General features: G+C 61.5%; 107 protein-coding genes, 1 tRNA gene, 5 pseudogenes and 2 riboswitches (2 of these 115 cut by a window edge). Of the genes and pseudogenes, 52 read left to right on the top strand and 61 right to left on the bottom strand.

What is annotated here, in order from left to right; genetic code table 11:
* Together RHEC894_RS13430 and blh are read right to left on the bottom strand one after the other, a co-directional pair.
* Positions 1-324: the beginning of an ABC transporter substrate-binding protein gene (locus RHEC894_RS13430; RefSeq protein ID WP_085737632.1), read on the bottom strand. It extends 693 nt beyond the left edge of the window; only the first 324 of its 1,017 coding nucleotides appear in the window; it begins with the start codon at positions 322-324; its stop codon lies off the left edge, out of view.
* Positions 325-497: 173 nt separating this feature from the next.
* A riboswitch (cobalamin riboswitch) is annotated at positions 498-754 on the bottom strand.
* A gap of 261 nt (positions 755-1,015) precedes the next feature.
* Positions 1,016-2,296, bottom strand: coding sequence for a bifunctional sulfur transferase/dioxygenase Blh (gene blh / locus RHEC894_RS13435; protein WP_085738973.1), 1,281 nt, complete (start codon positions 2,294-2,296; stop codon positions 1,016-1,018).
* A 418-nt stretch (positions 2,297-2,714) separates the two neighbouring features.
* Between blh and RHEC894_RS13440 the strand changes: the two genes are divergently transcribed.
* Positions 2,715-3,128, top strand: a complete 414-nt coding sequence (locus RHEC894_RS13440) for a hypothetical protein (RefSeq protein ID WP_085737633.1) — start codon at positions 2,715-2,717, stop codon at positions 3,126-3,128.
* A 108-nt stretch (positions 3,129-3,236) separates the two neighbouring features.
* Here the strand turns inward: RHEC894_RS13440 and ilvB are convergent.
* Positions 3,237-4,947 (bottom strand): annotated as a pseudogene (ilvB, locus tag RHEC894_RS13445) (biosynthetic-type acetolactate synthase large subunit).
* A gap of 370 nt (positions 4,948-5,317) precedes the next feature.
* Positions 5,318-5,734 (bottom strand): hypothetical protein, encoded by a 417-nt coding sequence (locus RHEC894_RS13455; RefSeq protein ID WP_085737634.1) that lies wholly within the window; start codon positions 5,732-5,734, stop codon positions 5,318-5,320.
* Between the two features lie 232 nt (positions 5,735-5,966).
* Between RHEC894_RS13455 and ftsZ the strand changes: the two genes are divergently transcribed.
* A complete protein-coding gene (gene ftsZ, locus RHEC894_RS13460) occupies positions 5,967-6,989 on the top strand; it encodes a cell division protein FtsZ (RefSeq protein ID WP_085737635.1) in 1,023 nt (340 codons plus the stop codon).
* A 174-nt stretch (positions 6,990-7,163) separates the two neighbouring features.
* Here ftsZ and RHEC894_RS33385 read toward each other — a convergent pair.
* A pseudogene (locus RHEC894_RS33385) lies at positions 7,164-7,358 on the bottom strand (hypothetical protein); the annotation flags it as partial.
* A gap of 26 nt (positions 7,359-7,384) precedes the next feature.
* Between RHEC894_RS33385 and RHEC894_RS33000 the strand changes: the two are divergent.
* A complete protein-coding gene (locus RHEC894_RS33000) occupies positions 7,385-7,537 on the top strand; it encodes a hypothetical protein (protein ID WP_164517688.1) in 153 nt (50 codons plus the stop codon).
* Positions 7,538-7,585: 48 nt separating this feature from the next.
* Here RHEC894_RS33000 and RHEC894_RS13470 read toward each other — a convergent pair whose 3' ends face one another.
* Complete coding sequence (locus RHEC894_RS13470) at positions 7,586-7,903, bottom strand: hypothetical protein (RefSeq protein ID WP_010065491.1); 318 nt, start codon at positions 7,901-7,903, stop codon at positions 7,586-7,588.
* On the opposite strand from RHEC894_RS13470, the gene RHEC894_RS33390 reads away from it, so the two are divergent.
* On the top strand, positions 7,902-8,153 hold the full coding sequence (locus RHEC894_RS33390) for a hypothetical protein (RefSeq protein WP_010065490.1): 252 nt from the start codon (positions 7,902-7,904) through the stop codon (positions 8,151-8,153). The two genes, RHEC894_RS13470 and RHEC894_RS33390, sit on opposite strands and share 2 nt — an antisense overlap.
* 64 nt (positions 8,154-8,217) lie before the next feature.
* Here the strand turns inward: RHEC894_RS33390 and RHEC894_RS13475 are convergent, their stop codons facing one another.
* Positions 8,218-9,042, bottom strand: a complete 825-nt coding sequence (locus RHEC894_RS13475) for a helix-turn-helix transcriptional regulator (protein WP_085737636.1) — start codon at positions 9,040-9,042, stop codon at positions 8,218-8,220.
* Positions 9,043-9,133: 91 nt separating this feature from the next.
* Between RHEC894_RS13475 and RHEC894_RS13480 the strand changes: the two genes are divergently transcribed.
* Positions 9,134-10,024: an SDR family oxidoreductase gene (locus RHEC894_RS13480; RefSeq protein ID WP_085737637.1), complete on the top strand. Its 891-nt coding sequence runs from the start codon at positions 9,134-9,136 to the stop codon at positions 10,022-10,024.
* A 72-nt stretch (positions 10,025-10,096) separates the two neighbouring features.
* Here RHEC894_RS13480 and RHEC894_RS13485 read toward each other — a convergent pair whose 3' ends face one another.
* Both RHEC894_RS13485 and RHEC894_RS13490 read right to left on the bottom strand, forming a co-directional pair.
* The gene (locus RHEC894_RS13485; RefSeq protein ID WP_085737638.1) at positions 10,097-10,306 is read right to left on the bottom strand and encodes a hypothetical protein; all 210 of its coding nucleotides are present in this window, start codon (positions 10,304-10,306) and stop codon (positions 10,097-10,099) included.
* 1 nt (position 10,307) lies between these two features.
* Positions 10,308-10,508 carry a hypothetical protein gene (locus RHEC894_RS13490; RefSeq protein WP_085737639.1) on the bottom strand — a complete coding sequence of 67 codons (201 nt, stop codon included), beginning with the start codon at positions 10,506-10,508 and terminating at the stop codon, positions 10,308-10,310.
* A gap of 123 nt (positions 10,509-10,631) precedes the next feature.
* On the opposite strand from RHEC894_RS13490, the gene RHEC894_RS33010 reads away from it, so the two are divergent.
* Positions 10,632-10,805: a hypothetical protein gene (locus tag RHEC894_RS33010; protein ID WP_089152713.1), complete on the top strand. Its 174-nt coding sequence runs from the start codon at positions 10,632-10,634 to the stop codon at positions 10,803-10,805.
* Between the two features lie 150 nt (positions 10,806-10,955).
* Here the strand turns inward: RHEC894_RS33010 and RHEC894_RS13495 are convergent, their stop codons facing one another.
* Positions 10,956-11,399, bottom strand: a complete 444-nt coding sequence (locus RHEC894_RS13495; protein ID WP_010065326.1) for an SRPBCC family protein — start codon at positions 11,397-11,399, stop codon at positions 10,956-10,958.
* A gap of 230 nt (positions 11,400-11,629) precedes the next feature.
* Between RHEC894_RS13495 and RHEC894_RS13500 the strand changes: the two genes are divergently transcribed.
* The 9 genes from RHEC894_RS13500 to RHEC894_RS13545 all read left to right on the top strand — a co-directional run bounded on the left by RHEC894_RS13500 (position 11,630) and on the right by RHEC894_RS13545 (position 21,779).
* A complete protein-coding gene (locus tag RHEC894_RS13500; protein ID WP_085737640.1) occupies positions 11,630-12,631 on the top strand; it encodes a LacI family DNA-binding transcriptional regulator in 1,002 nt (333 codons plus the stop codon).
* 213 nt (positions 12,632-12,844) lie between these two features.
* Complete coding sequence (locus RHEC894_RS13505) at positions 12,845-14,497, top strand: EAL domain-containing protein (RefSeq protein ID WP_085737641.1); 1,653 nt, start codon at positions 12,845-12,847, stop codon at positions 14,495-14,497.
* Between the two features lie 79 nt (positions 14,498-14,576).
* Complete coding sequence (locus RHEC894_RS13510) at positions 14,577-15,056, top strand: hypothetical protein (RefSeq protein WP_085737642.1); 480 nt, start codon at positions 14,577-14,579, stop codon at positions 15,054-15,056.
* Positions 15,053-16,225, top strand: coding sequence for a class I SAM-dependent methyltransferase (locus RHEC894_RS13515; protein ID WP_085737643.1), 1,173 nt, complete (start codon positions 15,053-15,055; stop codon positions 16,223-16,225). Before RHEC894_RS13510 ends, RHEC894_RS13515 begins: the two co-directional genes overlap by 4 nt.
* Entirely contained in the window at positions 16,225-18,582 is a 2,358-nt protein-coding gene (locus RHEC894_RS13520; RefSeq protein ID WP_085737644.1) for a SpoIIE family protein phosphatase, read from the top strand. The genes RHEC894_RS13515 and RHEC894_RS13520 overlap by 1 nt, the downstream gene beginning before the upstream one ends.
* Before the next feature lie 3 nt (positions 18,583-18,585).
* Complete coding sequence (locus tag RHEC894_RS13525) at positions 18,586-19,146, top strand: hypothetical protein (RefSeq protein WP_010067744.1); 561 nt, start codon at positions 18,586-18,588, stop codon at positions 19,144-19,146.
* 7 nt (positions 19,147-19,153) lie between these two features.
* Positions 19,154-19,492, top strand: a complete 339-nt coding sequence (locus RHEC894_RS13530) for a hypothetical protein (RefSeq protein WP_010067743.1) — start codon at positions 19,154-19,156, stop codon at positions 19,490-19,492.
* 522 nt (positions 19,493-20,014) lie between these two features.
* Positions 20,015-20,656, top strand: coding sequence for a hypothetical protein (locus tag RHEC894_RS13540; protein WP_085737645.1), 642 nt, complete (start codon positions 20,015-20,017; stop codon positions 20,654-20,656).
* Between the two features lie 478 nt (positions 20,657-21,134).
* A complete protein-coding gene (locus RHEC894_RS13545) occupies positions 21,135-21,779 on the top strand; it encodes a glutathione S-transferase family protein (RefSeq protein ID WP_245339469.1) in 645 nt (214 codons plus the stop codon).
* 111 nt (positions 21,780-21,890) lie between these two features.
* Here RHEC894_RS13545 and RHEC894_RS13550 read toward each other — a convergent pair whose 3' ends face one another.
* The 4 genes from RHEC894_RS13550 to RHEC894_RS13565 all read right to left on the bottom strand — a co-directional run bounded on the left by RHEC894_RS13550 (position 21,891) and on the right by RHEC894_RS13565 (position 29,068).
* The gene (locus RHEC894_RS13550; RefSeq protein ID WP_085737646.1) at positions 21,891-24,674 is read right to left on the bottom strand and encodes an EAL domain-containing protein; all 2,784 of its coding nucleotides are present in this window, start codon (positions 24,672-24,674) and stop codon (positions 21,891-21,893) included.
* A gap of 190 nt (positions 24,675-24,864) precedes the next feature.
* Positions 24,865-25,821 (bottom strand): hypothetical protein, encoded by a 957-nt coding sequence (locus RHEC894_RS13555; RefSeq protein WP_125460963.1) that lies wholly within the window; start codon positions 25,819-25,821, stop codon positions 24,865-24,867.
* A gap of 153 nt (positions 25,822-25,974) precedes the next feature.
* A complete protein-coding gene (locus tag RHEC894_RS13560; protein WP_085737648.1) occupies positions 25,975-27,450 on the bottom strand; it encodes a HEPN domain-containing protein in 1,476 nt (491 codons plus the stop codon).
* 124 nt (positions 27,451-27,574) lie between these two features.
* A complete protein-coding gene (locus RHEC894_RS13565) occupies positions 27,575-29,068 on the bottom strand; it encodes a gamma-glutamylcyclotransferase family protein (protein WP_085737649.1) in 1,494 nt (497 codons plus the stop codon).
* A gap of 374 nt (positions 29,069-29,442) precedes the next feature.
* Here RHEC894_RS13565 and RHEC894_RS13570 point away from each other — a divergent pair.
* Positions 29,443-30,194: pseudogene (locus tag RHEC894_RS13570) on the top strand (IS5 family transposase).
* A gap of 44 nt (positions 30,195-30,238) precedes the next feature.
* On the opposite strand, the pseudogene RHEC894_RS33395 reads toward RHEC894_RS13570, so the two are convergent.
* Positions 30,239-30,451: pseudogene (locus RHEC894_RS33395) on the bottom strand (beta-galactosidase); the annotation flags it as partial.
* A 99-nt stretch (positions 30,452-30,550) separates the two neighbouring features.
* On the opposite strand from RHEC894_RS33395, the gene RHEC894_RS13575 reads away from it, so the two are divergent.
* The 3 genes from RHEC894_RS13575 to RHEC894_RS13585 all read left to right on the top strand — a co-directional run bounded on the left by RHEC894_RS13575 (position 30,551) and on the right by RHEC894_RS13585 (position 33,366).
* Complete coding sequence (locus RHEC894_RS13575) at positions 30,551-31,153, top strand: hypothetical protein (protein ID WP_085737650.1); 603 nt, start codon at positions 30,551-30,553, stop codon at positions 31,151-31,153.
* Between the two features lie 222 nt (positions 31,154-31,375).
* Positions 31,376-32,083 (top strand): DUF938 domain-containing protein, encoded by a 708-nt coding sequence (locus RHEC894_RS13580; protein WP_085737651.1) that lies wholly within the window; start codon positions 31,376-31,378, stop codon positions 32,081-32,083.
* Between the two features lie 173 nt (positions 32,084-32,256).
* Complete coding sequence (locus RHEC894_RS13585; protein WP_089152731.1) at positions 32,257-33,366, top strand: sulfite oxidase; 1,110 nt, start codon at positions 32,257-32,259, stop codon at positions 33,364-33,366.
* A 149-nt stretch (positions 33,367-33,515) separates the two neighbouring features.
* On the opposite strand, the gene RHEC894_RS13590 is transcribed toward RHEC894_RS13585, so the two are convergent.
* Complete coding sequence (locus tag RHEC894_RS13590; protein ID WP_010068870.1) at positions 33,516-34,412, bottom strand: LysR family transcriptional regulator; 897 nt, start codon at positions 34,410-34,412, stop codon at positions 33,516-33,518.
* A gap of 150 nt (positions 34,413-34,562) precedes the next feature.
* Here RHEC894_RS13590 and RHEC894_RS13595 point away from each other — a divergent pair, with 150 nt between their 5' ends.
* Together RHEC894_RS13595 and RHEC894_RS13600 are read left to right on the top strand one after the other, a co-directional pair.
* Entirely contained in the window at positions 34,563-35,579 is a 1,017-nt protein-coding gene (locus RHEC894_RS13595) for a zinc-dependent alcohol dehydrogenase family protein (protein WP_085738974.1), read from the top strand.
* A 149-nt stretch (positions 35,580-35,728) separates the two neighbouring features.
* Positions 35,729-36,925, top strand: coding sequence for an MFS transporter (locus tag RHEC894_RS13600; RefSeq protein WP_085737653.1), 1,197 nt, complete (start codon positions 35,729-35,731; stop codon positions 36,923-36,925).
* Between the two features lie 243 nt (positions 36,926-37,168).
* On the opposite strand, the gene RHEC894_RS13605 is transcribed toward RHEC894_RS13600, so the two are convergent.
* The 6 genes from RHEC894_RS13605 to RHEC894_RS13630 form a co-directional block, all read right to left on the bottom strand.
* Positions 37,169-37,609: a hypothetical protein gene (locus RHEC894_RS13605; protein ID WP_010068799.1), complete on the bottom strand. Its 441-nt coding sequence runs from the start codon at positions 37,607-37,609 to the stop codon at positions 37,169-37,171.
* Positions 37,610-38,040: 431 nt separating this feature from the next.
* The gene (locus RHEC894_RS13610; RefSeq protein WP_085737654.1) at positions 38,041-40,173 is read right to left on the bottom strand and encodes a beta-galactosidase; all 2,133 of its coding nucleotides are present in this window, start codon (positions 40,171-40,173) and stop codon (positions 38,041-38,043) included.
* A 17-nt stretch (positions 40,174-40,190) separates the two neighbouring features.
* On the bottom strand, positions 40,191-41,336 hold the full coding sequence (gene ugpC / locus RHEC894_RS13615) for a sn-glycerol-3-phosphate ABC transporter ATP-binding protein UgpC (protein ID WP_085737655.1): 1,146 nt from the start codon (positions 41,334-41,336) through the stop codon (positions 40,191-40,193).
* Between the two features lie 40 nt (positions 41,337-41,376).
* Positions 41,377-42,228: a carbohydrate ABC transporter permease gene (locus RHEC894_RS13620; RefSeq protein WP_085737656.1), complete on the bottom strand. Its 852-nt coding sequence runs from the start codon at positions 42,226-42,228 to the stop codon at positions 41,377-41,379.
* Positions 42,228-43,112 carry a sugar ABC transporter permease gene (locus RHEC894_RS13625; protein WP_085737657.1) on the bottom strand — a complete coding sequence of 295 codons (885 nt, stop codon included), beginning with the start codon at positions 43,110-43,112 and terminating at the stop codon, positions 42,228-42,230. Before RHEC894_RS13625 ends, RHEC894_RS13620 begins: the two co-directional genes overlap by 1 nt.
* Before the next feature lie 353 nt (positions 43,113-43,465).
* Positions 43,466-44,740: an ABC transporter substrate-binding protein gene (locus RHEC894_RS13630; RefSeq protein WP_085737658.1), complete on the bottom strand. Its 1,275-nt coding sequence runs from the start codon at positions 44,738-44,740 to the stop codon at positions 43,466-43,468.
* Between the two features lie 194 nt (positions 44,741-44,934).
* On the opposite strand from RHEC894_RS13630, the gene RHEC894_RS13635 reads away from it, so the two are divergent.
* From RHEC894_RS13635 to RHEC894_RS13645, 3 genes are all read left to right on the top strand, one after another.
* Entirely contained in the window at positions 44,935-46,146 is a 1,212-nt protein-coding gene (locus RHEC894_RS13635; RefSeq protein WP_085737659.1) for an ROK family protein, read from the top strand.
* Positions 46,147-46,622: 476 nt separating this feature from the next.
* Complete coding sequence (locus tag RHEC894_RS13640; RefSeq protein WP_010068721.1) at positions 46,623-46,889, top strand: DUF2277 domain-containing protein; 267 nt, start codon at positions 46,623-46,625, stop codon at positions 46,887-46,889.
* Positions 46,890-47,041: 152 nt separating this feature from the next.
* Positions 47,042-47,428, top strand: a complete 387-nt coding sequence (locus RHEC894_RS13645; protein WP_085738975.1) for a cupin domain-containing protein — start codon at positions 47,042-47,044, stop codon at positions 47,426-47,428.
* Positions 47,429-47,500: 72 nt separating this feature from the next.
* On the opposite strand, the gene RHEC894_RS13650 is transcribed toward RHEC894_RS13645, so the two are convergent.
* Together RHEC894_RS13650 and RHEC894_RS13655 are read right to left on the bottom strand one after the other, a co-directional pair.
* Positions 47,501-47,950, bottom strand: coding sequence for a DUF4168 domain-containing protein (locus RHEC894_RS13650; RefSeq protein ID WP_010068719.1), 450 nt, complete (start codon positions 47,948-47,950; stop codon positions 47,501-47,503).
* A gap of 152 nt (positions 47,951-48,102) precedes the next feature.
* Complete coding sequence (locus RHEC894_RS13655; protein WP_085737660.1) at positions 48,103-48,966, bottom strand: DMT family transporter; 864 nt, start codon at positions 48,964-48,966, stop codon at positions 48,103-48,105.
* A gap of 90 nt (positions 48,967-49,056) precedes the next feature.
* Here RHEC894_RS13655 and RHEC894_RS13660 point away from each other — a divergent pair, with 90 nt between their 5' ends.
* Positions 49,057-50,478, top strand: coding sequence for a PLP-dependent aminotransferase family protein (locus RHEC894_RS13660; protein ID WP_085737661.1), 1,422 nt, complete (start codon positions 49,057-49,059; stop codon positions 50,476-50,478).
* A gap of 263 nt (positions 50,479-50,741) precedes the next feature.
* Here the strand turns inward: RHEC894_RS13660 and RHEC894_RS13665 are convergent, their stop codons facing one another.
* The 4 genes from RHEC894_RS13665 to RHEC894_RS13680 form a co-directional block, all read right to left on the bottom strand.
* Positions 50,742-51,143, bottom strand: coding sequence for a response regulator (locus tag RHEC894_RS13665; RefSeq protein ID WP_085738976.1), 402 nt, complete (start codon positions 51,141-51,143; stop codon positions 50,742-50,744).
* Between the two features lie 10 nt (positions 51,144-51,153).
* Positions 51,154-52,899 (bottom strand): ATP-binding protein, encoded by a 1,746-nt coding sequence (locus RHEC894_RS13670; protein WP_206427862.1) that lies wholly within the window; start codon positions 52,897-52,899, stop codon positions 51,154-51,156.
* Positions 52,900-53,076: 177 nt separating this feature from the next.
* Positions 53,077-53,709 carry a PQQ-binding-like beta-propeller repeat protein gene (locus tag RHEC894_RS13675; RefSeq protein WP_085738977.1) on the bottom strand — a complete coding sequence of 211 codons (633 nt, stop codon included), beginning with the start codon at positions 53,707-53,709 and terminating at the stop codon, positions 53,077-53,079.
* A gap of 29 nt (positions 53,710-53,738) precedes the next feature.
* Positions 53,739-54,959, bottom strand: coding sequence for a helix-turn-helix domain-containing protein (locus RHEC894_RS13680; RefSeq protein ID WP_085737663.1), 1,221 nt, complete (start codon positions 54,957-54,959; stop codon positions 53,739-53,741).
* Positions 54,960-55,073: 114 nt separating this feature from the next.
* Between RHEC894_RS13680 and RHEC894_RS13685 the strand changes: the two genes are divergently transcribed.
* Positions 55,074-55,880, top strand: coding sequence for a DUF899 family protein (locus tag RHEC894_RS13685; protein ID WP_010069555.1), 807 nt, complete (start codon positions 55,074-55,076; stop codon positions 55,878-55,880).
* Between the two features lie 5 nt (positions 55,881-55,885).
* Positions 55,886-56,224: a hypothetical protein gene (locus RHEC894_RS13690; RefSeq protein WP_085737664.1), complete on the top strand. Its 339-nt coding sequence runs from the start codon at positions 55,886-55,888 to the stop codon at positions 56,222-56,224.
* A gap of 154 nt (positions 56,225-56,378) precedes the next feature.
* Here the strand turns inward: RHEC894_RS13690 and RHEC894_RS13695 are convergent, their stop codons facing one another.
* Positions 56,379-57,020: a metallophosphoesterase family protein gene (locus tag RHEC894_RS13695; RefSeq protein ID WP_010069553.1), complete on the bottom strand. Its 642-nt coding sequence runs from the start codon at positions 57,018-57,020 to the stop codon at positions 56,379-56,381.
* Between the two features lie 245 nt (positions 57,021-57,265).
* Between RHEC894_RS13695 and RHEC894_RS13700 the strand changes: the two genes are divergently transcribed.
* Positions 57,266-58,288: an LLM class flavin-dependent oxidoreductase gene (locus tag RHEC894_RS13700; protein WP_085737665.1), complete on the top strand. Its 1,023-nt coding sequence runs from the start codon at positions 57,266-57,268 to the stop codon at positions 58,286-58,288.
* A 12-nt stretch (positions 58,289-58,300) separates the two neighbouring features.
* On the opposite strand, the gene RHEC894_RS13705 is transcribed toward RHEC894_RS13700, so the two are convergent.
* The gene (locus RHEC894_RS13705) at positions 58,301-59,125 is read right to left on the bottom strand and encodes an AraC family transcriptional regulator (protein WP_085737666.1); all 825 of its coding nucleotides are present in this window, start codon (positions 59,123-59,125) and stop codon (positions 58,301-58,303) included.
* A 97-nt stretch (positions 59,126-59,222) separates the two neighbouring features.
* On the opposite strand from RHEC894_RS13705, the gene RHEC894_RS13710 reads away from it, so the two are divergent.
* Together RHEC894_RS13710 and RHEC894_RS13715 are read left to right on the top strand one after the other, a co-directional pair.
* Entirely contained in the window at positions 59,223-60,146 is a 924-nt protein-coding gene (locus RHEC894_RS13710; RefSeq protein WP_085737667.1) for a phytanoyl-CoA dioxygenase family protein, read from the top strand.
* Between the two features lie 214 nt (positions 60,147-60,360).
* Entirely contained in the window at positions 60,361-61,290 is a 930-nt protein-coding gene (locus tag RHEC894_RS13715) for a LysR family transcriptional regulator (protein WP_085737668.1), read from the top strand.
* Here RHEC894_RS13715 and RHEC894_RS13720 read toward each other — a convergent pair.
* The 3 genes from RHEC894_RS13720 to RHEC894_RS13730 all read right to left on the bottom strand — a co-directional run bounded on the left by RHEC894_RS13720 (position 61,277) and on the right by RHEC894_RS13730 (position 64,317).
* Positions 61,277-62,512, bottom strand: coding sequence for an MFS transporter (locus tag RHEC894_RS13720; protein WP_085737669.1), 1,236 nt, complete (start codon positions 62,510-62,512; stop codon positions 61,277-61,279). The two genes, RHEC894_RS13715 and RHEC894_RS13720, sit on opposite strands and share 14 nt — an antisense overlap.
* Complete coding sequence (locus RHEC894_RS13725) at positions 62,509-63,150, bottom strand: helix-turn-helix domain-containing protein (protein WP_085737670.1); 642 nt, start codon at positions 63,148-63,150, stop codon at positions 62,509-62,511. Before RHEC894_RS13725 ends, RHEC894_RS13720 begins: the two co-directional genes overlap by 4 nt.
* Before the next feature lie 84 nt (positions 63,151-63,234).
* Complete coding sequence (locus tag RHEC894_RS13730) at positions 63,235-64,317, bottom strand: adenylate/guanylate cyclase domain-containing protein (protein ID WP_085737671.1); 1,083 nt, start codon at positions 64,315-64,317, stop codon at positions 63,235-63,237.
* A gap of 270 nt (positions 64,318-64,587) precedes the next feature.
* On the opposite strand from RHEC894_RS13730, the gene RHEC894_RS13735 reads away from it, so the two are divergent.
* Positions 64,588-64,812: a hypothetical protein gene (locus RHEC894_RS13735; RefSeq protein ID WP_085737672.1), complete on the top strand. Its 225-nt coding sequence runs from the start codon at positions 64,588-64,590 to the stop codon at positions 64,810-64,812.
* Between the two features lie 81 nt (positions 64,813-64,893).
* Here the strand turns inward: RHEC894_RS13735 and RHEC894_RS13740 are convergent, their stop codons facing one another.
* Together RHEC894_RS13740 and RHEC894_RS13745 are read right to left on the bottom strand one after the other, a co-directional pair.
* A complete protein-coding gene (locus tag RHEC894_RS13740) occupies positions 64,894-65,214 on the bottom strand; it encodes a hypothetical protein (protein ID WP_085737673.1) in 321 nt (106 codons plus the stop codon).
* 186 nt (positions 65,215-65,400) lie between these two features.
* Positions 65,401-65,847: an SRPBCC family protein gene (locus RHEC894_RS13745; protein ID WP_085737674.1), complete on the bottom strand. Its 447-nt coding sequence runs from the start codon at positions 65,845-65,847 to the stop codon at positions 65,401-65,403.
* 267 nt (positions 65,848-66,114) lie between these two features.
* Positions 66,115-66,257, top strand: a riboswitch (FMN riboswitch).
* Between the two features lie 80 nt (positions 66,258-66,337).
* Between RHEC894_RS13745 and RHEC894_RS13750 the strand changes: the two genes are divergently transcribed.
* Both RHEC894_RS13750 and RHEC894_RS13755 read left to right on the top strand, forming a co-directional pair.
* Positions 66,338-66,772: a 6,7-dimethyl-8-ribityllumazine synthase gene (locus RHEC894_RS13750; RefSeq protein WP_085737675.1), complete on the top strand. Its 435-nt coding sequence runs from the start codon at positions 66,338-66,340 to the stop codon at positions 66,770-66,772.
* A gap of 142 nt (positions 66,773-66,914) precedes the next feature.
* A complete protein-coding gene (locus tag RHEC894_RS13755) occupies positions 66,915-67,604 on the top strand; it encodes a VOC family protein (RefSeq protein ID WP_085737676.1) in 690 nt (229 codons plus the stop codon).
* 144 nt (positions 67,605-67,748) lie between these two features.
* On the opposite strand, the pseudogene RHEC894_RS13760 reads toward RHEC894_RS13755, so the two are convergent.
* Positions 67,749-68,524 (bottom strand): annotated as a pseudogene (locus RHEC894_RS13760) (DUF1194 domain-containing protein).
* Positions 68,525-68,691: 167 nt separating this feature from the next.
* Entirely contained in the window at positions 68,692-69,594 is a 903-nt protein-coding gene (locus tag RHEC894_RS13765; protein ID WP_085738978.1) for a LysR family transcriptional regulator, read from the bottom strand.
* A 194-nt stretch (positions 69,595-69,788) separates the two neighbouring features.
* Here RHEC894_RS13765 and RHEC894_RS13770 point away from each other — a divergent pair, with 194 nt between their 5' ends.
* Both RHEC894_RS13770 and RHEC894_RS13775 read left to right on the top strand, forming a co-directional pair.
* Positions 69,789-70,514: an SDR family oxidoreductase gene (locus tag RHEC894_RS13770; RefSeq protein WP_085738979.1), complete on the top strand. Its 726-nt coding sequence runs from the start codon at positions 69,789-69,791 to the stop codon at positions 70,512-70,514.
* Complete coding sequence (locus RHEC894_RS13775) at positions 70,508-70,996, top strand: RidA family protein (protein ID WP_085737677.1); 489 nt, start codon at positions 70,508-70,510, stop codon at positions 70,994-70,996. The genes RHEC894_RS13770 and RHEC894_RS13775 overlap by 7 nt, the downstream gene beginning before the upstream one ends.
* A gap of 201 nt (positions 70,997-71,197) precedes the next feature.
* On the opposite strand, the gene RHEC894_RS13780 is transcribed toward RHEC894_RS13775, so the two are convergent.
* Both RHEC894_RS13780 and RHEC894_RS13785 read right to left on the bottom strand, forming a co-directional pair.
* The gene (locus RHEC894_RS13780; RefSeq protein WP_164517689.1) at positions 71,198-72,619 is read right to left on the bottom strand and encodes a hypothetical protein; all 1,422 of its coding nucleotides are present in this window, start codon (positions 72,617-72,619) and stop codon (positions 71,198-71,200) included.
* Between the two features lie 296 nt (positions 72,620-72,915).
* Complete coding sequence (locus RHEC894_RS13785; RefSeq protein WP_085737679.1) at positions 72,916-73,455, bottom strand: Pycsar system effector family protein; 540 nt, start codon at positions 73,453-73,455, stop codon at positions 72,916-72,918.
* A gap of 130 nt (positions 73,456-73,585) precedes the next feature.
* Between RHEC894_RS13785 and RHEC894_RS13790 the strand changes: the two genes are divergently transcribed.
* The gene (locus RHEC894_RS13790) at positions 73,586-77,344 is read left to right on the top strand and encodes a FecR domain-containing protein (protein ID WP_085737680.1); all 3,759 of its coding nucleotides are present in this window, start codon (positions 73,586-73,588) and stop codon (positions 77,342-77,344) included.
* A complete protein-coding gene (locus tag RHEC894_RS13795) occupies positions 77,344-79,308 on the top strand; it encodes an adenylate/guanylate cyclase domain-containing protein (protein WP_010069663.1) in 1,965 nt (654 codons plus the stop codon). Before RHEC894_RS13790 ends, RHEC894_RS13795 begins: the two co-directional genes overlap by 1 nt.
* Before the next feature lie 72 nt (positions 79,309-79,380).
* Here RHEC894_RS13795 and RHEC894_RS13800 read toward each other — a convergent pair whose 3' ends face one another.
* The 3 genes from RHEC894_RS13800 to RHEC894_RS13810 all read right to left on the bottom strand — a co-directional run bounded on the left by RHEC894_RS13800 (position 79,381) and on the right by RHEC894_RS13810 (position 81,065).
* Positions 79,381-79,716: an antibiotic biosynthesis monooxygenase gene (locus RHEC894_RS13800; protein WP_085737681.1), complete on the bottom strand. Its 336-nt coding sequence runs from the start codon at positions 79,714-79,716 to the stop codon at positions 79,381-79,383.
* A 139-nt stretch (positions 79,717-79,855) separates the two neighbouring features.
* Complete coding sequence (locus RHEC894_RS13805) at positions 79,856-80,395, bottom strand: GNAT family N-acetyltransferase (RefSeq protein ID WP_010069661.1); 540 nt, start codon at positions 80,393-80,395, stop codon at positions 79,856-79,858.
* A gap of 82 nt (positions 80,396-80,477) precedes the next feature.
* Positions 80,478-81,065, bottom strand: a complete 588-nt coding sequence (locus tag RHEC894_RS13810) for a TetR/AcrR family transcriptional regulator (RefSeq protein ID WP_010069660.1) — start codon at positions 81,063-81,065, stop codon at positions 80,478-80,480.
* Positions 81,066-81,204: 139 nt separating this feature from the next.
* Here RHEC894_RS13810 and RHEC894_RS13815 point away from each other — a divergent pair, with 139 nt between their 5' ends.
* Positions 81,205-81,762: a DUF308 domain-containing protein gene (locus RHEC894_RS13815; RefSeq protein WP_085737682.1), complete on the top strand. Its 558-nt coding sequence runs from the start codon at positions 81,205-81,207 to the stop codon at positions 81,760-81,762.
* A gap of 149 nt (positions 81,763-81,911) precedes the next feature.
* Positions 81,912-82,892 (top strand): SDR family oxidoreductase, encoded by a 981-nt coding sequence (locus RHEC894_RS13820; protein WP_085737683.1) that lies wholly within the window; start codon positions 81,912-81,914, stop codon positions 82,890-82,892.
* A 104-nt stretch (positions 82,893-82,996) separates the two neighbouring features.
* Here the strand turns inward: RHEC894_RS13820 and RHEC894_RS13825 are convergent, their stop codons facing one another.
* The gene (locus tag RHEC894_RS13825) at positions 82,997-83,749 is read right to left on the bottom strand and encodes a nucleotidyltransferase domain-containing protein (protein WP_085737684.1); all 753 of its coding nucleotides are present in this window, start codon (positions 83,747-83,749) and stop codon (positions 82,997-82,999) included.
* 399 nt (positions 83,750-84,148) lie between these two features.
* Between RHEC894_RS13825 and RHEC894_RS13830 the strand changes: the two genes are divergently transcribed.
* Both RHEC894_RS13830 and RHEC894_RS13835 read left to right on the top strand, forming a co-directional pair.
* A complete protein-coding gene (locus RHEC894_RS13830) occupies positions 84,149-84,844 on the top strand; it encodes a fumarylacetoacetate hydrolase family protein (RefSeq protein WP_010069266.1) in 696 nt (231 codons plus the stop codon).
* A gap of 10 nt (positions 84,845-84,854) precedes the next feature.
* Positions 84,855-85,385 carry a gamma carbonic anhydrase family protein gene (locus RHEC894_RS13835; protein ID WP_085737685.1) on the top strand — a complete coding sequence of 177 codons (531 nt, stop codon included), beginning with the start codon at positions 84,855-84,857 and terminating at the stop codon, positions 85,383-85,385.
* Positions 85,386-85,478: 93 nt separating this feature from the next.
* Here the strand turns inward: RHEC894_RS13835 and RHEC894_RS13840 are convergent, their stop codons facing one another.
* Both RHEC894_RS13840 and RHEC894_RS13845 read right to left on the bottom strand, forming a co-directional pair.
* Complete coding sequence (locus tag RHEC894_RS13840; protein ID WP_010069264.1) at positions 85,479-85,880, bottom strand: hypothetical protein; 402 nt, start codon at positions 85,878-85,880, stop codon at positions 85,479-85,481.
* Between the two features lie 382 nt (positions 85,881-86,262).
* Complete coding sequence (locus RHEC894_RS13845) at positions 86,263-86,838, bottom strand: transglutaminase-like cysteine peptidase (RefSeq protein ID WP_085737686.1); 576 nt, start codon at positions 86,836-86,838, stop codon at positions 86,263-86,265.
* A 191-nt stretch (positions 86,839-87,029) separates the two neighbouring features.
* Here RHEC894_RS13845 and RHEC894_RS13850 point away from each other — a divergent pair, with 191 nt between their 5' ends.
* Positions 87,030-88,352, top strand: a complete 1,323-nt coding sequence (locus RHEC894_RS13850; RefSeq protein ID WP_085737687.1) for a hypothetical protein — start codon at positions 87,030-87,032, stop codon at positions 88,350-88,352.
* A 145-nt stretch (positions 88,353-88,497) separates the two neighbouring features.
* On the opposite strand, the gene RHEC894_RS13855 is transcribed toward RHEC894_RS13850, so the two are convergent.
* Genes RHEC894_RS13855 through RHEC894_RS13865 form a run of 3 tightly spaced genes read right to left on the bottom strand, consistent with a single transcriptional unit; the run spans position 88,498 to position 90,666 of the window.
* Positions 88,498-88,896, bottom strand: coding sequence for a Fur family transcriptional regulator (locus RHEC894_RS13855; protein ID WP_085737688.1), 399 nt, complete (start codon positions 88,894-88,896; stop codon positions 88,498-88,500).
* Positions 88,893-89,705 (bottom strand): iron chelate uptake ABC transporter family permease subunit, encoded by an 813-nt coding sequence (locus RHEC894_RS13860; protein WP_085737689.1) that lies wholly within the window; start codon positions 89,703-89,705, stop codon positions 88,893-88,895. Before RHEC894_RS13860 ends, RHEC894_RS13855 begins: the two co-directional genes overlap by 4 nt.
* Complete coding sequence (locus RHEC894_RS13865) at positions 89,698-90,666, bottom strand: metal ABC transporter ATP-binding protein (protein ID WP_085737690.1); 969 nt, start codon at positions 90,664-90,666, stop codon at positions 89,698-89,700. Before RHEC894_RS13865 ends, RHEC894_RS13860 begins: the two co-directional genes overlap by 8 nt.
* A gap of 206 nt (positions 90,667-90,872) precedes the next feature.
* Between RHEC894_RS13865 and RHEC894_RS13870 the strand changes: the two genes are divergently transcribed.
* The 3 genes from RHEC894_RS13870 (at position 90,873) to RHEC894_RS33015 (ending at position 93,243) form a co-directional block, all read left to right on the top strand.
* Positions 90,873-91,766, top strand: coding sequence for a zinc ABC transporter substrate-binding protein (locus tag RHEC894_RS13870; protein ID WP_245339523.1), 894 nt, complete (start codon positions 90,873-90,875; stop codon positions 91,764-91,766).
* Between the two features lie 98 nt (positions 91,767-91,864).
* Positions 91,865-93,070: a zinc metallochaperone GTPase ZigA gene (zigA, locus tag RHEC894_RS13875; protein ID WP_085737691.1), complete on the top strand. Its 1,206-nt coding sequence runs from the start codon at positions 91,865-91,867 to the stop codon at positions 93,068-93,070.
* Positions 93,067-93,243, top strand: coding sequence for a hypothetical protein (locus tag RHEC894_RS33015; protein ID WP_010069162.1), 177 nt, complete (start codon positions 93,067-93,069; stop codon positions 93,241-93,243). The genes zigA and RHEC894_RS33015 overlap by 4 nt, the downstream gene beginning before the upstream one ends.
* 169 nt (positions 93,244-93,412) lie before the next feature.
* On the opposite strand, the gene RHEC894_RS13880 is transcribed toward RHEC894_RS33015, so the two are convergent.
* Positions 93,413-93,736, bottom strand: a complete 324-nt coding sequence (locus tag RHEC894_RS13880; RefSeq protein ID WP_085737692.1) for an RcnB family protein — start codon at positions 93,734-93,736, stop codon at positions 93,413-93,415.
* A gap of 330 nt (positions 93,737-94,066) precedes the next feature.
* Between RHEC894_RS13880 and RHEC894_RS13885 the strand changes: the two genes are divergently transcribed.
* Together RHEC894_RS13885 and RHEC894_RS13890 are read left to right on the top strand one after the other, a co-directional pair.
* Entirely contained in the window at positions 94,067-94,450 is a 384-nt protein-coding gene (locus tag RHEC894_RS13885) for a VOC family protein (RefSeq protein ID WP_085738981.1), read from the top strand.
* A gap of 166 nt (positions 94,451-94,616) precedes the next feature.
* Complete coding sequence (locus RHEC894_RS13890; RefSeq protein WP_085737693.1) at positions 94,617-95,948, top strand: hemolysin family protein; 1,332 nt, start codon at positions 94,617-94,619, stop codon at positions 95,946-95,948.
* Positions 95,949-96,039: 91 nt separating this feature from the next.
* Here RHEC894_RS13890 and chrA read toward each other — a convergent pair whose 3' ends face one another.
* Positions 96,040-97,461, bottom strand: a complete 1,422-nt coding sequence (gene chrA, locus RHEC894_RS13895) for a chromate efflux transporter (protein ID WP_085737694.1) — start codon at positions 97,459-97,461, stop codon at positions 96,040-96,042.
* Between the two features lies 1 nt (position 97,462).
* Positions 97,463-98,284: a sulfurtransferase/chromate resistance protein gene (locus RHEC894_RS13900; protein ID WP_085737695.1), complete on the bottom strand. Its 822-nt coding sequence runs from the start codon at positions 98,282-98,284 to the stop codon at positions 97,463-97,465.
* A 334-nt stretch (positions 98,285-98,618) separates the two neighbouring features.
* On the opposite strand from RHEC894_RS13900, the gene RHEC894_RS13905 reads away from it, so the two are divergent.
* A complete protein-coding gene (locus RHEC894_RS13905) occupies positions 98,619-98,927 on the top strand; it encodes a hypothetical protein (protein ID WP_010066626.1) in 309 nt (102 codons plus the stop codon).
* Between the two features lie 316 nt (positions 98,928-99,243).
* On the opposite strand, the gene RHEC894_RS13910 is transcribed toward RHEC894_RS13905, so the two are convergent.
* The gene (locus RHEC894_RS13910) at positions 99,244-99,546 is read right to left on the bottom strand and encodes a hypothetical protein (protein ID WP_085737696.1); all 303 of its coding nucleotides are present in this window, start codon (positions 99,544-99,546) and stop codon (positions 99,244-99,246) included.
* A 266-nt stretch (positions 99,547-99,812) separates the two neighbouring features.
* On the opposite strand from RHEC894_RS13910, the gene RHEC894_RS13915 reads away from it, so the two are divergent.
* Positions 99,813-100,049: a hypothetical protein gene (locus tag RHEC894_RS13915; protein ID WP_245339470.1), complete on the top strand. Its 237-nt coding sequence runs from the start codon at positions 99,813-99,815 to the stop codon at positions 100,047-100,049.
* A gap of 28 nt (positions 100,050-100,077) precedes the next feature.
* Here RHEC894_RS13915 and RHEC894_RS13920 read toward each other — a convergent pair whose 3' ends face one another.
* The 9 genes from RHEC894_RS13920 to RHEC894_RS13955 form a co-directional block, all read right to left on the bottom strand.
* Positions 100,078-100,374 carry a hypothetical protein gene (locus tag RHEC894_RS13920; protein ID WP_010066326.1) on the bottom strand — a complete coding sequence of 99 codons (297 nt, stop codon included), beginning with the start codon at positions 100,372-100,374 and terminating at the stop codon, positions 100,078-100,080.
* A gap of 154 nt (positions 100,375-100,528) precedes the next feature.
* A tRNA-Lys gene (locus RHEC894_RS13925) sits at positions 100,529-100,604 on the bottom strand.
* A complete protein-coding gene (locus RHEC894_RS33020) occupies positions 100,599-100,919 on the bottom strand; it encodes a hypothetical protein (protein WP_164517690.1) in 321 nt (106 codons plus the stop codon). The genes RHEC894_RS13925 and RHEC894_RS33020 overlap by 6 nt, the downstream gene beginning before the upstream one ends.
* A 17-nt stretch (positions 100,920-100,936) precedes the next feature.
* The gene (locus RHEC894_RS13930) at positions 100,937-101,848 is read right to left on the bottom strand and encodes a PhzF family phenazine biosynthesis protein (protein ID WP_085737697.1); all 912 of its coding nucleotides are present in this window, start codon (positions 101,846-101,848) and stop codon (positions 100,937-100,939) included.
* Positions 101,849-102,314: 466 nt separating this feature from the next.
* Positions 102,315-103,085: a DNA mismatch repair protein MutT gene (locus tag RHEC894_RS13935; protein ID WP_085737698.1), complete on the bottom strand. Its 771-nt coding sequence runs from the start codon at positions 103,083-103,085 to the stop codon at positions 102,315-102,317.
* An 8-nt stretch (positions 103,086-103,093) separates the two neighbouring features.
* Positions 103,094-104,203: an endonuclease/exonuclease/phosphatase family protein gene (locus tag RHEC894_RS13940; protein ID WP_085737699.1), complete on the bottom strand. Its 1,110-nt coding sequence runs from the start codon at positions 104,201-104,203 to the stop codon at positions 103,094-103,096.
* A 119-nt stretch (positions 104,204-104,322) separates the two neighbouring features.
* Complete coding sequence (locus RHEC894_RS13945) at positions 104,323-105,342, bottom strand: ATP-binding cassette domain-containing protein (RefSeq protein WP_010067235.1); 1,020 nt, start codon at positions 105,340-105,342, stop codon at positions 104,323-104,325.
* Positions 105,330-107,024, bottom strand: a complete 1,695-nt coding sequence (locus RHEC894_RS13950; protein WP_085737700.1) for an iron ABC transporter permease — start codon at positions 107,022-107,024, stop codon at positions 105,330-105,332. Before RHEC894_RS13950 ends, RHEC894_RS13945 begins: the two co-directional genes overlap by 13 nt.
* Before the next feature lie 7 nt (positions 107,025-107,031).
* Positions 107,032-108,009, bottom strand: coding sequence for an ABC transporter substrate-binding protein (locus RHEC894_RS13955; protein WP_085737701.1), 978 nt, complete (start codon positions 108,007-108,009; stop codon positions 107,032-107,034).
* 195 nt (positions 108,010-108,204) lie between these two features.
* On the opposite strand from RHEC894_RS13955, the gene RHEC894_RS13965 reads away from it, so the two are divergent.
* The 3 genes from RHEC894_RS13965 to RHEC894_RS13975 all read left to right on the top strand — a co-directional run.
* Positions 108,205-110,103, top strand: coding sequence for a hypothetical protein (locus RHEC894_RS13965; protein WP_085737703.1), 1,899 nt, complete (start codon positions 108,205-108,207; stop codon positions 110,101-110,103).
* Positions 110,104-110,274: 171 nt separating this feature from the next.
* Complete coding sequence (locus tag RHEC894_RS13970; protein WP_085737704.1) at positions 110,275-111,333, top strand: aldo/keto reductase; 1,059 nt, start codon at positions 110,275-110,277, stop codon at positions 111,331-111,333.
* A 99-nt stretch (positions 111,334-111,432) separates the two neighbouring features.
* Positions 111,433-112,076, top strand: partial view of a DUF2278 family protein gene (locus RHEC894_RS13975; RefSeq protein WP_085737705.1) — the 5' portion only. It continues 400 nt past the right edge of the window; 644 of the gene's 1,044 nt are visible here — the first part of the coding sequence; the start codon lies at positions 111,433-111,435; its stop codon lies off the right edge, out of view.

Consider the following 112,076-nt stretch of genomic DNA (forward strand, 5'->3'; position numbering starts at 1 on the left):
CAGGTCGGGCTCTTGCCCGACGACGGATTCGAAGCTCGGATCATTGTCGGCAAGACGCTTTATCTTGCTGTTGGCGTCGGCATATTGCGGCAGCACCGGACCGACCCAGACGGCCGTGCCTGTGATTTTCTCGGCAAGGCCAAGCGAGAAGAGAATTTCGGTCATGCCCTGGCCGATCGAAACGATCTTCGACGGCGCCTTCTGGAACGTTACTTGTTGACCGCAATTGGTGATGGTCAAAGGATATTGGGTGGCGGCAAGGCTCGGTGCCGCAAGGCCGATCAGCCCGAAGGCAAATGTCATGGTGGCGAGAATCTGGCGCATGAAAAACCTCGATTGAAGGGAAAAAGTACGGTTATGCCGCACATGCGGCCGAAGGCACGCTGAGACGTGCGCTAACCGCAGGAGGCCCAATCGAGACGGATGCATGCCGGAATTCGGCGAAGGTTCAGAAGGTCAATCATGTCTGCTCCTTGTCCGGGCATCCCCGCCCGGTTGATTGGATCGTGATTGACGGCAGGTCTCCTGGCTTGCGGATATCCGTCGTTTCATCCGCCTTCCCGCGATATATCGCAGTGGCGGGGCTATCAGCCCTTCAGAGATGGCCGGTCGCTGGCCACAGCTGAGATGATCGACAATCCGCTTACAGTTGCGGGGGCAGCCACGGTCTCGGTCCCTACTGGGTCGTCCTCACCGTGTTCCCTATTAATCCCCTTGGAGTCATCTTCAGGGAACCGTCACACCCAGTTACGTCGCCGGCCTGGGCGACGTCAATGATTATTGCGGGGATAGGGTTGGGGTGGGTGAGAAATGGCGACGGAACGGGGAGCGCTGTTGGCCGGTGCAATGCCAGCATCCTCGCCTCCTCAGGATACGGCGTTCGTAAGCGTTAGCGCCGCCTTCTCAGTTCCAGCTATCGCGGGCGCGGCATCCGCCAACGCCCCTCATGCTGAGGTGCGCAGCCCGCAAGGGCGAAGCCTCGAAGCACGCGCCGCAGCGCTGCTCCCCCGCGTTCCTACAACGCATCCAGCGGGATCTTCAGATACCGCCGGCCGTTCTCCTCCGGCTCCGGCAATCTGCCTCCCCGAATATTCACCTGCAGCGCGTGCAGCATCAGCTTCGGTTTCGGCAGCGTACGGTCTCGCGCCTGGCGCAACGCCACGAAGCCGGCCTCGTCGATGCCTGATATATGCGGATTGGCGCGCTTCTGGGCGGCTATCGTGCTTTCCCAGCGCGGGTGGCGGCCGCCAGGCTGATAGTCGTGGCCGGAAAAGAGCCGGGTCTCCTCGGGCAGCGACAGGATGGCCTGGATCGAGCGCCAGAGGGCGCTGGCGCTGCCGCCGGGAAAATCGGTGCGCGCCGTGCCGGAATCCGGTGTGAATACAGTGTCGTGCACGAAGGCGGCGTCGCCGATGACATAGGTCACCGAGGCAAGCGTATGGCCGGGCGAGAACATCACGTGGGCTTTAAGCCCGCCGATCTCGAAAGTGTCGCCATCGGCAAACAGCCGGTCCCATTGCGAGCCGTCGGTTTCGAGTGCCGGCCAGTTGTAGATTTCCTTCCAGAGCACCTGGACGTCGGTGACATGGGCGCCGATCGCCGTCGGTGCGCCGGTCTTTCCTTTGAGGTAGTGCGCGGCGGAGAAATGATCGGCATGCGGATGCGTGTCGAGAATCCACTCGACCGCCAGTTCCTCGCTTTCGATATAAGCGAGGATGGCATCGGCGTTGGAAGTTCCCGTCGCCCCCGACATCTCGTCGAAATCGAGCACCGGGTCGATGATGGCGCAGCCTTTCGTCGCGGGATCGGAAACGACATATTGCACGCTGCATGTGTGAGGTTCGAAGAAGGCCTTCACCGCGGGCGCCTGCCCTGCCCGCTTCTCCAGCCAGCGGCGTGCGCCGGCAAGATCGAAGCCGAGGTTTTGACCGAAGGCTTGAACATCCCCGGCCTTCATGCGCCCATCCAGCACCTCGCCCAGCGCGTAGAGCGTCAGCGCCCGTGTGCCGCTCTTGCAATGGGCGACGACCGGTCCCTTCGCCTCGGCCATCGCCGCCTGGAAGGCGCGGATATCGGCCTCGGTGATTTCGGCCCCCTTCACCGGCACGAAGCTGTAGGCGAGCCCGGCGGCGGCGGCGGAAGCCTTCTCCGCGGCATTGCCGGGTTGCCCCGGCTCCTCGCCATCCGGCCGGTCATTGATGACGGCGGTAAAGCCGTCTGCTGCAAAAGCGGCAAAACCGGCGGCATCGGGCTGCCCCGCGACCGATATCAGCTCATTGACCCTCACGGATGTCATCGAAGCCCCCGCGCTGCCTTGGTCAGGCATTATCGCATGTATATCGTCACAATCTCACAAGTATATTGCCGAGCGCAAGAATAGAACGCTTGGCATGCCCGCGCTTACCGACCGCTGGGCAAGCCAGATCGTGCCGGCGAGAGACGCTTCCCAAACTCCCGCCCGGCCTGGCTCCCCGGTCAACACGACAGCGTCGCGGCACCCCTCCGTCCTTCGAAGCTTCGGCCTTTGAGTCGGGTCGTTGGCACACCGCAGAATCTGCCGGTGACACAAGCCGCGCCCTCTCCGCCCTCATCTTGAGGTGCCTCGGAGGGGCCTCGAAGAACGAGGGTGGCCCCGATTGAGGATTCGGTTTCGCACCCTGATTGACTCCTCAGAAAAATCCAATATTCATTCAAGCAAAAGTTGAGGATTTATAGTGAAAAGCATTTTTTCATACTTGCTATTGGCAACCGCAGCAATTTCTCTTTCGAACTGCACCACAACCTCCGACAGCTTCAGGCAAAAGTCCAAATCGATAACAGCGCTCAGTGGTGAAAAGACAAAAATAGGCCAGACCTGGCATATCAATGACGATTGCAGCCACGCCGATTATCCGGCGACGCATATCTTGGAACAGCCCAAGCATGGCCGTCTCCAGATTGTCCACGAACCGGTATTTCCCGGCGCAACCGGAAAGCTGGCGAAATGCCGGACGGTTAAGGTTGGAGGCGTGGTTGGATATTATACACCGGAGCCAGGCTACATCGGCAGTGACAGGTTCGTTCTGAGATCGCCCTACGGGTACGGGAAGATCCAGGAGACCGTGATGAACGTAAACGTCATCAAATAGCCGGACCGAGCGCTGAAAACCTCTCCCTAAAGCCGGAGGCCTGATGGCTCGATGTCAGTCGCAGAATCCACTACTGCGACTGACATTTCAAACCGTGCTCCAAAGTCGCTAGACGCGACTCTCTCCGCCAACATCGGCTGACGCGGCAACCAGCGCGTCGCCAACCTCGCCGGGCAGCAACATATTATGATACGCCCTGCCCGCCCCGATCGTCGGCAGGCGCGGCGAGTTCTGCGACGCGGCAGTCGAACAGAACAGGCAGATCCACCTCGATCATCTCCAGGATCGCATCGTCGAGTTCGGCGGGTTTCTCGCAGCGAATCCCGTGTCCGCCATAGGCTTCGGCAAGCTTCACGAAATCCGGGTTTCCATGCTGCCGCTGCCCCGCTCCCGGATAGCCGCTGTTGAGAATGAAGATCTTGATCGGCGCCTTGTGCTGCACGGCGGCCGACATTTCCTTCATCGTCGCCTGCACCGAGTCATCGCCCGCTATGTCGATGACGAGGCTGTCGGGATTGGCGATCTGCACGCCGAGAGCGGCGGGCAACCCGTATCCCATGGTCCCGAGGCCCCCCGATGTCATCCAGCGGTTCGGCTGCTCGAAGTCGTAATATTGCGCCGCCCAGCAATGCTGACCGACCTCGGTTGTGATGTAAGTATCCCGATCCTTGGTCAGTTCATAAAGCCGCTCGATGGCATATTGCGGCATGATGACGTCGTCACGCATCGCGTAGGTAAACGATCGCCGTGCCCGCCAGCCCGCAATCGTGTTCCGCCACTCGGTCAGTCTCGCCCGGTCCGGCGCCTGCGGCAGCCCCCGCCACAGACGAACGAGGTCGGCAAGCACATTGGCGGCGTCGCCCCGGATGGCGATATCGGCGCGCACGGTCTTGTTGAGCGAGGAAGCATCGATATCGATATGAATCCTCCGGGAATTCGGTGAGAAACCATCGACGCTGGAGGTGAGCCCGCCGTGGAAGCGCGCCCCGATGCAGAGCATGAGGTCGCAGTCGTGCATCGCCATATTCGCCTCATAGGAGCCGTGAAGCCCGGTCATCTTCAGCCAGTTCGGGCTGGAAGCCGGATAGGCGCCGAGCCCCATCAGCGTCGACGTGACGGGAAAGCCCGTGAGATCGACCAGCTCGCGCAGCAGCTTTACCGCTTCAGGGCCGGAATTGATGACGCCGCCGCCGACGCAAATGATCGGCCGGCGCGCTGTCGCCATCAGAGCGACGGCAGCCTCGATCTCCCCGATGCCGCCGCGACGGTCGGGCTGATCGCTCGTTCTCGAGGCGACGGCCTCCGGCGGCGTGTAGGTGCCGCTCGCAAACAGCACGTCCTTGGGCATGTCGACCAGAACGGGGCCGGGCCGCCCGGATCTGGCAATGCGAAAGGCCTCGTGGATGGTGGCTGCAAGGTCATTGACGTCGCCGACCAACCGATTGTGTTTCGTGCAGGCTCGGGTGATGCCGACGGTATCGCATTCCTGAAAAGCATCGGAGCCGATCAACGCCGTCGGCACCTGGCCGGACAGGCAGACCAGCGGGATGGAATCCATCAAGGCATCCTGAAGCGGCGTGATCGCGTTGGTGACGCCGGGACCCGAGGTGACCAGCATGACGCCGACCTTGCCCGTCGAGCGGGCATAACCCTCAGCGGCATGGCCGGCGCCCTGCTCGTGGCGAACCAGAATGTGCCTGATGGCTTCCTGCTGGAAAAGCTCGTCGTAAATCGGCAGAACGGCAGCGCCGGGATAGCCGAAAATATGCTGGACGCCGTTGTCTCTCAGCGCCTGAAGAACGATTTCCGCGCCGGTCATCTGCGCGCGCGGGGTGTCGATGGAATGACGGGATCTCATGGTTCCGTTCCTTGATCGGTGTGATGATGTGGGGAAAGTCCGACGAGGCGTCGCCCGGATGCAGGGCATAAAAAAAGGCCCCGTCGGGAGCCTGCTTACCGCGCATGGGTGCCTTCGCCGGATGGTTACACCACCCTGCCCATGCGCCCTATCACCACTGCCAGAACCATTGCGATTTTCATGGCAGCATAGCTAAATGCAAACAGGGCCGCCGTCAATACTCGCTAATAAATTGCATCAATTGAATATCACAAGCAAGTGCGAAGCCTGAACCCCGGGTCGCGGTGACTGCATCGTCGCCGGCACTCGCTTCACCCTGGCATAGGCAAGGTTAGTCCTGGCCCTGCAAGCGGTCCATCACCTGCAGCAGCAGATCGGCGCAGGCCTTCATCGGCTCGTCCTCGGCGCATTGCAGATCGATCCGGGTGTTGCCGTCCTCGATTCGGAAATGGGCTGCCTTGGATAGCGGCGGTGGCGGTCGGTGACCTCGGAAACCACGATAGCCCCTATCGTCACGGAAACCCATGTCGCCTCTCGATCCATGCCAGCGGTCATCGGGACGTTCTCTCGGCGGCGCGTCCTGCCCGCCCCGCATCGCCCCCTCATCGCTGGGTGCAGGCGGAGGTGGTGCACTTGGCTCCGCGGCTACGGGCGGTGTCCCGGCAGATGGCGGGGCCGGAGACTGCTGGGCGAAGGCGTTGCCGGCAAGCGCCGCAAGGGCAAGGCCCGATAGAAGAAGTTTTTGCATGGGAACCGTTCCTTTCGGAGAGATGTGGTATGTCTGTAAACACCGCGGCGCGGCTTTGGTTCACGCGCCGGAGGGGCTTTTGTCGAAATCCGCGATTTGGCTGGGCAGCAGGCCTTCGCCACGGCCGGGATTTCTTTCGCCTCGCCTCTGCCTTGTTGGGCGGCTATCCTAAGCGACGATTCGCTGGCCACGACGAGGGCGTGGCGTGAACGAAGCATCAAAGGAGAGCGCGATGACGGACGCCAAGAGCGGCATTTCGGGACTGCGGCCGCATATTACTGTGATCGGCGTCGGCGGTGGTGGTGGCAATGCGATCAACAATATGATCGCGGAAAAACTGGCAGGCGTTGAATTCATCGCCGCAAACACGGACGCCCAGGTTCTCGCCACATCAAAGGCGACCAGACGCATTCAACTTGGCGCGAATGTGACCGAGGGTCTCGGCGCCGGTTCGCTGCCTGAGATCGGCCATGCGGCTGCCGAGGAATCGATCGATGAGATCATGGATCACCTGGCAGGATCGCACATGTGCTTCGTCACCGCCGGCATGGGCGGCGGGACGGGCACGGGTGCTGCCCCTGTCATCGCGCGCGCCGCGCGTGCCGCCGGCATCCTGACGGTCGGCGTCGTCACCAAGCCGTTCACCTTCGAGGGCAATCGCCGCATGCGGACGGCGGAAGTCGGCATCGAGGCGCTTCGCCAGGCGGCCGATACCGTCATCGTCATTCCCAATCAGAACCTCTTCCGCATCGCCGATGCGAAAACGACTTTCGCCGATGCGTTCATGACGGCCGACCGTGTGCTCTATGCCGGCGTCGGCTGCATTACCGACCTCATCGTCAAGGAAGGCCTGATCAACCTCGATTTTGCCGACGTGAAGTCGGTGATGCAGGGCATGGGCCGGGCCATGATGGGGACTGGCGAAGCCTCCGGCGAGAGCCGCGCGATGAAGGCGGCGGAAGCGGCAATCGCCAACCCGCTTCTCGACGATATCTCGATGAGAGGCGCCAAAGGCGTGCTGATCTCGATCTCAGGCGGCTCGGATATGACGCTGTTCGAAGTGGACGAAGCGGCAAGCCGCATTCGCGACGAGGTGCAGGATGACGCCGATATCGTCGTCGGCGCCATCTTCGACCGCAGCCTCGACGGCAAGTTCCGCGTCTCCGTCGTGGCCACCGGCCTGGAAGGCAGCTCCCTGCCCGCATCCGCTTCACACGCCCCCGCCGAGCAGATCCAAACTCGTACGCTGCAGTAACGCCGCCGCTGATGACTAATGCATGTCGCCGGGAAGTGTGCAGCGGTTCCCGGATAACGACATGCATAAAAACAAAGAGCTGAAGCGCGTCGCATGAATCAAGTTACATGCGACGCGCTTTGGCCGTCGCCCGGTACTGCGACGCCCTGGGCGACGTCATGCGGTTAACGCCCGTCAGACGAACAATATGTCCGAGATGTTGTGCACCACGGAGGTTTCGTCGGTCTGAGAGTTGGTGATGTAGATCGAATCCGCCGCCGCGTCATAGGCCACGTTGGTGGTGGAATCGTCCCCCGATATGGCGATGTTGACATCGATTGCCGTCTTGACCCCGGTTTCGAAATTGAATGCCGTGCCGATATGCTCACTGCCGAAGGCCCAAGCTCGACCGAAAAGTGTCGAAATGCGAAACGCTCAAGGTCAACGGCGTCGTTGGCTACTACACATCCGATCCCGGCTACACCGGCACCGACCGGCTCGTCATCCGCTCGCCCTATGAAGAAGGAAAGACGGATGAAGGCGTGCTGAGCGTGAAGGTGCTGAGATAACTGCCGGTTACGGGTCTGCGTGGAGCACGGCAATTTCGGTCAGCGCGCCTACTCTTGGCCGTCCTTCGGACCCTTCGCGTATTCACAGATCGACGTAGAATAGAATGTCTGGCCGGCAAATTCGTGCTTTGACAAGCCGAATTCGAACACGCCGAATTTCTTGTCACGATAATAAAACGCTGACGTCAGGAATTCGCTCAACCGTCCGCAGTCCCCCATGCCGGCGCCGGTATAGACCGATAGAGTTTTGCCCTTGAAGGTCCCCTTCACCACCTTGTCGACCTCAAAGTCGCCGCGCGTCACCCGTAGCGGCTCGCGGTCGGATGGAGAATCCGGTAGCTCGACGCCAAAGGTCACGAGCTTCATGCGGCCTTTCACGATCAAATCCGCTTCCGCAAACTTCTCCTTCGCAGACGATCGTCCGCAACTGCAGGCAGATGCTGCCGAAGCCGACAACACCATGAAAACCGAAGCGGCGACCAAGGCCGCGGCACGATATGACCTCATTCAATCCCTCACCCGCGCGGCTCAAATCCTTGCGCGCGTCGATCCACAGCATGACGGCAGATTTGTCCGGATTGAGGCGATAGGATCGCTTGGTACAGCTAGTAGCTGAAAAATTCCCGGCCGCGATAGCCATGAACAGATTCAAGCAAGCAGACAAAGAACCGAATAGATTCTCACCCCAACACCCGCCTGATCTTCTCCGCATCCTCCGCCGTTGCCGGGTTATACACCACCATGCTGAGATCCGGCCGGCCATCCACCTGAAATGCCGAATATTCGAAGGAGAGCAGCCCGAGCACCGGGTGCCTGATGTGTTTGGCGCCCTCGCCGTGCGTGCGCACGTCGTTGTCGCGCCACATGGCCAGAAATTCGGGGCTTTTGCGGCAGAGTTCGTCGACCAGGGGCTCGACCTCGACGGCGGCACCCGCGCGAGCCGCATCCACCCGGAAGGCGGCGACAACGAAGCGGGCGACATTTTCCCAGTCATATTGGGCGGCGCGCACGCGCGGATCGAGGAAGATGAAGCGCAGCACGTTGCGCTCTTCCGGCGGCAGCGCGCTGTAATCGGTGAGCAGCACTGTCGCCGCCCGGTTCCAGGCGAGCACGTCCCAGATGGCGTTGCGGATCAGGGCCGGGCTCGGATCCAGCGCATCGAGCACGCCCTGCAGCCTGGGCGTCACCCCCTCTTGCCTGCGGTAGCGCACCTCGGGCGGCCGGCCGAGGCCGATCAGGAACAGATGCTCGCGCTCGACATCGGTCAGCATCAGCGCCCGCGCGATCCGGTCGAGCACATCTGATGACGGCGCCCCGCCGCGCCCCTGCTCCAGCCAGGTGTACCAGGTCGGGCTGATATTGGCGCGGCCCGCCACCTCCTCGCGGCGCAGCCCGGGGGTGCGGCGGCGTTCGCCGGCAAAGCCGAGGGCGGCCGGGTCGAGCTTGGCGCGGCGGCCCTTGAGATAGGCGCCCAGCCGGTTTTCGGAGGTGACGAATTCGCTCATCCTGTTAGCCATTATACCATGATAAGATCACTACTTTACCATGATAACGCCCTGCCCGATATCTGTCTCCAACTAAAACGGAGATATCGACATGCGCGTATTCGTCACCGGAGCCACCGGCTGGGTCGGCTCGGCCGTCGTCAACGAATTGATCGCCGCCGGCCATCAGGTGCTCGGCCTCACCCGCTCGGACAAGGGCGCTGAAGAGCTGACGGCCGCCGGCGCTGTCGTCCATCGCGGTTCGCTCGAGGATCTGGAAAGCTTGAAGCGCGGCGCGGCCGAGGCCGATGGCGTCATCCATACCGGCTTCAACCATGACTTCTCGAAATTCGTCAAGAACTGCGCCCTCGACCGGCGCGCCATCGAGGCGCTCGGCGAAGCCCTTCAGGGTTCCAGCCGTCCGCTGCTGGTCACGTCAGGCCTCGGCCATGCCCCGGGCCGCATCGGCACCGAGAAGGACCCGCCCATGCCGACCTCTGAGACCTATCCCCGCGCTTCCGAAATCACCGCGATATCGCTTGTCGCGCGAGACGTGGGCGCCTCCACCGTCCGGCTCCCGCCGTCGGTGCATGGCCATGGCGATCACGGCTTTGTGCCGATCCTGATCGATTTCGCCCGACGAACGGGTGTGTCGGCCTATATCGGCGAAGGGCAGAACCGCTGGCCGGCCGTACATCGGCTCGATGCTGCCCGCCTCTACCGCCTGGCGCTGGAACGCGGCGCCGTGGGCGGCCCTTTCCTGGCGGTCGCCGAAGAGGGCGTACCGTTCCGGGAGATCGCCGAGGTGATCGGGCGGCGGCTCGATGTTCCGGTGGTCTCGAAGTCGCGCGAAGAGGCGGCAGAGCATTTCGGCTGGTTCGCCATGTTCGCGAGCTTCGACGTGCCAACGTCAAGCGAGCGCACCCGCGCACTGCTCGGCTGGCAGCCAGTTCAGCCCGACCTCCTCGCCGATATCGACCATCCGGCCTATTTCGGCGGATAAGACTCCAAGGCCGGCGCCCGTGGTTGACTAATGCAAGGAGCAGGACTGGAGAACGCCTCTGGCGACTTCGATCTACCGCATTCGGCCTTCATTCATATCGGCGGGATCGTAGTTGACGTCCCAATCCTTCTCCAGCTTCTTCTTGCCGGGCAGGCCTTTGTTCACCGTTGTATCCTCCGAGCCGGTGATGACGGTCGGTTTTGCACTGGCAACGCCGGTACTTTTCCTGTCGGCCCGGGATTTGGCGAACTGGCCGGCGGCGTCTTTTTCCGGGTTGGCCATCTCATTCGCCCTTCTGCTTCATTGCGTCACTGATATTCTTCGTTTCGGGATTGCGGTTGTTTTCGCCGTGCGCGTCGCGGTTCTTGTCCGGATCGTCCTTGGCTTTCAGGTAACCGCGCGGTGTATTTCCTTTCGGCCCTTCCCAGCGGGGAGATTGGTCGGTGGTGCCGGGGGGGCCATCCTTGGGGGTCGTCATGCCCATCGTCGTTTCTCCTTGGTTGAGTTGGAAAAACCGGAAAAGGCAGCAAGTGTTCCCGCAAAAATATGGAACAGCATCGTCCCCCATCGGTTGTTCCGAGGCCCAACCTCAAACAGGGAGCCGAAAATGAGCAAGACCAACGTCCATGAAATTCAAAAACGCGCCGAACAGCAGGTCAGAAATACCAGCGCCGGCGGCCACCTCGGCGGCACCTATTTCGGTCAGCAGCCCGACGGCAAAACCGCATCGGACAGCAGCAACGACAGCGCCAAGGCCAGGCCCAACGACGGGAGCAATTAAGCGGCGTATTATCATGGTCGGGGCATCCCCATAGACCTGTTGGAGGCCCCACCTCCCTCCTTCATTGGATGGCCGCGCACCCGCCCCGCCCTTCGGGGCCCCTTTTGCGGGGGGCCTCGGGTGAGGCTCTGTTGGGTGGCGGCGCCAGCCCTATTCCCGGATATCTGGCTCAACCACCCTGGCGAGGTTTTTCAGCGATTCCTGCCAGCCGAGATAACAAGCCTCGGGCGGGATGACATCAGGCACGCCAGCCTGAGTGATATCCACCTCGGTGCCGACCGAAACCTTCTTCAGCGTCACGGTGACTTCCATTTCGCCCGGCAGGTTGGGGTCGTCGAACTTGTCGGTGTAGCGAACGCGTTCACCAGGGACGAGTTCGAGAAATTCGCCGCCGAAGGCATGGCTGTTGCCTGTCGTGAAGTTGCGGAACGACATTTTGAAGGTGCCGCCGACGGCCGGCTCCAGATGATGCACGGTGCAGAGGAAGCCGTTCGGCGGAAGCCATTTGGCAAGCGCATCGGCCTCGATGAATGCGCGATAGACCTTGTCGGGGCTGGTCGCGAAAACACGATGCAGGCGTATAGTGTTCGGCATGGTCGTAATCCCTTTGAATGGACGGAATGGACGAACCTAGGACGGGCGTGGTTTGACCGATCCGACACCGGATCGAACTTTTCTTCAAGAAAAATCGCTTGGGCTCACGGTCGCTGGACTGCGCAGCCTGACCAGGAACGGATGTCGGGCGCGCTTTAGCCTCTGTGAGATTTGACGCTAAGGTGTATGAAGAGACGACGTCGCGTAAGCCCATTCGAGGGACCTGGAAAGTGAGCAAACCGAATTACCGGGACATCGCCCGCCATGCCGGTGTGGGAACTGCGACGGTCGAACGGGTCTTGAACGGGCGTGGGGGTGTTCGCCCCGAACTGGTCGAGAAAGTCGTCTCCGCGGCACGTCGCCTGGATTACCCGCGCAAGCTTCCCGAGACCCATCGCGGCCTCCTCAGGATAGAAGTGCTGATGGTTCGTCCGGAAACGAGTTTCTACCGTCGCCTTTCGCATGCTTTCGAAAGAATTGCCGCCACCCTCGACCCTTTGGTCGTCGTGCACCGCAGCTTTACCGACGAACTGAATCCGGAGGCGATTGCGCGTCGCATCCTGTCGACCGATCTTTCACGGTCCGGCCTGATCCTTGCGGTGCCGAGCAGCCCGGTGATCAGCGCCGCGGTGGAAAAGGTAAATGCGCAAGGTCTGCCGGTCGTGCACGTCGTGACCCGCGCCTCCGAGCGCGTCGGCGAATTTATCGGCATCGACAACAATGCCGCCGGCCGAACGGCCGCGCTCTACATCAGCCGAATGGCTGCGCGGACCGGGCCCGTCATTGCCATCTGCCACCCCATCTATCAGGTGCATCGCGATCGGATCCGCGGCTTCTCAGCCTATTTTCAAGACTATCCCGGCGCCTCCAGCTTCGAATGGCTGGGATTTGGCGGCGATGAGGAGCGCGCCAGCGCCGATCGCCTGTGGTCGGCGCTGGAGATGTATCCCGACCTTGCCGGTCTCTACAATGCCGGCGGCGCCAACTCCGCCCTGATCGAGGTGCTGCGCCGGCATCCGCGCGGCCGTGATGTCTTTTTCGTCGGGCACGAATTGACCGAATATACGCGCGCGGCTTTGCAGGACGGCATCATGGATGTGGTGCTGGACCAGGCGCCGGAGGCGCAGGCGCGCCGCGCGCTCGATCTCGTTCTGAACAGAATCGGCTTGACCGACATCAAACCGGACCAGGCACCGATCCGTTTCATTACCATCACCAAGGAAGGGCTTTGACCCGCCCCCTCGCCCCGAATTCCGGCAGTCGCTCCCGATGGCGGCAATCCACCTGTCGGATCGGTGCGGTGCGTCCGCAGGGCGTGAGCGCGTTCGGCAGAGGTTTGGGATTGTTAATCAGAAATGCCTAATGTAAATCTTGACGTGCACAAGTTGTGAGGCAGTTGATTTGCTACAATAACTGATTAGGATTCGACCAGGAGAGCTTCGGACATGCGGAAAATTCGTGCGGCCCGCTCGGCCCTCGGAAAAACGGAGGCAAAAGCTTTGAGCTCGATCGACCGGCTTTTGTTCTTCGACCGCGATTTCAATCCCGTCGAGAATTTGCTGGGCAATGAGCTGCCTGCATCCGTCAAACCAGCCGCGTCGTTTTGGGAGCATTTTGCAGGATTGGACAAATCGGCGCTGACGCTGGCTTTCTCTTCCATGGGCGAGAGTGCCCAGCCTTTGCGGATATTTGCCGATCCCGGCAGGCCCGGGTCGCGCGGACTGACGATTTATCGGATCGGAGATCTCTATGCGGTGGTTCGCTCCGAGGAACCCATCGACGATGAGCGGGCAACCCTTTTGCATCTCGCCACCCACGATCCGCTGACCGGACTGCCGAACCGACGCCAGTTCAGCGACGACCTCACCGACCTTTTGCGGGAGACCGCAGGCACCAACGAGACCCTGTCTCTGATGCAGCTCGATCTTGACGATTTCAAACCGGTGAACGACACGCTCGGGCATGCGGCTGGAGACAAGCTTCTTCAATTCGCGGCAAGGCGTATTCAGGGCTGCCTTGCCGCTGACGACAGAGCCTACCGACTGGCGGGTGATGAATTCACCGTCATTTCCATGGGTTCGGGGCATCCGGCCAAGGCCCACCGTTTGGCGGAAGCTTTGGTTGCCGCGTTCAAAAAGCCCTTCACGATCGATGGCATCACGGTCTTTGTCGGCACCAGCATTGGCATATCGACCGCTCCCCCGGACGGGACAAGCCCGGAGCAGCTCATGAAAGCCTCCGACCTCGCGCTCTACGCCGCGAAGAAAGAGGGGCGCGGCCGGGCAAGCGCGTTTGATGCCTCCATGCTTGAATTGCTGGAGCAGCGTGAACTGCTGCGCCGCAGCCTTCGCATGGCCCTGGTCCAGCAGGAATTCTTCGTCGAGTACCAGCCCATCGCCGAGGGCGGCTGCATCGTCGGCTTCGAGGCATTGCTGAGGTGGCACCACCCTCTGCTGGGAAATATCCCTCCCGTGACATTCATTCCGATGGCCGAGGCCGATGGAATGATGCCCGATATAGGTGCGTGGGTTCTGGAGCAGGCATGCCGCGAGGCAATGAAGTGGCCTGAGAATTACATCGTTGCGGTCAATGTGTCGGCGGCCGAATTCCTGACGAGCGGCCTCACGGATCGGATATCCCAGACCCTGGACCTGGTCGGCTTGCCGCCCGATCGTCTGGAACTGGAGATCACCGAAAGCGTGCTGCTGGAGCGGACCGTCAATAACATCGATACGCTGAATACGCTCAACGTGCTGGGGATACGCATCTCGCTCGATGATTTCGGGACCGAATATTCTTCCCTGAGCTATCTGAAGACATTCCCTTTCGACACGATCAAAATCGACAAATACTTCATCACCGATCTCGAAAGCGATCCGAAAAGTCAGACGATCGTCCGCTGCATCGTCAACCTCGCACATGGTCTCGACATGCAGGTGACGGCCGAAGGTGTTGAAACGCCGGCTCAAGCGGAATGGCTGCGCAATGTGGGCTGCGACAGGCTTCAAGGTTATCTGGTGAGCAGGCCGCTTCCGGTCGAGGCAATCGGCGAGTTCATCTCCCGGGCGGAAACATCTGTGCGGCACGCTCTGTCATAGCGAACAACCGATTTTTCGCCGTGCCTTTGGCTATCGCAAGCATCAGCCTGAGGCCCGGGGGCAACTGATGGAGGGTGGATTGGAAGAGAAGGCTTCTGGCTTCGACGACCATGCATTCGTGCCGATGGTCTCGCTCGAAATGAACCTTGCGATGTTCAAATCCCGGTGGCAGCTTTGCGACGGGATTACGGAATATCTCTCCGAAATCCTGGGCCAAAGCCACAGCGATCCCGCTCGATACACCAATTTTCTTTCCGTCGCGGCAAACGAGCTCGTCGAACTCGCATTCCGTTCGACCAGAGCGCCCGGAAGGATACATTTCGGCCTCTATCGGAGCGAAACAGTCAATCGGCTGAGAATTGCCTTCCCGTGCGAGGACACATTCGACCGCCGGCCGGTGGCCGTCGCCCGGTCTGGAGACCCGGTCATGAAGCCCGAAGAAACAGTCCTGCTCCGAGATTTGGCGACCATATTCCGCGCCGCGATCCGAATTGAAGAGGACGAGACGCACGGAATGCAAATCATCGCGGATTTCCCCGCCAGGGAGGATTTCCAATGAACATGCTTTCCCTGCCCTTTTCCGTGCATTTCGATCCGACCAATCAGGAACTCTTGCTATCGGGCAAGATGCGGCCCGAGAGCGCCGGCGAGATTGCCGATGTATTGAAGCTGGTGCGGCAAAGTTTGGAAAAATACAGCGGCGTCGTTTATCTCAATGTCAAACGCCTGACGCACATCAACATGACCGCCTTCGCCGCCTTGTCCGATGTCCTGGCGGCAAGCTGCCGGGCCAGGCCGGATCGCAGGATCGTCATCATCACCTCGAGCGTGGTGGCATGGTCGACCTCGCTGTTCGAGACCCTGGTCGCCGCACAGCCAAACCTGTCGGTCGAAGTCTACGATTCGGCATTTTATCCGGGCCAGAGCTTCGTCGAGGATGAGAGTTTCATTCCCATCCTGCGCACCCAGACGAAAATGACATGGCGGCACGAACGCGAACTGCTGCCTCTCCACGGCCTGCGCAACGGCCTTGCCATTGCCGACATCTGCTGCGGAATTGGCGACTTCGCCGCCCTCGTCCAGCGGGAATTCAAACCGTCGCGGCTTGTCGCGCTGGATCATTCCGTGCGCAGCCTCGACTATGCGCGCAAGGTCGCTGCCGATTTCGATCTGCAGGGGATCGAATACACCTATGGCGACGCCTCGCAAATGCTGCTTCGAGACAACCAGTTCGACTTTGTCACCTGCCGGCATTCGCTGCAGATTTTCGACCGTCCTGAGATGCTGCTCCGGGAGCTTTACCGCATCTGCAAACCAGGCGGCCGTGTCTACATCACCAACGAGAAAAATTCGCATTGCCTGGGCGAGCCGCACGCCGAAACGATAAAATGGACTTACGAGGAGGTCGCAAAACTGTTCAGCCACTTCCACATGGATGTCGAGATGGGGCCGAAAAGCCGGCATCTGCTCGCCGATGCCGGCTTCGACGCCATCAAGGTCGACTGCTTCATGGTGACCAACCTGGACGGGGATCCGCAGGACTTCGCAGACATCATCGAAGCCTGGGAAAATGTCTACGCCGGTGAGATGGCCGTCCGGCGGGGCGACTCCGTGGAATTCATTCGCAGGTTCCGGCAGGGCTTCAGGGATCACATCTTTGCCGCTCTTCACCCCAAGGGTTATGCGGGCTGGCCGATCTGGGCCGCGTCCGGACGAAAGCCGCTGTAATGGATGCACGATCATCGAAAAGACCAGCTAGACTGGGCTCGTTTCGGGCAAAGTTCATCCTGGTCGTCGGTGGGGCCGTCCTCTTCGACTTGCTGGTCAGCGGCGGACTGGCGCTTTGGAACGTTCAGAGGCTATCGCGCGACGCAACGCTCGAGGTCGGCCAGGGTCTTGAAGCGGCAAGCCAGGAATATATCCGCACCTATGCAGATTCGACCGCAGCTCAGGTGGGTTTGCTCCTGCGGCAGGTTCATAACGACGTCGACACGCTGGCCGGTGTGCTGCAGGCGCAGATCGACGATCCCGAACGCAACGCCGACGTCGGGGCCGCAATCGCCCGCACATCTCCCGGCAGCGTCAGCCTTTCCTACGATCAGAATGGGAGATGGGCTCAGAATGCTCAGGGCTCCGCCTCGGTCGTCAGCGTCTGGGGGTATCTGCTCGGACCGGACCACAAGCCGACAGCCGACGTCGAGAGCGATATCCGGACGAGCGCGGTTCTGGATCTCGTTGCGCCGAGCCTGATGCAGCACGGTGCTTCAAAGCTGCAGATGTATTATATCGGCTCGAAAGAACGACCGATCTTCAGGACAGCACCCTACACCGACCAGGCCCAGACCTTCGACCGGCTTTATCCCGGTCACAACGACGCCAATTTCTGGGACTTCTTCTTTCCCGGCCTTTATGAGTCCTGGCAGGGCTGGGCCAAAGACATGAAAACGCGACCGGTCGCCGACGATATCACCCAGACCGCTCCCTATACCGATGCCATTACCGGCAAGCTGATCGTCAGTTTCTTTCATCCATTGTGGACCGCCGACAGGAAGGATGTCGCCGGGACGGCCGGCGCCGACATTACGCTCGACCAGCTCGCGCAGACGGTTGAAAATGTCAAAGTGGCCCAGTCCGGTTTCGGATTTCTGGTGATGTCCGACGGCAACGTCGTCGCGATCAACAGCACGGGCGAAAAAACCCTCGGTCTGCGCTCTGCAAGCGATGCGAGCGGAACCGGAGTGACCGGCCTGGAGCGTTCCCTCAAGGGAAGCTCTCAGCCGGCGATCGCCAAGCTGGCCCTCGACCGCGAACAGGGTATTCAACATTTGCTGCTGCAGCAGGACGGCAGCGAGGTCCCCTATATCGCGATCGTGAAGAAACTGCCTGCGACCAATCTCTGGTCCAGCGGCCCGGTCCGCCAGGAAGCGATGTCGCTTGGCGTGGTCGTGCCTGAACGGGAGATCGAAGCCTCGCTCTATGCGGCCCAGGCCAAGATTTCCGAGGCGACGAACAGGATCGTGCTCTACCAGATTCTGGCGATCCTGATGTCATTGCTGATCGTAACAATCGCGGTATTTGCCGCCTCGAAACGAATAACCAGCGGAATCAGCGCATTGGCGGGTGCAGCCAAACGCATTCAGGCGAAGGATTATTCGGTCAGGGTGGCCATAACAAGCAAGGATGAGGTCGGCGAGGCTGGCGAAGCCTTCAACCGGATGGCCGAAGAGATCAGCTATCACACGGAAAATCTCGAGCAGCTCGTCGAGGAGCGAACCGCGCAAATCGAGGATGCCAAGGAAGAGATTTCGACGCTGAACGCCCAGCTCCAGCGGGAAAACCGGCGTCTTGGAACGGAGCTCGCCGTCGCCGAGAGAATCCAGCTGATGGTGCTGCCGCTGGATCAGGAGCTCGAGGCGTTCCAGGCACTCGAGATAGCCGCCTATATGAGACCCGCCGAAGAGGTCGGCGGCGATTATTACGACGTCTTGAAGAACGGTAGCCGGCTGAAGATCGGCATCGGCGACGTCACCGGGCACGGGCTCGAAAGCGGCGTGTTGATGTTGATGGTTCAGTCCGTCGCCCGCGCCCTGCAGGAAGCCGGAAATACCGATGCGGTGAAATTTCTCACAGATCTGAACAGCGCCCTGTTTAAAAATATCGTCAGGACGAAAATCGACAAACACCTCACTCTGGCATTTCTTGACTACGACGGAAAAGAGATGATCCTGTCGGGACAACACGAGGAAGTTGTCATCGTGCGGGCAAACGGCAAGGTCGAGCGCATCAACACCATGGATCTGGGCATTCCGATCGGGCTGGAAGCCGATATCTCAGCCTTCATCAAAACCCGCAAGATCGCATTCGAAAAAGGGGACCTCATACTTCTGCATACGGATGGCGTCACGGAAGCCGAAAACGACGCCGGAGAGCTGTTCGGCATGGAACGGCTGTGCCGTGAAGCCGTTCGCTTGAAGGATCTGAGCGCTGAGAAAGTCGTTTCCGAAATTGTCGCGACACTCATGCTCTTTATCGGATCGCAGAAAATCTACGACGACATTACGCTTCTGGCAGTACGGCATAGGTGAGACATGACCCCAACGGTCTACGGCATTGAATCTCTGACCGACATAAGCCTGGATTCCGGCACGCGCCTGACCTTGACGGACGGCCCGCTTCAACTGGGATGGAAGCACTCGGGAATGACGGCTGACTTTATAGCGCAGGTCATGGCGCTGCAGTATTCGCGTTCGAAGAAAGACTACGTGCAGGCGCATCATGACATCGGATACCTCAGCAACGAGCTGATCGAAAACGCCGTGAAGTTTCGACAGCCTGGCGAGATCCTCATTGAAGCCAGCATTTTCCAGGAAAGCTTTATGATTAGGGTGAAAAACACCATCGATGGCGTGACATCCTCTCGCTTTCAGCAATTGCTGCATCGCTTTCAATCGAGGGACCCCGGCGAACTTCTTCTTGAGCAAATCGAAACCAACGCGATATCGCCGGCAAGCGGTTCGGGCTTGGGATTGCTCACGCTTCTCAGCGACTACGACGCGAAAATGGCCTGGGCATTCGAAGGGAGTGATGACCAGCCTGTCATACTGACGACGACTGCAGCCGTGGCGATGCCGCCCTCCTCCAATCCGTGAGCGAAGAATGGAAATCAGCGACGAAAATTTCCGCGTATGGGCGGAACAAAACGAAGTGTATTTCGACGGCGTCTTCCGGCTGGCCGGACCGGACGCCTATGCACCCATTTATTCATTGATAACAGCCCTGCTTCATGAGGGGCACAAACAGGTGATATTCAATCTCACCGGCCTCGAGTTCCTCAATTCCTCGGGCATCAATCTGCTCGCCAAGTTGACGATCGAAGCCAGAAAGATGGGCGACCTTCTGCTTGTCGTCAAAGGCACCAATCAATATCCCTGGCAAGCCAAGTCGCTGCCGAACCTCAAGAAGCTGCACCCGCTTCTCGATTTGCGTTTGGCGTGAGTGGGAGCAAGGCAGGTGATGGGTTGGCCCCGCGACGCCGGTGGGCGCCGTGGGGATGCTCGGCTCAAGGCCATCGCTGTCCGGTTCGGACCGCCGTGTGGGGCACCCCCCTCTGCCCTGCCGGGCATCTCCCCCACAAGGAGGGAGATCGGCTGGGCGCGATGGCTTCCCCAAACAACCAAAAAAGTGATTGTCGATGTCGTCAGAGAGGGAGCGATGGTCCACCCCCCAGCCGATCTCCACCCTTGTGGGGGAGATGCCCGGCAGGGCAGAGGGGGGTGCCACACGGCACCTTCTCCACCCTCATTCCTATGCTCGTCATAAGGGAGACGTAAGCGATATCGCCTCGCCGCCGCCCGGATGGCATGTGGATTTGTTAAGTATTTCAAGTTGTTTAGGACCATAGTCCGACCGACATCGGACCTCGGGCCGATGTGGAAGACGCAAACAAGGTCTAACCTCCGACATCTCCACACGCGATGCACCCACATCGCGCTTGATGATCCGACCCGGAGGAAGATGATGCGAATAGTAACCTTGGCGTCCTTGGCCGCGCTGTCGCTGGCCCTTGCAGCAAGCCCGGCAACCATTGCAGGCTTCGACATGTCAGCACTGGCGAAGGACGGTGGTAACGGTGGTGGAAATGGCGGCGGCAACGGCGGCGGCAATGGAAACAGCGGTCACGACAGCGGTAACCACGGCAGCAGCAACCAGGGCAGCGGTTCAACCCACGGCAAATCCTCAGGCGTGAAAGGCAAATCCACCGAGGCAGGCGGCAAGTCCAAGTCTGCCAGGGATGACGGCACAAAAACCGCCACAAAAGAGAAGAACCTCTCGGCGCAGATGGCCGGCCTGAACTCTCTGAAGCGGAATTACAGGGCGTTGATGCATACGTCGGATCCACGCGTGACCGCCATCTCGGCCTATGCCATGGCCTATGCCCAGTACGAACTCGACAATGGAACCGAGCCTGCCGCCGATGATCCTCTGTTGGGGGACGCGGCACTGGAGGAGGCATTGGCTTCCGCAACGAAAACCGGTCAGGTCAGCCCGGCTGTTCTGGACGAAGCCAAGACCATCCTTGGAGTTGGCGACGCGAATGGAAAGATTGATCAAATCCGCACCTCGCTGGAAAACGTCCCCCGGCAAACGTCAGACGAATAGCCGCGAGTGAGGTGCAGGCGGTGCGAAGCGCCCAGTGGTATCCGCTCCGCACTAAATTAAGAGAGCATTTCCGTCTTTGTTAGAGTGGCGGAAGTGCTCTTTTTTTGCGTAATTTCGAGCACAAAGCTGCTGTCGGAGATCGATGAGGGCAGCCCCCCATGCGCCTGCCGGCACCTTTCCGCTTTGACGGGGAGAAGGGGATATACCGCAACCTCTCCGTTCCCTCGCAGGGTAAACCCCCTCGCCCCGTCTGCCGGGACAGCAGTATCCCGGCCACATCTTGACCAAGAAGCGTCGGGCGTTTCGAAGATGCCGTCATTGGCGGGACGGCTGCTTTGCGCCGGATGCGCCTATTGGCCGAGGAGACAATCGGCTCGGCAAACCGGTATAGTCGATCCCGGACCGACCCTGGATGGCCCTCACGGCACTCGGGAATCGCTCACCATTGGCAGACGTGCAGTCAACGACGGAGAGCCCGATGTACATTCTTTTTGGTGGTGACTTCACCCGTGCAACGCTCGTTCAATGGGTTCTCGAAGAAGGCAAGATCGAATACGAGCTTAGAAAAATCGACATTATCAATGGCGAGCACCGTTCCGCCGAATTCCTCGCCATAAACCCTGCCGGTTTGGTCCCGGTGCTGATTACCCCGGAAGGCGACGCACTCTATGAGGTCGCTGCACTGATGTTGTACCTGGCTGACCGGCACCAGCTCACGGAACTGGCTCCCACATCGACCGACCCGGACAGGGGGCATTTTCTCTCCGCGATATTCCATATCGCCGGAGACATACAATCCGAGATGAAGCGCTTCCATTTCCCGCACCGCTTTTCCCTGAGAAGCAAAGACAACGGCGGAATTCAGAATTTGGCAAAGTCGCTCGTCATGAGCCGATTGCGCGTGATGAACACCAGACTGGCGCAACGAGGTCCCTACGTACTGGGAACTCGATTTTCCCTTGCGGATTTCTATCTGTGTTTTGGGTCGCATACCTCGACCGCAAAGCCGTATGCACGCAGCTTCCGTCGATTGCCAGGCTTTACGATTTGGTTCGCGCTCGCCCGATCGCAATTCCGTATCTCGAAGAGACCGAGAGGATGGCAGACGCCTATGCGGAGATGATGAAACAGAATCCGAGCGGCGTCATTTCCTGACCGGATCCGGCGCTTTTGCCCTGCTGGAATCGCAAGCCGCGTTTGGGCTTCCCGTTCCCGGAGTTGGCCGACAGACGCCTCAAGCCGCCTTTTCAACCACCGGCTCGCGCATCGCCTGCGGCTTTCCGAGCAGATAACCTTGGGCCTCGTCGCACTGTTCTTCCAGAAGCGTGTCAAGTTGTGCCTGGGTTTCCACGCCTTCCGCCAGAACCGGCACCTCCAGGCTGCGGCCCAGCGCCAGGATGGCGCGGACGATCGCCTTGGATTGGGCATTGCTTTCGACCTCGGCCATGAAGCTTTTGTCGAGTTTGATCTTGTCGAAGGGGAAGGAGCGCAGCGTTTCCAGCGAGGAATAGCCGGTGCCGAAATCGTCGATGGCGATCGAGACGCCGAGCGCCTTCATCTCGCGCATGGTGCTGAGCGCCTTGTCCTTGTCGATGATGATGGAGCTTTCGGTGATCTCGATTTCGAGGCGGCGTGGGTCGAGGCCGGTTTCGGCAAGGATGCCAGCGATCACGGCCGCCATGTCGGCATGGCCGAGCTGGACGGGCGAGAGGTTGACGGCAATCTTGTGGCCGTTGCTCCAGCTCGCCGCCTCCCGGCAGGCTTCGCGCAGCACCCATTCGCCGATCGGCAGGATGGCGCCGCATTCCTCGGCAAGACCGATGAAATCCATCGGCGGGATATTGCCGCGCTCGTGATGGCGCCAGCGCAGCAGAACCTCGTAGCCGGTGATCTCTCCCGTCCGCACCGATTTCTGCACCTGATAATGCAGATGCAGTTCGTTGCGGTCGATGCAGGCCCAGAGATCGTTGGCGAGCGCGCGGCGGCGGCGCGCGGTCTCGTCCATGGCAGCCTCGTAGAAGCAGACCTTCTGCAGCAGGGATTGTTTGGCGCGGTACATCGCAAGGTCGGCATTGGCGAGAAGCCCGTCGACGCTCTCGGCATCGCTCGGATAGATCGCCACCCCAAGGCTGGCGCCGGTCTTGATCTCGAAGCCGTCGACGGAGATCATGCCGACCAGGGCGCCTTCCAGGCGCGCGATGAAATCATGCAACGCGCTCAAATCGTCGAAGCGCCTGGTCGCGGCGAACTCGTCTCCGCCGAAGCGGGCGATGAACTCGCCCTCCTGCAGCGCCTCGCCGAGACGGCGCGTCAGCTCGACCAGCACCATATCGCCGGTGCCGTGCCCGTGCTGGTCGTTGACTTCCTTGAACTTGTCGAGATCGATGCCGATCACCGCAACCTTGCCCCTCACCCGGTCGGCGACCATCATCTCCTCGGCGACGCGCTCGCCGAACTGCAGCCGGTTCGGCAGGCCCGTCAGCGCATCGTGCTTGGCGAGGAAAGCAACCTGCTCCTCGGATTTCACGCGATCGGAAATATCCTCGAAAGTGACGACCCAGCCGCCATTCGGCAGGATGTTGACATGCTGCTGGATGGAGATGCCGCTCGGATATTTGTGAACCGCGCTGCCGGCCTCGCCCCTGATCAGCGCCATGTTCCTGATATAATGGGCCTCGGCCCGGGCCGCCGCTTCCGCCGCGTCCTCAGTGTTGGCGGCATAGCCGATTTCGACAATCTGCCTGTAGTGCATGCCGGGACGCACCGATCCTTCGGGAAATTTGAAGATTTCGAGATAACGCTTGTTGCACAGCACCAGACGCTCGTCCCCATCGAACATGCAGATGCCCTGCCCCATGTTTTCGAGCGCGACATCGAGATTGCGGGTGACCTCCTCGATCCGGTCGGCATCCGCCTTCTGCTTGCTGTTATCCTTGGTAATCTTGGCATAGCCGATCAGCGCGCCGGTTTCGTCATAGATCGGGTCGATGACGACATAGGCCCAGAAGGAGGAGCCGTCCTTGCGGTAACGCCAGCCCTGGGCTTCGAACTTGCCCTCGGTGCGGGCCGTCTGAAGCGCCCGCTGCGGCAGGCCATTGCGGCGATCTTCCTCAGAATAGAACAGCGAGAAATCCTTGCCGACGATCTCATCGGCGCTATAACCCTTGGCGCGCTCGGCGCCGGCATTCCAGTTGCTGACCTTGCCATCCGGATCGAGCATGTAGATCGCGTAGTCGGTCACGCCTTGGACCAGGAGCTTGAAATTGCGCTCCGCCCCGGCGGTCTTGGCCTCCGAGCGCACGGCGAAGATGGCGGCGGCAAAACCGGCCGCCAGCAGCGAAAAGGTGACGGCGGCAATCGTCACCACCATGACACCAGGCGAAAGCAGCGTCGCGGGATCGAGCGATACCACGCCCGGCGTGACGGTAACGCCCGCCATCGCGGTGAAATGCAGTGCGACGACCCCTGATGTCAACAGAAGTGTGGGCGCAAGCCCGCGCAAGATCGGCCGCTCGCCCCTGCCCGCAAAGCGAAAGGCGGCGACCGAAAAGGCGATACCGAGAACGATCGACGCCGTCACGAACTGCGCGTCCCAGGAAATCTCTCCCGGGAATTCGATGGCCAGCATGCCGGTAAAATGCATCGACGCGATGCCGGCGCCGAAGAGCACGCCGGCCAGAATATTCGCCATCCACCTGTCATAGCCGATTTTCGCCGCAACCGCGCCCGTCGTCGCCACGATCGCTACCAGCAGCGAGACCAGCGTCAGCCCGGCATGATAGCCGACGACGACACCGGGATCATAAGCCAGCATGGCGACGAAATGCGTCGCCCAGATCCCGAATCCACCCGCCGCCCCCGCCGTCAGCAGCCATACCCACCGCGCAGCACCCGCGGACGACGTCGCCCGATCGAGCAGAACCATCGCGCAATGGCTGGCGAGAAAGCAGATCAAACCCGCAAGCCCGACCAGCGCGAGATCATGCTGCTCGGTGATGCATGTCAGAACGGTGAACATGGAACGAGACCCTCGATTTGCGGGTCACGCTATGGGGCGGGCGCTTAAGGAAGGTTGAAGTGGTTAGGGCGGCTGGTTGGGATATCGCGCCAAATTGGGCTGTTTTGGCGGGTTGTTTGGTGGGTTGTGGGATTAGGGTTTATGGTGGGTGTGTTGGTATGGTGAATGGATTTGTTTGGTAGGGACAAGCTCAGACAGCTTCTACGAACTCGCGCCCAGCATGTCTTTTTACCGCCATTTCATCATCGGTAAGCTCAAGCGTGAACTCTTCATGCGCTGGCAATAATCCAAAGGGTATCGAATTTCTTGCATGCGGATTGTGGACAACAGCCATCGGCTGCAGCGTGTGCAATGTTGAGCCGTAGCCGATATCAACTGCCCACACGGCGCTAATTGGCCCAAAGTTTGGATCGTGGAATGTGTCGGCCGGAACATCCGCCCCTTTTGGTCTCTTCAATCTTGGGCGATGAGAAAGCCCTGCCGAAACCTTCTCAAGCGTCTCTCTGTTAATCGTGATCGAATACGGCCCAACTGCATACGTCGCTTCGACCGCAAGGGGAAACTGTGATATTCCTTCCAATTGGGGGAATCCATCGCCTCTGCCGAAGCCGCCGCCGCGTAGTAGCAAGCCGTTCACGGCAATAACGTAGGCATCGTCTGCATGCACAATTCCAGAGCCTAGATAGCCTAGCTTTCCCAACGCCGAGTTTCCGCGAAGCTTCTCGGCCTTCTCCTTGATCGCCGCAGTCCAACGAAGAAGCATGGCCTCTCCCGGAAAATAGACAGCATTGCCCGGCTCGTGTTGTAGCCACTCGGCAGGAATACCCGTTGGCAGAGGCGTGACAACCTCAACCCATATAGTCTTACCGACGTGATCGAGGCGGAAGTCCGGTCCAGGTTCCTGGTGAGTTGGCTGCAACCCAGCATAAAGCAGCCTGTCAGCCAGAAGAATTTCCGACATAGCGCCCCAATAAAGCCCATCGTCCGTGCCGCAAAGACGGGATAAGGCGCCCTTATCCATCAGTCCCGCATCGAGAGCCTTTTCGCAAGCAGCGAGGACAGCAGACCGCCACTTTTCTGCGGTCGGATGTTTGCCGGGGATACGCCTGTCGATGGCATCTTTGAGGCTTGGGAGAAATGGCGCCAAAGCGGAAGTCCTTCGAAGTTGGAACAGCCATGTGGTTAGCGTGCGCCCATCAAGGAGCAAGCTACGATCGCCGCCGCTGCAGCACGGCACGCTGCCGCTGAGAAAACCGCGCGCATCGACAGGACGCAACGCCTCGAAAATATGATACCCAAATTATCCGGAAACCGATCCCGCGGCTTCGCCTCCAAGCAATAAGTCCTCGTCTATTTTTGATGGAGACTGGTATTCTGGATGCGTTAGAAGCGTATTAAGCACAAACCGCAGAAGTTCGGAGGCGACGAGGCGCTCGTTTTCATAACGCGTATCCGCCGGTTCCGATGCCTTCCGAGAGCCCTTTTTGCGCTTTCCGTGCACAATTGCAGACCGCCGATCGTAGACGTTCTTAACTAGGGCTGCTACGTCCCGAGCGGATCGCTCTTTCCCACCATAACGGGCAGCAAGCGCCCCCGCCCGCAGACGCAACTTATAAGAAAGCGACTGATTTTGGTCGTCACCTAGAAGAAGCTCAAGACCAATTGTCCCATCAAGGATAGCATCGGCAGGATCTGAACGAGTCAAGCAACCGTTCAAACGCTTCAGCGCGAGACGTACGGCCTCGCTATTGTTGTCTACTACGGCACGATAGATGCGCCGAACATCTTGGAGTGCGGACGTATTTACTCTAGCACCTTCGCGCACCCATCCGTAATCATCAAACTCATCCGGATATTGCCGAAGCGCTGTCCCGTACACCGGAGGTAGATCGCAAAAGTAAGTCAGCGCCCATTTTCGAGGAAGCCATACGATCTGCGAGTAGCCCGTCCGGACACCTGTTGCGATCCGCAGTGCTCCGAAAAAGCTGTCCGCCGCATCCCTGACACCCTCAGATGCGCTGCCCAAAGAGCGTTCGACGCCGCCAACGCTATCGACCCCTAATGCCCACCCGTTTTGCACAAATGCATGGGTGGCCGCTCCCATAACACTCGCCTCCGCACCTGACCCGATAGTGTTCATGCGAGCCCTTGCCAATTGAAGCCGCTTTGGTAACCGCATGATATAAGAAGTGGGTGTTAGGCGAAAATTTCGAACATTAAATTGCGTCATCGCAATCGGAACAATGAGCGTGAGGTCAAATGATCGGTTGATGGTGCCGCCTATCAAACCTGAGATAAGCAGATCTCTACGATTGGCGGATATTTCGGCATCTAAGCCATAGAGATGAAAGTAACGCTCTACTGCTTCTGCAACTAGACGTTCCGCCCGCCAAGTGATTAGGTCGTCCTCGGCGGTATAAGCCCCATGGCGCAAGCGATCGCCGATCGCATGTTTCTTGAGGAAATCCGCAAATTCTGATCCGTGTGTAAGACCTTCCTTCGGCCGCTTGGAGCCCATCAACGCTAAGGCAATAGTGTTGGGGAGCAAAGCACCGACATAATTACGCGGGCTTTTTTCATCGAAGCCTCCTGCCTCTCGAAACGATGGAAAGCCGCTTTGCAGTTGCGACATGACCGGATAGTCATAGTGCGGCGTCAAATAAGTATCCGGCTTGCGCACCCTTTCGATCACAGCGCGATGCAGTTCATCGAAGGCCGCCACAAAGAGCGCCTTATACCGCTGTATCTCCTCCAATCGAACTTCGGCATCGTTCATCGAATCAACGGCCTTATAAATTTTCGGCGAGCCAGCCCTAACACAACGCTCTTGACTTTGCCTAATGCCTATAGCGTAGGGCTGCGGATCTCAGGACAGAGCAAAATCGAACCGACACCGTAGTTTATTGCCCGAAATTTCCGAGCACGGCCCGCTGCTTTTTGTCCCGTATCTTATCGGGATCTTCAGTTGTCTCAACCGACAGGATATTTCTAGCGATATATTCCTCCGGCAAGCCGTGCTCCCTAGCACCTGCCGAGACAAAGTCTTTGTACCACCCATAGGGCTGGAGGCTATCGTCAATGTAGTCGGGGGTGGCGACGTAGGTAAGGACTTTTCGTCTACGGCCTTTGTCGTTGACAACCGTCACGATCTTATGTTCGTAACCGTTACCGACACCTTCGGCTTTGTACAATGCAGCGCGCTCGGTAGGATCGATACTGAATAGGACTCCGATTACGTTATCTTCGTCACCGCTGGCAAATGCGTTACACTTCCCGGATCCATCTACGCTGCGCTTATGGAAGCGAAGCGCAAAACCCGACAGGTTAGCGATGCCCAGCGGCTTGCAACTCGGCATGCGCTCGCGCAGCCGGACTGTTGACATGTTGGACCCGTAGGCAAAATAGACGTCAGGCTCTGGAGGCCCGATCTCAGTATCCTTCAACGGCTTGATCGGCGGATCACCCGGCTTGAGAATGCTGCGCAGCGGAACCGTCATGATGCTATGCTCGTCGGACTCTCCGCCTTCGCGAGTGATAATGGACTGCCCATCCTCCATGTCGATGATCGGAATCGCTCTCCCGGCCCATCCGCAGTCTGTGCAGTATGGCCTCTCCCAGAGTACGCCGTGTGCCGCGGTATTCTCGCCATGCTGGGGTTCGAGACGCGGGGAGCCACATTTCGGGCATTCCTCCGGGACACCTCTCAATTCGCGAACGATCAACGAGGTTGCCATGCCAATAGCATGCTGCATTAACGACGCTGCCATTTCAGCATCAAGCCAGGTCGCCGACTTGGAATGCGTCAGCCAGTTGGAAAACGTCCAAGCGGACTCAAGCGCCCCCTTAAGGGCTCCGCGACGCTCCTTGTTGGTGTCGCTTGGCAGGAGATCGTTGCAGATGATTTCTGTCCAAGCGCGGAAGTTGGCACGCTGCGGCGATGCGTCAGCCTTCCACACCGCCGCGTCCTGTGCAACGCTGATCAGTTCGAGCAGCGCCTCGCGGCAACGGACACCGACGGCTTGATAGTCCGAGAGTTTGTGGGCCTGTGTTACGGCGGTGCCGGCTTCTTCGATCTTCTCTAACACAGGACCGAACGGAAGGACGCGAATGTCGTTTTCCTGTTGTTCTACCGTGCGCGGGATGCGCAACATCAAACCGATATGGAAGGTCAGAGCAAGGTCCATATTTGGGAACTGCTCCTGAGAGTAGAGGTTTGTACCCCCCGTGATGACCCACCAGCGATCCTTGTTGGTATGTATGTCCCATACGTCGTGGCGCGTGTTGATGACCATCTCCGAGTAGACTTTCTGCATGAAAGTCACTTCGAGGTCCGGCGCCTGCCATTCAAAGTATTCACGGACACTCTCAATTTCATATTCAGTAGATTTCAACATGATATACTCCAAAAACGGCAGCGAATCCGGTCTGCAACAAATTTGTGAAGCCTCATCAATAGAACAACATCGCTTGAATTTCAAAATCCGACGCGGCACCATGGGATATCGGCTTAGCGCCGACAGCGGCCGTCGGCCGGGTCGACGACGTCCTCATCTCAAAAATGCTTATCTGTTCTTGGGATACTGTTTGGCGAGTGCAAGAAGCGACGTCGAGGCGCAGCCCCGTGGGCTGCGCAGCCGTAGGCCGCGGCTTGCTTATGTTTCTTTCTCGCGTGCCTTAGGGTGTGTCGTCAGTTCCCTGCCTTGCTGGGCAAGATTCCCAAATCGGATTTTATGTGATTCATAGCAGACCGGCCATTGGAGGGCTGGTTATGACACGTCGTTATGGATTGCGAGACGATCAATGGGATCGGATCAAGGACCTTCTGCCCGGGCGGGAAGGTCATGTTGGCGGCACGGCGGCCGATAATCGCCTGTTCGTGGAAGCTGTGCTTTACAGATACCGCGCCGGAATACCCTGGCGCGATCTTCCTGAGCGGTTCGGAGACTGGAAGATCGTCCACAAGCGGATGCGCCGATGGTGCGAAGGCGGCGTCTTCGAGCGTATATTCAAACACTTGGCCGCCGATCACGACAATGAATATATGATGCTGGATTCCACCGTCGTGCGCGCCCACCAGCATAGTGCTGGCGCGCAAAAAGGGGGGACCAGGCGATCGGCCGATCCCGTGGGGGGCTGACGACGAAGATCCATGTGATCGCCGATGCGCTCGGAAATCCGGTTGCGATCTCACTGACACCGGGCCAGGCATCGGATCTGGCGCAGGCCCAACCTCTTCTTGAGGAAGTTGATCCTCAGGCGTTCCTGGCTGACAAAGCTTATGATGCCGACGCGCTCATCGACCATCTCAAAGCACGTCACATTACTCCGGTGATTCCGCCAAAAGCCAATCGTACGACGCCCAGACCAACAGACTTCGCGCTTTATTGCGAGCGCAATCTCATCGAACGTTTCTTTAATAATCTCAAACAGTTCAGAGCTATAGCCACGCGATACGACAAGCTCGCCGCCACCTTTCTCGGAGCAGTTCAGCTCGTCGCCGCTTTCATTTCGCTCAACTGACGACAGGCCCTAGAATATCTGCGCGTTCTTTTCTTCACAGCAGATCCGCGGCCCGGCAGGAGCTGATCGATAGTCGCCATCGGCTGGCCTTCGGCGTAGCGGTTGGACCAACCGGGGGCGATGGTGAGGTTTCGTTGAAATGGTCGCGGCCATTTCGCGGTTGCCGATCTTGAAGCGGCGGACGCGGCGGTTGATTTCGGCCGGTTTGTTCGGAGGATGACCAAGCCGCCGGAGCGCTCCATCACGTCGATCAGGCCAAGTTCGATCAGGCTGTGGGCGAGTTCCGGGCCGGCGACTTCGATCTCCCCAATTTCACCCAAGGACGGTGGTAGCGGACTTGGATGAGGGAATCTGGGATGTCGATCTTGCTAAGAAATCTGTCGCTACTGGTTGGAATAACATTGGCGGTGCCGGCCTTCGGTAATTGCGTAACCGCCAATGAGACCAAACAGGGCGTGCTGCTGACCAGAGAAACGCCTTTCTATTCCGTATTCTACAAGCCCGACGGCCCGGGTCTCACCGAACAACGGCTGATGGAGCGCGACGGCTCACTGCAGCCGGTGTCGGCTGTCTATGTGCACCCCTTGCTCGTCGAAAAGAGAGTGAGTGCCAGCGGAACGCATGAGCTGAAATACGCGAATGCGATTGCGTTGGACGATCTACCACAGAAGAAGAACTGGAAATCAGACACCACGCTTTTCATCAATGGCAAAAAATCCGTTTCGGGCACGACTTTTATCAGGTTCGACGGCTTGGGAGAGGAAACGATTGCATCTTGTTCCTACAAAGTCTGGGCCATCAACAGCCGCCTGGAACTAACGGAATTGCCGCCGATCATTTTCGAACAATACTATTCCCCCGAGCTTCATCTCGTTCTTCGTTCGGTACGGCTGAGCACCGCCAACCGGCCGTTGAGCGAAATTCGATTTGATCGGTTCCAAATTGGCTGGGGCAACTGATTGATCAGGGCTGACACTCCTTTCGTCATGCTCGGGCTTGTGCCCCAAGCACCCCATGAAACCCAGCCTGGCGGGCGCGTGATCTGACGCGAAATAGACTTTCGGTCGCCCTCGGCCGAACGCAGGCGCCGACGCCCCCTTCGTAAGTCCGAAATCCTTGGTTTCAGTCCCATCATTTCAGCTATAAGGTGGGAGACATCGCCCAAAGGGGATTCAAGGCCGATGCCCCCAGAGAAGAAGGACCGTTCGCCTGTTGCGCTGGAACAGCGCGACATAAGCGGCGACCAGCGCATGTTCTCACCTTCCGCTGCGCGAAATTCGGCGGCTATCCTCGCGGTCCTAAAACGTGTCCTTCCAACACGTGGCGCCGTGCTGGAGATTGGATGCGGGACCGGCGAGCACGCCGTGTGTTTTGCGGGAGCAATGCCCAACCTCACCTGGCAGCCGAGCGATCCGGATGCCGACGCCCGCACCAGCACGTCTAGCTGGATCAAATTCGCAGGGCTGAAGAATGTGCTGCCACCGCGGGATATTGATGTGTGCTCAGGACAATGGGGCGTCGAACAAACCGGGCATTTTGACGCCATCGTGTCGATCAATATGATCCATATCGCGCCATGGGCGGCAAGCTTAGGATTGTTCGCAGGAGCTGGCCGTTTGCTTCACGCTGACGGGCTTCTTCTTCTCTACGGCCCATTCATGCGCGACGGGGCACACAACGCCCCCTCGAACGCTGCTTTCGACGCGGCTCTAAAGGAACGCAACCCATCCTGGGGTGTGCGTGATATCGCTGATCTTGAGCAAGCGGGCGAGGCCGCTGGACTTAATCTCCGCGAGACGATCGAGATGCCCACCAACAATATGTTGCTGGTCTTCTCCGGCAGTAGTGCCCGAACGACAAGCGCGCGCGAAAGAGACGTGGGCCTATAGCAGCATTCGGGCCCTTTGCCGCCGTTCGAGGTGGATCCGAGGAACGTGCGGCATGTGCTAGGATGGGGCCGAAGACGGAACGCGACAGACGCACTGCGAGGGGCGGTGTGATCGAACCGGAATTCGCGCGACCGAGTGCCAACATTGTGCTCTTGGAAGGGGAGACAAGGACGATGCCGACACCAGAGCAACCCAGTCTAATAGTTCGACAGAAATCCCCACCAAACATCGAGTTTCCGTTTGCGTCACTTTCCGACTGGCTGATCCCAACCGAGCTGTTCTTCGTGCGAAACCATTTCCCGTCGCCGAACCTCGATGCGCGAGACTGGAAATTGCGCGTTGGCGGGGCGGTGGAGCGGCCGATCGAACTTGACCTCGACAGCATCAAGGCGATGCGGAGCACGACTCTCACCGCCGTCGTCGAGTGCGCAGGCAACGGGCGCGTCTACTATGAGCCCCCGAGGGAGGGGTTGCAGTGGCAGAACGGAGCCGTCGGCAATGCCGCCTGGACAGGTGTTCTTCTGCGCGAGATTCTGGAGATGGCGGGCGTCAAGCAAACCGCATGTGAGGTTCTGCTCACAGGCGCCGACAGCGGCATCGTCGACGCGAACAAGAAAACGGCCTCCCCCGGCCCTATCGCGTTTGCACGCAGCTTGCCGCTTGAGAAGGCCATCGCCGACAGCACGATCCTTGCCTATTCGATGAACGAACATCCGCTGACGCGCGATCACGGCTATCCGCTGCGCGCGGTCGTGGGTGGCTGGTTCGGCATGGCTTGGGTCAAGTGGATCACTGATATCACGGTTGTGGAGCGACCGTTCCTTGGCTACTGGCAGGCGCGCGACTATTTCCGTTGGGAGCGCGGCCTCGGGGAACCCACGCTGGTCCCCCTTGCGCAGATGGAGGTCAAAGCGCAGATCGCGCGTCCCGTGCAGGGCGCGCGTCTCGTCGTCGGCCAACCGTACCGGATTTTCGGAGCCGCCTGGAGCGGAGAGGCTCCTATCCCGCAGGTGCAGGTCTGCACGGGAGATGGCAGGGGCTGGCGCGATGGAAGGCTCCTCGAAACAGAACGTCCCTTTGCATGGCGCTTGTGGGAGTACATCTGGACCCCTGAAGAAGTGGGCCGATATACACTGCGATGTCGCGCGATCGATGCGGCGGGGCGCGTGCAGCCCGACCTCCAGCGTTCCGACTGCGAGAGCTACGCGGCCAATTGGATCGTTCCGGTGGAGGTTACGGTCGTTCCCGAGCCACAGACATACGAGGAGGAATTCGTGATCTAATCACCCGTATGGGGCGGAATGGCGGCTTTTGGTGCAACTGCGAGCCGCGCTGTCACTGCGTCAGGTCCGGCTCCGCCCTTCGGGCTGCGCGCCTCAGCATGAGGGACCGTGGAGGATGCCGCGTCCAATAAGGCGGCGAGTGCTCGGCGTCAGAGGTTTCTCTCTCGGAGCGCTTCCATGATGACTGAGAAGGCCGGGAGGTTCTGGCGCCGGCTGGGGTAATAGAGGTAATAGCCGGCGAATTTGGGGGTCCAGTCTTCGAGGATCAGGGTGAGGCGCCGTTCGGCAAGATGCGTTGCGACGTAGCTTTCAGGGACGAAGGCGATGCCATAGCCTTGGAGGGCTGCGCCGACCATCTCGCGATCGGTGTTGAAGGTGAGCTGGCCTTCCACCCTCACCCTGACCTCCTCATCGTTCTTTTCGAATTCCCAGGCGTAGAGCCCGCCAATCCTGTCGAGACGCCTGTTGATGCAGTTGTGCTGCATCAGCTCTTGCGGCGTCGTCGGCACGGGTCTTGAGTTGAAATAATCGGGGGAAGCGACCACTACCAGCCGCCAGTCCGGCCCGATCCGCACCGCCACCATGTCCTTCTCCAGGCTCTCGCCGAGACGCACGCCGGCATCGAAGCCGTCTTCGACGATGTTGCGGAAACTGTTGTCGACGCTGAGTTCCAGCTTGATATCGGGGTATTCGCCGAGGATGGGGGCGAGCTTCGGCCACACCACGCTTTCCATCGCGTGGTTCGACAGGGTGATCCTGACGGTGCCGGCCGGTTTGTCGCGATAGGCCATCAACGCCTCGATATCGGCCTCGATTTCGGAAATGCGCGGCGCCAGCGATTGCCTGAGACGCTCGCCGGCCTCCGTGGTCGCCACGCTGCGTGTCGTGCGCGTAAGGAGCCGCAACCCCATGCGCGCTTCGAGCTCCTTGACGGCATAGCTCAGCGTCGATTGCGCGACGCCCAGTTTCGCGGCGGCTCTGGTGAAGCTGCGCTCCTCGGCGACCGCCAGGAAGAGAAGCAGTTCGTTGAAGTTTTCGCGCGCCATAGTGGATATCTCCAGCCATTCCGATCCAGCGCCATTAATAGCCGATTTCGATAAGTCCATGCAAATTGCGACGACTAATCCGGGCTATCGAAGGGTGCTATCTCTCTCCGGGAAAAAGAGACGGGCATTCCGCCCGGACAGGAGATGACCATGCTCGGCACCGTCCTTCGCGCCCCCGGCGATATCCGCTGCGAGGAAGTCGCGGAACCGAAGATCCAGAAACCCACCGACGCGATCATCAAGCTGTCGGCGTCCTGCGTCTGCGGCTCCGACCTCTGGCCCTACCGCGGCCTTCAACCGGTCAATGGCCCGCAGCACATGGGCCACGAATATTGCGGTGTCGTCGTCGAAGTCGGCAGCGAAGTGAAGAATATCAGGCCCGGCGAGTTCGTCGTCGGCTCGTTCTGCCTCTCCGACAACACCTGCCCGCATTGCCGCTACGGCTTCCAGTCCTCCTGCGAGCATCGCGAATTCATGTCGGGGGCGCAGGCGCCCTATGCCCGGATCGCCATGGCAGACGGCACGCTTGTGGCGACCGACACCATGCCATCAGACGACCTGATCCCGAGCCTGCTCGCGGCCTCGGATGTGCTCGGCACCGGCTGGTATGCGGCCGACGCCGCGCGGGTGACGCCGGGATGCACGGCTGTCGTCGTCGGCGACGGCGCGGTCGGCCTGATGGGCGTGCTCTCGGCCAAGCAGCTCGGCGCCGGCCGCATCATTGCCATGAGCCGCCACAAGCAGCGCCAGGACCTGGCACTCGAATATGGCGCGACCGATATCGTCACCGAGCGCGGCGACGAAGGTGTGGCGAGGATCAGGGAATTGACCGGTGGCGTCGGCGCGGACTCGGTGCTCGAATGCGTCGGCACCGAGCAATCGATGATGCAGGCGATCAATGCCTGTCGCCCCGGCGGCTCGATCGGCTATGTCGGCGTTCCCCATGGCGTCAGCCTCGACGGACAGATGCTGTTTTTCGCACAGAAGAACCTGCTGGGCGGCCCGGCTCCGGTGCGCCGCTTCCTGCCGCACCTGATCGACCTCATCCTGTCGCGCAAGATCAACCCCGGAAAGGTCTTCGATCTGGAAGTGCCGCTCGCCGATGTCGCAAAGGGTTACAAGGCGATGGACGAACGCTCGGCGATCAAGACGCTGCTGCGGATGTGAGATCCGCATTCCGGATCACCGAGGGAACCCTCGGGAACTCGACCCTGCGAGATTTCGAAATCGACGGCACCGGCGTGATCCCGGTCGCCGGCAGGGCGACACGCGGCCGTCGCCCGTTTCCATGAACAGCCTTTTGAGGTGAAAGCCCGATGGACACCATCCACGATATGAGACTGGCAACCAAGACGACGCCGTGGAGCACCGTCACCTGCATGATGCTGACCTCCTTCGTGCTCGTCGCGTCGGAATTCATGCCGGTGAGCCTGCTGACGCCGATCGCCGACGACCTCGCGAGCACCGCAGGCCAGGCGGGTCAGGCGATCTCGATCTCGGGCTTCTTCGCCGTCATCACCGCCTTGTTCAGCAATGTGCTGTTCGCGCGCTTCGACCGGCGCCGGGTGATCCTCTCCTATACCGTCGTGCTGGTGGCGTCGGGTCTGGCGGTCACCTTTGCCCCCAACTACCTCGTGTTCATGGCCGGCCGCGCCCTCATCGGCGTGTCGATCGGCGGCTACTGGTCGCTCGCGACAGCGATCATCGCCCGGCTCGCCGCCGGTCCCGACGTGCCGAAGGCCCTTGCCATGCTGCAAGGCGGCAGCGCGCTCGCCGCCGTGATCGCCGCACCGCTCGGCAGTTTTCTGGGGGGCCTTGTGGGATGGCGCGGCGCGTTCTTCGTCGTCGTGCCGATCGGCATTGCCGCCTTCATCTGGCAGGCCATCGCCCTGCCCCGGATGCCGGGCGGCAGGAGCGCGTCGCTCGGCAGGACCTTCAGCCTGATGGGCAACCGCACCTTCGCCCTCGGCATGACGGCGATGATCCTGTTCTTCGTGGGGCAGTTCGCGCTCTCGACCTATCTCAGGCCGTTTCTCGAAGACATCACCCATCTCGGCGTCAACACGCTGTCGCTGATGCTGCTCGGCATCGGCCTTGCCGGCCTCGCCGGAACCTCGCTGATCCCCTCGGTCCTGCGCTCACATATGGCGCACGTGCTGATCGGCTTTCCGGCGATGCTGGTGACCGTGGCCCTGGCGCTCGTCGGCCTCGGCCCGTTGGCGCTGGCAACCACCGGCCTGCTGCTTCTCTGGGGCCTGTTGACGACGCCGGTGCCGGCGGCATGGACGACCTGGATGACCCGGACGATCCCGCATCATCTGGAGGAAGGCGGCGCCTGGTTCGTCGCGCTCATTCAATTTGCGATCACTTCAGGCGCATTCGCCGGCGGGTTGTTGTTCGATCATGTCGGCTGGTGGAGCCCGTTCGTGTTGAGCGCTGCGGCGATGGCGGGTTCGGCGGTGACTGCGGTGGGTGTGACGCGTGGGTTGAGACGGCAGATGGTGGCGGCTTAGACCATCTGCCTGAGGTCGGACTTATGTAAGCCAAGGCTTGCCGTGTGGCCCCCTCATCCGACCCTTCGGGCCACCTTCTCCCCGCTGGGGAGAAGACGGGAGAATGCAGCTGCGCCATCGATCCTATTGCACGGAATGCCTTTGAGCGGGCGAGTTCATTTGGGCAGTGTCGGCCCGCCTTGCTCCCTCTTCTCCTCAGCGGGGAGAAGGGCCCGAAGGGTCGGCTGCAGGGCACGCCCTACATTACTTTACCGTGATGGCAATACCGCTGATATCGGCGTTGACTTGCAGACCTACCTGCTTGCCTGAGAGTTCGAGTTCAGCGCCCTTGTCATTGGTCATGACGATCACTTGGGCCCCTTTGCCGACCGCGCCGCCACCGCCCGCTGCACCGTAGACCCCGGTCACATCTCGGGCGCGGCGAATATGGCGAACAGTACCATGAAAATTGGTCTTGGAAGCCCCGAAGGCAAGGCCGCCCGAGATGCCGCCGACAGAGATGGGATAATGGCGACCATGGAAGGTCAGCGTGCCCTCGCCTCCGGAACCACCCACAAAGAAGGCAGCCTTGTAGACTGAGAAGCTGATCGTACCGCTGTCGGCATAGGCAGAGCCGGCAAAGCTCACTCCTGCTGCTGCGATAACTGCAGCCACGACTGAACGAAATCTGGACGAAATCTTCATAATGCGAATCTCCTCAAAATCGAGGCTTACCCAGCCAGGAGGGCACGTCAGCGTCAAGTCACAGCTGAAACTGTCTCGTCCGTCGTTAGTTCCAGGCAGGTGGCCAGAATCCGGTTGGGAGAGGGCCGCCACGTGCCTTTATCAATGGCATGTGAATTTGCGTCGGCCCTGTACTGATTCCCGACTGTGGGTGGAGGGGAATAAGCAGCGGCGTGCCGTGCGGCCCCCTCAACCGGCTGCCGCCACCTTCTCCCCGCTGGGGAGAAGGGGAATGCCGCGATGTTTCGTCCTTATCGCTCCTCAAGAAGCATGAGGATTGGCGAGGCGCAAAGCTTGCTCCCTCTTCTCCCCAGCGGGGAGAAGGTGGCCCGAAGGGTCGGATGAGGGGGCCACACGGCACAGCCTACATTATCGCCCCTTAGCGTGTCCCCTCACCCTTCCAACTCCACAATCGCACACCCATACCCCGCAAGCTCCAGCCTCCCCGCAACCGCCTTCTCCCCATCCAGCAGATCCCGCCCGGCCGGCACGCCGGCAACTGTCGCAGCCTGATCCGTATAGTTCTGCACAAAGAGCAGCCGCCGCTCGTCGTTCATCCGCATCGTCACCTCCACCCCCTCGGGCAGCCCGCCCACCAGCGGCTCGATGCCCGCCGGGGCAAACAGCCGCTCCGTCAGCGCTTCCGTCAGCTCCGGCGTGAGATACGTCCCGAGATAGACCACCTGCCCCTTGCCGACCTTGCGGGAGGTCGCCATTGCCTGGCCCTCGGCATAGCGATTGGACCAGGCGGCGATCACTTCGACATCGCTGTCGACGGTGAGGTTTTCGTAGAAATGGCCGGCGGCCATTTCGCGGTTGCCGATCTTGAAGCGGCGGACGCGGCGGTGGCTTTCGGCCGGCTTGTTCGGCGGGATGACGAGGCCGCCGGAGCGCTCCATCACGTCGAACAGGCCGTTGGCGCCGGGGGCGGCCAAGCGGCCGAAATCCTCGACGCGCACGCCGGTCAGCTTCGAAAGCGCGGTGCCCGGCGCGGTCTCGCGGATGACGTGGTTATCTCCAGTGCGGGTGCCGGTGCGTGCGCCGATGACGACGGTGCCGCCGGATGCCGCGAAGGCTTCGAGCTTCGCCGTCCAGTCGTCCTTCCACATCACCCAGTGGGGGACATAGAAGAGCTTCAGCTTGGAAAGATCGTCCTCCGGATGGATGAAGCCGCAGGCGATGCCGCGGTCATAGCAATATTGATGCAGCAGGATCGCATCGTCCTGCGGGCTCGGCAGGCCGATCGGATAGGTCTTGTGGGCTTCCTGATTGTCGAAATCGGAGCCGGCGATGCCGACATCCATGCGCACATAGGTGCCGAGGATCTTGGGCTGCAGCGCCGTCATCTCGGTCGCGAAGCGCGTGGCCTCCTCATATCGGTGGCGGCCGATATCGTCATGGTCGATGATGCCCATCCAATAGATCTCGGCGCCGAAATGGGCCGGGCGCCAGCGGAAGAACATCAGGCCATCGGCACCATGAGCGACCGAGGAAAGCGCCATGCGGCGCAGTTCCCCCGGCTCCGGCGTCAGCGTGCAGAAGCCCGGCTGGCTGCCAAAGCCCGATTGCTGCTCGGGCACGATGTAATTGCCGGAAAAGCCGCGGCAGATATCGAGATGCAGCGCCTGCACCTTGGCGTGGTTGCCGAGCCGCATGAACTCGTCATAGAGCATGGGATAGATGTCATAGCCGACGAAATCGAGATCCTTGCTGAACTGGCCGCGGAAATCGATATCCCTCAAGCCCCCGAGGTTATGGAAGACGAACCAGGAAGGCTTCACCTCCCTGAGGATCTCGACCTGATCGTGCTGGAAGCGCGCCGTGGAGAAGGCGAGGAAGCGGTGGTAATCCTGCAGATGGCCGGGGCTCGGAAAGGTCGGGCCGAATTCGATCGGCAGCACCACCTGATCGAAACTGTCATAGGCCGTCGCCCAGAAATCGCCACCCCAGGCGGCGTTGAGCTTTGATATTTCGCGGTATTTATCGGCGAGGAAGGCCTGGAATTCGCTGAGCGTCGCCTGGGAAAAGCTCTCCGGCATGCTGGTGTTCAGCTCGTTATCGGTCTGCCAGCCCAGAACATGGGGATCGCCGCGATAATGCTCGGCCATCGCCCGGGTGATGCGCTTGCTGTGCTCGCGAAAGACAGGGCTTGCCGTATCGCAATGCTGGCGCGAGCCGTGGCTCATCGGCCGGCCCTTGCCGTCGACCCTTAAAATTTCAGGGTGAGCTGCCGTCAGCCAGCGCGGCGGTGTGGCCGTCGGCGTGCACATGATCGTTTCGATGCCGTGGCGCCCGAGGATCGATATGGCGCGGTCGAAGAGATCGAAATCATAGGTGCCGAGCCTGGGTTCCAGAATGTGCCAGGCGAATTCGGCCATGCGCACGACATTGAAGCCGGCTTTCGCCATGCGCTCGGCATCGCGCTCCCAATAGCTTTCATCGACATGCTCGGGATAATGCGGCACGCCGACCAGGAAGCGGTCTGTTTTGACGGGGTTCCATACGGAGAGGGTCTTGTCGGACACGGGCGTGGTCTTTCTGATTACTTGTCGAGGATGGTTTTGCGGGCGCTGATCGTGCGCCCGCCATCGGATGAAAAGAGATAGAGTTCCCGGGCGTCGAGCTTCAGCGCGACGTTCTGCTCGGCGGCAAAGGGCGCGACATAGCTGAGCTGCACGGTGATATTGCCGGTGCCGCTCTCAGAGGCGATGGTCCTGAGATTGCCGGCATCGACATAGAGGATGGTTTCGCGGCCGAGATGCTCGACGAGCCTGATCTGGCCGTGGATCGCCCCGCCCTCGCCGCCATCGGCGACCATCGATATGTTCTCCGGCCGGACGCCGAGCGTCAGGCTGACGCCTTTCGCCAGCGCTGTCGCCTCCGCCAGTTCCACCGTCACCGGCACGAGGCCCGGGGCGGAGACGGTGACATTGCGGCCGGACACATCGTCGACGGTGACGCCGAGGAAATTCATGCGCGGCGCGCCGAGGAAGCCGGCAACGAAGAGATTGTCGGGATTGCGGTAGAGCTCCAGCGGCGAGCCGACCTGCTCGATGATCCCCTTGTTCAACACGACGATGCGGCTTGCCATGGTCATCGCCTCCACCTGGTCGTGGGTGACATAGACCATGGTGGCGCCGAGCTCGGCGTGCAGGCTGCTGAGCTCGACGCGCATCTGGGTTCTGAGCGCCGCATCGAGGTTGGACAACGGCTCGTCGAACAGGAAGACCTCGGGCGAGCGGGTGATCGCCCGGCCGATCGCCACGCGCTGGCGCTGGCCGCCGGAAAGCTGCTTCGGCCGCTTGTCGAGCTGGTCGGTGATCCTGAGGATTTTCGCGGCGCGCGCCACCGCCGCCTCGATCTCGGCCTTCGGGCGCTTGGCCATGCGCAGGCCGAACCCCATATTCTCCGCCACCGTCATGTGTGGATAGAGCGCGTAGGACTGGAAGACCATGGCGATGCCACGATCACCCGGCTCCTCTTTGCTGACGTCGCGGCCGTTGATCAGTATCCGGCCGGAGGAAATCTGCTCCAGGCCGGCGATCGATTTCAGCAGCGTGGACTTGCCGCAGCCGGAGGGGCCGACCATGACGATGAACTCGCCTTGCGCGACCGAAAGGTCGATACCGCGCAGCGCATGATAGGCGCCGTAGTTCTTGTTGATCTCACGGAGTTCGAGACTGGTCATGTCTGGCTCTCTTCTGTTGAAACTGAAAACTGCCGATTGCTCATCCCTTCACCGCCCCCATGGTCAGGCCGGCGATGAAGTGCCGCTGCATCAGGAAGAACATCACGACGGGCGGCACGGCGACGACGATGGTGCCCGCGGAAATCAGGTTCCAGGCCGAGACCCATTCACCGCGAAGATTGGCAAGGCCGGCCGTGACCGGCTTGACGCTGTCGCTGACGGTCAGCACCACCGCCCAGAAATAATCGTTCCAGATGAAGGTGAAGATCAGGATGGCAAGGGCTGCGAGTGCCGGCCGCACCAGCGGGATCGCCACATGGATGAGCGTCTGGAAGGGCGATGCGCCCTCTGCCCGCGCCGCCTGGAACAATTCATCGGGCAATGCCGCGATGAAATTGCGCATGAACAGTGTGGCAAAACCGGTCTGGAAGGCGACGTGGAAGATGATCAGCGCCGCGGTGGTATCGATCAGATCGAGCTGCACCATCAGATCGCGCACCGGGATCATCATGATCTGGTGCGGCAGGAAATTGCCACCGACGAAAAGCGCGAAGATCAGCATGTTGCCGCGAAAGCGGTAGCGCGACAGCACGTAGCCGGCGAGTGTCGAGAGAACAAGCACGCCGATCACCGAGGGAATGGTGATGATCAGACTGTTGAGGAAGTAGCGGGCCATCGGCGTCTGCGTGAAGACATCGGTATAATTGTCGATGACGCCGATGCCGGTCGGCCATCCCCACAGGTTGCCGCCCATGACATCCTCGGTCGTGCGGAAGGAGGTGAGAACGATGGCAAACAGCGGGCAGAGCCACAGCAGCAGCACGATGACGACGGCAAGCACATAGATGCGGCGCTGCCAGACGGCGGTCTCTGGAATGGGACGAGGATACATCAGCCTCCCCTCTCTTCGGTGCGAATGATGCGGCTGAGATACCAGACGATGAAGGCGGCCATGATCACGAACAGCACCGAGGCGATCGCCGCGCCGTAGCCGAAGCGATAGGAGAAGATCGACTGCTCGAACATCTGGTAGGCGAGAACCGAGGACGAGCCGAACGGGCCGCCCGATGTCATCACCGACACCATGTCGAAGGAGCGGAGCGCCCCGACGACGGTGACGGCAATGGCGATGAAGGTCACCTGGGTCAGCTGCGGCAGGACGATGTGCCAGAGCATGTTCCAGCCGCGCGCCCCGTCGACGCGGCCCGCACCGATCAGCTCTTCGCTCAAATTGTTGAGGCCGGCGAGATAGAGCACCATGCAGAAGGTGACCTGCGGCCAGAGGGCTGCGATGACGATGGCGAAGGTGACGAAATGCTCGTCGGAAAGCACTGCCGGCGCTACCGCCCCGAAGGCCTTGAAGATCAGCGCCAGCAGCCCGAACTCCGGCGTATAGACCCAGGTAAAGACGACCCCGACCGTGACCGAGGCGAGCACCAGCGGAATGAAGAACAGCGACTTCAGGAAGCGCATGCCCGCGATTTTCTGATTGACCAGCAGCGCGATGGCGAGCCCGATCGGCGGCGCGGCCATGAACATCACAAGCCAGATGAGGTTGTTCTTCAGCGACACGTAGAATTGCGGATCGTTGTAGAGTTCGACGTAATTGCCGAGCCCGATCCACACCATCGGGCCGAAGCCGTCCCACTCGTGCAGGCTGATCCAGACGCTGCGCACCGCCGACAGCAGGATGACGGTGGAAAACAGCGCGATCGCAGGTGCGATGAGCAGAGTCGGGGTAAGCCACCACCGTTGGCGGCGCCATAATGTCAGCATGTCAGGAGCCTCATGTTATTCGTATGAGCTTTTCTGCCCTCAGATCGCTATCGAAGCCCGCCAACCTCTCCTTTCGTCATGCTCGGGCTTGTCCCGAGCATCTGCCCCCGTTTGATAGGGCAGCAGATCCTCGGCACAAGGCCGAGGATGACGTCGATTGGGGGGCGGGCGTCGCCGGGAGTAAAGCGACGCCCTCGGCTTGCTGGCAAAGCCCGCCACCCCTCCTTCGTCATGCTCGGGCTTGTCCCGAGCATCTAACCCCGAACCGATAGGGCAGCAGATCCTCGGCACAAGGCCGAGGATGACGTCGAGTAGAGGACCGCTTGCCAACAGACAGGGCTGCGGCGGCAAGCTCAGATCTTATAAATCCGCTTCCGCGTCCCCTCGAGCCGCGTCAGGATGGCCTTACGCCGGTCGGGCTTGGCCATGAATTCCTGGAAGCCGACGAGGCCGGCCTGGGCCATGTCCGGATCGCTGTCGCGGTCGTAATATTGCGAGGTGCCCTGCACCGTCTTCATCGTCTCGACCGCGATATTGACGAGCGGGTCCTTGCTCGGCGGCAGGTCGTTGCGCGGCGGCACGTTGCCGCCCGGCTCCAGATAGGTGGCCAGGTTTTCCGGCTTGTAGAAATAGGCGAGGAATTCGCGTGCGCCCTGCTTGTTCTTGGCCTTGGCGGGAATGTGGATCGAATTGACCGAGAACTCCTCGAAATGGCCGACCTTGGCGTCGAGCACCGGGAAAGTGGCGTAGGCAAGCTGCGGCAGATCAGCCTCGGTGAAGGCCGAGCGAAGGAAGGCGCCGAGGTTCATCATGCCGGCCTTCTTCTGCGCCAGAAGGGCTGCGGCCTCCTGCCAGCCAAAGGAGGTGTGGTTCGGCGTGAAGAAGCCCTTTGAAATCATCGCTTCCCACTGATCGAAGACGGGCGTCAGCGACGGATCGAGATAGCTCATCTCGCCGTTCATCAGCGCCATATGCTTGTCGAGGCCATTGATGCGCAGGTTCATCTGGTCGAACCAGCCGGCCGCCGGCCACAATTCCTTGGTGCCCATCGCAACCGGAGTGATGCCGGCCGCCTTGCACTTGTCCCCATAGGCCATGAATTCCTCGGCCGTCTTCGGCACGGTCAGGCCATATTGCTCGAACACCTCCTTGCGGTAGAACATGCCCCAGAGCGTGCCGCCGGTGGGCAGACCGTACTGCTTGCCGTCTTCGGTGACGGCGCCGATGGTCGCGCCCAGCACGTCCTTGTATTTTTCCTTCTCGACCAGATCGGAAATATCGTCGAACAGGCCGCGCTTGACGAAGGCGCGCATGCGGTTGCCCGAAAACCAGGAGCAGACATCGGGAGCGCCGGCGACGAGATAATTGCGGATCGCCGTCTTGTGGGCCTCGTGATCCATATTGTTGATGACGACTTTGACGCCGGCTTCCTTGCTGAAGCCCGCGGCAATCGCCCTCAGCGCGTCGAGCGCGGCACCGTTGTTTTCATCGGAGATCATCGTGACCTCCTGCGCCTGCGCGATCGCCGGGATCGGAAAGCTGCCGGTCACGGCGGCTGCGGAAACCAGGCCCGCGCCCTTCAGGAAGCGCCTGCGGGTGGTCGACGGAAATTGCTTCAAAAATGCCATTGAATTTCTCCCAGTTGATCGATCGACATCCCCCGACCGCCGCCTCCTCCATGAAACGATCGACCAGGTTTTCAACGCGGCGATCACTCCCCAATTCCGGCGATAATCCGCCTGGCTGAGTTGATCCGCGGCCGGACTTATGCATAGATCTACGCAGCCCGCAATAATTAATTTACAAAATTAAGGAATGTACCGTGAAGTTAAAAGGCGACCAGACCACGGCGAGAGCCATGAACCGACGCCTCATCCTCAACCTCCTCAGGCGCGAGGGGCCGAGGAGCCGTGCCGACATCGCCACCGTCATCGGCCTCAGCCCGGCCGCCGTCACCTTCGTTATTTCAGACCTGCTGGAGGAAGGCATCGTCATCGAAGGGCAGTCCGTGCCCGGCCTCGCCGGCCGCCGGCCGATCCCGGTCGAGATCAATTACGAGCACGCGCTCGCCATCGGCTTCAAGCTGATGGTGGATTCGGTGGAGTGCGTGGCAACCGACCTTGCCACCAACCCTGTCGCCGCCATGCGGGTCAGCCTCGGTGGTCACGACCCGGATTATGTTGCCGACCTGCTCGCCGGCACCGTGCCCGAACTGGTGAAACTCGCCGGCCGGCCGGATGCCAGGCTCGCCGGCATCGGCATCTCCATGCCCGGCGTCATCAATCACGAACAGACGGCCTGCGTGCGCAGCCACCGCTTCCAGTGGGACAACGTTCCCCTCGCCGCGCTGGTGGCTGCCCGCGTCCATGTGCCGGTCTGGCTGGAAGACGACACCAACGCCTATGCCATCGCCCAGCAGCTCTTCGGCCTCGGCCGCCAGCACCGCAACATGGCCGTGCTCGCTGTCGGCGTCGGCATCAGCTGCGCGCTTGTGATCGACGGCAAGCTCTATCGCGGCGCCAATGGTGCAGCCGGCAAGTTCGGCCACACGCTGTTCGAGGAAGGCGGCAGGCTCTGCGAATGCGGCAAGCGCGGCTGCCTGATGGCCTATCACTCGGAACTGTCGATGCTGCGCCGCTGGCGTGAAGCCACCGGCCGCGGCGAGGAACTCGGCCTGCCCGAACTCTGCGAGGCGCTTGCCTCAGGCGACGCGACCGCCACCGCCCTCGTCGCCGCTTCCGGCCGCGGCATCGGCACCGCCCTCGCCAACCTCGTCAACATCACCGACCCCGAAGTCATCGTCGCCGGCGGCGAAGCCGTCTCGCTCGGCGATCACTTCCTGACGCCGCTGCGCGAAGCGCTCGCCGCCCGCACCTTTCGCACCGCCCCGCCGCTTTTGCCCGACTGGGAGGACAATTCCTGGGCCCGAGGGGCGGCAGCGCTGGTGACGCAGAAGATCTTCGACTTCGAGTCCTCCGGCGGGGTGACGGATATTGCGACATTGGGTGCGAGAGGTTCGACGTCGGCGGCTTGAGGAGAAGGCAGCGGCGTCCCCCCGACAGGTCTTGCTGGCGCACCTTCCCATAATCTTCCAACTGGATCATCTGTGGACCGGAATGGTAGCTATCGCTTGGTGAGCTTAAGAGTACCGTGAAGGGATCGCTAGGTGGGAAGTTTTTTGGGGATTGTACGTTCTGTCGCGGCAGGGTGCGTGATCGGGGTGATCACGCCCTTGATTGGCGGCTGTGCCTTTCCCTATCCAGCAGTTTGGTCGAAATGTCCTCACTCGCAACATCTCGTCATCGACGGAGAGTTTCGATGTGGAGGCCCGGAGCTTCCTCCCACTCCATCGCAAGTGGCGACTCTTAAGCGGCTTCCGCACGTGGATCCCTGAACACGCCCAAAGCGGCACGCCATCTCCCACGCCTCGTTGCAATTCGCGCTCACGCGACTACCTTTCATGCGAGGCCACCCTTCCCGGTGGCAAAAAGAACATCACGCGAGCAAGCCATGTGCCGAAACATAAAACCTCTGTTCAATTTCGATCCGCCGGCGACGGACGAGGAAATTCACGATGCCGCGCTGCAGTTTGTGCGCAAGCTCAGCGGAACGACCAAGCCGTCGAAGCGCAACGAGGCCGCGTTCGAACAGGCGGTCAGTTCGATCGCTGCCTGCGCCCGCGAACTGCTCGCTTCCCTGGAAACATCTCAACCGCCTCGCGATCGCGAGGAAGTCGCGGCGAAGGCGCGTGCGAAATCTGCGATGCGGTTCGCGTAAGAGGAGCCCCGTTCTTACGGGAAAGCTCAGCCGCCTGCCGATACACTCGCTTACAAAAATACGGGTTTCCAGACACATGCCTGGTTCAATCATCGACTGAAATGGCGATGCGGCCGATGCGCCGCAATGGTCAATTCACGAAGGATGACACGATGAAAATGATCCAGGCGATAGTGCTCGCCCTTTCTCTCGGCGCTGCGGCGACGGCGCATGCGGAACAGCCGCTGCAGCGCACCGACCTCGTCAGAAGCGATATCGATGTACGCGGCCACGAGGCCGTTCAGGTGCGGGTCGATTTCGCCCCGGGCGTTCTTGCGCCCAAGCACGCGCATCCGGGCGAAGAGATCGCCTTCGTTCTCGACGGCACGCTGGAGTACCAGCTCGACGGCCAGGAGCCGGTGACGCTGAAGGCCGGCCAGTCGCTGTTCATTCCCTCCGGCGTGGTGCATTCGGCCAGGAATGTCGGCAGCGGCAAGGCTTCGGAGCTGGCGACCTACATCGTCCGCAAGGGCGAGACGCTGGTCGTGCCCGCCAAGTGAAGCCATGCCGGGATTGGGGCGGGCGCGGGCAGCACGCGCCGCGTGGACCCGCCCCTTGGCTCCAGTTTCAGCCTATTGCTGCGGCTGCGCCGGCGGCGGGGTGCCGATCTTTTCCAGAACCTTCTTGGCGAGCGCCGGGTCGCTCTGCGCGGCCGTCAGGATCGAGGAATATTCCTCGACCGAGATGTCGTTGGAGGCCTGGACGGTGTCGACCATCTGCTGCTTGGCTTCTTCCTGCAGCTTCTGCTTGGCAGCCTGGTCCTTGGTCGCGTCGATCTTGGCCGAATATTGCTGCCGGACCTTGTCGACCTGCTGATAGGCAACGGCAAAGGCTTCCAGCTTCTGATCGCTGACCGGGGCGGCCGCCCCGGTGCCCCCACTCTGCCCCTGCATCGGCGCCTGTCCCTGTCCCGGCGGCTGCTGTTGCGCCTGGGCAAGCTCGGTCGCGGATGCCGGGCTGAATGCAAGCAGGCTGAACACCGCGGCGGTCATCGTTGCGAGGGATGTGTAACGAGTGATCATTTTCATTCCTTTTCCGGTGATTTCGGTCGATCGCTCAGCGCTCAAAGAGGCTGGCGAGGTCGCGACGATGAAGCCGGAAAAGGGCTCGGTGCGGCGGTAACGGGGCCATTTTCTGACTATTGAGCGGCGGCTTTGTGACCCGGACTCAACCGCTACCGCGCAAACCTGCGCGCCCCGGCCACGCAGAGAATAACGGCAACCGTCACGGCGAGCATGATCCACGTGACCGGTTCGTGCAGCAGAGTTGCGGCGAGCGCCAGGCCGAAAAACGGCTGCAACAGCTGCAGCTGGCCGACCGCGGCGATGCCGCCTTGCGACAGGCCACGATACCAGAAGATGAAGCCGATCAGCATCGAAAACAGCGAGACATAGCCAAGACCGATGAGCGCCGGCGTTTCGATGCCGGCAAAACTCGCCGGCCGATGGACGAAAGCGACCGCGACCATCACCGGCAGCGACAGCACCAGCGCCCAGGAAATCACCTGCCAGCCGCCGAGCGTGCGCGACAGCCTGCCGCCTTCGGCATAACCGAGGCCGCAGGCGACGATCGCCGCCAGCATCAATAGATCGCCGACCGGCGAGGCCGTCAAGCTCTGTGTCAAGGCAAAGCCCGCCACCAGCGCGCTGCCGAGAACGGAGAACAGCCAGAATGCCGGCTTCGGCCGTTCTCCGCCGCGGATCACCCCGAAGATCGCCGTCGAGAGCGGCAGCAGACCGATGAAGACGATGGAATGGGCCGACGTGACATGCTGCAGCGCCAGCGCCGTCAGCAACGGGAAGCCGACGACGACGCCGAGCGCGACGACGGCGAGGGAGACGAGATCGCGCCGGCTCGGCCGCTTTTCGCGGAAGGCGATCAGCAGGCCAAGCGCCAGAATGCCGGCGATCGCCGCACGCGCGACGGTCAGGAAGACCGGATCGAACTGCATCACCGCCACGCGCGTCGCCGGCAGCGATCCGCTGAAGATCAGCACGCCGATAAAACCATTGATCCATCCCGATGCCATGCGGTCCATGATGCGCTGCACTCCTATCTTGCTGCCCCCTTATCGGCCGATATGGCTGGTTATGACAGAGACAATCTGATACGGTTTCGCAAAACTGTTATGGTGCAGGAAGCGGTACGGATGGATGAGAGCACGGCGGGGCGCACCCGCATCGACATGGTCGTCGCGACGATCCGGCAGCGCATCGCCGGGCGCAGCCTGACGCCGGGCGCCAAGCTGCCTTCGGTGCGGGGGCTGGCGGCGGCGCTGAAGTTGTCGACATCGACCGTTGTCGACGCCTATGAGCGCCTCGTCGCCGAAGGCGCGATCCTGGCAAGGCCGGGTTCGGGATTCTACGTCGCCAACCAGGCAGCCCCCTTTGCGCTTGCCGAGGCCGGGCCCAAGCTCGATCGCGCCGTGGATCCCTTCTGGATATCGCGGCAATCGCTGGAGGCGGATGAAACCGACCTGAAGCCCGGCTGCGGCTGGCTGCCGCCCTCCTGGCTGCCCGCGGAAGGCATGCGCCGCGGGCTGAGAACGCTTGCCCGCGCCGACGGGGCCGCCCTTGCCGATTACGGCTCGCCGCTCGGCCTGCCGCAGCTGCGCCAGCTGATTTCACGGCGTATGGGCGAACGCGGCATCGAAGCCTCCCCGGATCAGATCATGCTGGCCGATTCCGGCACGCAGGCGATCGATCTGCTCTGCCGTTTTCTGCTGGAACCCGGCGACACCGTGCTGGTCGACGACCCCTGCTATTTCAATTTCCACGCCCTGCTGCGTGCCCACCGGGCAAAGATCGTCGGCGTCCCCTACACGCCCTCCGGCCCCGATATCGAGCTGTTTGCCCAGGTCGTCGCCGAGGAGCGGCCGCGGCTCTACATCACCAACTCGGCCATCCACAATCCCACCGGCGCAACGCTGTCCCCGGTGACCGCCCACCGGCTTCTGAAACTCGCCGAGCAATTCGACCTCACCATCATCGAGGACGATATATTCGCCGATTTCGAATATACGCCGGCGCCCCGCCTTGCCGCCTTCGACGGGCTGGAACGGGTCATCCATATCGGCAGCTTTTCGAAGACGCTCTCGGCTTCCGCCCGCTGCGGCTTCGTCGCCGCCAGGCCCGGATGGATCGACGGCCTGACCGACCTCAAGATCGCCACCTCCTTCGGCAGCGGCCGGCTGACGGCGGAGTTGGTGCTGAACGTCTTGAGCGACGGAAGCTACCGCAAACATATGGAGACGCTGAGGCACCGGCTCTCCCGGGCAATGGGCGAGGTCTCGGCCAGGCTGAAGGGCCTTGATATAACGCCCTGGCTGGAACCGCAGGCCGGCATGTTCCTCTGGTGCCGCCTGCCCGATGGCATCGATGCGGCCAACGTGGCCCGCGCCGCGCTGGAAAAGCGGATCGTGCTGGCGCCCGGAAATGCCTTCAGCCTGTCGCAATCGGCGACGAATTTCATGCGGTTCAATGTGTCGCAGACGCTGGATGCGCGGGTGTTCGAGGTGTTGAGGGATGTGTTGGGGAGGCGGGGGACGTGAGAGCGAAGGGACGCGTCGTTGCCCGTCGCTGCGCTCCGTGCATTCGCTCCTATCGTCGCTCGCCCATCTGCCTGCCGCATATTCTCCCCGCTGGGGAGAAGGGGTATGCGGCAGCGTCTTGCCCTCCTGAGAGCGCAGCTTTAAAAACAAAGGAGTGCCACGTACTCCCCTCTTCTCCCCAGCGGGGAGAAGGTGGCCCGCAGGGTCGGATGAGGGGGCCACACGGCACGCCCCTTCATCATCATCCCATTCAACAGCAACCCTCAAAACGACCGATTGACCGCCTTGTCGTTCTCCAGCCGCGTCACGCAGCCTTCGAGCTTGGCAAGCAGCAGATCGAAATCGAGCGGCTTGGTCAGATAGTCCGCCGCTCCGCCGCGCAGGCCGGCGAGCGTGTTTTCCCGGTCGGTCAGCGCCGTCAGCAGGATGAAGGGGATGTTGGAAAGCTCGGGATGATTGATCTGAATTTCCGCCAGAAGCTGATGCCCATCCATAACAGGCATCGAAATATCGCTGATGACGATGTCGGGCCATTTCGACAGGATCATTTCCAGCCCTTCGGCGCCGTTCGAAGCCTCGAGCGTCCTGTAGCCGGCTTCGTTCAATTCTTCGACGAGGAGGTTCCGGATCTCGACTTCATCCTCAATGCACAGGACTGTAACCATAAGCTCTTCCTCAAGCTGCGACATGTTGATCCGCCAATAGAAGCTCTATTGGCAGTAAAATGGTAAATGTTGTGCCCCTGCCGAGCTCGCTCGTCACCTCGACGGTGCCGCCATGCAGCTCGACGACCTGCTTGACGACATTCAGGCCGATGCCGGTCCCGGCAATACCCGTCGCGCTGCGGGCGCGATAATAGGGCTGGAACAGTTTCGGCAGATCCTCCGCATCCATGCCGATGCCGCTGTCGGAGATCGCAATCTCCACCGTCGTCTCATCGGCCCGGGCGCGCACGTGAATGTCGGGCGCCTTGGGCGAATATTTGACGGCGTTCGAAATCAGGTTGGTGAAGACCTGTTCCATCGCGCTGCGGTCGAACATCAATTGATCGGGGATGGGCGCGAGATCGAGATGGAAGACATGCGAGCGGCTGAGCTGGCGCAGCCGCTCGCAGCACGTGACGAGCAAGGCTTTCAGATCGCCTTCGCTGCGTTTCAGGGTGATCTGCCCGGTTTCGAGCCGACCGCTCGCGAGGATGCTCTCCATCAGATCGACCATGCGAACGACCGCGCTGCGGATCACGCCGGCTTTTTCGCGAACGTAATCCCCACTGATATTGGCGGTCGAGCGGCAGAGCCGCTGGGCAGCAGCGTCGATGATGGCGAGCGGCGTGCGAAACTCGTGCGAGGCCATGGCGACGAACTGGCGCTGGAGCGCGTTCACCTGGCGTTCGTGCACCAGCAGCCGGTCCAGCTCCTCTCTCTGCCTTTCGATCTCGGCCGTTCGATCGGCTACCATTTCTTCCAGATGGTTACGGTGGTGGGTGATCTCGGCTTGGCTGTCGAGCAGGGTCAGCGACGTGCGATGCAGACCGCGCCCGAGCCAGAACACGACGGTGATCAAAAGCGCCAGACAGCCGAGCCCTGCCGGCGCGATCTGCTGAAGCAGCATGAACCCGGGCCGGATCGGCGGCCAGACGAGATAGCCGATCGTGCCGCCGTCATGGGACGGCACAGCGACCTGCACCCGCTCGTCCGCACTTTTCGAAGGCGTGAAATGCAAGCCTTCGAGCCGCGCATAATGCGCAATGTTTTCGGCAACTTTTCCGTCGATGAACTTGACCGAGACGGCGATGAACTCCTGTCCCGCCTCGATCTGCATCCTGGCCGAACTCGGCAGAATGGGGCGCGCGCTGATGATCGCCGGCCTGTTGCCGATCATGAGCGTGCGAACCTCGGCCAGTTGACCGAGCGGCCGGCTGCCGGGCTTTGCAGCCAGCTCGACGAGAGCGCCACGCATCTCCTCGGCAAGAGCGGTCATGTCAGGGCTGTCGTCGCTGCCGAGCCGCGGCGGCATGACATCCGCGCCGTCGCGGAACGCAAACATCAGGCGATTGGTATCGTCGAAGATATAGGTCCTGTCGTGCCCGAAATACCGGCTCGTCCACTGGCCGACATTGTCGAGCAGCCAGTCATGGTTCCGCTGCTTGGCATAAAGGAAGGCGTCGTCCCATTTGGCGATGCTTTCCTGTTCGCGAGGGAGTGCCGCGATCTGCGCTTCCAATCCCTGGCTGACGAAATCCGCCTGCCGGCGCAGCGAGAGGTCATCGACCTTGACCGCGGCGAGCCACGCAAATCCGCACAGCAGCACAGCCGCCGCACAGGTAAGCGTCACCAGGACGAACGTGATGTGGGATGTTAGCCTGACCTTCAATACCCGCGACCTTTTGATGGCGCCCGCTACTGAGAAATTGACACGCAAAAGTTGACGGATTGTGAATTACTCTTGGTAAGCAATCCGGTATCCCGCGCGCCGAGGTGGCTGAGAGGAATGCAAGAAGCAGCACTGCGGCGGCTGCTTCGAGGCTCCGCCCTATGGGCTGCGCACCTCAGCATGAGGGGCGTTGGAGGATGGCGCTTCCCCGGTGGCGCACCGGGTTCACCCCGGCCGGCGCACCGCGCGGATCTTGCCGCTGCCGCCGCCTCCGCAGAAGAAGCAGTCGCCGCCGTCGGATTCGAGGCCGGAGACGCCGGTGCCTTCGGGCATGTCGAGCCGCTCCAGCACTTCCCCCGTTTCGGGGTCGATGCGCCTGACGTCACTGTCGTCGCCCTCCCAGGTGCCGTGCCAGAGCTGGCCGTCGACCCAGGTGACGCCTGTGACGACGCGGTTGGATTCGATGGTGCGCAGGATCTTGCCCGTCTCCGGGTCGATCTGATGGATCCTGCGGCCGCGGTGCTGGCCGACCCAGAGCGTGCCCTCGGCCCAGGCAAGACCGGAATCGCCGCCATTGCCCGGGGCGGGAATGGTGGAAAGGATGCGGCCGGTCTTCGGGTCGACCTTGTGGATGACGTCCTCGGCGATCTGATAGAGGAATTCGCCATCGAAGGCTGTCCCGGCATGCGAGGCAACCTCAATGGAACGCACCACCTCGCCGCTGTCGGGATCGAGCGCATTGAGCTTGTCGCCCGAGGCGAACCAGACGTGGCTGCCGTCGAAGGTAACACCGTTGACGCGGTCGGCGCCGGGAAAGGGTCCATATTCACGCAGGATCGTCGCAGCGGATTTCTTCATCTCTTCCTCCTTCATGGTTTTGCCCCATCCTAATCACTTGGCAGCGGACCCGGGAGTAACAAGAGCGGCGGGAAACCCGGTAGCGGCGGGCTCATCCAGCGGCGCGCCCGCCCGCGCCCGAGCGATTGCACCTTGCCTTCCCCCGCCAGGGAATCCAGCGCCCGCTGCACCGTGCGCGGGCTGGCGCCAAGCGCAATCGAGAGCGCCGAACTCGCCCACGCCTCGCCATCGGCGAGCAAGGCGAGTACCGCGCCATGCGGCCCTTCGACGAGCGGGGCGAGCACAGCGATCTCGCCACCGCCACACGGCGAAAGCGCAAAGCCGCGCTGCGCTGCCGAAACCTCCGCCAGCCCCCGCAATTCAGCGCGCAGCCGACCGATCTCGACCCGCAGCCGGGCGCGATGCGATTCATCGGCGTGTTTGCCGCGAAAGGCGCGCGCAATCAGCGCGCCCCTAGCCACATCCCCCGGCCAGGCTTCGGCGAGCGTGCGGGCAAGCACAAACAGCACCGGTCGCGTCGCCAGCGAGACGGCCGTGCCCTCCTTCCACACCACGTGGCGGCAGGCATCGATGACGAGCGTGCCCGAGCCCAGCAGCGCTTCCACCTCACCAAGCAGCAGCGGGCGCTCTCGCCCCGGTGACAGCAGCCGCGCCGCCGGGGTGTCGAGCACGAGGGCCGCAGTTTCGACTTCCGCCGTCAGGGCCGGGATATTGGCCTCGCGAGCCGCAAGCCTTGCCCGCTCGAGCGCAGCGCCTGCTGCTTCGGTCTGCAGCCGCCGGACGGCGATGCCGGCCGCCACCAACTCGTGGGCGGCCCGCAGCGCCGGCGGCAGCGGCGTCGGATCAAGGACGGCGAGCCCACGTTCGGCCTCGTCGATGCGGCCGATCAGCACCAGCCTGCGAATGGCGACATTGCCGGCATGGGCGGCGTTGACCCTGTCACCATGCGCTTCCAGTACTTTGCGGGCAGCTTCCAGCGCCTTCGGCGGCCAGATGAGATCGCGCGAGACGAGCGCGATCTCGGCTTCGGCGACCACGCAACGCGCCCGCGCCACCGCCTCCCGCGGGCCAAAGGCGCGCGCCGCACTTTTCAAAAGCGCCTTGGCGCGGATGAGATCGCCGAGCTGTGCCATGGCGATGCCGCGCAGCGCCAGTGCCGGCGCATCCTCGCGCAGCGCCACCCGCTTCAGCGCGCCGAGCGCGTCACCCGTTGCCAGCGCCCGCGCGGCGGCTGTGATCAGCGAGTCCATTCAAATCCCGTCACACTTGTCACTCCCGCCATTCCCCTGCCCGGCCGTAATCTTCGTTCAACGGCCGCAACCGAGCCGGATGCTACGACGAGAAACAGGCAAAGGAGAAGACCCATGACGGCACAGCTGAACGCAACGCGCCAGCAATGGCTGGCAGCAAGGCTCGATCTGCTCGAGGAAGAAAAGGAGCTGACGCGTCAAAGCGATGCGCTGGCGATCAAGCGCCGGCAATTGCCCCGCGTCAGGATCGACAAGGAATATCGTTTCGACACCCAAGGCGGCAATGCCTCGCTGAAGGATCTCTTCGGCGGGCGCTCGCAGCTTCTGGTCTATCACTTCATGTTCGGGCCGGATTACAGCGCCGGATGTCCCTCCTGCTCCTCGATCGCCGACGGCTTCAACGGCGTCTTCGTCCATCTGGAAAACCACGACGTCGCCTTCTGGGCGGTCTCGCGCGCCCCGCTCGAAAAACTTGAGGCCTTCAAGCGGCGCATGGACTGGGGCTTCCCCTGGGCCTCCTCGGGCGGCAGCGATTTCAACACCGATTTCAGCGTCTGGTTCAGCCCCGAGCAGCAGCGCCGCGGCGAAATCGAATATAATTACCGCCGCGAGCCGCCCGCCCCCGAACCGCCCGCCCATCAACCGCTTTCCGCCGAGACCGTGCCGGAATGGCGCGACAGCGAAGAACCCATCGTCCAGATCGCCTCCATGACCGGCACCGACGTTCCCACCTACACCCGTGACCGCCCGGGCGTCAGCGCCTTCGAACTCATCGACGGGGCCGTCTACCACAGCTATTCCAGCTATGCCCGTGGGCTCGACGGGCTCTGGGGTATGTATCAATGGCTGGACCGCGCTCCCAAAGGCCGCAACGAAACCGGCATCTGGTGGCGCCATCACGACCGCTACGGCAAGGAGTGACGCCGATGCTATCTTCCGCTCACACCCCGGAGAGAGGCGACGGCAACGCTGCCGAATGGCTCTCGCTGGCCGCCGCAGCAGACGGATTAACTGCTACGCCGAGCAACGGCATGGCGAACCCAGGCGGCCGGACCGCCGGCCACGCCGCCAATTGGCTGTCGCTGGCCGCCGCCCCGACATTTGCGATCATGGCGCTGCTGACGGCCACGACCGGCAGCGCCGACATGATCTGCACGACGACGCCGGATATCTTCCCGATCGGCGGAATGGTCCCCATGTACCTGCTGATGAGCGGCTTCCACCTGGCCCCCTGGTTGCGGTTCGCCGCCGGCTGGCGGGCCTGAGCCTTCGATAATCGTGCCAAGCGCCGCCACATCTCTCCTCGGTTCTGTGCTTGTCACAGCAATGACGGAGCGTAGGGTGGCGTTCTTGCCAAACTTTCTGTTGTGCCCTCGCTCTGCCGTCTCCGGCTTTACATTCTTACCGACGCAACCGAATTCACGCCTTCACCTCGATAAAATCGATCGGCCCACCGGCAAGCTCGTCGTCGAAAACCGCGCAGGAAAGCTTGCCGCCGAAGACGCAGGCGCTGTCGATATTGGTGCGGTTTCCTGTCGTCACCGGGTTGGACAGTGACGGTGTATGGCCATGGACGAGGTGCTTGCCCCAATAGTCGCCGGACTCGCCGGGAGAAAACCGTAACCAGAGAAGATCGCGCTTGGTCTGCCGTTCCAGCGGAAACTCCGGAACAACACCGGCATGGACAAAGAGGCGATATCGATCAACATGCATGAGGGGACGATCGGCAGCCCATTGCAGATGCTGAAACGAAACCCTGCCGTCATAGGAAATCTCGGTTTCCAGTCCGCCGTTGCTGATCCACACATCTCTGTCGTCGCTGTCGGCATAGGCAGCAACCATCATGTCCTCGTGATTGCCTTTCAGGCAGATCCACGACCACTGGCCCGCGGGGCCGGCAATGATCCGATCGAGAACACTTTTGCTGTCGGGCCCGCGATCGACATAGTCGCCAAGGAAGACGACCGTGCCGTCAGACGCATAAGCCTCGATCCGATCGATCATCCTGTTCAGCGGATCGATACAGCCGTGAATATCGCCTATGGCGAATGTGTAGCGCATATCTCCCCCTCTCGGTCGCTCGTCCATGGCATCATAATGGACAAACCAAACCGCCATCACAAAAACCGACTCGTCTCCGCGGCAATGACGTGCCTCGGCGCTGCTCATCACCCGCCCCGTCCTTCGAGGCTCCAGCCGGTGTACGACAGCGTCGATGTGCTTCAACCCTACCGCTTCCGATTGTCTTCCTGGCCAAAACTATGCCATGACCCATTCACCATGAGATGCAACGGAAAAGGCGCGGCATGAAGAAGATCGGTTTCCTCTCATTCGGGCACTGGACGCCCTCGCCTCAGTCGCAGACGCGCTCGGCGGCCGATGCGCTGCTGCAGTCGATCGATCTTGCCGTCGCGGCCGAAGAACTCGGAGCCGACGGGGCGTATTTTCGTGTGCACCATTTTGCCCGCCAGCTCGCCGCACCCTTCCCGCTGCTATCGGCCGTCGGCGCCAGAACCAGCCGGATCGAGATCGGCACTGCGGTCATCGACATGCGCTACGAGAACCCGCTCTATATGGCCGAGGATGCCGGCGCCGCCGACCTTATCGCCGGCGGACGGCTGCAGCTCGGCATCAGCCGCGGTTCGCCCGAGCAGGTAATCGATGGCTGGCGCCATTTCGGCTATGCCCCACCCGAGGGGCAGAGCGAGGCCGACATGGCCCGCCATCACGCCGAAGTCTTCCTCGAAGTCCTGCGCGGCGAAGGTTTTGCCAAACCGAATCCGCGGCCGATGTTTCCGAACCCGCCCGGCCTCCTGCGTCTCGAACCGCATTCGGAAGGCCTGCGCGAGCGGATCTGGTGGGGCGCCAGCTCCAATGCCACTGCCGTCTGGGCAGCCAAGCTCGGCATGAACCTGCAGAGCTCGACGCTGAAGGACGACGAGACGGGAGAGCCGTTCCACGTCCAGCAGGCCGACCAGATCCGCGCTTACCGGCAGGCCTGGAAGGCAGCCGGTCACACGCGCCAGCCGCGCGTCTCTGTCAGCCGCAGCATCTTCGCACTGGTCGACGACCGCGACCGCGCCTATTTCGGCTACGGCAACGACGAGGGCGACAAGATCGGCTTCATCGACGAGAAGACCCGGGCGATCTTCGGCCGCAGCTATGCCGCAGAGCCGGATGCGCTGATCAAGCAGCTCGCCGAAGACGAGGCGATTGCCGAGGCCGACACGCTGCTGCTCACCGTCCCCAACCAGCTCGGCGTCGCCTACAACGCCCATGTCATCGAGGCGATCCTGACCCACGTCGCCCCGGCGCTCGGCTGGCGCTGACGCCCGCCATTCTCAAACCCGCGGATATCGCGCACGGAACTCACGGGGACTGCAGCCCTCGCGTTCGTGAAAGATACGCGAAAAATAAAATGGATCCTCCAGGCCGATCATGGCGGCAATCGTTTCGATTTTTTCGTCGGTCGTTGCCAACAGCTGTTTGGCATGATCCATGCGCGCCCGAAGCTGAAATGCCTTGGGAGGCAATCCGGTTTCAAGCGTGAAGCGCCGGCGCAGCGTGGCCGGCGACATGTCGTGTTCAGCGGCAAAGGCAGCGAGATCGAGCGGCTGCATCGCCCGGCGCCTGAGCGTTTCGACGATATCGGCCATATCGGGCCCTGCCTGGCGCCGATCGGCCGCGCCGCTTGCCTGTCTGGCGGCTGCGATGACGATGTGATGCAGCGTCAATGCCGCCGACGCCTGCCCGAGATTGGTATCGTCACGCAGATCGGCATGAAGCTTGCCGAAGAGCCGCGCCAGTTCATCGAGATGATGCAGCGCCACGATAGGATGGCGCTCCGCAATGATCCTCAGCCTCACGAAATCCCGCGTGAAGGATCCTTCGAAAAGCGCCCAGCGCTCGTCCCAGCCGCCTTCTTCGGGAGCGTAGGAATGCGCACGGTTGGGAAACAGCCAGAACAGAGCAGGCGCGCTCAGGCTGAGGCGACCGCCGGCCTCGGTTTCCAGCCAGCCCTGCCCGCGCTCGACCAGCACGACGGCGAAACTCGGGAGTTTTCGGTCGGTCACCGCATGGCGGGCATGCTGCCTGCCGCTGCCTGTGACCGCCAGTCCGCCGGCCGCGTCGAGCGGCGTTCTATAAATGGCCTCGGCGTCTCTCATGGTGAGCGAAAAGTCCAGCTACCTATTTCATCCATGTCGGTTATCCCTGCAGATCAGCTAATTATTGGCAAATCAATTCAAGCGATGGAAGGCTGAAATGTCGATTGCCGCCGAAACGATACGGGCCGAAACGCCGGAATTTCCCCTGACCGCCCACGGCAAGACCTTGCCAGCGGTACGGGTGGGCTGGCTGACGCCGACCGATCCCGCCATCGGCCTCGGCGCCATCCGCCGCCGCTACCTGGACGATGGCTATGTCTGGCTGAAAGGCCTTCTGCCGCACGCCAATGTCATCGATTTCCGTCGCTGGGTGCTCGAACACCTCGCCATGACCGGACTAGTCGAGCCCGGCAGCGACTTATCGCTGGGGATCGCCTCGACCGCCGCCTTCGACCGGAGCCTGGCGGACCGGCGCCTGATGTCGCTCGTCCGTTCCGCCGCCTATGAAGGCTTTTGCGCGCAACCGTCGCTCACCTGCTTCATGGACGATTTCCTGCAGGGCATCTCCTATCTGCACAAGCGCAAGATCATGCGTTTCGTCCAGCCGGATACCCCGACGGCCACACCCGCCCACTACGATCTCGTCTATCTCCGCGGCGGCACCAGCCGCCTGGTGACGGCCTGGATTCCGATCGGCGACATCCCGGCCGAGATGGGCGGCCTCGTCTACCTCGAAGGCTCGCACGCGCTTGGCCTCAAGATGGAGGCCGAGTTCCAGGCAGCAAGCGGCGATCTTTCACCTGAAGAGCGGATCAGCGCCTATAACCGCCACATGGCGGAAGGCGGCTGGATCTCGAAGGATCTTCCCGATATGGCGGAGCGCTTCGATACGCGCTGGCTCGCCGCCGATTATGAGGCCGGCGACGTGGTGCTCCACTCGCCCTATATGATCCACGCATCGACCGCCAACCAGGACCGCAGCCGCCGGCTGCGTCTCTCCACCGACATCAGATATCAGAATGTCGACGACGAGATCGACGCCCGATGGAACAACCATTGGAGCCTCGGCGATATGCTGTAGCCCGGCTTTTCCGTATCCCTTCGACACCGCCCAGACCATCGTCAGCCGATGCAGGCAACGGATTTCGACGAGTTGACGCGCAAAGGCCAGGCCCCACCACGACATGGAAGCACCGCGCGCGGACCTTTCGCCCTGGGTAAGCGTTGATGGTCCGAGCTTGAACCATCGCATGGCCGACCGAGTTATGGCTGTACCGAACCGCTCGAGTTGCCTAATGCCGCGTACGAACCTGAACGATATACTGATCTTCATGGCCGTCGTCGATGCCGGAAGCTTTATCGCCGGCGGCCAGGCCATGGGCCTGTCCCGCTCGGCGGCGGGAAAGGCCGTCATCCGCCTGGAAGAGCGGCTCGGCGCGCGCCTGCTCAACCGTACGACGAGAACATTGAATCTCACCGACGAAGGGCGAGTCTTCTACGAGCGCGGTTTGCAGATTCTCGCATCGGTCGACGCTGCCGAAGCGAGCGTGGCTGGCCGGAGCGGCACGCCGCGCAGCGTTCTCAGGCTCAGCGTTCCCGATGCCTTCGGACGGCTCGTCGTGCTGCCGCTGCTTGAAGAATATCTTCGGGCCTGGCTCGATATCCAGGTGGAGATCAGCTTCACCGATCGCTTCGCCGACGTCGTCGAGGAAGGCTTCGATCTGGCCATCCGGATCGGCCCGACGGCGTCGGACGCCCGGCTGGCCTCACGCGTGATCGCCACCTACAGGACGCTGCTCTGCGCCTCGCCGTCCTATCTCGCCGAGCACCGCGAGCCGCGTGATATCGACGACTTCTCGGCCCATGACTGCCTGATTTTCATCAGCCGCAATCAAAGGCACGCCTGGCGTTTTCGCGGCAAAGGCAATTCCTGGATCACGGCGCAGGGACGCAGCCGCCTGAGGCTCGACAGCGCAGAGGCGATCCGCCACGCCGCCCTGGCGGGACTGGGCATCGCCCTCCTGCCCGACTTTCTCGTCGCCGACGATCTTGCGGCCGGCCGTCTCCGGCAGGTTCTGCCCGACCTCGAAACCGATGACACCAAGATCGTGACGCTCTATCCCGACAAGCGCCCGCTGGAACCGCGCGTCCGCCGCTTCATCGACCTGGTGGTCGAGGAGCTTGAGCGTCGGGGCGAGGCACGCCGCGACGCTAGCCCTCTGTGACCGCCTTGTCGAAGCCACGGAAGCTTTTCAGGGCAAGGGGAGAAAGGGTTGCCGCGAGATAGGCGAGGCCGGTGAGGAACAGCGCCGCGGCAAGGCCGATCGTGCTGATCAGCGCGCCGCCGACGAGGCCGCCGAAGGGAATGAGCGCAAAGCAGAGGGCGGTGTTCATCGCCGTGACGCGGCCGGTCAGCGGTTTCGGGATGCGCTCGAAGATCACCGCCGACAGGATGGGGTTGAGAAAACCCGAGGCAAAGCCGGCGATAGCGAGCGTCGCAAAGACAGAGCCGAGCGGCGCATCTGCCGCCAGCACCAGAAAGCGCGGAAATCCGGTCAGCAAAAAAGCCACCGTATAGACGATCAGACGCGGCATGCGCTCGCCGATGACGGCGGCAATCGCCGCCCCCGCGATCGAGGCACCGGAGAAGACGGCGAACATCGCCCCGAGCAGCTCCGGCCCGTGACCGGCGTCCCGCGTCCAGACGGGCAGCAGCACGGCATGATAGGCCTGGTCGAGCAGATTGGTGGTCGCCACCATGGCAACGATGCTGACGAGCACGGCATCGCCGCTGAGAAATCGCCAGCCTTCACGGAGATCCTCGAGATAGGAAGAGACCTTATCCAGCGGAGCGGCGGGCAGCTTAGGCGTGGGTGTTATGCCGGGAATGCCGATCGCGACGACTATAGCGGCGGCGGCGAAGGTGGCGGCGTTGAGGACGAGCGCCTGGCCCGGGCCGATGAGCCCGATCAGCGCGCCGGCGCCGGCCGCGCCGACCGTCGAGGCGAGGCGTTCGATGGCGCTGGCGACGCCGGTCACCCGCTCGAGCGGCACGGCGGCCAGCGCGGCGATATCGGGAACCATCGCCTGTTTGGCGGCGTCGGAGGGGCCGCGCAGCACGCCCATGGCAAAAACGACGGGCAGCAGCACCGGGACGGTCAAGAGCCCGAAGAGATCGAGAAGCGGCACCAGACCCACCACAACAACGGAAGCGGTGTCGCAGATGATGGCGATGCGCTTGGCGCCGACACGGTCGATCAGCGGCCCGCCGAGCGCCTTGGCGAGCACATAGGGCAACATCTCCATCATCGCCGTCAGCCCGGTCAGCATCGGACTGCCGGTGGTGCTCAGCACCAACCAGGGAATGGCGATGGTCGAAAGCCGCGTGCCGGACAGCGAAAGCGTCTCGGCGGCGGCAAGCGCCAGGAAGGGCCTGCCCCTCCTCACGGTTCTTCCTCGCCCTCGCGATGCGGAAGACGGCCCGGATAGGGAAAGGCGTGCAGCATGACATAGAAGGGAACCATGTCGGGATTTCGAGACGCCGCCTCCCCCAACGGCGGTGCTGCCCGCATCGCCTCCAGAATGATATCTCGCAGCCGTTTCGTCAGCGCCTCGGCCTGGTCAGCCGTCATCGGGATGATGATGTCGTCGGCGGCCGTCGCCTTGCGCCATTCGGCCGGCAGCTCGGCATATTCCTCCAGCGCCTGCTGCATCTGGCCGACCTGCTGCGAAAGCGCCGCCTGGTTGAAGGCGATATCGAGATCGAGCGCCTCCCCCGCCGCTTCGCTGGCGGGCAGCGAGGTCAGCTCGTGGCTCGCGCGCCACCAGCGGTCGCGCCGCGAGGCATGCGGCGCCTCCTCGATGAAACCGTATTGGGCGAGCTGACGCAGGTGATAGCTGGTCGCGCCGCTGTTCAGGCCGAGCCGCACGGCGAGCTGGGTCGCCGTGGCCGGGCCGTCGATCCTGAGCATGCCGAGCATGCGCAGCCGAACGGGATGCGCCAGCGCCTTCAGCGCGGTCGGCTCAGGTACGACCCGGCTGACGGAGCGGGAGACGGCGGCAGACTGGGAGCCTGATGTTTTCATGCCTCAAGCTTACTATTGCAAGGATATCTTTGCAAAGATTTCTTTGCATAAATGAGAACACTCCTGGCGCGGCCCGGCTCGCGTTCAGGCCTCCGGCAAAGTGAACACCGCGCAAGGGTCGGCGATGCCGCGCAAGCTGTGTTCCCCGAGCGGCGTCAGCATCGTCTTGGTATTTGCGGCCACAGCACCCGAGATCAGCACGCTTCGGCCGAGCGGCTTGCAGAGCCCTTCCAGGCGGCTGACCAGATTGACGGCGGGGCCGATGGCGGTAAAGTCCAGCCGGTCGGCTGCGCCAATATTGCCCCACAGGATCTCGCCGAAATGCAGGGCCGCGCCGAAGGGCAGCGGCGCCAGCCCCTGCGCCTGGCGCACGTGGTCGAGATGGACCATGCCGGCGCGGCTGGCGGCGACGGCCCGGAGCGCCGCGTCGCAGGCATTGCGGTCTCCTTGCATCTGGCCGGAAGCGCCGGTGACGGGAAAGATCGCCAATACACCGTCACCGATGAATTTCAGCACCTCGCCGCCGAAAGCGTGTACGGCGCCGGCGACGCGATCGAACCAGGCGTCGAGCGTCGCAATCATCGCATGCGGCTCCGTCACTTGGGAAAGCGCGGTGAAATCGCGCAGATCCGCGCAGAGAAGAGCGGCGCGAATAGTCTCGCCAGTGCCGCGGGCAAGCGCTCCGGCCTGCACCCGGGCCGCACTGCGCCGGCCGAGATACGCTTCGAGCAATGCCGCCCGCGCCTCGCGCGCCGCAAGGGCTGCGAGCGGCGCCGCGGCAAAACGCGCGACGTCCCGCAGCCGGGCGGCGTTATCGGGAGCGAAAGCGCCGGCGCCAATGCCCGCCCAGCCGAGCATCAGCGCATCCTGAGAAGGCCCGATCCTCTCCTCCCACACCGGCCCGAGCCCGGCCAGCCAGTCACGCCCGGCATCGACGGGCGGTGCGGCGGCAAAAGCCAGCGCCTCGATGACACCCCCGGTCTCGGCCCGCCACAGCCAGGTGCGCCGCGCAATGATCGGATGCGGCACCGCAAGCGTCAGCGCCCCGCCGGCAAGCGGCAGGCCATCGGAAAGCAGCCGGCGCCCGAGCTCGGCCAGAAACGGTTCGGGACCGGGCGAAGCAGCCGCCTCGTCGACCAGCCAGGCAAGGGAGGAAGGCAGATCCATGCCCTAACATCGCATCAGCCCCGGGTGTGGGCAACCCCGGAGCATCCGCGCGCGGATGCTCCGCAGCCCGGCAGGACATCCCCGGATGTCCGGGAGGGCCTCCTCTCGGCTCTTGCACCCCTAGCCTCCACACAACCCTGTCAACCCCACTGCCAGACAAGCCTGTGGAAAACCGTTCACCACAGTGGAAAACAACGAAAAAACACTTTAAAATTGCGCATCTTTGATTCCATTATGCGCCAGCTTGTCATCTGCGATTGAGGGGTTGCGATGGGCACGACATTTTGGCCGAAAGATCCGCTTGACGGGAATGACATGACGCTGCTGACGTCGATCCTTCGGCGATGGTGCGCGCGCTATGAGATCGACTTCACCGCGGAGGAGAGCAAGCGCAAGGCGAAAGAGCTCGTCGAATGGTTCGAGTTCGGCGTCAAGGATCCCATCGAGCTCGAAGAGCTGATCGACGGCAAACACTGGCTCGTCAGCACGATCTGACTGCGGGAAAACTGCGAACTCTCATGAGAAAGGCCGGCGAAATATGGCGCCGGCCTCATCGATTCATATCTGGTCGAGACCTCAATCGTCCCAGCGACGGTCATCACGCCAGCGGCGGTCGCGGTCCCAGCGCCGCTCATGGCGCCAGCGCGGGCCGTCCCAATCCCCATGGCGCCGCTCCCAGCCCCAGCGGGGCGGACCACCGTAAAAAGCCACCGGCGGCGGGCGTCGCCAATTGCGCCGGCATTCGCCCCAGCGCGTCAGATGCCAGCCGCGGCCGCAGGCGTAGTCGACCTTGGTGATATTGCTCTCGACTTTGATCGTCGCGCTCGGCATCGCCTGCGCCGTACCGATCGAAAGGCTGCCAGCAAGCAAGGCAGCCGCGATAGAAAGTGCCTTCATAACGAACTCCAATTCAATCCAGCCGTGACCACCCTAGGGCTGCCAAATTGAACTGGGGATGAACTGCGCGTTCATGTTTGAGGATGAAAAACAGCGCTTCCGGCCGGCCGACGCAATGCCGCCAGGCCGTCTTTTTCAGTGGGTGGCAGGCGCTTGCGGGCGCGGTGGCGCCCTTGGGAAAACCGTTCATTTCCTGCCGGAAAAAACATCGGGACCCGGGTCGCGCCCGGCTGCAACCGTAGTGAGCCGGCCGAGGTAATGCGTCCAGCCTTCCTCATGGCCGGCGCATTGTTCGGCGCTCGGCAGGCCGCTATGGGTGAGCTTCAGCAGCGTTCCATCGGGCTGCTCGATCAGGTCGATCTCGACCAGGCTCGAGCCCGGCGGCACCACGTCGCTGCCATCCCAGCCGAAGCTGTAGGCAAGGCGATGAACCGGCACCACTTCGCGAAACGAGCCGCGCGCAAAGCGAGCGCCGGTGACGTTGACGAGATAGAGCCCGCCGGGCTGCGGCTCGACCTGAGCTTCCGTTCCCATCCAGCGCAGAATCTTTTCCGGGTCGGTCATCAGCGCAAACACGGCCGCCGGCGGTGCTGCGATATGCGCTTCGCGGTGAACGACGAAAGCTTCTGGCATCATGATCTCCCATGGTTGCTGCCCTACCTCAATGAGGCGGAGCGGCATGCTGTTTCGACATGGATGTCCTCAGCAGGATCATGTAGGCGGATGCGCGCACTCAGCAAGGGCGATGGGGCACGCATCCATCCGTCGCCCACGCACCCGCCTTGTCCTTCGAGGCCCCTGCGGGGCACCACAGGATGAGGCTCTCTTGGGGTTGCAACCCGCACCCATTCCAAAACCATCTTCCCCTATTGCCAGCCGGCCGCCTTGCCCCTATTGTCGCGCCGTTCTCAGGGCGGGGTGAAAGTCCCTACCGGCGGTATGCAGTTTCGATTGCGAGCCCGCGAGCGCCTTCTTCGGAAGGGTCAGCAGATCAGGTGAGATGCCTGAGCCGACGGTCATAGTCCGGATGAAAGAGAACGTGCGTTGCTGCTGCGCCTCCGGGCCGGCTGCGGATGCTCGTGATCGCCTTGGGTGACGTGTCTGTACGCCAAAGGAGATGACTATGACACCCACCCGTTATGCCTTCGTCAAAGCCGGCTGGCACGCCGATATCGTCGACCGTGCGCTCGAAGGTTTTCAACAGCTTGTTCCCGCCGAACAGATCGACGTGTTCGATGTTCCCGGCGCCTTCGAAATGCCGCTTCTGTCGCGCGATCTTGCCGCAAGCGGGCGCTATGCGGCCGTCATCGCCGCCGCCTTCGTCGTCGATGGCGGGATCTACCGCCACGAATTCGTCGCCCAGGCCGTGGTCGATGGCCTGATGCGCGCCGGCATGGATACCGGTGTGCCGGTGCTGTCGGTCTCTCTGACGCCGCATCATTACCAGGAAACCGAGCATCACACGCAGATCTACCGCGCCCATTTCGTCGAGAAGGGCCGCGAGGCGGCGCGCGCCGCTCTGATTATCGGCAAGACACGCGCCGCTCTTGCGGCATAGAGTCTGCGCAATTGACGGCGGGATCGGCCCGCCGTCTTCTCCCAACAGAAGAATTGATTCGACGCCCCGCCTGCGCTGTGGTCCACTCGACCCCGACATGTATCGCCATTCTTAATGCGTCCAAACCTCAAGGGAGCTGAAGATGAGCAATGCAATGCACAGTGAAACCCCCGCCGAATCCGTGAGAATGCGACCGGTCGACACCAAGCTCGAAGTGGTCGTCATCCCCGTCTCCGACGTCGACCGCGCCAAACGTTTCTACGACGGTCTGGGCTGGAGGCTCGATGCCGATTTCGCCAACGATGCCGATTTCCGGGTGATCCAGTTTACTCCGCCGGGCTCCGGCTGCGCTATCATCTTCGGCAAGAACGTCACCGCCGCCGCTCCCGGCTCCGCGCAAGGGCTCTACCTCATCGTCTCCGACATCGAGACCGCCAGGCGCGATCTTATCGCCCGCGGCGTCGAGGTGAGCGAGGTCTTCCATGACGCATCGGGCGTCTATGCCGGCAAGGACGAGCCCTATCTCTTCGGGCGCCTGCGCATTGCCGGCCGCGACCCCGAACACCGCAGCTACCGCTCCTTCGCCTCCTTCAAGGATCCCGACGGGAATGGCTGGCTGTTCCAGGAAGTCACCGCCCGCCTGCCTGGCCGCATCGACGCCGACGAAACGGCCTTCTCGACCTCGAACGACCTTGCCGCCGCACTGCGCCGCGCCGCCCAGGCTCACGGCGAACACGAGAAACGAAACGGCGGCAAATATGACGAGAACTGGCCGGACTGGTATGCCGAATACATGGTTAGCGAACAGGCCGGCAAGCAGCTGCCGTTGTAGGTGGCGGCAGGCGCCGGGAGCACCCGCCTCGCCCTTCGAGGCCCCTTGCGGGGCGAGGCTTCTTTCCTTACCGGCAGGCCAGAGGGGGTGCCACACGGCACGCCCGCTCCTCTCTCATCCCAAGACGCGCCCTTGGCCCGCATCTCACCGGTAGAACATATCCCGCCACTGCTTCTCGCCGATCAGGCATCCGTCAGCGGCCCGGCGCCGGCGACCCTCTCCATCGTCGGCGGCGGGGACAGACCGCTGATCTCCAGCACCAGCTTGCGGCGCACGGCGATGGCAAAATCCTCGATCTTGTGGACCGGCAGCACGAAGGCGCCGGGGCCGCCGATGACGCAATCGGCGTAATATTTGTCGAGCCCGCCGGGCGCATCGGAAGGGCGCAGCATGATGGCCAGCCCATTGATGATCATGCCTGACGCCACCGCCTTGTCGCGGACAGGCGCGACGGCGTCGCCCGAGTTGTTCGGGCCGTCGCCGGAAACACCGATCACCTCGCGCCTGCCCTGGAAGGGACCTGTGGCAATCATACTGGCGCCCTGGTCGATGGCGGTCGAGATCGAGGTTCGCCGCTGGGTGCCGATCGGCCGGGCGTCGAGTTTGTCGGCAAAGGCGATCGCATCCGCTTCGGTCTCGATCACCTGCCAGTCGATCACCGATTCCTGGACGACATAGCCTGCCCATTCGAAATAGCTGATGGCGATGCGGCCGGTGAGCCCGTTCTTCACCGCATCGATGAATTCCTTGTGCTTGAGTGCTTCGACATAACCCTCGCGCTGAATGCCGATCTCCTCGACATCCATCGACCGCGAGGTGTCGACGGCAAGCACCAGCGTGACGTCGACTTCGTTGCCGCCGGCACCTGCTGCCGGTACGAGGCTGGAAAGACCCATGAGCACCGCAAGCGTCGTCAGCATCGGCAATCCAATCCCTGCGCCATTCAAGCCAGCAAACTTTAGCACAGCTTGGCCGAGGCAGGGCGCCCGCCCCTCTGCGCGGCTTCAATTTTTGGTGATGGCGGGAGCGTCCGTCCTTCCCGGCCCTTGCGGGATCAGGTGAGCCTCGATTGCGGCGCCGCGTGGCCTCAATGCAGGGGAAGCCACAATGGCGTCTTCCACGCCTTCAGTGCCTCGAGGAAGACCTGCAATCTGGATGGCAGGAAACGGCGTGTCGGATAGACGGCATGCACGAAAATTTCCTCCGACGACCAATCCGGCAGCAGACGGACGAGTTCGCCTCTTCTGATCCGCTCATCGCAATAGGTGGAAGGCAAGAGTCCGATGCCGTGCCCGCGATAAGTGAAAGCGCTTACCGCATCGAAATCCCGGCTCGAGACCGAGCCCGATACGTGCAGGCGAACCGATCTTCGTCCGCTCACCAGATGCCATTCCGCCTCACCATTGCGGCCATTCAGCAGAACGCACTGATGCTCCTTCAGGTCTTCAGGCTTTAACGGGAGCACCTTGCCCGTCAGATAGTCCGGTGTGGCGACCAGATAGCGCACGCTCTTGCCGAGCCGCTGCGCGACGATTGTGGAATCCTTGAGCTCGCCGAAGCGGATGCCGAGATCGATATTCTCCCCGATCAGATCGAGGAATAGATTGGTAACGAAGAGATCGACCTCAATCTTCGGATAGGCCTTGAGGAAGGTCGACAGAAATTCGTAGAAGACCTCCTGCCCGAAAATGACGGGCACGGAGATCTTCAGCAGACCTTCCGGTTTTCTCTGTGTTTCGGTGAGCACTTGCTCGGCGTCGAGGAGATGGGCGAGCGGCTCGTTGCATCTGTTGTAATAGGCGCGGCCCTGCTCCGTCAGGCTCAGTTTGCGGGTCGTCCGCTGCAGCAGCGTCACGCCGAGCTGCTCTTCCAGCGAGGTCACCTTCCGGCTGACGGTCGAGACCGGCATGCCGAGGGAATGAGCAGCGCGGCTGAAGCTGCCGTACTGCGCCACCTTCACGAAAACAGCGATATCGTTGAGATCGGCCATGGCTGATTTTTGCATGGGTGCAAAAGAGAATCCAGATATTTCCATCTAATCGATGAATTGAGTTTTCGCCATATTTATCATGCGAAAACAACCACAACCCGATGGCGGCGCATCGCAGCAGCCCCATCTCGAGCGGCCGGGCCTTTTGCACATGCGAGGCTCACGCCGCCCGAACCAATCTTTTGGAGATCAACATGAGTACGGCAAAAACAGTCATCATCACGGGCGCCTCCCAGGGTATCGGAGCCGGGATCGTCAACGCCTTCATCGAGCGCGGCTACAATGTCGTCGCCACCTCACGCCAGGTCAGTGCCTCGGATGCCTTCAAGGCTTCCGATCGGCTGGTGCTCGTCGACGGCGATATCGGCGATGCCGAAACCGCAGCGCGGGTGGCAAAAACCGCGATCGACCGGTTCGGCTCGATCGACGGCCTCGTCAACAATGCCGGTATCTTCCTGGCCAAGCCGTTCATCGACTTCACGATGGCCGACTTCCGGACATTGTCCTCTACCAATCTCGAAGGCTTCATCCACCTGACCCAACTGGTCGTCGGGCAGATGCTCACACAGAAAATCGGCGGCAGCGTCGTCAGCATCACCACGCCATTGACCGATCATCCGATCGCCGGCTTCTCCGCCTCGGTGTCGATGATGACGAAAGGCGGCATCAACGCCATCTCCAAGAACCTGGCGATGGAATATGCCAGCGAGAGAATTCGCTTCAATATCGTCGCGCCCGGTGTGGTGGACACGCCGCTGCATAAGGACAATCCGAAGGATTTCCTGAGCACGCTGTCACCGATGGCAGGCATTTCCAACGTCGAGGAGATCGTCGACGCAGTCGTCTTTCTTACCGAAGCGCCGCGCGTAACCGGGGAGGTGCTGCACGTCGATGGCGGCGCACATCTGGGCAAATGGTAAACCATCAGAAAGCGTTGGCAGCCGGCGCAGAACGACGGCTGCAGGAACTCGGCATCCCTCTTCCCCCGCCGCCGACACCCTTCGGGGCCTATGTCGAGGCCCTTAGGACCGGCAATCTGGTCTTCTTCAGCGGCATGCTGCCGGTCGTCGGCCATGAGCCACGCCATATCGGCCGCGTCGGTGGCGCGCTGACACCGGAAGATGGCAGGAAGGCGGCGGAAACCGCGACGCTCAGCGCGCTTGCGGCCGCCAGGGAGTATCTCGGCTCGCTGGACCGGGTCGTCAGGGTCGTCAAGCTCGGTGTCTATATCGCCACCGAAGGCGATTTCCGCGACCATCCGAGGGTCGCGGACGGAGCATCGGAAATGCTGCTTCAAATCTTCGGTGAAGAAAAGCTCTCAGGCCGCGTCGTGCTCGGCGTCGCCAGCCTTCCCCTCGGCGTGCCGATCGAGCTTGAGCTTGTTCTCGAGGTCGAGGATTGAAAACAGCCCGCGGCAACGATAATTGGCCGGGCATTCTTAGACATGCCCGGCGACACCGCTCCCGCCTCGTCCTTCGAGGTTTCAGCCTCTGGCCATCTGCCTGCGTCCAAGTTGAACATGACAATCAGTTCTCTTGGAAAACCAACCAAGCAACAATAAGCCGAAGCTTGGTGGATCAATTAGGATAACGTGGCCATTGCATTAATTGTTGTTTTTCCTTTCAATTTTTGAAAAAACAACTTCAATCCGCGCATTGACATCATCGTCAAACTTTATATGTCCACTTTCAATACAACGTCGCAACTTAGCCAGGGGCGATACTGACAGCGTAAAATCGTCAACTTCGTTTAAGGCGTTTTCTAATATATCAAGATTGCTCTCAAATTTCGAGCGATCAATGGACGCGGTGATTAAGCAATGCATCGCAGCGATGGTAACCGACATCGGTGTACCTAGTCGGGACTGCAAAGAATCTAAAAAATAAAGAGAACCCGTATAGTCGAGCGATACGTAGCAAGAAATTGCTTTATTAATTTGCGAAAAAGGCTTCGATGCCCCGTTGTCCTGTGCTTTTGAGTATAATTCAAAAGCACTTACTCCATCTCCACTTTCAATAAATATGTTTGCTTGCCTAGTCAGCGCATTTGGGTCTTCATACTCACTTGAAACATCTCCTGTTATGCTTTCCGATAGCGCTCCTTCGATGAATTGCTCTCTCAGCTTTTGGGCCACAGCATCGGTAGGCGCCAAACCTAGTGCGAGATCAATATCTGAAAGAGCGCCCTGACGATCCCCCGAGAGAAATTTTGCTCTAGCCCTTCCTAGATAGAGAGTGTGCATATTCGGGGACAAAGAAATTTTGTCATTATATAGTAAAATTGCTTCCGAATACCTCTTAGATCTAACCAGAGCAGCAACAGGCTCATCAGAATCCGAAATATTTTTTGAAATATTCGCTCTAGTTACTTCGTTCTGCAACTGCTCATCAATTGTTTTCTTCAGCCTTGCGTCTTCATCCTGAATTGCTTGGAACTCTCGATCGGCTATCTCAAGAAGGCCAGCTAGCGCAATAAATTTCCGCTCAAGTGATCGCGGCACATCGGATTGGTTTTTATACTGTATATCGTGCTCAATTTCCGCCCAAGCATGCTGAAGTACAGTTCTGATTTGAATTTCACATATCAATCCGGAATATTTTTTGTTTTCTGCAAGGACGAGACGATTTTCAGGGAATTGAACTAGATAATGTATGCTCTGATAACCAAATTTCCCTTCTTTATAGCGTTCCTCTCCAACATCTCTCTTTTCAACAATATCGAAGTTACCAACTATAAATCTATCAACTTTTTCAAGATCTTTCAAGGTATACGTTATTATTCTAACGCCAGCGAGATCAGTAATCTCCGAAAGAGGCAAGCTATACTTCTTATAATCGCCATTTAATTTGCCGGCCTTATTAAGAAAGCTTTCGATATTTTTAGCTCTTGAGGAAATATTTTGAAAATAAATTCCCGATTCTTCGAATGATTCAACAATTATGCGTCTCGTCTCATCGCAGAGTTTTTCATAACGGGGCCGTATTTCCGCATATTGCTCAGCTAAACCAACCATTTGTTCTGCCACCATAAGTCACCATGTAAGAAAACTACGTGTTTGCAATTGTAAAATCGAAGACAACTATTAGTCAACTGCGCGGGCAAGCGATTAAGCTGTATTGAAATCATAGGGCCTCAGTAGCGGTTCAGTCTCTCGCCACCACCTTCCCACGTGGGTATCCGCCATGATCTCACCGCGCCGCTCTATTCCAGATTACTTAGAGGAGGCCTCCGCAAGCTTCATGGGCAACCACGACCGCGATCAGAATTGGATTGCCGCAAGAAAGATGCTTGCGATAATGAGTCCAAATCAGGAACCGCTTGTCACACCGCCGCCAGCAACAGCACATAGGCAATGACACTCACCATCAAGCCCCGAAACGCGAAGGTGACGCAGCGGTACTTGTTGCGAGCGATGGCGGAGAGGATGTTGGCGTTTTCGAAGTACTGGTCGAAGAGGTAACGCTCGTCGCGGCGAAGAGCAGCGTCGAAGAACATGTCGCGATGCTTTGGCCAGGCACCCCAGAACAGCGAGGTGGAGGCGCCGAGGCGACGCGGCAGCACGACGAGAATCGCCGACAGGATGGAGAAGACCGAGGCTGCGGCCAGCAGGCCGGAGAACAGCATGCTCCCCACCGAGCTGCCGGTGTAACGCGCCAGGCTGAAGACGGCCCTCACCTCACTGGAGCTCACCAGAAAGGCGAGCATAAAAGTAAAGATATAGGCGGCTTTTTGATCGGATATCTTGATCTGATCGTAAAATATGTCGTTGATTTTCTTGATATGATCAAAATATTCAGTGCTGACGTCCCCACTTGAGGGATTGCTCAGCATAACCTCAGTCGCACTTTCGAATTCGCTCACGTCAATACTCCACCCCAAAAGTGTTTCCCTGATAGTACACTTTGGAACGAAAGCAAGAACACGTGTGCAACATGCTTGACTTTTTCCCTCTACACGGACAAAGGGGAAGCGCGGGTATGGGGTTGAGGTCATGCGGGGGCATTCCAAACACATCTTTCGCGCAGGGGTGGCGCTGGCGCTTGCACTGCCTGCTTTGGGGCAGCCGGCAATGGCCGATCCCGTGCAGCGGGCAACGCCGGTCGCCGGTTCGGTCATCGCCCGCAAGACGGGCGAAGAGGTTCGCTTTATCGACGTATCGGACTGGCGGATCGTCGACATCAACCAGGATCTTTTGACCGGCGACGTGCTGCGAACCAATGCCAACGGCCAGCTCGCCATCGTCTTTTCCGATCACACCCAGGTCCGCCTCGGCCGCAATTCCTCGTTGCAGGTCAAGAAGATGGCGGCGACCGGCGATACGGTGCTCAATCTCCAATCCGGCACCATCTGGGCACGCGCCGAGCGCGGCGGCCAGGGCCTGACTGTGGAAACCCCGGCCGCCGCCGCCGCTATTCGCGGCACGGACTGGACGATGACCGTCGACGGCGCCAAGACCTCGATGATCGTGCTCGAAGGCCGCGTGGCGCTCTCCAACCCGCAGGGCAGCGTCGAGGTCAGCGAGGGTGAAGGGGCGGTCGCCACCATCGGCCAGGCGCCGCACAAGATCATTAGCGTCAATCCTGACGACCGCGAGCAGATGCTCTTCTATCTCGATCTGCGCGACGGCTTCGATCTGATGCCGACTTCGCCCCTGCGGGCCGATCGCATGGCGACGGAGCGCCGCCGCCTGCTGGCACTGCCGCCGGAGCGCCGCACCACCGAAGACTGGCTGGAACTCGCGGAAGTGCAGAGCGCTTTCGACGGACGCCAGGCTGCGACCGCAACGCTGCAAAATATCCGCGGCCGCAGGCTGACGGCAGCCCAGCAGGCGCGCGTCGACCTGATCGACGCCACCATCGCCGGCTCCGAAAAGCGCTATGGCGATGCCGCCAGGCTCTTCCAGAAGGCTCTGCCGCATCTCGATCCGATACGCCGTAACATGGCGCAATATGGCGGCTATTTCGCCCGTTCGCTTGCCGATCCCAAGCATGCCGAGCCGCCGCCGGCCACTAGCGCCGGCCCCTACGGTGCGATCATGCAGGCCTATACGACAGGCTTCCTGCAAAACCCGCGCGCAGCGCTCGAGATCATCAAGAAAGCCGAACAGCGCTATCCCGACGATCCGACCCTGCCGGCGGTCCGCGCCCAGCTGGCGCAGCTCACCGACGACCGCGAACAGATGAAGGAAGCGATCGAACGCTCGCTGACGCTCGACCCTGACCATCCGATGGCGCTCTCCGCTCGCGCGAGCTACAAGGCGGTCTATCAGAGCGACATCAACGGTGCGCTTGCCGATCTGAACCGCGCCATCGAACTTGCCCCCGGCGCATCAGGCACGCTGAATTCGCTCGGCCTGCTGGAGAGTTCGCGCGACGCCAATGGCGAAGCGGAAAAGGCCTTCAGGAAGGCGATCGAACTCGATCCGCAGGACCCGCTGCTGCACGCGAACTTGGCAATACTCTATCTCGACCAGGGGCGGATGAAGGAGGCCAAGCGCGAGATCGATACCTCAATCGCCCTCGATCCATCCTTCGATCTCGTCCTGCTCGCCCGCGGCCGCTATTACCTGCAGACCGGCGAGCGCGATAAGGCCCTGCAGGATCTGCTCGCCGCCAGCACGGCCAATCCGGCGCATTCGCAGTCGCAGGTGATGCTCGCCGCCGCCCATTACGAAAAGGGCGACCGTATCCCCTCACAGCAGGCGCTCGATAATGCCGACCGGCTCGACAAGAACGACCCGGTTATCTCGGCATTCCGCACTGCCGTCGATATCGACGACTACGACGCGGACGGTGCGATCCGCAACGCGCAGGAGTTCCTGCGCCGCTCGCGCGCCCGCGGCGGCGATTACAGCGGCCTCGGCGCCAATGCGAGCGCCGGCTCGACCCTGAACGACGCCTTCCGGCTGCAGGGGCTGGATGCCTGGGGGCGCTATTACGGCGATGCGGTTTTCGATCCCTTCGAAGGCAGCGGCTATGTCGACCAGTCGATCAAGGGCAGTATCTTTCCTTTCGTCAACGCGACGAACTTCAGCGACGACAATATCATCCAGAACCGCGACAATGCGTCGAGCTATTCATCCTTCATCCAGGGCCTGCTGCTCTCTCCGCATATGCTGTCCGGCCGCTCGCGCTCGGCAACCCTATTCGACGTGCCCTTCATCGAAGGCTCTCTCGGCGGCGGTATCAACAGCGTCGACGGCCATACCAGACGCATTGGCGAAGCCGATATCCAGGGCTATTCCAACGAGACGATCCCGATCAGCTTCTACGGCAATCTGACCTGGGAAGAGCTGGCGCTCGACCGCGACTACCGGGATTTCGGCGGTGTTCAGACAGACAACAAGCTCCTGAGCGCCAACGGTTATCTGACCGCAACCGTCACGCCGGATGATCGCGTGGTAGCCTTCGTCAATCATGGCAAGAACGATGGAACGCTGAACGCGCAGACGCAGGGCACGACGCTGACGGACCTGTTCAATTTGGCGGGCATTCCGATCAGGACGACGGTATTGCCGGAGTATATCGGCCGCAATGTCGAGAACGAGCTAACCTATGCCGGCATCGGCTGGAGCCACACCTTCGCCTATGAAAACATATTGAACGGAGCATTCCTCTATTCGGAAAGCAAGTCGCGAACGGCAATCTCTCTTCTGACCGACGATGCCCCGATTTTACCTCTGCCCGACCCGGACATCATCCCTGTCCTGGACACGACCAAGGACACCTCCTCCAAGACCTACATCGGGGCTCTCAGTCATTCCATCGGCAGCGGGCCGCTGACCTGGCGGTACGGTATCGAAGGCGGTTGGATCGATACCAGCACGACCACCGCCTCCCGTATCCATGAACTTGTTCCTCTCGTCCCGCTTATCCCGGAAACCACAGATGGCCCGGACACATTCAGCAATCGCGTCAACATTGCTCGCGCCTATGTCGACGTGCTGCATGAGATAACGCCCGATCTCAAGGGTGAATACGCCTTGTTTGCCACGCGCCTGGAAGGCGACGGCATCGATATCAGCCGGTTGGAGCCGCGCTTCGGCCTCGCCTGGACGCCGATTCAAAACCACTGGCTGCGTGCCGCCTTCATGCGTCAAAGCTTTGATACCACCGTGCCGACGCTTGCGCCGATCGGCATACTCGGCCTGCAGGCCAACCAGTTCTCCACCAATCCGCAAGGCTATACGGATACGGTCGCCCTGCAATGGGATGCCGAATGGACCGACCGCTTCTTCACTTCGGTCGAGTACCAGCATCAGGAACTGCACGATTTCTCGATCGATTTGCCGCTGATCTCGCTTCCGTCCGATACCAGCCTGCCGATCTCGCGCGGCAGCATCGATCGCGTTGCCGTCACCGCCAACGTCGCGCTCGGCAGCGGTTTCGGCCTTTCGGCCACCTATGCCTATATGGATTCGGAAAACAGGGATCCACTCGAGCCGATCTATGGCGGTCCCCTTCCCTTCATACCGCAGAATTCGGGGCAGATTGCGCTGACCTGGGTCAACGAAGCCAAGGTCAAGGCAACGGTTGCCGCCAACTATATCGGCGAGCGCGACGGCGATCGCTTCGGCACCAAGCTCGACGATTACTGGAGCATCGACGCCCACCTGGTCTGGGAACCCTTCGACAAGCGGATCGAGCTGGAGGCGGCTGCCTATAACCTGCTCGACGAAGACTTCGAAATAACGCCCGGCGTGCCCGGCTGGGGCCGCGCCTTCAAGGGCACGCTCAAAGTCCGTTTCTGATGCGGGACAAACCTCGGCAGGCCAGGCAGATCACGAGCCGCCATCTCCGGCTGCTCGTGCTGTCGCTGGCCACGCTGATCGCCATTTCGCTCTTGTCGCGCCTGCCCGCCTGGTCGCTGCTGGAGCTCAGAAGCTTCGATTACCTTTCGACGTTCGACGATCCGCGCCCGCCGCAGGACGGGCCCGTGATCGTAGCGATCGACGAGCCTTCACTGGCCGATATCAACGCGCAATGGCCCTGGCCGCGCAGCCTGCATGCCGAGCTGGTGAGACAGTTGCGCGCAGCCGGCGCCCGTGCCATCGGCCTCGATATCATCATGGCCGAACCCTCCAATCCCGACAATGACGCGGCAATCACCGAGGCCGTCGGCGCCGACGTCGTGCTGGCCGGCGACGAAACGCTGATCGAGACGCCGCAGGCCTCGCAGCTGATCCGTGCCACACCGCTGCCGCAGCTGATCGAAGCGGGTGCGGTGACCGGCATCGCCTCGATCGATCTCAGCGGCGACGGCATCTTCCGGCGCATTCCAGGTTACGAGGACGGCTTTGCCGCCATGCTGGCGAAAACGTCGGGAACGACACACGCATCCGTGCCGGCCGGTCGGCTCATCCAATCCCTAGGCCCGGCACGCAGCTATCCCACCGTCTCCTATTACCAGGCGCTCGACCCTGAAAATCTGCTGCCGCCGGATTATTTCAAGGACCGCGTCGTGCTGGTCGGCCTCAGCCTGCAGAACGCGCCCGAGATCGACAAGCGCGGTGTCGATGCCTTTGCGACACCCTATACCGTCCACACCGGCAAACTCGTCTCCGGCGTCGAGATTCAGGCGACAATCTACGACAACATCCGCCGCGGCTTGTCGATCGCCGAAGCCCGGCTGCCGACGGTCGCCGCCTGCATTCTGATCTCGGTGCTGCTGGCCGCCACAACCGTCTGGCGCTCGACCGGATGGCTGACGATCGTCACCAGTGCGGCCGCTCTGCTGGCCTTTGCGGCCGTCAGCTTTGCCGGCATCCGGCTTGCCCATGTCTTCGTCTCGCCGCTTGGCCCCACAATCGCCTATATCGCGGTCGCCTTCGGCCAGGCGGCCTTCGACTATGCCGAGGAGCGCCGCAACAAGCGGCAGATCATCCGCGCCTTCGCCCAATATATCTCACCCGATCTCGTCCGGCGGCTGTCGAACGATCCCTCGCAGTTGAAGCTCGGCGGCGAACGGCGCACGCTCTCCGTGCTGTTTTCCGACGTACGCGGCTTCACCACCATCGCCGAGACGCTGAGGGACGATCCGGAGCAACTGACCGGCCTGATCAACCGGCTGCTGACGCCGCTTTCCGACGTGGTGATGGATCACGGCGGCACGATCGACAAATATATGGGCGATTGCATCATGGCCTTCTGGAATGCGCCGCTCGACGATCCCGACCATGCGCTCCACGCGGTCAGAGCCGCACTCGCCATGCAGGCAGCGATATCGCGGCTCAACGGCCAGCTGGAGCGGGAGGCGGCGACACGCGGAGAAAAGCCGCATGTTTTGAAGATGGGCGTCGGCATCAACACCGGCGAATGCATCGTCGGCAACATGGGCTCGACCCGCCGCTTCGACTATTCCTGCCTCGGCGACAGCGTCAACCTCGCCTCCCGCCTCGAAGGCGCCTCGAAGAATTACGGCGTGGCGCTGCTGCTCGGCGAGGAGACGGCCAGGCTGGTCACTGAGACCTACACCGTCGTCGAGCTCGACCGCATCATCGTCAAAGGCCGCACCGTCCCCTCGCCCATCTTCACCGTCGTGCATAAGGCCGACGCCGAAGCACTCGCCGCCCACCAGGCCTTCATCGACGCCAAATATGCCGCGACGCTTGCGCCGTCCGACCCGGTCTTTGATCGGCTGAGTGCTGAGATACCGGAGCTTGCCGCCTATTATGCGATCGTGCGGGATGAGCTGGCCGAATCCGGCGGGGAATGACGGATCGTCGGAGCGGGCTAACGCAACCGGTAACGTCTATTGACACCAAGCGGGATCCCGATCGCCTGCAATCTACTGCTTCTCGATGTCAAATCCATAGGCCCGCTGAACGAGCGCAACGCGAATTTCGTATCGGGAATACCAGTCTTGGCGTCCTCGACGTTGTGCCTCGAGGTGATCGACGACGGACTTCCAGTTGCGAATGCTTGCTTCGTCTTTCCAGTAGGAGATCAATATTCCGAAGCCATCTGCTCCGCGAGCACTTTCGAAACCCAGATAGCCCGGCTGCCGGCTCGCGAGTTCGGTCATTGCATAACCCATCTCGCCATAACCATCGTCTATCTCGGTTCGCTGAGACGTAAAGCTCACCATGTAATATGGAGGTTCCGGTAGAGAAGAAATGCGCATACAGCATCTCGCTTGTAGCCGATAGACAGGCAGTTCGACCACACTCTCAGAGATTGCGGGTGGATTCAAGCGCGACCAAGCCGCGCCGTCGGCAGATGAAACGAAACAACCATTCCAAAGCTTTCGGTGCGAGCAATTGCTATCCGGTCGGACGTTTATCGATCGTATGGAGATTGGTCGGCGCGCCGTGCAGCATTACCTCGCGTTCGAAACGGAAGCCGCATTTCTCAAGAATCCGTTTAGACGCGGCATTGGCCGAGCGGACCAACCCGATCACACGGTTCGCATGCAGGTCGTCAAAGGCAAAGGCCAAGGTTTCTCTGACCAGTTCCGTGGCGTACCCCCGCCCCCAGCTTTCGGGCTGCAGATGATAGGAAAGATTGAGGCCGTCGAAATCTCTCGAATTGGTCACGCCCCCGAAACCGATCAACGCATCCTCCGTCTCAACCGCCCAGCGCCCGAAGCCGTGCTCTTCCCAATGCTTGATATCGCGCGCAAGCCGCTCCGCACTTTCCTCCGGCGAGTCCGGCCGGGGCACGGGCCGATGCGCGACCAATTCCGGCCGTGAAAAAAGTTCGGTCAGGAAATGAATATCCGCCGGCTCAGGAATTCTGAGCCTCAACCTCGTCGTCAGCCTCATTGCCGGCGACGCAGCGCCATTGAATTCTCTGTCACGCATCTCTCATCCAGTTCCGAAAACCGATGCGGACCTATCTGGAGGTCACATCTCGACGAGCGTCTGCTTATCGTTATCCAACAGCCTAACGATCCGCTGCCCGCAGCCTCGCAATTTCAGGGGCAACCACTGCGATGAACAGTCCGGGATCGCCGAGCGCCCTCGCAGAGAGCATCGCGCCATGGACCGAAGCCATCAGCATTTGCGCCTGCTCTTCCGGCCGCCTGTCCAGCCGGAACAGGCCCTGCTCGACGCCTGCCTGCAGCACGGAGGTAAGCCATGCCGCCAGCCCCTGGAAATGGGCGCGGACGCGTGAGGCGACATCGTCCGGCAGCATCTGCACTTCGCTCGCCAGCATCGCGCAGACGCAGAAAGGCTGCGAGGCATCGCGAATGCATGTGTGCCAATAGTTGATGTAGAGATGCAATTGATCGGCGGGGCTTGCAGCCTGCTCGCGCAGCGACTGCAAACCCGCCTCCGCCTGCTTGACGTAACGATCCACCAGCACCGAAGCCAGCTCCGCCTTTGTCGGAAAATGATGGTGGATGCTAGCCTTCCTGATGCCGATCGCAGCCGAGATGTCGGCATAGCTGAAGCCGTTATAGCCGCCCGCCACGATAAGCGACTGGGCGATGTCGAGAATTTTGTCGGACGTCGAAGCCGTTGATTTCATAGAGCCGCCTACCTTCTGGTAGACAGATTGTCAAGTCTTTCGCTGCATCGCCGTCATCACAAGAAGGTGTGCGGCCGCGGCGTTGACTCCGCTTTTAATCTACCTACTAGTAGGCAGATAATCACGAAGGAACCTGCCGATGCAAACTCAATCTTCCCTCCAGCCAGACTGGCTGAGATCCTACTATTTCACGCGCGCCGCCTTCTCGGTGATTTGGATTGCTGCCGCCATTCTCCTTGCCGGGCAGCCACGCGCCGCGGCCTTTCTGCTGGTGGTCTATCCCCTGTGGGATGCGCTGGCCAATCTGGTCGACGCCCGGGTCAATGGCGGCCTGCAGGCCAACCCGTCCCAGACGTTGAACGTCGCCATCAGCACCGTCACGGCGCTCGCCGTCGCCATTGCGCTTGGCCGCAGCAACGACGCGGTGCCGGCCGTGTTCGGGACTTGGGCGATCCTCTCGGGCCTGTTACAGCTCTATACCGGCGTAACGCGCTGGGGCATCTACGGCGCCCAATGGGTCATGATCCTGAGCGGCGCGCAATCGGCCCTTGCCGGCGGCTACATGATCAGCCAGTCCTTTGCCGCCGCCGCGCCGACGATCCTCGATATCGTGCCCTATGCCGGGTTCGGCGCCTTCTACTTCCTGCTGTCATCGATCTGGCTTGTCGTCGCAGCCCGTCGCAACGCACAAGCATAGGCGCTGCCGGTCGGCGCGGCGGCGATCTGACGTATTGCCGCCGCCGCTCATTCCCATGCTTCCGGCGGAGTTTTGCGGGAGACGCCCACCGTCTTTCGCGCTATGAAGAGTGGTCAGAATTCCCGCCCATAGACCCCGAGGTCACTCCCATGGCTTTGAAAGTTCTCTTCATTGGCGGCACCGGCCAAATCTCCCATCCATGTGTCGAACGCGCCGTTGCCGAGGGCCATCATGTCAGCGTCTTCAATCGCGGCTTGAGAAGCGCCGCCTTGCCCGCCGGGGTCACCTCGATCATCGGGGAGCTCGGTTCGGACGCCTATACCAATCTCGCCAGGGCCAATTATGATGTCGTCTGCCAGTTCATCGCCTTTACCAGGGATCAGGTGGCGCGCGATATCGAGGTCTTCTCGGGCAATTGCGGCCAGTACATCTTCATCTCCTCGGCCTCGGTCTATGAAAAACCGCCGCGTCATTACGTGATCACCGAGGAGACGCCGGCGATCAATCCCTACTGGCCCTACAGCCAGGCCAAGATCGCCTGCGAGGAACTGCTCCGGAAATCCGGCAATCTCGCCTGGACGATCGTCCGCCCCAGCCACACCGTCCGCACCGGCCTGCCGATCATGATGGGCGACAGCGACATCATGGCGAGACGCATGCTGGATGGCGACCCCGTCATCGTGGCGGGCGACGGCCATACGCCTTGGACGCTCACCCGCTCGGTCGACTTCGCCGTGCCTTTCGTCGGCCTTTTCGCCAAACAGGCGGCGCTCCGCGAAATTTTCCACATTACCTCGGACCGCGCCCATATCTGGGACGATATCCAGAAGACGATCGCTAGATTGCTCGGCGTGGAAGCCAAGATCGTGCACGTGCCGACGGATACGCTGATCAGATACAATCCGGAATGGATCGGCCCGCTCCTCGGCGACAAGGCCTGGACGGCCATCTTCGACAATTCCAAGGTCAAGCGCGTGGCGGGCGATTTCACCTGCGCCGAGAGCCTGGATGAAATCCTCGCCGACTCGATCCTGCATCTCAAGCAGCGCCTGGCGAAGAGCCGCCCGCCGAAGGGGGATCTGGATGCGCTGATCGACAGGATTTGCGCGGAGCAAGGTGCGCTTGGTTAGAATATCCGCAAGGCGTGGAATGATGGCAAGCGCATCGCGGACGCGCCGCCGCCTCGTTTGTCGATGAGAATGACCGGCAAGGCACTCAGGGTCGGTACACACGCCTATTCCAGCCGGCGCGCCTCCAGCGGAGCCTCCTGCCTAAACCCATCGAAACAGCGCCCACCGTGCCGCGCTAGCTCGCTGTCGGCCAGGGCGAGGAAGCGAGCGCCGTCGCCCCCTGCTGCGAGGCGGAACGCGGCGTCGAATTCGGCTGCCAATTGCGCATCCAGCTTCCGCATGACCCGCGGCGCCCATTTCCCTCGACCGGCCCATGCGCCGCGCCCGAGGAGAATGAGATCGGCGAGCTTCTGGTGGAGTTGCGCGGCGATGGCGGCGATCTCCTCGGGAGGGCGCGCGCCACGCAGATCGTCGGCAAGGTCGGTGACCTGATAGCGCAGCATGTCGTAGCCGACCCCGGCAAGCGGTTTCGGGCCGGCCGCCAGCGTGCCTGCCGCCTGCGCCTGGATGAGGCGCGCGCGCTCGATATCCGGCCCCAATATGCTGCCAGTCGCGACCATGTTGACCATGATCGGATAACCGCTGTCGGCATCGTGATGGAGATAGTGCGCCAGCGTCTGCGGATCATGGACGAAGGCCTCGACGGGAAAACCGTCGTCAATAAATGATTCCCGCCAGGCTCTTTCCAGCGCCGGGAATACGACGACCAGATCGATATCCGAGAAGGCGGTTCCTTCGCCGCGCATGATGGAACCGGTCACAAAAACGAAAGCGGCGCCGGCAAAGCGGCTGGCGACACAGCGACGGGCAGCAGCAAGCGCCCGCTCGGCGAGAATATGTTTTGGGATATCGTCCACGATCTGGTCCTCGAATGCGGGACACGGGCGGCAACAAAAAACCCGCTCGTCTCCGGCGGGTTGGTCTTAACGGCGATGAACGGAATTCAGTTCACGCGTCTACCACCCACCGCGGCGCGGTGGTCGTAGACGTCGTCGAAACTGCAAAAACCCTGTTCATGGCCTGAACGATAGCGGTCGACCGCGATAGCGTCAATCCGCCGAAACGGGACGCCAAGACCGCTCCCCGGCGCTCTGGTTTTCGTCTAAAGCGCGTCGCGATCTTTCAGATTTGCTCCTCGCGCTTTAGGTCCTTGTTTTCGCATGTCGTTGCCGCAAAACCGCTGCACACTTTTGCGCGACATGCTCTAGGATGGCGCCAGACCCGCAAGCAAGACTCGAAAACAGGAAGAGCCGCCCATGCCCCACCCCGTCACCGTCATCCCGCGTCCCGCACCGGTTCTGCTGCCGGTGGACGGCAGCGATGAGCGATTTCCGGTGCGCCGCGTCTATTGCGTCGGGCGCAACTATGCCGACCATGCGATCGAGATGGGCCATGATCCCTCCCGCGAGCCGCCCTTTTTCTTCCAGAAGAATGCCGATAACCTGCTGCCGGCAGGCCATGCTTTTCCTTATCCGCCGCTCTCGAACGATGTGCATTACGAGGTCGAATGCGTTCTGGCGCTGAAATCCGGCGGCGCTGACATTCAGGCCGCAGACGCGCTCGACTGCATTTACGGCTATGCCGTCGGCATCGATTTCACCCGTCGAGACCTGCAGGGCGAGGCAAAGAAGCTCGGCCGCCCCTGGGAGGTCGGCAAGGCCTTCGAACATTCCGCCCCTGTCTCGCCGATCGTTCCGGCAAGCCGCATCGGTCACCCCTCGCAGGCAAGGATCTGGCTGGAACAGAACGGCAGCCGAGTCCAGGATGGCGATCTCAACCAGATGATCTGGAAGGTGCCGGAGATCATCGCCGAACTGTCGAAGCTCTTCACCCTCGCACCGGGTGATGTCATCATGACCGGCACGCCGGCCGGCGTCGGCGCCGTCGCCAGGGGTGATCGCATCAATTGCGGGATCGACGGCATCGCCATCCTGTCGGTCGAAGTCGTCTGAGGAGAAAGCCATGCCCGTCTACGCACTTGGCGGATCGGCGCCGAAACTGCCCGCTGCCGGACTCTATTGGATTGCACCGGATGCCCATGTTATCGGTCAGATCGAACTCGGCGAGAGTGTCGGCATCTGGTTCGGCGCCGTGCTGCGCGGCGACAACGAAAAGATCACGATCGGCGAAGGCACCAACGTCCAGGAAGGTGTGATGGCCCATACCGACATGGGCTTCCCGCTGACGACAGGCAAAGGCTGCACCATCGGCCACCACGCCATCCTTCACGGCTGCATCCTGGGCGACAACGTGCTGATCGGCATGGGCGCCACCATCCTGAACGGCGCGAAGATCGGTAACAACTGCCTGGTTGGAGCCAATGCGCTGGTGACCGAAGGCAAGGAATTCCCCGACAATTCCCTGATCGTCGGAGCGCCTGCCCGCGTCGTGCGCGTGCTCGACGCGGCGGCGATCGAAGCCATTCGTCGCTCGGCCGAAAACTACGTCGCCAACTGGCAGCGCTTCGCCCGCGATCTCAAGCAGATCGGATGAGATAGGCAACTCAGAAGTAGTGGCCAACCTGACGCGCTTAAGCCGCACGCCACCGCAATAGCAGCCCAGGGCTGCTTTCATTGAAAAACCGCCCTACTCGGCAGCTTCCAGAAATTGGCTGTTTCGCGAGGAGGCAGCAAGCGCCTGGACCCTGGCTTCGGCCTTGGCGATCAGTTGATAGAATTCGTCCTGCGCTTCGACATCCAGTTGGATGACGGCGTTGACGTCGTCAGGCGTATCGCAAACGCAGGCGACCGCCGAAATGGGACAGATGCCGCCGGGATAACGCTTGCCGGTGCCGGTATAGGCTCGACGGCTCCAACGCTCGGAATAGACCGTCTCTTCCCGCTCGAGATGCAGGATCGTTCCCTTGCAAGCGGTCACGATAGCCGCCTTGCCGTAGGCGAACCAATGATAGTTCAGCTTCCGGAGAATATATTTGCCAGTGATATCCTCGCCAGCCAGTTCGGCGGGATTTTCTATCATTCTGATCATGACAGCTTCCTCAACGTTTAAGCAATATCCGTCATGTCGTCGCGCGCAGCAAGCCGAAAAACGCAGCTTTTGGAGACACTTAGTCACAAAGTGTTTCCGATTCTTACACCAATTACTCCCCGAACGGTTCGTCGGCCACACAATTCTTCGTCGAATTTACTGCCACCTGCTACCAATTTCGCCGCTGGATGCGGCGGCGACGTCAGCATTCCCTATGGCTTTTGCGCCATCAAAATGAGATTTATCTCAGCTTTAAGTCGAATAACGCAACCGTAGCAGCGCTTCACGTGCCAGCTCGTCTACCCCTTCCAAACGGTCGGTCATCACCCCATCGCGTGGCGATGCGCCTGGCAGCGGCGTGCGTGCCGCCTCGGCTTCCAGGTCAGGAGAACTCTCCCGCGCGAGGACCGGCAAGCGTCACGCGCCAACCCGTTCGCGATTGGAAATCCTGGGTGGCCAGAAACGTATAGCCCGTGGCGCGCCATGGCTTCACCGCGCCGGTCAGATTGTCGAGCACATAATCGCCGGCGTCCGTCCGGGCGACGAGAACCACATGGTTTTGATCATGCGGTCCGATGACAACGGAAAGCGCCAACCTGTTCGATGGATAACCAGCCTCGATCAGGTCCTTCATCTTCTGGAGAGCGTAGTCCTCGCAGTCGCCTCGGCCGGCAACCGGCAGAGACCAGACGTCCCCGTTTCCGGAAGACGAGCGATCTTCCGCCGAAATGATACGTCCGTTTACGGCACGATTGACCTTTTGAAGAAGTGCAATGGCCGTCTGTTCGTCCAACTGTTGTGCCGCCATCCGGCCGCACAGCCACTTGTACTTGGCGCAGGCCCCGGCAAATCCCACCGGTGCGCCGATGCTTCGCGTCACAGGCAGCGACGATCCGGCAACTGCCTGAAAATGCGGAATAATTACCAAAAGGGCAGCAAGAAAAAGGAGACGCTTCATGGCCGATTCGCTCTGTTCGTAGCGGAAGGATAACACAGTCAGTATAAAAATTTATTAAAATTTTATACTTGCGAATTTAACTGTATTGGATGATTGAAACAGATTAACCATTCTTTATTCTTCGCATTAATTCATTGTTAGTATAAATGATCTCCCCATTAACGCTCGGTTAACCTTGGGAGACGATTGAAATGATCAGCAGAGCAGCGAAATTCAGCGTCGCTGTTGCTTCCCTTCTGGCAAGCAGCAGTCTGGCAACGGCCGCCCCGGCAGTCGTCAATTGCAACACCGCAGTTCGCGGCACACTCGAATACAGGCTGTGCATGCCGACCAGAGCAATTCAGGCCGATAACAAATTCAGTCCCAACGATAGCGATCACGGCAGCCAAAATGTTGGCGGCGGCAAGAAGACTTCCAACACCGGCTCAGTCGCCAGCAATGGGAATGATGGAGATAACGGTGATGGCAATACCGATAGCGGCGGCAATGGCGACGGTGTTGATCAAGGCGACGACACCGGTGGAAACGATCAAGACCCCGGCGGGGATGGCCACCACGGAAAAGACCACCACCACCACAGCAAGGATGGCAAAGGCGACCACGGAAAAGACGATCACCACGGCAAGGACCGCGATGATCATGGCGGCGGCAAGGGCGACAAAGACCGCGACCACGGCAAGGATGGCAAGGGCCACCACGGAAAAGACGATCACCACGGCAAAGACCGCGATGATCATGGCGGCGACAAGGGCGAAAAAGACCGCGACCACAGCAAGGATGGCAAGGACAAGGGTGACAAAGACGGCCCCGGCAAGAACGACAACGGCGGTTCCGGCAAGGACGACAACGGCAGCTCCGGCAAGGGCGACAACGGCGGCTCTGGCAAGGGCGACAATGGTGGCTCCGGCAAGGGCGACAACGGCGGCTCTGGCAAGGGCGACAATGGTGGCTCCGGCAAGAGCGACAACGGCGGCTCTGGCAAGGGCGACAATGGCGGCTCTGGCAAGGGCGACAATGGCGGCTCCGGCAAGAGCAACAATGGTGGCTCCGGCAAGAGCGACAATGGTGGTTCCGGCAAGAACGACAATGGCGGCTCCGGCAAGAGCGACAATGGCGGCTCCGGCAAGGGCGACAACGGCGGTTCCGGCAAGGGCGACAATGGCGGTTCCGGCAAGAGCGACAATGGCGGTTCCGGCAAGGGCGACAATGGCGGCTCCGGCAAGAGCGACAATGGCGGTTCCGGCAAGAGCGACAACGGCGGCTCCGGCAAGAGCGACAACGGCGGCTCCAGCAAGAGCGACAACGGCGGCTCCGGCAAGAGCGACAATGGCGGCTCCGGCAAGGGCGACAATGGCGGTTCCGGCAAGAGCGACAATGGCGGTTCCGGCAAGAGCGACAATGGCGGCTCCGGCAAGAGCGACAATGGCGGCTCCGGCAAGAGCGACAATGGCGGCTCCGGCAAGAGCGATAACGGCGGCTCCGGAAAGGGCGGTACTGAATCCAAGACGGATTGAGCTTATCCGCGCAGAAACGCAAAAGGTGAGGCCGCTCTCGCGGCCTCACCTTTTTGAGTCATCGCCTTGTGTATTGATCGACAGCAAGTAAGGCGAGGAAACCAACGCGTGGATCGTCACCTTCGCCGCCGGAGTGTGTTGCCGCCTACGCCGCGCAGGCCTCGCACAATCCGCGAATCTCGATTGTCGTCTTCTCGGGTTTGAATTTTTGCCCCCGCACCCAGGCCATCAGGCGGTGGTCGACCTCGTGGTCGTGGAACTCCATTACCTGGCCGCAGCTTTCGCAGATGGCGAAGGCGACGATGCCGTGGCTGTGGCAGTCGTCGCCCGGGTGGGCGCAGGCGACGAAGGAATTGATGCTTTCGAGCCGGTGCACGACGCCGTATTCGAGCAGCTTTTCCAATGCCCGGTAGACCTGCAGCGGTGCGCGAAAACCATGGTCGCGCAGCTTGTCGAGGATGGTGTAGGCGCTGAGCGGGCCTTCGGCCTTTTCGAGCACGTCGAAAACAAGCGACTGGTTCTTGGTGAGTTGCGGTGTCGTCATGAGCCTTGTCCTTGCGTAACCGCGCGGTGGCGCCTGGGAAGCAGGCCGAGAATGAAGAGGACGAGCGCCGCGACCACGATCGAGGGACCGGACGGCGTATCGTAGGTGAGCGAGCCGAACAGCCCGCCGACGACGGCCACCGCCCCGATCAGCGAGGCAAGCACCGCCATGATCTCCGGCGTGACCGAGAAGCGGCGCGCCGCCGCCGCCGGAATGATCAACAGCGAGGTGATCAACATGATGCCGACGATCTTCATGGCGATCGCGATGACGACGGCCATCAGGAGCATGAAGAAGAACCGCGCGCGCTCCGGCTTCAGCCCTTCCGCCTCGGCAAGCTCGGCATTGACGGTTGCCGCAAGCAGCGGCGTCCAGAGCCAGGCGAGCGCGGCCAGCACGAACAGTCCGCCGCCCCAGATCAACGCGATATCTCTCGTGGAAACGGCAAGGATATCGCCGAACAGGAAGGCGATGAGATCGATCCTGACCCAGCTCATGAAGGCGACCATGACGAGACCGATCGCCAGCGTCGCATGCGAGAGAATGCCGAGCAGCGCATCGGCCGACAGCGCCTGGCGCTTCTGCAGGAAGAGCAGCAGGACCGAGACCAGGGCCGCGACCGCGAAGACGGCCAGCGTCAGGTTGAGTTCGAAGAGCAGCGACAGCGCGACGCCAAGCAGCGCCGAATGGGCGATCGTATCGCCGAAATAGGCCATGCGCCGCCAGATGATGAAACAGCCGAGCGGCCCGGTCGTCAGCGCCAGCCCGACGCCGGCGAGGATGGCCCGCACGAAGAAATCGTCAAGCATGGCGGCCCTCCCCGCTGCGGGAATGGGCGTGTTCATGCGCATGATCATGCGTGTGCTGATGATCATGTCCGTGCTCGTGCGAGGCATGAGCGTGCTCATGCGGGCCATGAGTGTGCTCATGCGGGCCATGAGTGTGCTCATGGCTATCGCCATGAGGGTGATGCCCGTCTTCAGGGAAACAATGATCCGTCACCGTGCCGTCGGCATGGCGCACGCGCCCGTCCGGCAGATGGGTATGATCGTGATGATGGCTGTAGACGGCGAGCGTCTGCGCCGCCCGGCTGCCGAACAGGCGCACATATTCCGGGCTGCGGCTGACCGCTTCCGGCGTGCCGCGGCAGCAGACATGGCCGTTCAGGCAGATCACCGTGTCGGTTTCTGCCATGACGACATGGAGATCGTGCGAGATCAGCAGGATGCCGCAGCCGCTCAAATTGCGGATCGATTTGATGAGGTCGTAAAGCGCGATCTCGCCGGAGAAATCCACACCCTGCACCGGCTCGTCGAGCACCAGCAGATCGGGCTTGCGGGCAATCGCCCGGGCCATCAGCGCCCGCTGGAATTCGCCGCCGGAGAGATGCTGCACCTCGGCATCGAGCATATGAGCGATGCCGGCGGCTTCGAGCGCCGCATGCATGTCGCGCTCCGGCAGCGGCCCGGTCAGCGTCATCAGCCGGCGCACGGTCAGCGGCAGCGTCCAGTCGATCGAAAGCTTCTGCGGGACATAGCCGACCTTGAGGCCGGCCTTGCGCTCCACCCTGCCCTCATTGGGTTTCAGCACGCCAATCGCCGCCTTCGCGCTCGTAGACTTGCCGGACCCGTTCGGCCCGATCAGCGTGACGATCTCGCCGCGCGAGACGGAAAAATCGACGCCGCGCACCAGCCAGCGGCCGTTCCGGAGGACACCGACATTTTCGAGCGAAACCAGCTGTTCGCCCTTCTTGTTTGCGGGAGAGAGCATCAAATTTTCCGAAAGCGCTGTTGCGTCCTGCTATTGCACACGTTATAGCATAACGCAATTGATGTAATAACATAACGTTTGCAATTCAAGCGGAGCCTATGATGAAACGCGCGCTCGGGCCTGCCCTGAACACCTTGGCCCTTCGAATTCCGGCCGTCCTCGCCATCCCGGCCCTTGCAGTCCCCGTCCTCCTCTTTGCCGGCACCATGCGGGCGGCAGACGCGCCCGTCGTCGTCACCTCGATCAAGCCGATCCATTCGCTGGTCTCGGCGATCATGCAGGGCGTCGGCGAACCGGAGCTGATCGTCGATGGCGCCGCCTCCCCGCACACCTACAATATGAAGCCTTCAAACGCGCGGGCGCTGCAGGAGGCCAAAGTCGTCTTCTGGGTCGGCCCCGGCCTCGAAGTCTTTCTCCAGAAGCCGCTTGAGGCGCTGGGCTCGGATGCCAGCATCGTCGAGCTCGACAACGCGCCGGGCCTCGTCAAGCTTCCCTTCCGTGAAGGCGGCGCATTCGAGCCGCATGACGATGGCGACGAGGCCGAAGCCGCACATGATACCGATCACGACCACGAGCACGGCGGCTTCGACACGCATCTCTGGCTCGACCCGATGAATGCGAAAGCCATGGCCGCCATGATCACCACAACGCTGGTCGCCGCTGACCCCGCCAATGCGCTGACCTATCAGGGCAATGCCAAAGCTCTGGATGACAGGCTGGATGCGCTGGATAAGGAGATCGCCGCCGCCGTCGCCCCGGTCAAGGACAAGCCCTTCATCGTCTTCCACGACGCCTACCAGTATTTCGAGCATCGCTACGCCATCCGCGTCGCCGGCTCGATCACCGTCAGCCCGGAAACCATTCCCGGCGCCGAGCGCGTTTCGCAAATCCACCGCAAGGTCGGCGAACTCGGCGCCACCTGCGTCTTTGCCGAGCCGCAATTCGAGCCGCGCCTGATCGATGTCGTCATCGAGGGCACCCGCGCGAAGTCCGGCGTTCTCGATCCGGAAGCCGCGACGCTGAAGGCCGGTCCTGATCTCTACTTCACCCTCATGCGCGGCATCGCCGACAGCATGAAGAATTGCCTCTCCAGCGCGTGAAGCTCCCAACAGCCGAGGTGGAAAGAGGCGGATGGTCCCGGTCCGCCTTTTCGGCCTAATAAATGTAATTATATAACATTACTGTCAATGAGGTTCCCATGGACAACAGACTCCCGGTCACGGTGCTTTCAGGCTTTCTCGGCGCCGGCAAGACGACCCTGCTCAACCATGTGCTCGCCAATCGCGAGGGTTTGCGCGTCGCCGTCATCGTCAACGACATGAGCGAGGTGAATATCGACGCCAGCCTGGTGCGCGACGGCGGCGCCAATCTCTCGCGCACCGAGGAGCAGCTGGTCGAGATGACCAATGGCTGCATCTGCTGCACGCTGCGCGACGACCTTCTGAAGGAGGTGCGCGGTCTCGCCGAACAGGGCCGCTTCGATTACCTGCTGATCGAATCGACTGGCATCGCCGAGCCCCTGCCCGTCGCCACCACCTTCGAATTCCGCGACGAGAACGGCCAGAGCCTTTCCGACGTCGCAAGGCTCGATACGATGGTGACCGTCGTCGACGCCGCCAATCTGCTTGCCGATTACGCCTCGGCCGATTTTCTTGCCGACCGCGGCGAGACGGCGGGCGACGGCGACAACAGAACCATCGTCGACCTGCTGGTCGAGCAGATCGAATTTTCAGATGTCGTGGTGCTGAACAAGATCGGCACGGCAAGCGAGGGTGAGCGCGACGCCGCGCGCAAGATCATCATCGGCCTCAACCCGGATGCCAGGCTGATCGAGGCGGATTTCGGCAAGGTGGCGCTCAAAGAGGTGCTCGGCACCGGCCGTTTCGACCTCGACAGGGCCGAGACCCATCCGCTCTGGTACAAGGAGCTGCATGGCTTCCGCGACCATCTGCCGGAGACCGAGGAATACGGCATCCGCTCCTTCGTTTACCGCGAGAAGCGCCCCTTCCATCCTGCCAGGCTTCAGGCCTTTCTCGACAGAAGCTGGCCGGGCGTGGTGCGCGCCAAAGGCTTCTTCTGGCTGGCGACCCGCCCGCACCATGTCGGCGAGATCAGCCAGGCCGGTGCGATCGTCCGTACCGGCAGGATGGGCCTGTGGTGGGCGGCCGTGCCGCGCGAACAATGGCCGGACGAACCCGGCTTCCTCCGCGCCCTCGGCCCCTATCTCGACCCCGTCTGGGGCGACCGCCGCCAGGAAATCGTCTTCATCGGTGCCGACCCGATGGACGAGATCTGGATCAGGAGGGAACTCGACGCCTGTCTGGTAGAAAGCGACACCTTCACGCCGGAGCGCTGGCGCAATTTGCCCGATCCCTTCGCCAGCTGGAGCCGCCAGGCGGCATGAAGGCGACGGCAATCAAACGCTACCGCTGCATCTGCGAGGAATGCGATCCATTGCCGCCGATCGAGGGGCTGCATCCGCTGACGCATGAGGGGGATGTGAAGGTTGATCGAACACCAAGGGAATTGTTTCGTATTATTGCCAAGCGAGTGAAGGCGGCACGGCGGCAGAATTAGGCGCGGGCCATGCCCAATCTCCCTCATCCCTGTCCTCCGACTTGATCCGAGGACAGGGATGAGGGTGGGTGGGGAGAGCAACGACGCCCATCGATAGAGTGTCCATTTTCCACTATCCCCTCCCGAAATCGGAAAGGGCGGCCCAAGCCGCCCTTCTCCTATTCACCCATCAATGCCCGACGATGACACTGGAGATGACGCCGCTGGTCACACCGATCAGGAGGAAGTCTTTGTCGGCGCGGACCCAGCGATAGCCGCGCGGCGGCGGCGTCAGACGGTAGCGGTGGTAGTCGTTGACGTCATGGAACCGGCGACGCTCGCTCGCGTTGACGCGGTGTCCCTTTTTCCAATGCGGCCGGATGACCGTCTTTTCGACGATCACCTTCTTCTCAACGACCGGCGGACGATGAAGATCATCGGCGCTGGCCTGGGAAACCACGAAGGGAGAGAGAAGGAAGGAAGCGGAAAGAAGAGCTGCGAAAACCTGTTTCATTTTGTGTTCCTCATGTTGGGCACGGGAGAAAATTAGGCCCGAAAAGATGAACCGAAACTGAAAGTTAAATTACACTTTCGTAATGAAATCCGAGGCATGTCGGCTCGAATTCATATTTTATATTAAGCTTATACACCCTGACGGATAACCGTTTTGCGTGGCCGGAGACATCAATATTCCCACGCCAGGAGCCGGGCTGCGCGTTCGGCGCATGATCCCGAAGATCGGATTCGATTTTCGGCCCGATCAGGCGCAGATTCAAAAGCGCCCTCCCCGCGTCCTGTCTGGCCTCGTCGGTCATCGCGCGGGGGAAAACAGATGGAGGAAACCATGCCGGGTATCAGCATGCGCTATATCGTCGACGACGTCGACGCCGCGCTGGAATTCTACACGAGACATCTCGGCTTCACGGTCGCGCTTCACCCTGCCCCCAGCTTTGCCATCCTCACCAGGGACGGTTTTCGTCTGCTCGTCAGCGGCATGGTGGGACCGGGCGGCGCGTCCCAAGCAATGCCCGACGGGCGAACACCGGAGCCGGGCGGATGGAATCGTATCCAGATCGAGGTCGCAGACCTGGAGGCTGAGGTCGCCACGCTGCGCCAGGCGGGCGCGCGGTTTCGCAATGAAATCGTCCAGGGCATCGGCGGCAAGCAGATCCTGCTCGAAGACCCGGCCGGAAACCCGATCGAGCTCTTCGAAGCACCGAAGAGATGAAAGCTGCGGCAGCGGTCATGCTCGCGCGTCGACTGAATTGCACGCGAGAACCTGATGACGGCGGGCCAGCATCGACGTTGAGCACGGCCAGAATGGCGGCTGCGCCTTGCTACCTGTGTGCGAGCGTGTAGTTTCGGACCAGCATCAATGCAGAGGTAGGAAAAACATGTCCGAATCCGCGGGCGGGCTCTTCGACTATGTCGGGATACTAGCCGTGTTGCTTCTCGTGGCTGCCAATGGCTTCTTCGTCGCCGCCGAATTCGCGCTGGTGTCGGTGAGGCGCAGCCGTGTCACCGAACTTGCCGCAGCAGGCCGCATGAATGCCTCCGCCCTCCAGCGCGCCGTCGACAATCTCGACGCCAACCTCGCGGCCACTCAGCTCGGCATCACCATCTCCTCGCTCGCCCTCGGCTGGGTCGGCGAACCGGCGCTTGCCCATCTGATCGAGCCGCTGCTGTCCTGGCTGCCCGGACAGTGGGCGACGACAGGCGCTCATACCGTCGCCATCGTGATTGCCTTCGTCATCATCACGGCATTGCACATCGTGCTCGGCGAGCTCGCGCCGAAAAGCCTGGCTCTTCAGCGCAGCGAAGCCACCTCGCTTGCCGTGGTGCGTCCACTCGGGCTTTTCCTGGTGCTGTTCAAGCCGGCGATCTTCACCCTGAACGGCATGGGCAACCTCGTACTCCGGGCGGTCGGACTTCGCGCCGGGACAGGCGAATCGTCGTTCCACTCGCCACAGGAATTGAAGCTGCTGGTCGCCGAGAGCCAGGAGGCCGGCCTCTTGAACCAGGTGCAGCAGCAACTCGTCGAACGGGTCTTCAACATCGGCGACAGGCCGATCTCCGACATCATGACCCCGCGTCTCGATATCGAATGGTTCGATGCCGACGACAGCGAGGCCGAGATCCTCAAGACGATCCGCGAATGCGCCCACGAACAATTGCTGGTCGCCCGCGGCTCGATCGACGAACCGATCGGCATGGTGCTGAAGAAGGACCTTCTCGATCAGGTTCTCGACGGCGGCAAGGTCAGGCCGATGGCAGTGATCAAGCAGCCGCTGGTGCTGCACGAGGGCACCTCGGTTGTGCGCGTGCTCGACAGTTTCAAGGCCTCCCCTGTCCGGCTCGCCATTATCATCGACGAATATGGCAGCCTGGAAGGCATCGTTACCCAGACCGATCTGCTCGAAGCCATTGCCGGCGACCTGCCGGGATCCAACGAAGAGCCCGACATCATTGTGCGCGAAGACGGATCGCTGCTGATCGATGCGATGATGCCGGCCTTCGACGCCTTCGAGCGGCTGGGTCTGCGCGATCGTCCGGATGCCGACTTCCATACGCTTGCGGGCTTCGCGCTGCACCAGCTACAGCACATCCCCGAAGCCGGCGAAACCTTCGTTTTCGATAGCTGGCGCTTCGAAGTGCTCGATATGGACGGCATGCGCATCGACAAGATGCTGGCGACGCGCATCCAGGCGGACGGAGTGGAAGCCTGATCGCATCGCATCAAGCTTGCTTCATACCACGCTCTTCAGTTCTTTGTTGATGCGTGCCGCCCCGGAACCGCTGCAATGTCCGGGACAAGCATTAGCCGACGGCCAGCGTCCAGAGCATTCCTGAGATCGCGCAGGCAAGCAGCGTCGTGATGACCGACGTCTTGAACCGGAAGATGGCGACGGCGGCGGCGGCCGACAGCGCCATGGCCGGCGGCACGGCCGATTGCAGCAGGGGGATATCGAGCCGCAAACCGCCAAGGTGGATCGTCGCGACCTCGGCAAACAGCGTGTGCAGGCCGAACCAAATGGCGAGATTGAGGATGACGCCCACCACCGCAGCCGTGATGGCCGACATCGCGCCGGCGAGCGCGACATTGCCGCGCAATTTTTCGATGAACGGCGCGCCGAGAAAGATCCAGAGGAAACAGGGGACGAACGTCACCCAGGTCGTCAGGATTGCCGCAAGCGTGGCTGCGAGCATCGGATCGAGCGATCCGGGATTGCGGTAGGCGCCCATGAAGCCGACGAACTGAAGGACCATGATCAGCGGCCCCGGCGTCGTCTCGGCCATGCCGAGACCATCGAGCATCTCGCCCGCTTTCAGCCAGCCGAAACGCTGCACCGCCTCCTGCGCGACATAGGCGAGCGCGGCATAGGCCCCGCCGAAGGTGACGACCGCCATCTTGCTGAAGAACAGCCCGATTTGGCTGAAGACGTCGCCCGGCCCGAAGAACGCGTAAAGCGCTGCGACGGGCACGAGCCAGAGGGCAAGCAGCGCCGCCGAGATCCGCAGCGACCAGGCGAGATTGGGGCGGGCATGATCAGGTATGCCCTCGCCGAGCGCCGAGTCGGCATCAGACAGCACCGCGCTGCTGGCGGCCTTGTGGCCGCCGCCGGGGCTGAAGGCCTCGAGCCCGAAGCGGCCGCCGAGAAAACCGGCGATGGCGGCAGCCAGCACGATCAGCGGGAACGGCACGCGAAAGAAGAAAATGGCAACGAAGGCCGCGGCCGCAATCGCCAGCATGACGCGATTCCTCAGCGCCCGACCGCCGATGCGGATGACGGCCTGCACGACGACGGCAAGCACGGCCGCCTTCAGCCCGAAGAACAGGCCGGCGACGATGCCGACGCTGCCATAGGCCGCATAGATATAGCTGAGGACGAGGATCGACAGGAAGCCCGGCAGCACGAACAAGATGCCGGCGACGAGACCGCCCAATGTGCGGTGCATCAACCAGCCGATATAGACGGCGAGTTGCTGCGCCTCGGGGCCGGGAAGCAGCATGCAATAATTCAGCGCATGCAGGAAACGGTGCTCGCCGATCCATCGTTTCTCGTCGACGATGATCCGATGCATGACGGCGATCTGGCCGGCCGGGCCTCCGAAGCTCAAGGCGGCGACGCGCAGCCACACCCGGAAGGCCTCTCCGAACGAGATACCGTGGTGATTCCCCTCGCCCGCGTCCTTCCGCCCCGCCTGCCCGGCGGGCACATTCTGTGTCATATCGACCATCTCATGCCCTCTTTTTCGGCGCGGGCCAATTGTGGGTTTCCTCGGTCGCATCGCGGCACCAGCGGAAGAAGGCGTCGTAGAGAAGCATCCCCGCCTCGAGCTGTTCCAGATCGTCGGAATACATTCTGGAGAGACCGAGCGAGGCGGCAAGCAGGCCCGATGCCTCGGGCGCGAGATCGAGCCTTGCCGTATCCGCCGCCCTGACGATTTTCGCCAGGTGCAGGAGCGGTTCGGACGCCAGCCCGAATTCCTCGACCATCAGGTCGAAGGTGCAGAACTCGCCGCGATGGCTCCAGAACACGTCCTCGATATCGAAAGGCACGGCCCCGAAGCGCTCGCCGACGGCGATGACGTCAGGCGCCGGCACGAACAGGAAGACGGCGTGGGCATCGACGAAGCGCCGGATCAGCCAGGGACAGGCGATGCGGTCGATCTTCGGCCGCGCCCTGGTCACCCAGACGGTGCGCCCCTGCCTGTCGCGGCGCGGCAGCTTCGCCTCTGGTACGACAGGTCCGGCCGCAACCCAGGCTTCGAAGCCGCCTTCGAGGCTTTCTGCCTCGATCCCGGCATGTCTGAGATAAGCGGCAACGCCATGGCTGAGCTTGGCGCCCCTCTGGCACACCACCACAACGGCATCGGCATCGGCATCGATGCTATCGACCCAGGATGCAACGTCGGTATAGTCGCGCCGGATCGAGCCCGGAACCAGGCGCGGATCGAGCGCGAAATCCTCCTGCGTACGCACATCGATGATGGTAGGCGCACCGGGAGTTCCGATGAGGCGATTGAGCTTGTCGGGAGAAATTTCGAGAAATGACGGCATGACGCGTCCTCCGTAGATCGGGTTTACCGGACGCGATTCTTCAGCATGACGCCTCGTGGGGTGATCGCGACCCCAGAACCAAAGCATTGGCAAAGAGACGCCATCCTGTCAAGGACGACGCCTCCGCTGCGGTTATGCCTGTCTACACGGCAGCTGCGCTGTGCGTATGACAATGCCCTATCTCGTCCGGTGTCATCCTCCGCAATGCCTTTCGCCTGCTGTTCAAGGAGCCGCTCACATCCCAAAAACCTCGCCAACACAAACACTTCGGCCCCAGAATGGAACAAAAAGCCCACTCGGCCATTTCTCTCTCACCGAAAGAGGAGAAAGTACCATGACGTACGACCCCAATAATGCCAACGACCCGAACCGCCCGCTGAACCCGAATCTGGATCTGCGCACCACGCCGAGCGCGCGCAGCAGCAACACATGGGTTGTCTGGGTCGCCGCATTGGCCGTGATCGCTGTCGCTGCATTCGCCTACTCGCAGTGGAGCACCCCCGGCACATCCCCGGACACGACAGCTTCCACGACCCAATCCGAGCCGGCGCCGGTCAAGCCGATTGCTCCGACCGACAACAGCGCAACGCCCGCACCGGCACCAGCCCCGGCCACTCCGCCGGCCGCCCCTGCCCAGCAGTAACCCTGCTCGGCACATAGAAGCTGGAACGATCCTTGGCGCGCCGTGTCCGACACGCCAGGGATGGTTCATGGTTTTGATTGGTCCGAGAAGGAACAAGTTATGTGCCGGCACGGGGCATCTTTTCACCGCCAGCCCTTGAACCTCTTCGAACAAGCCTTATATTTCAATCATTGAGCTTGTCTCCGACGGCTGACCACGGATGTACTGGCAGCCGTCGTCGAGACAAATCGAGGAAGGTCGGTGCGAATTTCGCCCGGCCTTTTTTCTTGTCCTCATCATCGCCGGCGAACCGGCTCGGCCCTCGCAGGCTCGACGATTACTTGGGAATCCTGTTGTAGAAGGATTGCGGATCGTACACGCACTCATAGTCGAGCAGGCAGAGCTTGCCGTCGCCGTCCTTGATCCTCGCAGTGTCGTATTTATCGCCCAGACTGCATCTCGCCGGCGGATAGCGGAAACTGCGCCCACCGAAACCCATGCGCACGAAGACCTTCTTGTCCTGGCGGATGATCTGCGCAAGCTGCCCACAGCTATGATCCCTGGCATTGACCTCCACTGTCTCGGCCGCAAAGCCTGCGGAGGGAAGCAACAGCGCGACGGCCAGAACGAGGCTTTTCATGGAGACTCCTGAACATGAGAGGGCAGAGATAGGCCACATGCATCCATGCCGCCAGCCTTCAAGACCGTATGATAGCCTGCAAACGGCCTGGACGGAATTAGCGCACGATCGATCATGCCGCGCGCATCCCGATCCGTTAAGATGTTTCGCCTATCCTGCCGGCCATGAAACCGACCTTTGGACGCAGGCGCCCCGCATCACCCGAGCGCCCCGCATTACTCGAGCGCCCCACATTACTCGAGCGAAAGCGGATCGAGGCCGCTCCGGTGCCCGGCAATGATGCGACCTATGACTGGCGCAGGATCGGTCGATACGCCAGAAACGGCGCCGTGGCCCTTCTGATCACCGGAAAGCTTGCCGTTGCGGCCATTCACTTCTCCGCCCTCGACAAGTCCTACTCTTTCTCGCAATACGCACCGCCCATGGCGGCGATGGCGGCCCTGGTGATTTTCATCCTCGGAGCCCTCTGGCTCCTCGGCGTCAAGCCGACCGAACGCGACTGAGGCGCCTGCCGATCCCGACCTTCGAATATCAGGGGAAATTATAGGACGACGCGGGGTCGAGGACGCAGGCATAGTCGAGAACGCACTGCTTGCCCGCTGCATCGCGAAAGCTGGTCGTTGTGCGCTTGTCGCCCAGGCTGCATTGGGCCGGCGGATAGCGGAAGCTGCGGCCGCCGAAACCGACACGGACAAACACCTTCTTATTTTGTCGGATGATCTGCGCAATCTCCCCGCAGCTGTGATCCCCCGCCTTGACCTGCATCACCCCGGCGGCAAAAGCCGGCAGCGGCAAAGACAAGGCGACAGCGAAAATGACGCTTCTCATGGCCCCCTCCAGTCTATCACAGGAAGATAGGGCGAGCGGATCGATGCGGCCAGTGGTTCTGAGAGGGCGAACCACGGCGCCGCGTTCCGGAACGATTTCCGGCAGGCCGGAAAATCCGGCCTGGTTTAAAATCCATCAATCTTTTCAAGAGATTTGGTGGGTGATGTAGGGCTCGAACCTACGACCCGCTGATTAAGAGTCAGCTGCTCTACCAACTGAGCTAATCACCCGTTCGCGCTTGGCTGCGCGGTGTGACGGGGCGTATAAACAGGATCGGCAGGCTTGTCCAGCACATCGGCGAAATTTCTTTGGTTAATTGCAAAGATTTTTCTGCACGGCTGAAATGCGGCACGTAGCCCCGAAAATCGGAACCGGTTTTCGCAAGGGATCATCCACAGATTCAAACGCATAAAGCATGTCGCGCAAAAGTGTGCAGCGGTTTTGCGCTGAAGACATGCGGAAAACCAAAGACCTAAAGCGTGGCCAAGCGAATCCGAAAGATCGCGGCGCGCTTTAGAACAGCCGTGGCGCGGCCTGTCGGCCACGCGGCACTCTGACGACATCAAAGGTCGAGCGTGCCGCTCGCCAGCCTTACCGCCTGGCCGCCGATCCGCGCATTGGAAATCGCGCCGCCGTCGACATCGATATGCAGGTGGATGAAGGAGGGCCGGCCCATCTCGACGCCCTGCTCGATCATGATCGGGTGATGCCCGTCCGTCAGCCGGTCGAAATGGTGGATCGCGCCGGAGAGTGCCGCCGCCGCCGAACCAGTGGCCGCGTCTTCGACGATGCCCATGCCGCTTGCGAACATGCGCGCATGGAACTTGGCCACGTGGTTGATGCCGCCGCGGCAATAGACATAGGCCGAGGCAAGCGCGCCATCGACGAAGGGCACGATCTTTTCCCATAGCTGCGGATCGAATTCCACCCGTTGCGCGGCGCCGACATCGTGCACCGGAATGAGCAGAAAGGGAACGCCGGCGCTCCAGATCGAGGGCACGTGATTTTCGAAGCCGATCTCGGTGACCTTCAGCGACAGCGCATCGGCCATCCCGAGCTTGTCGAGCGGCATGACGGCCTGCTGCGATTTGCGCGGCAGGTCGAATTCGGCAAAGCTCGCCTCGCCCTCCCTCAGCCGCACGGCGCAGCGCACCGGCCCGACATTTTCCTCGATGACGGTGACGAGATCGCGGTTTACGGCGCCATGCGTCCGTTCGGCGAGCGCAATCGCCGTGCCGACCGTCGGATGGCCGGCAAACGGCAATTCGCGCCCCGGGGTAAATATCCTGATCCTGGCCGCATAGGCGGGATTGCTCGAAGGCTGCACGAAAACCGTCTCCGAGAGATTGATCTCCCGAGTAATCGCCTGCATCGCCTCGTCGCTGAGATCGTCTCCGTCGAAGATCACCGCCAGCGGATTGCCGGCAAGCTTTCGATCGGTGAACACGTCATAGACGCTGTAGCTTCGCGCCACATCGGCCTCCTTGAATCGGTCATCGCGCCGCCAAACTGCCCGACCGAGCGGCCGAGTGCAAGGCGGTAAGTCCGCTAAGAACAACGCATGTCCGGCGGAAGACGCCGGTAGTCTTGAATTTGCGCGTGATGCTTAATGAAAATCGATTTTTGTTTCTTGGGTAGGCGGCGTTGGAGTAGTCCTTCGGGAATCTATTGATAAGAACGCGATTATCGCAGGAATAGAGCCGGCATGCCGTGCGCCCCCCTCTGGCCTGCCGGCCATCTCCCACAAGGGTGGAGATTGGCACGAGGCCTGACCGCCGCTCCCCCCTCAACCGGCATAGTAATCACAATATTTTAGTTGTTGGGGGGCCGTCACGCCCAGCCGATCTCCACCCTTGTGGGAGATGGCCGGCAGGGCAGAGGGGGTGTCACACGGCATGCCGGTAAAATGTATGCTGCTGAACCGCGCCCTCTCTCTGACGTCATGCAGAGACCTTCCCAAAATACCAGTCAATCACCGGCAGCATCGCCCGGTTATACGGATAGGCCGAGTGATCGGCCGAGCGGATTGCCACAGCACCCGCGATCTCCTTGTCCTCGGCGACCAGCATGTGGGCCTCGATCCGCTCCACCATTTCGTCGGCCGTCAGGTCGAAGCGGAAGAGGCGCATGAGCGTCACCGTCCGGTTGGCGTGACTGGCGTAGAGCTCCTGCCCCGCCACAGCATCGGAAAGGTTGAAGCCGGTCTCCTCATGGACTTCGCGGCGCATATTGGCCTCGATGTCGCAGCGCCCGTCGACGATATCCTCCGCCTCCAGCGAACCGGCGGCGAAATAGACCTGGCCGGGATTGGCGGTATGGGCGCCCATGCGGATCGCCACCAGCGCGCCATCGGCGCTTTCGAGGACGGGATAGGCGAAGATGTGCAGGCCGCCCTGGCGCTGCGGCTGGCGGCGCCACCACATGAAAGCGGAAAAGGGAGTGACATAGCCCTCGCCCGAAATCCCGTCCTCACCAAGCGACAGCTGCTGCTGGAACACCAGGCGCCCGTCGAACAGCGCCGGGTTGGCGGCCGTTTCCTTGGCCCAGTTCTCGCGGATGTCAGTCTCCTCGGCGACAACAAGTGGATGGGGTCCGGGCAGGACGCGCAGATCGACGCCGGCGATCCGGAAGACCGTGGCCTCCGGCGGCCAGCCGGCGAAATCATCGGAAAAATCGCTGTGCGGGAAATTCATGTTCAAATTGGTTTTCATGTTCGCTTTCAGGGGAGATCCAGTGTCATGACGACGGGGCAGTGATCGGACGCCTTCGGCCGGTCCCAGCCGGTGCGCGGGTAACGCTCCACCTCCTGCCCCGGCGGGAGGATGGTGCGATAGGGCTGGCCGCTGCGGATGATTTCAGGCAGGCGGCCGGCATTATGGGCGGCGAGCGCTGGCGAAAGCCAGAGATAATCGAGTTGACAGAGCCACTGCTCCTGCGGCCCGCGGGAGTGATAGAGCGTCCAGCGGTCGAGGGCCTCGCGGCGGCACACGACGTTTTCGGCAAAGCCGTCGCGGCTGAAGACGTCGAGGGCGCTTTCGGCCTCTTGCCTATGCTCGAAGCGGTAATCGGTGCCGCGCCGGCCGATGACATCGACCCGCTCCTGATAATCGTTCATATCGCCGCAAATGGCGAAGCTCTTCGTGCCTGCCTGATCGGCGCCGAAGCGGTCCTCGATGATGCGGCGCACGGCGCGCGCCTCGGCCCGGCGGATCGCCATGGTCGACTGGCGCCCGTCGAGCCCGTCGCGCGGATTGCCCATCGATTTGAAATGCACGACATAGAGCGAAAGCGGCCGGCCACCGATCAGAAGGTCGAGTTCCAGGCAATCGCGCTTGAAGATCTTGTCGTCGATGCGGTTGGTGAGCGCCAGCTCCTCGTCGAAGAGATCGAGATCGCGATAGGTCGTCATCGCATGGCTTCTGATATCTCTGACTTCGATCTTCCGGCCGTCGCGCGTTTCCTCGCGCATCAGGACGGCGACGTCGATGCCGCGGCTGTCATTGCCCTCGACCAGGAATTTCTGGCGATAGCCGTTTCCGACCATGCGGAAGAGATAGCCGTATTCGAAGGCGTGCAGGGCGGCCATATTGTCAATTTCCTGCAGGCAGAGAATATCGGCATCCGCATCGGCAATCGCCAGCGCCGTCATCTGCCTGGTGTCGTCGGTCGCCGCGATCACGCGCGCCTGCTCGAGCTGCTGGTAGACGCCCTCGCTATTGACCTCGAAAAGCTTGATGACGCGGTCCTGGCGCAGCTGGTTGCGGAAACCGGTGAAATCGAAACGGGTCAGCAAATTTTCGACATTGAAAGTGGCGAGACGAAGCGACATGGCAAGGGTCCGGTTGCGGGCAGTACCTTAACGGGCAATCGCCGCAGGGAAAGATGGCGAGCCAAGAATTATGCGGACAAACATCCCTCTTGCAGCCCAGACGCAGCTCTTGCCTCGCCTCAAAGCCGCCAACCGGCGCGGATGACAACGCGTAAGGCTTCACCCGGCTCGACGACGACTCGGCTGTAGGCGCGCAACGTCTGGCCGTTGCCGAGCATCAGTTTCACGGCGTAACGCTCGCCCTCGAAAAGCACGGATTCGACGGTGGCGGGAGCCCCCTCGCCGCCCATGCTCACATCCTCCGGCCGCACGAGGATATCGGCGCCATCGGTATTGGCCGCCTGCAGCGCATCCTGCAGCTCGTCCCACTCCAGATGGCGTTCGCCGCCCATGACAGGCAGCGTCAGGATCGCGCCTCGCCCGATCAGCCCGCCGACGATGCGCCCTTCCGGCCGGGCATAGATCTCGGCCGGCGGCGCCACTTGCAGCAGGCGCCCCTCGGACATGACGGCGACGTCGGTCGCCAGCGCCATCGCCTCGCTCTGGTCGTGGGTGACATAGATCATCGTCGCGCCCGAGCGCCGGTGGAATTCTCGGAAGGTCTCCTCCATCTCCTGCTTCAGATGTCGGTCGAGATTGGCGAGCGGCTCGTCGAGCAGCACGACATCAGGCGATGTCACCAGGCAGCGGGCGAGCGCCACGCGCTGGCGCTGGCCGCCGGAGAGATCGGCCGGCCGCCGCCCGGCGTAGTCGGCGAGCCGGACGGTGGAAAGCGCCTCGCCGACCTTCGCCCGGTAAGCCTCGCCGGAGACGCCGCGCACCTTCAGGGGATAGCCGACATTGTCGGCGACGCTCATATGCGGCCAGAGCGCATAGGACTGGAAGACCATCGCCATGTTGCGCTTCTCCGGCGGCAGCGACTGGGCGGCATCGGCCAGCAGCCGCTCGCCGAGATGGATTGAGCCGTCGGAGGGCGTCTCGAAACCGGCGATCATCCTGAGAACCGTCGTCTTGCCGCAGCCGGAAGGCCCGAGCAGCGCCAGGAAACCGCCCTCGCGCACGTCGAGCGAAAAATCGCTGACGACCACCCGCCCCGTGCCGAAATCCTTGGCCACCCGGTTGAGGATCAGTTGCGCCATGGGACCACCCCTTTCGGCAAGCGTTTGGCGAGACACTCGAGCAGCAGCATCATGACGACGACCATGAGCACGACGAGCACGGACAGTGCCGAGGCAAGGTCGGAACTGCCGCTGTCGTCGAGATTGTAGATGGCGACGCCGAGCGTCTGGGTGCCGGCCGACCAGAGCAGCGCCGAGATCGTCAGTTCGTTGCAGGCGATCAGGAAGACGAGGATGACGGAGGCGCCGGCGGCGGGTGCAATCAGCGGCACGATGATATCGAAAAGCCTGCGGAAGAAACCGGCGCCGGAAAGCCGCGCGGCCTCTTCCAGCGCCGGATCGAGCTGATGAAAGGCGCTGACTATGGGCTTCAGGCTGACGGCGAAGAAGGAGGAGAAATAGGCGATCAGGATGATCCAGATCGTGCCGTAGAGCGAGACGTTGAGGAACGGGATCGGAGCGGCGAAGACCAGAATGAAGGACACCGCCATGACGATGCCGGGCAGCGAATAGGGTATCTCGATCAAGCTGGAGACGATGCGGGAAACCGCATCTCTGCGCCGCGTCAGCGCATAGGCCGTCAGCACTGTCACCACCAGGAGACAAAGCGCGGTGGCGCTGGCGAGCGACAGCGAATTGATGAAAGCGGTGCGTGTCACCGCCTGCCGGAACAGGATCTCCTCAAAGGCATGCAGTGACATGGTCTTGAAGGTCAGCGGCACGCCATAGGCCGGCACCAGTGCGCCGGCGACCAATGCAAAAAAGGGTGCGGCCAGCATGAAGAACAGGATCGCCCAGAGGAGCGGCGTGAAGACGAAGCGCCAGGCGCCGAGCTCGAAGGCGGCACTCGCTCCCGATAGCCCGATGACGCGGTAGTCGCGGCCGCGCAGCGCCCGATCCTGGATCATCAGCCCGGCGACCGAGATCATCGCGATGATGCCTGAGAGCACGGCGACATCGCCGAAGGTGCGGCTCGTGAAGGCTGAGAATTTGGTGAAGATCAACGTCGGCAACGTGAAGATCGAGGCGGGAATGCCGAGAATGGCGGGAATGCCGAAATTGCCGGTGCAGGAGACGAATGAGATCGCCGCCCCGGCAATGATGCCGGGCAGCGACAGGGGCAAAATGATGTCGCGAAACACCCGCAGGCTGGAGGCGCCGGAAAGCCGCGCCGCTTCGACGCCGTCGCGCGGCAGCGTCATCAGCCCTGCGCGCAGCGCGAGATAGACCAGCGGCGCATGCTGCACGCCATAGAGCAGCGCGATGCCACTCAGCGAATAAAGCGGCTGCGGCGAGCCCATCGGAGGCGCAAGCGACAGCGCCTTCAAGAGCGGGCTGGAGGGGCCAGACATCTGCACCCAGGCAAGTGCGGTCACCTGCGGCGGGATCATCATCGGCAACACGAAGAAGAAGCTGAGCAGCCCCTTGCGACGGATATCGGTCAGCGTCAACAGGAAGGCGAAGAGGCAGCCGATGGCGAGCGAGATCACCGTGCCGAGAACTGACGTGACGATGGTGTAATAGGTCGCCGACCAGAGCGATGGGGCGCTGAGAACATCGATCACGCCGCCATTTGCGAAAGCCCATATCCCGACCATGGCAAGGCGGGCGAGCGGCAGCACGCTGAGGATCAGGACTGATATAACGATAAAAGGAAAGAGCCAGGCGGGCTGGCTGTTTCCGGTTTTGATATATCCTTGCATGAAGGGATCAGTTCGAGCCGTAGATGCCCGAGAAGGTCTTCAGATCCTGGTCGGTATTCTTGAGCGCTTCGGCCGCCTTGATGGACAGCACCTTGATGGCATCACGCGCCGGGAAACCTTCCGGCAACTTCATGCCATTGCGGGCCGGGATATAGCCGAGCTTGAGGAAGCCCTCCTGGCCCTTTTCGGAGAGCACATAATCGACGAACTTCTTGCCGGCATCGGCGTTCTTGGTGCTGGCGAAGATGCCGACCGGCTCGGTGACGGCCGAGACGCCTTCGCTCGGGAAGACGAACTCGACGGGCGCACCCTTGGCTTTTTCGCGGATCGGCAGGTAATCGACGACCATGCCATAGGCTTTCTCGCCCGAGGCGACCGACTTCAGCACGGCGCCGTTGCCGCCGGCGGCGATCGCGCCGTTTTCGGCAAGCGACTTATAGAAGTCCCAGCCGAGGCCAGGGACGGCGGCCAGCGTCTGGGCGTGGATGAGCGCGGCACCCGAAGCGAGCGGGCTCGGCATGGTGACGAGGCCCTTGGCCTCCGGCTTGGTCAGGTCCTTCCAGCTCGTCGGCTTCATAGCCGCCGAGGTGTTGTACATGATGCCTGTTGTGATCAGCTTGGTCGAGTAATAATAGCCGTCGGCGTCATAGAGGCTGGCGTCGTAGCCTGCGGCCTCCGGCGATTTGTAGGCCAGCAGCTTGCCGTCTTCCTTGAGGCGCTCCAGCGTCACCATATCGGCGATCAGGAGAACATCGGCGACAGGATTGCCGGCCTGGATCTCGGCCTGCAGCTTGGCGATGATCTTCGGCGTGCCGTCGCGCACCCAGTCGACCTTGATATCGGGATTGGCGGCCATGAAACCGTCGACCGTTGCCTGCGCGTCTTCATTCGGCTGGCTGGTATAGAGAACGAGGTTTGCGGCCGAAGCCGAAACGGCAAGGAGGCTCGCGGCAAGAAGGGCTGCGGCGGAAACGATCGTTTTCATGAGTGTGATCCTCGGGAATTGCGTCACCCTTCCCTTATGGCGGGCCGTTGACAGGGATGTGACAGCGGCCTGCGGCCGGATTCACAACCTTCTCCGGCCCTTCATCCGCCCTGCCGACATAGAGTTGATCGGCCTGCCGATTTCTGGAATCGCCTGTGAATACGGCCGTTCGGGCCGATTCGAGGGATGGCGGGAATGAAACGAGCACCCTGGCGCGCGCACCTGCGCTACCAGTTCGACAAGAGCATGGCGGCCGGCCCGATCGCGCTGATCGGCTGGCTGGCGGTGATATCGATCGTCGTGATCGTGATCGCGGGCCTGTTGCTGACGCTGACCGGCATCGCGCCCGATGGTGGCGAACGCATGAGCTTCGTCGAGGGCGCCTGGGAATCGCTGATGCGCACCATGGACGCCGGCACGATGGGGGGCGATCTCGGCTGGCCCTTCCGCGGTGTCTCGCTCGTCGTCACCATATCGGGTATCTTCGTTTTCTCCGCGCTGATCGGCGTGCTGAGCTCGGGCCTCGAGGAAAAGCTCGGCGACCTGCGCAAGGGCCGCTCGCAGGTGCTCGAAAACGACCACACGATCATCTTCAACTGGTCGCCCTCGATCTTCGACGTCGTCTCCGAACTCGTCATCGCCAATGCCAGCCGGCGCCGCCCGCGCATCGTCATCATGGCCGCCAAAGACAAGGTGGAGATGGAGGACGAGCTTGCCGACAAGATCGGCGATCTCAAAAACACCCGCATCATCTGCCGCAGCGGCGACCCCACAGATCTCTACGACATCAACATCGTCAATCCGCAGACCTCCCGCTCGATCATCGTATTGTCGCCGGAAGGCGATCATGCCGATTCCGAGGTCATCAAGACGGTGCTCGCCCTCGTCAACGATCCCGGCCGGCGCGACCAGCCCTACCAGATCGCCGCCGAGATCCGCGATGCGAAAAACGCTGAGGTGGCGCGCATCGTCGGCGGCAAGGAGCTGCAGTTGGTGCTTGCCGACGACCTGATCTCGCGCATCGTCGCCCATTCGAGCCGCCAGTCGGGACTGTCGGGCGTCTATTCCGAACTTCTCGATTTCGACGGCTGCGAGATCTACACGCTGGAGCAGCCGGAACTTACGGGCAAGAGCTTCGGCGCCGCCGTGATGATGTACGAGACGTCGACGCTGATCGGCTTCTGCGACACGCAAGGCGAAGTCTATATCAACCCGGCGGCAAACCGCATCTTCCTGCCCGGCGAGCGCGCCATCATCATCGCCGAGGACGATGCGGCGATCAAAAGCGGCGCAGTCGAGATGCGCGTCGACAGGCAAGCGATCGTCGCCCCGATGACGCGCGAGGCAAGGCCCGAACGCACGCTGATGCTTGGTTGGAATCGCCGTGGCCCACTCATCGCCCACGAACTGTCGCGCTATGTCGCCCCCGGCTCCGAACTCACCATCGCCGCCGACACGCCCGATATCGAGGTGGAGGCCCGCGGCCTGAAACTGGCCGGCGACAATATGAAAATCACCTGCCGCCTCACCGATACCAGCAGCCGGGCCGAACTCGACGGCCTCGACATTCCCGCCTACGACCACGTGCTGGTGCTCGGTTATTCCGACCACATGGCGCCGCAGCCGGCCGATACGCGCACCCTCGTCACCCTCTTGCAACTGCGCCGGATCGCCGAGACGACCGGCCGCCACATCGGCATCGTCAGCGAGATGATCGACGTGCGCAACCGCGAGCTTGCCGCCGTCACCCGCGCCGACGACTTCGTCGTCAGCAACAAGCTCGTCAGCCTGATGCTGGCCCAGGCTTCCGAAAACGCCCAGATGGCGGCAATCTTCGACGAACTGCTCGACGAAGACGGCTCGGAAATCTACATGCGCCCCGTCACCGATTATATCGCTATCGGCAGGCCGGTAAGCTTCTATACGATCTGCCTGGCGGCGCTGCGCCGCGGCGAGGTCGCGATCGGCTATCGCCGCCAGCGGCCCGGCGACACCGACACCCGCAATCTCGCCGGCGTCGTCGTCAACCCTGCCAAATCGGATCTTCTGGCTTTCACCGAAGCCGACCGGTTGATCATCCTGGCGCGGCAGTAACAGCGCTTTCATCGTAAGGCCCCTCTTACGCCGATGAAAACTCCGCCCCAAGCCCGTCCGGGGGCGGGCCACGGGTCTCGACCCCGGACGGGCTTGGGGCGGGGCCTTTGGCTCTTGCCATTCCCCCGCCATGCGTTACGTCAATCGCATTTCAATCAAGGAGGAGTTTCAATGGAATATCGTCTGCTCGGCCGTTCCGGCCTGAAGATTTCGACTTTGACCATGGGCACGATGACCTTCGGCGGCGTCGGCTGGGCCAAGATGGTCGGCGATCTCGGCGTCTCCGAGGCGAAGAAGATGATCGACATCTGCATCGATGCCGGCGTCAACCTGATCGACACCGCCAACGTCTATTCCTCAGGCGAATGCGAAAACATCATCGGCGAGGCGCTCGCGGGCAGGCGGCCGCAGGGCGTGCTGCTCGCCACAAAGGCCCGCTTCGGCATGGGCGACGGCCCGAACGATCGCGGCCTGTCTCGCTACCATCTGATCCGCGAATGCGAGGCGAGCCTGAAGCGCCTGAAGACCGACGTCATCGACCTCTACCAGGTGCATGAATGGGACGGCCAGACCCCGCTCGAAGAGACGATGGAAGCGCTCGACACGCTGATCCGCCAGGGCAAGGTGCGTTATATCGGCTGCTCGAATTATTCCGGCTGGCACATCATGAAGGCGCTTGGGCTCGCAAACGAGCACCGCTATCAGCGCTTCGTCAGCCAGCAGATTCACTATACGCTGGAAGCGCGCGAGGCCGAATACGAGCTGCTGCCGATCTCGATCGACCAAGGTCTCGGCGTACTGGTCTGGAGCCCGCTCGCCGGCGGCCTGCTCTCCGGCAAGCACCGCCGCAACCAGGCCGCGCCCGAAGGCACGCGCCAGTTCGCCGGCTGGACCGAACCACCGATCCGCGACGAGAACCGCCTCTGGAACATCGTCGACACGCTGGTGGCGATCGGGCAGGAGCGCGGCGTTTCGGCGGCTCAAATTGCGCTCGCCTGGCTGATCGGCCGCAAGGCGGTGACCTCGGTCATCATCGGCGGCCGCACCGAAGCCCAGTTCCGCGACAACATCGCCGCCGCCGAACTGAAGCTCTCCGAAGACGAGCGCAAGCGCCTCGACGCCGTCAGCCTGCCGCCGGTGATCTATCCCTACTGGCACCAGCTGAATACGGCGAGCGACAGGCTCAGCGAAGCCGATCTCGAACTTTTCGGCCCGCACCTCCAGCAATAGAGCAGCAGTTACGGCATTGCACGGTGAAAGTGATCCGTCACAAAAGATGCACTCTCGCCGTGCTATTGTGAGATCCCGCCATCGCCAGGGAGGCTCTCCATGCTGAAGAATTACAAGGTCCTGAAGGGTACGGCGAGCGCGCTCGCCCTCGACGACGACAACGATCCTCATATCGAGATCCGCATCGAGGCGAATGGCGTCAGCTACCGCATCGCGCTCAACGTCCGCTCCAAGGAATCGCCGCACGACCTGCTCTATGCCGACATCGTCGATTTCAAGCACGGGACGCTGACCGAAGCGCTCGAAGCCCTGCCGATGGGCCTGACCGATATCCGCAAGGACCGTCCGGAACTGGCGATCGATTATGTCCGCGGCGGGCTGATCGAGCGCGAGGACATGAATGTCGCGCCCTTCCAGATCTCCGGCCCGAGGAACGACCTGCGCGATTTCATCGAGCCGATCATCCAGGAAGGCATCGCCGATTCCGAGGTGCATTTTTACGCCTTCGGCGAGGCCTGGGGGCCGGAGAACAACAAGCCGGACGAATATTTCCACTTCGAACCGGGCAACGGCATCCACGACATCCATATGAACCAGGGCGACGGCGGCAGCTTCAAGGCAACCAATGGGCCGAACCAGGACGGCGCCCTGCTCGTCCACTTCACCGACACCGACGAATGGGCGGCGATCTTCCTCTGCTTCCAGTCGCAGAACTGGAACACCGATGCTGCGACCGGTGATCC

It is taken from the genome of Rhizobium sp. CIAT894, assembly GCF_000172795.2.
Lineage (GTDB): Bacteria > Pseudomonadota > Alphaproteobacteria > Rhizobiales > Rhizobiaceae > Rhizobium.

Excerpts from the sequence above, each read along its gene's own strand:
- RHEC894_RS13455 (WP_085737634.1), bottom strand. The coding sequence starts at position 5,734 with ATGCAAAAACTTCTTCTATCGGGCCTTGCCCTTGCGGCGCTTGCCGGC.
- RHEC894_RS33390 (WP_010065490.1), top strand. The coding sequence starts at position 7,902 with ATGCGGCCTTTCACGATCAAATCCGCTTCCGCAAACTTCTCCTTCGCA.
- RHEC894_RS13900 (WP_085737695.1), bottom strand. The coding sequence starts at position 98,284 with ATGCCGTCATTTCTCGAAATTTCTCCCGACAAGCTCAATCGCCTCATC.
- RHEC894_RS13605 (WP_010068799.1), bottom strand. The coding sequence starts at position 37,609 with ATGAAGATTTCGTCCAGATTTCGTTCAGTCGTGGCTGCAGTTATCGCA.
- RHEC894_RS13665 (WP_085738976.1), bottom strand. The coding sequence starts at position 51,143 with ATGGTTACAGTCCTGTGCATTGAGGATGAAGTCGAGATCCGGAACCTC.
- RHEC894_RS13550 (WP_085737646.1), bottom strand. The coding sequence starts at position 24,674 with ATGTTCACCGTTCTGACATGCATCACCGAGCAGCATGATCTCGCGCTG.
- RHEC894_RS13860 (WP_085737689.1), bottom strand. The coding sequence starts at position 89,705 with ATGCTTGACGATTTCTTCGTGCGGGCCATCCTCGCCGGCGTCGGGCTG.
- RHEC894_RS13470 (WP_010065491.1), bottom strand. The coding sequence starts at position 7,903 with ATGAAGCTCGTGACCTTTGGCGTCGAGCTACCGGATTCTCCATCCGAC.
- RHEC894_RS13620 (WP_085737656.1), bottom strand. The coding sequence starts at position 42,228 with ATGTATCCTCGTCCCATTCCAGAGACCGCCGTCTGGCAGCGCCGCATC.
- RHEC894_RS13880 (WP_085737692.1), bottom strand. The coding sequence starts at position 93,736 with ATGAAACAGGTTTTCGCAGCTCTTCTTTCCGCTTCCTTCCTTCTCTCT.
- RHEC894_RS13625 (WP_085737657.1), bottom strand. The coding sequence starts at position 43,112 with ATGCTGACATTATGGCGCCGCCAACGGTGGTGGCTTACCCCGACTCTG.
- RHEC894_RS13520 (WP_085737644.1), top strand. The coding sequence starts at position 16,225 with ATGGATGCACGATCATCGAAAAGACCAGCTAGACTGGGCTCGTTTCGG.
- RHEC894_RS13745 (WP_085737674.1), bottom strand. The coding sequence starts at position 65,847 with ATGCCAGAAGCTTTCGTCGTTCACCGCGAAGCGCATATCGCAGCACCG.
- RHEC894_RS13765 (WP_085738978.1), bottom strand. The coding sequence starts at position 69,594 with ATGGCCGATCTCAACGATATCGCTGTTTTCGTGAAGGTGGCGCAGTAC.
- RHEC894_RS13655 (WP_085737660.1), bottom strand. The coding sequence starts at position 48,966 with ATGGACCGCATGGCATCGGGATGGATCAATGGTTTTATCGGCGTGCTG.
- RHEC894_RS13525 (WP_010067744.1), top strand. The coding sequence starts at position 18,586 with ATGACCCCAACGGTCTACGGCATTGAATCTCTGACCGACATAAGCCTG.
- ftsZ (WP_085737635.1), top strand. The coding sequence starts at position 5,967 with ATGACGGACGCCAAGAGCGGCATTTCGGGACTGCGGCCGCATATTACT.
- RHEC894_RS13775 (WP_085737677.1), top strand. The coding sequence starts at position 70,508 with ATGGTAAACCATCAGAAAGCGTTGGCAGCCGGCGCAGAACGACGGCTG.
- RHEC894_RS13485 (WP_085737638.1), bottom strand. The coding sequence starts at position 10,306 with ATGGCCAACCCGGAAAAAGACGCCGCCGGCCAGTTCGCCAAATCCCGG.
- RHEC894_RS13660 (WP_085737661.1), top strand. The coding sequence starts at position 49,057 with ATGGTGCAGGAAGCGGTACGGATGGATGAGAGCACGGCGGGGCGCACC.
- RHEC894_RS13715 (WP_085737668.1), top strand. The coding sequence starts at position 60,361 with ATGCCGCGTACGAACCTGAACGATATACTGATCTTCATGGCCGTCGTC.
- RHEC894_RS13820 (WP_085737683.1), top strand. The coding sequence starts at position 81,912 with ATGGCTTTGAAAGTTCTCTTCATTGGCGGCACCGGCCAAATCTCCCAT.
- RHEC894_RS13920 (WP_010066326.1), bottom strand. The coding sequence starts at position 100,374 with ATGAGAAGCGTCATTTTCGCTGTCGCCTTGTCTTTGCCGCTGCCGGCT.
- RHEC894_RS13750 (WP_085737675.1), top strand. The coding sequence starts at position 66,338 with ATGACACCCACCCGTTATGCCTTCGTCAAAGCCGGCTGGCACGCCGAT.
- RHEC894_RS13810 (WP_010069660.1), bottom strand. The coding sequence starts at position 81,065 with ATGAAATCAACGGCTTCGACGTCCGACAAAATTCTCGACATCGCCCAG.
- RHEC894_RS13705 (WP_085737666.1), bottom strand. The coding sequence starts at position 59,125 with ATGAGAGACGCCGAGGCCATTTATAGAACGCCGCTCGACGCGGCCGGC.
- RHEC894_RS13845 (WP_085737686.1), bottom strand. The coding sequence starts at position 86,838 with ATGAAGCGTCTCCTTTTTCTTGCTGCCCTTTTGGTAATTATTCCGCAT.
- RHEC894_RS13490 (WP_085737639.1), bottom strand. The coding sequence starts at position 10,508 with ATGGGCATGACGACCCCCAAGGATGGCCCCCCCGGCACCACCGACCAA.
- RHEC894_RS13475 (WP_085737636.1), bottom strand. The coding sequence starts at position 9,042 with ATGAGCGAATTCGTCACCTCCGAAAACCGGCTGGGCGCCTATCTCAAG.
- RHEC894_RS13865 (WP_085737690.1), bottom strand. The coding sequence starts at position 90,666 with ATGCTCTCTCCCGCAAACAAGAAGGGCGAACAGCTGGTTTCGCTCGAA.
- RHEC894_RS13740 (WP_085737673.1), bottom strand. The coding sequence starts at position 65,214 with ATGAAGGCACTTTCTATCGCGGCTGCCTTGCTTGCTGGCAGCCTTTCG.
- RHEC894_RS13890 (WP_085737693.1), top strand. The coding sequence starts at position 94,617 with ATGTCCGAATCCGCGGGCGGGCTCTTCGACTATGTCGGGATACTAGCC.
- RHEC894_RS13645 (WP_085738975.1), top strand. The coding sequence starts at position 47,042 with ATGAAAATGATCCAGGCGATAGTGCTCGCCCTTTCTCTCGGCGCTGCG.
- RHEC894_RS13560 (WP_085737648.1), bottom strand. The coding sequence starts at position 27,450 with ATGAACGATGCCGAAGTTCGATTGGAGGAGATACAGCGGTATAAGGCG.
- RHEC894_RS13600 (WP_085737653.1), top strand. The coding sequence starts at position 35,729 with ATGGACACCATCCACGATATGAGACTGGCAACCAAGACGACGCCGTGG.
- RHEC894_RS13585 (WP_089152731.1), top strand. The coding sequence starts at position 32,257 with ATGCCGACACCAGAGCAACCCAGTCTAATAGTTCGACAGAAATCCCCA.
- RHEC894_RS13755 (WP_085737676.1), top strand. The coding sequence starts at position 66,915 with ATGAGCAATGCAATGCACAGTGAAACCCCCGCCGAATCCGTGAGAATG.
- RHEC894_RS13695 (WP_010069553.1), bottom strand. The coding sequence starts at position 57,020 with ATGCGCTACACATTCGCCATAGGCGATATTCACGGCTGTATCGATCCG.
- RHEC894_RS13495 (WP_010065326.1), bottom strand. The coding sequence starts at position 11,399 with ATGCCGAACACTATACGCCTGCATCGTGTTTTCGCGACCAGCCCCGAC.
- RHEC894_RS13850 (WP_085737687.1), top strand. The coding sequence starts at position 87,030 with ATGATCAGCAGAGCAGCGAAATTCAGCGTCGCTGTTGCTTCCCTTCTG.
- RHEC894_RS13565 (WP_085737649.1), bottom strand. The coding sequence starts at position 29,068 with ATGTTGAAATCTACTGAATATGAAATTGAGAGTGTCCGTGAATACTTT.
- RHEC894_RS13515 (WP_085737643.1), top strand. The coding sequence starts at position 15,053 with ATGAACATGCTTTCCCTGCCCTTTTCCGTGCATTTCGATCCGACCAAT.
- RHEC894_RS13595 (WP_085738974.1), top strand. The coding sequence starts at position 34,563 with ATGCTCGGCACCGTCCTTCGCGCCCCCGGCGATATCCGCTGCGAGGAA.
- RHEC894_RS13530 (WP_010067743.1), top strand. The coding sequence starts at position 19,154 with ATGGAAATCAGCGACGAAAATTTCCGCGTATGGGCGGAACAAAACGAA.
- RHEC894_RS13855 (WP_085737688.1), bottom strand. The coding sequence starts at position 88,896 with ATGACGACACCGCAACTCACCAAGAACCAGTCGCTTGTTTTCGACGTG.
- RHEC894_RS13690 (WP_085737664.1), top strand. The coding sequence starts at position 55,886 with ATGCTATCTTCCGCTCACACCCCGGAGAGAGGCGACGGCAACGCTGCC.
- RHEC894_RS13650 (WP_010068719.1), bottom strand. The coding sequence starts at position 47,950 with ATGATCACTCGTTACACATCCCTCGCAACGATGACCGCCGCGGTGTTC.
- RHEC894_RS13965 (WP_085737703.1), top strand. The coding sequence starts at position 108,205 with ATGAAACGAGCACCCTGGCGCGCGCACCTGCGCTACCAGTTCGACAAG.
- RHEC894_RS13800 (WP_085737681.1), bottom strand. The coding sequence starts at position 79,716 with ATGCGCATTTCTTCTCTACCGGAACCTCCATATTACATGGTGAGCTTT.
- RHEC894_RS33010 (WP_089152713.1), top strand. The coding sequence starts at position 10,632 with ATGAGCAAGACCAACGTCCATGAAATTCAAAAACGCGCCGAACAGCAG.
- RHEC894_RS13710 (WP_085737667.1), top strand. The coding sequence starts at position 59,223 with ATGTCGATTGCCGCCGAAACGATACGGGCCGAAACGCCGGAATTTCCC.
- RHEC894_RS13580 (WP_085737651.1), top strand. The coding sequence starts at position 31,376 with ATGCCCCCAGAGAAGAAGGACCGTTCGCCTGTTGCGCTGGAACAGCGC.
- RHEC894_RS13935 (WP_085737698.1), bottom strand. The coding sequence starts at position 103,085 with ATGAAAACCAATTTGAACATGAATTTCCCGCACAGCGATTTTTCCGAT.
- RHEC894_RS13945 (WP_010067235.1), bottom strand. The coding sequence starts at position 105,342 with ATGGCGCAACTGATCCTCAACCGGGTGGCCAAGGATTTCGGCACGGGG.
- RHEC894_RS13730 (WP_085737671.1), bottom strand. The coding sequence starts at position 64,317 with ATGGATCTGCCTTCCTCCCTTGCCTGGCTGGTCGACGAGGCGGCTGCT.
- RHEC894_RS13590 (WP_010068870.1), bottom strand. The coding sequence starts at position 34,412 with ATGGCGCGCGAAAACTTCAACGAACTGCTTCTCTTCCTGGCGGTCGCC.
- RHEC894_RS13725 (WP_085737670.1), bottom strand. The coding sequence starts at position 63,150 with ATGAAAACATCAGGCTCCCAGTCTGCCGCCGTCTCCCGCTCCGTCAGC.
- zigA (WP_085737691.1), top strand. The coding sequence starts at position 91,865 with ATGGACAACAGACTCCCGGTCACGGTGCTTTCAGGCTTTCTCGGCGCC.
- RHEC894_RS13685 (WP_010069555.1), top strand. The coding sequence starts at position 55,074 with ATGACGGCACAGCTGAACGCAACGCGCCAGCAATGGCTGGCAGCAAGG.
- RHEC894_RS13910 (WP_085737696.1), bottom strand. The coding sequence starts at position 99,546 with ATGAAAAGCCTCGTTCTGGCCGTCGCGCTGTTGCTTCCCTCCGCAGGC.
- blh (WP_085738973.1), bottom strand. The coding sequence starts at position 2,296 with ATGACATCCGTGAGGGTCAATGAGCTGATATCGGTCGCGGGGCAGCCC.
- RHEC894_RS13870 (WP_245339523.1), top strand. The coding sequence starts at position 90,873 with ATGCGGGCGGCAGACGCGCCCGTCGTCGTCACCTCGATCAAGCCGATC.
- RHEC894_RS13630 (WP_085737658.1), bottom strand. The coding sequence starts at position 44,740 with ATGGCATTTTTGAAGCAATTTCCGTCGACCACCCGCAGGCGCTTCCTG.
- RHEC894_RS13540 (WP_085737645.1), top strand. The coding sequence starts at position 20,015 with ATGCGAATAGTAACCTTGGCGTCCTTGGCCGCGCTGTCGCTGGCCCTT.
- RHEC894_RS13675 (WP_085738977.1), bottom strand. The coding sequence starts at position 53,709 with ATGAAGAAATCCGCTGCGACGATCCTGCGTGAATATGGACCCTTTCCC.
- RHEC894_RS13970 (WP_085737704.1), top strand. The coding sequence starts at position 110,275 with ATGGAATATCGTCTGCTCGGCCGTTCCGGCCTGAAGATTTCGACTTTG.
- RHEC894_RS13735 (WP_085737672.1), top strand. The coding sequence starts at position 64,588 with ATGGGCACGACATTTTGGCCGAAAGATCCGCTTGACGGGAATGACATG.
- RHEC894_RS13680 (WP_085737663.1), bottom strand. The coding sequence starts at position 54,959 with ATGGACTCGCTGATCACAGCCGCCGCGCGGGCGCTGGCAACGGGTGAC.
- RHEC894_RS13505 (WP_085737641.1), top strand. The coding sequence starts at position 12,845 with ATGCGGAAAATTCGTGCGGCCCGCTCGGCCCTCGGAAAAACGGAGGCA.
- RHEC894_RS13640 (WP_010068721.1), top strand. The coding sequence starts at position 46,623 with ATGTGCCGAAACATAAAACCTCTGTTCAATTTCGATCCGCCGGCGACG.
- RHEC894_RS13790 (WP_085737680.1), top strand. The coding sequence starts at position 73,586 with ATGCGGGGGCATTCCAAACACATCTTTCGCGCAGGGGTGGCGCTGGCG.
- RHEC894_RS13940 (WP_085737699.1), bottom strand. The coding sequence starts at position 104,203 with ATGTCGCTTCGTCTCGCCACTTTCAATGTCGAAAATTTGCTGACCCGT.
- RHEC894_RS13840 (WP_010069264.1), bottom strand. The coding sequence starts at position 85,880 with ATGATCAGAATGATAGAAAATCCCGCCGAACTGGCTGGCGAGGATATC.
- RHEC894_RS13950 (WP_085737700.1), bottom strand. The coding sequence starts at position 107,024 with ATGCAAGGATATATCAAAACCGGAAACAGCCAGCCCGCCTGGCTCTTT.
- RHEC894_RS13955 (WP_085737701.1), bottom strand. The coding sequence starts at position 108,009 with ATGAAAACGATCGTTTCCGCCGCAGCCCTTCTTGCCGCGAGCCTCCTT.
- RHEC894_RS13905 (WP_010066626.1), top strand. The coding sequence starts at position 98,619 with ATGACGTACGACCCCAATAATGCCAACGACCCGAACCGCCCGCTGAAC.
- ugpC (WP_085737655.1), bottom strand. The coding sequence starts at position 41,336 with ATGACCAGTCTCGAACTCCGTGAGATCAACAAGAACTACGGCGCCTAT.
- RHEC894_RS13795 (WP_010069663.1), top strand. The coding sequence starts at position 77,344 with ATGCGGGACAAACCTCGGCAGGCCAGGCAGATCACGAGCCGCCATCTC.
- RHEC894_RS33015 (WP_010069162.1), top strand. The coding sequence starts at position 93,067 with ATGAAGGCGACGGCAATCAAACGCTACCGCTGCATCTGCGAGGAATGC.
- RHEC894_RS13830 (WP_010069266.1), top strand. The coding sequence starts at position 84,149 with ATGCCCCACCCCGTCACCGTCATCCCGCGTCCCGCACCGGTTCTGCTG.
- RHEC894_RS13770 (WP_085738979.1), top strand. The coding sequence starts at position 69,789 with ATGAGTACGGCAAAAACAGTCATCATCACGGGCGCCTCCCAGGGTATC.
- RHEC894_RS13575 (WP_085737650.1), top strand. The coding sequence starts at position 30,551 with ATGTCGATCTTGCTAAGAAATCTGTCGCTACTGGTTGGAATAACATTG.
- chrA (WP_085737694.1), bottom strand. The coding sequence starts at position 97,461 with ATGGTCGATATGACACAGAATGTGCCCGCCGGGCAGGCGGGGCGGAAG.
- RHEC894_RS13545 (WP_245339469.1), top strand. The coding sequence starts at position 21,135 with ATGTACATTCTTTTTGGTGGTGACTTCACCCGTGCAACGCTCGTTCAA.
- RHEC894_RS13835 (WP_085737685.1), top strand. The coding sequence starts at position 84,855 with ATGCCCGTCTACGCACTTGGCGGATCGGCGCCGAAACTGCCCGCTGCC.
- RHEC894_RS13885 (WP_085738981.1), top strand. The coding sequence starts at position 94,067 with ATGCCGGGTATCAGCATGCGCTATATCGTCGACGACGTCGACGCCGCG.
- RHEC894_RS13815 (WP_085737682.1), top strand. The coding sequence starts at position 81,205 with ATGCAAACTCAATCTTCCCTCCAGCCAGACTGGCTGAGATCCTACTAT.
- RHEC894_RS13480 (WP_085737637.1), top strand. The coding sequence starts at position 9,134 with ATGCGCGTATTCGTCACCGGAGCCACCGGCTGGGTCGGCTCGGCCGTC.
- RHEC894_RS13700 (WP_085737665.1), top strand. The coding sequence starts at position 57,266 with ATGAAGAAGATCGGTTTCCTCTCATTCGGGCACTGGACGCCCTCGCCT.
- RHEC894_RS13805 (WP_010069661.1), bottom strand. The coding sequence starts at position 80,395 with ATGCGTGACAGAGAATTCAATGGCGCTGCGTCGCCGGCAATGAGGCTG.